This is a genomic window from Pectobacterium carotovorum (assembly GCF_900129615.1).
In the GTDB taxonomy this organism is placed as follows: domain Bacteria; phylum Pseudomonadota; class Gammaproteobacteria; order Enterobacterales; family Enterobacteriaceae; genus Pectobacterium; species Pectobacterium carotovorum.
This window is the reverse complement of record NZ_FQWI01000003.1, coordinates 1-115,343: the sequence shown is the minus strand read 5'-3', so window position 1 is coordinate 115,343 and position 115,343 is coordinate 1. Positions and strand designations below refer to the sequence as shown.

Genomic DNA, 115,343 nt, shown 5'->3' with positions numbered 1-115,343 from the left:
CTACCATCCGGCCAGAAGAAATAAGGGGTTAAAGCGGCATGATTTAAATACGCTATTATTTTAAAAATAGGATTTGTTATCTATGGCTTAAAATAACGATTACCGGAAAACGCGCCCACCAATATGGCGCGCGGCGTCGATATACGCCTCTGGCGTTTTCAGTTCCGGCATCAGCAGTATTTCAGACGTCAATACTGGCGCACCGCAGTAGTCAAAAATCCCGTGTGCGATCTGAGTATGAAAGGCGTCCGCATAGCCATGCTTTTCAAATGTTTTCTGGTTGACGGCTCCCAGCGCCACAAGATGTACCGGTAAATGTCCCAGTTTCTTTATCACATTTCCATCGGCGGTTTCTTCATAGGCCCAGCCATTTGAAAACACGCGGTCGATCCACCCTTTCAACAACCCCGGCATGGACCACCAGTAAATCGGAAACACCAGCACCAGCGCATCTGCGTTATCAATACGCGATTGCTCAGCAATGACGTCAGGCGGTGTTGCACCTGTACACTGGAAAGCCGCCATATCTGACACAGAAAACACCGGGTTAAAGCCTTCCTGTGTAAGATCTGCGATTTCAAACGTATTTTCTGGGTTTGCCCCAGCGATCCCTTCCGCAATCGCGGTAGCGACACTGTGCGTTAGTGAGGTATGAACAGGATGAGAAACGACAAGTAATGCATGCATTCCGGGTACTCCCTATTGCCATGAAACGAAGTCAGAGATAGTCTTACATACTAACAGCAACCTACCATTGGTAGGTTACTTTTGGTACATAAGAATGTCAACAGGATAATATTGCCAATGTCCAAACCACAGGCTCGACAGCGTCTATCAAGAGAAGAGCGCTATGTACAGCTGATAAAAGCCGCCTGGCAGATTATTCGGGAAGAAGGTACGGAAGCGCTGACGCTCGGGCATCTGGCGGAACAGGCCGGTGTAACAAAACCGGTGGTTTACGATCACTTTGCTAACCGTTCGGGGCTGTTAGCTGCACTTTATAAGGAATACGATGCTCGCCAGACGGCGATTATGGATGACATTATCCGTAACACTGAGCCCGTGCTCGATAAGCTGGCTGCGGTGATTGCCACCTCGTATATTGATTGCGTACTGCTTCAGGGCCGCGAAATGCCCAACGTCATGGCGGCGCTTACCGGAACCCCCGAGCTTGAACAAATCAGGCAGGAGTACGATGCCACATTCACGGAGAAATGCCGCGGGCTCTTTGCCCCATTCTGTACGGGTAAGCCACTTCATGACGCCGCGCTGCGGGCCATGCTCGGTTCCGCCGAAGGATTATCTTATGCCGCCGTTAAAGGGATTATTACGGAACAGCAGGCTAAAGATGAACTGTTCCACGTGATTATTTCTATGGTGCAACGGTGTAGCGCGGGACACTAAATTTACCAGCCCCATTAGAGATAGCCGTAAAGGGTCAGCATGCCATCCTGACCACTTTACCACCCCGTTCTCAGAATGATTCAGCAAAGCTTATTGAGCTGTGCCGATAAATCACACCATTCCCTCCGCTATTTCCCCTAGTCCCTTTTAATAATTTACAAACCAGAGTACCAGTTCTATGTTTTTTTAAGCGGGCCATTGTGATTTTCAATTTCTCAGCACGAATATGATTTTATACACCAACTATTATATACCTCAAGATATAAGGAATGTTCGTATGCCTAATGATGCACTAATAAATGCGATAGTTGCTAATACTAAGCTTATGGAAGTCGATCATTGTACCGGAGTTTCCACAACAATGAGTTGTGCTGTTTATGGCAAGACGCAGGATGACTCAGGCGGTGGCAATGTGATTGAAAATAACAAAGACATGCAGAAAAAAATTAATATTGCCCTAGACTTCCCCTGTACCGATTCAAAGACCTCAGTGTGGCATTTCCTTGTTGGGCCGACCGTGCACCACTTCGTCGTCATTCCCTGGTATCAAGACAGAATATCGCAAGAGCCCGTCTATACCGTCTTTATGGCGTATGAAAATGAATATTCCGTTGAAAAATATGTAAAATATACCGCACCAGCACCTTCGGGCGCTAAGGGTTACAAAAAAATATGGACAAAAAGCGATCTAAGCAAGATGTTTTCAGATCTATTGACGAGCGATACCGCATGGAAAGAATATTTTGGTCCAACTGGCAAGCCTAAAGCCCAAAAAATAACATACTGGAAATACAAGGTAATTCCCTTAGATACGGCAATCGCTAATGTAAATAATTATAGCTAGCAAAACACCAAAATAATTTAATAATAATAGCGATTATCGCCAGTATCGTACTGGCGATAATATTTTAATTAATATTCTCTACGTTTCCAGGAAGGTGTCGTCAGACCGGGTTACGAAAAAAACATCAAGAACGTTTATTATTTTTATAACAATAGCTATCCATTCATTCTCAAAAACGCCTACTCATCCCTGAGTCAGGCCACCTCAGGGCTGGCGCTTACGCTGTCCAATACCGTGCCAATATGTAGGCCAGTGATTTTCCTCGGCATAGTTATTGATCACGGCGGCGATCGCCACCAGCACAATGCTCCCCAATAAAACGGGTGTGACTAAGAACTCAAACCCCACGGCGCTTTTCCCTGCCAGAATGATGACTAGCGGGTTGGCACCTGCTGGTGGGTGAACCGCGCGAAAATATTGCATCAGCATGATCGCTACGCCAACAGACAGTGACAACACAACGAGAGTGTCGCCGAATCCATATAAGGCGATCAGACCTACGCCTGACGTAATGAAGTGCCCTCCAATGACGTTCCTTGGCTGTGCGAATGGCGACGCTGACGCAGCAAATAAAATGACGCACGTTGCCCCGAAGGGTGCCATTAACCAAGGTACGCCGCTGGACTGTCCCAAATAGCTTAGGATAAGAATCCCTATGCTCCCACCAACTAACCCTTTCATTAATTGGATAAATGTTGGCTTTGGAGGCAAAGCACCGCCCCCTCTGAGTCTCTTCATGACCATCCCCTGATAAAAAACATGCGTGTTATGAAATTGCTGTGCTACATTGAATGTACAGATCTGTACACTCAGATGAAGAGTACAGATCTGCACATGTAAAAACAACCCATCATTGATGAAGAAAAACGATGAAAGAGATCATGAGCAAGAGAGAGCACATTTTAGATATCGCCGAAGCGCTGTTTAATGAATTTGGCTATACCGCCGTTGGCGTTGATTTAATTAGAGATAAAGCCGGGGTCTCTAAAACCTCCATGTATCGCCATTTCGGCTCAAAAAATAAGTTGATTGAAGCCGTGCTGGCTCGCCGACATACGCGCTTTGAGGAAGGGTTAGCCAGCGTGATATCTGGCGCTAACGACGCGGAAAGTCGTCTGGATGCCGTGATGGACTGGCATTTTTCCTGGTTCCGAAGCGTGAACTTTAAGGGGTGCATGTTCATGCATGCGCTGGCTGAGTTTAAAGGGCAAGACGAAGCCATTACGGCTCTGGCTCTGCGCCATAAAACCTGGATCAAGTCATTCTTGCTATCGATATTCACCGCCGAAGAATCAGAAAAAGAAGACAAAATCGAAGCTATCATGACGTTTATTGAAGGGATGATCGTGAGAGCGGAATTTATTGGCCTAACCAGCGGCGAGGATGTTTATCGCCAGCACGCCAGACGGTTAGCTTTTCCCCCCCTTATCAGTAATAACCCGGTGCCTATCACACACCAGTAACGCAAACCGACGAACAAGCAGCCACCATTGACTTTATCTCTCATTGAGGAAGTAACCATGAACTCACCACTCACACAAGGCGTTCACCATATTGGTCTGACGGTATCAGCATTGGAAGAAAGCGCGCACTTTTTTACCACGCTTCTGGGCTGGAAAGAGGTAAAACGAAAAGAGGATTATCCCGCCATTTTTGTCAGCGATGGAACGATAATGCTCACACTTTGGCAGGCACAAACCAGCGAGCCGGTTCAGTTTGATCGAAAAAGTCATGTCGGCTTGCATCATCTTGCCATTAAGGTTGATAGCAAAGCGACGCTGTTTGAGATCGCTGAGAAATTATCAGCGCATAACATCAACATTGAATTCATGCCCGCTTTGGTTAGCGGTGGCCCGGCAATGCATATGATGTGCTATGAGCCAAGCGGGATCCGCATAGAGTTTTACTGGTCAGGTCAGTAAACGAGACTTAAGAACACCTGACTCATGAGCCATATCAATAATGGCGCTGATATCACCGCCATTTACTCTGATTTAAAATTGACCAAAATCAATAAAAAATCAGTAAATGCATTAATTTACCTTTCTATACTTCCCACCTTTTGACCTTCCCGTAGGGGGAAGGTGTAACGTCATAAGTTGTGATTCCAAGCTAATGACTCTATTGAGGGGAAATGATGATGAAGATAAAGATGATGGCGGCACTGCTCGCGCTGACGTTGAGTGGGCCAATTTTCGCCGCAGCGACTGACGCCAACGCGTTTCTGGCTAAACAAGGGCTGGCGGGGAAAAGCGTCGAGCAGATCGTCGATACGATCGATCAATCGCCGCAGGCAAGACCGTTGCCCTACAGCGCGTCGATTACCAGCAAAGAACTGAAATTATCCGATAGGCAGCAGCAGTATAGCTATCCGCTGGGAAATAAATTCTATCTTTCATTCGCCCCTTATATTCAGCAAACCCATCCCTGCTTTAACCACAGTTTATCTGGGTGTCAGGGCGAGCTCGCCAATACCGCGTTTGACGTAAAAATCACGGATAAAACCGGTAACGTTATCGTGCAAAAAACCCTAAACAGCCACCAGAACGGCTTTGTCGGCGTATGGTTACCGCGCAATATTGAAGGAACGATTAACGTCACCTATCAGGGTCGTGTGGCAAGCTCACCGTTTGCAACCTATGACGACAGTCAGACCTGCATGACGACATTGCCATTGAAAGAGGCGTAGAAGAAAGCCGTCGCGAACACGGATTCAGAAACCCAGCTATATCGCTGGGTTTCTATTCAACGGGGGAACTTCATCGCCCCGCGCTTCTCTTACACCACGCCCGTATCCACGCGCTTACCGATATCTTTTAGCTGCGAGTATTTTTCTAACAGGCCGGGCGCGTCGTCCAGACTCATGGCAAACATCCACATGTAGGTCATCACCGAATAGATATGCCCCGCATTGGTTCCGCCATTAAGCGTCATATACACAATCGTCAGTGAAAACAGGACGGCGGCGGCGGCACCAATAGCCAGATAGCCCAGCGCCTCACGATCCGACAGGCGAATGCGCAGCCCAGCCAGCACATGGTAATGCTTGGTCAATGAAGCCGCGGTCGCGCTGCTGACAAAGCCAACCTCTTTTTCCAGACGGTTATTTAATTTGCCAAACAAGGCTTCATTCTTTCGCGTGTAGCTTGGCAGGAACAACGCAAAAAACAGCAGAATGACGATGCAGGCCACGCCCGCCCAGGACTCAATCACCAGCAACATCACGGCCGCACCGATGATCGACGCCAGCGACGTGATCAGTACCGGAAGGTGGATTTCAAAAAAATCCACGAACTCGCGTGAGAGCGCCACGCGCGCCGCAATGGTTGAGTGGTTATGGTTTTCTTTTCTCTGCGCCAGAATCACCGGTACAGCCAGCGCAGCATAAATACGGGCGAACGTGCGGGTATCCACGCTGCGCCGCGCCGCGCCAATCGCCCACATAATAAACACCATCAGCGCATACAGCACCGCGTGCCAAGGTTGGCTATTCAGAATCGCGTTAATGGCGAAGCCCGCCATCAGGGGATAAAGCAGATAAGTCACATTCTCCGCCACCACCAGTAGCAGGGTGAGAATCAGTTTTTTGCCATGCAGCTTTCCGAGTTTTTTAAGGGTGACAGCGGCACTATGCGAAACCTTGACCGGTTCGCTGATATTATGGGTTTGCATGAGAATCGTATTTAACAGAGTTATACTTGAGCGGTTGCTCAAGAGTAAAAAATTGTATTTGAGCACTTGCTCAAAGTCAACGCGGGGACAGTAATGAAAGAGACAACGACAGCGCTAAAAGACAAAATCCTTGATGGCGCAATCGAGCTGTTTATTGAGAAAGGTATAGAGAAAGTCACAACGCGCGAACTGGCGGAACACGTTGGTATCTCGCGCAGCCATCTTTATCACTACTTCCCTGACTGGCAAACGCTATCGATTGAGGCGCTAACGGCATTCATGCAGGCAGATTTGGAAGACGTCGCGGCAGAAATCGCCACGTTGACGCCGAAAGAAAAACTGCATGCGCTGGTGAAGAATTACCTACCGGATACCACCGACGTCATCTGGAATCTTTATGGATCGCTATGGCAGTTGGCCGTTCACAATAGCGCCTACGCAGAACTCGCCCATGTGATGACAGAGAAATGGTTTGCCTTACTGGAAGAGATTATTGCATCGGGCATCGCGTCCGGTGCCTTCAAAAATACCGATACCCAGCGCGTTTCCCGCCAGCTAGGCGCGCTGTTAAACGGCTACTCTGACCATCTGATTATTAACCCTACGCCTGCTGAATTTCAGCAAGCAACTGAAGATATTGATGATTTCATACAACGCGTGTTGTGAAACGCATGAGCAGCACGCCCAGAATTGCGATTAATGTGTACACGCCGTTCCAACACGCATTAATCGCGGATATTACAGGCCATTTTTGATTGGACGGTACTAATCAGATAAGCATGCTTCGTCAACATTTCGAACTGGATGACATCATTTTCAGCCAGGATGGGGATCGCCTCATCGGGTGCGTTATCATTGATGTTCTTATTCATCACGATATTGTTCACCACCAGACGGTTCCCTTCCCACACTGAATCAAAGCTGAACGTGCGCCGAATCGTTAGGGGTACGCCGTCTTCACCGATGTAAAAACCGTTGACCAACACTAGCGCCCTGTTTTGTTTATTGAGATAAAAATAGACGTCATATTCCTTTCTGATTTGTTGATCTTCTACGTAGCGCTTTACCTCAGCCTGACAGACCAGCGGCTTGCTGTATAAATTGCTTTTTAAATAAAAAACGGTTCCCAGCGTAAATGAAATAAAAAGCACCAATATAGTGAAAAAAATTTTCTTCCTGACTTTAATTATTAACATAAGTTACACATCCCTTCCCATCCTTCTTGCAGGAAATAACGATTTCGCTTTTCTTATCCAGCATTCCAGATATAACAATTTTTTTCGACAGGAAGAACAATGTGTTATCTGAACACAGGCTTTCATAGTCGGTCGGGAGGGGATAGCCAACGCTATCATATAAATAGAAAAGATCGCATTTCCCGCTCATCTTAACGTCAACAAGGTGTCGATGCGGGAAACGATTTGAGCTCCCCAGCGCGAGCAGGAAAACCCCCACTACCGCAGCCCAGATGAGAAGGTACTTGATGTATTGCTGTTTTTTTACTGGCTCAGATATGGCGCGGTGTTTTATAGAAAACGGCTTTTTTTCTTCGTAAACCTCTTCTTCAACGTTCTTCTCGCCGCCCTGATTTAGCGCTTCTTTCTCTTCCTGTCCCCCATCCACTGTTGGATAGGAAACAATGCTTTCCGCGTTAAAAATAATACCTAGTTTGGGAATGGTCACTATCGAATCCGCAAGGTCGAATTCGCGTAATACCTTCCTTAGCAGAGATAAATAGTTGTTTAGATTATTAAGAGAAGGGCAAAGTGCGTGCTTTTCCAGAGCCTCTTTTAACAAAAACTCACGGCTTAGCGTTACCCCTGGATTCTCAATGAACAAACAGAGCAATCGAGAAATAGGAAGGCTCAAAGAGATGGCTTCGTTTTCACGTTCTATCCATGCAAGTGTTCCGTCTCCCTCATTAAAAATGATTAAATCATTAATCAAATAAACCATACGTACTTTCTCCATCAAGATTAAGAAGCGCTATTCATTTGTTATAATCAGCCTGATAGATACATCACTTATGATGATAAAATATATGGAATAGTCTTAAATTCACTATCCCATGACAAAAAATACGTTATCTATAAAAACAAAATAAATTATATATGCAATATCACAGGCTCTATCTCAGGCAAGGATAAAAACTTACCTATTTATTGTCAAAGATTATTTACCTTTTATTTAACCTCTATATAAATAAAAAGACATTTCATTATTTTTATAAAGCAGTGAATATTTACTCACATCTCACCCTAGACGATAGCAAATAACAAATAAGACATTGAATTAAAATAAATTATCTCGACAATTATATTTATAGCCCATTATGTCTCATTAGAACATCAAAACCCAAAAACAGAATAAAAACCTAAATAAATATAAATTTAAAAAATAAAAACTAAATAAATATATTTAAAGCAATATATTTGACCACAAAACCACTCACCATTACCATTCACCTCGTTCCAGAGTAATCGACTGAGCAAGCGGGTAAATATATTCACCACGTGAAAAACCGGCAAACTGCTAGTCAATCAACAGAGACATTACAAAAGAGAAGGCATTACTCATTATGCATGAATGCGCTGAGCAGTCATGAGAGTAGCGTTCACGTTTCAACATTCACTTTTAAACAAAGTAACCCACAGAGAGAGCACAATATGAAATTATCAAAAATCACCCTGGCATCCCTTATCTCCGTCATTTTTTCTGTCGGCGCACATGCCGCAGATTCACATAATGGCTCGGTGACATTTAAGGGAAAAATTATTGATACGCCTTGCTCAGTATCTCAGGACGATCTGCATCAAACGATCGAGTTTGGCGAAATCAGCAAAACCGTGCTGGAAAACGGTGGCACCTCAGAAATTAAGCCGTTTGATATCACATTAAAAGATTGCAGCCTGGATACGGCAACCAGCGCCAAAATTGTTTTCTCCGGCGGCGTAGCATCGGGTACCAATAATCAACTGCTGGCATTAAACGGCAGTGCAACCGGTGCAGGGATTGCCGTAGAGCGAGTCGGTGAAAAAATTAAATTCGACGGAATCACGCCAGCCGTTCCCGCTACACCGCTGGCAAATGGAGATAATATTTTCTCCTTCACATCTTATGTCGCAAAACTCCCAACGCCACAGGAAGGGGAATCGCCAGTAATCACGACAGGTTCCTTCGCCAGCACGGCTAATTTTGTTGTGTCCTATCAATAAAATTCCGTTGCGCTAACCATTCGTTGCGCTAACAACAGGGTATAGGCAATCAAATGGGGAGGCCTCCTCCCCTATACCTACATTATTCCCCATATCGATTGATATGCATGAATAACCACAATGCGGCATCTATTCAAGTATCTATTCCTATGGCAATGAAGAATATTACGTTCAAAGAAAAAATAAAACCTGCGTTATTTCGCGGCGGTATTTTTATTTTTTCTTTGAATACGACATCGCTCAGTGCAACGGAATTTAACGTTAACGTACTGGATGTCGACGATCGTAGTGACATTGATCTTAGCCATTTTTCCGATCCCGAATACGTCACACCCGGCGCTTATCTTTTATCCCTAAAGGTGAACTCGCGTGAAATACAGCAGTTGATCGTTAACTATCTGCCGGAAGGCAATAATCGCTCCCGCCCAACGGCCTGCCTTCCGCCTGAACTCGTCGATAAACTGGCGCTAAAAAAAGAAGCACGCGACAAAATCGAATTATGGAATAACGGCGCGTGCGTCGATCTGACCCCCATTGCTGGCGTTAAAATCTCTAACCAGATAGGCATGGGAGCGCTGAATATTACGATTCCTCAAGCATGGCTGATGTATAGCGATCGCAACTGGATTCCGCCCGAGCAATGGGATCATGGTATCGGCGGTGCGCTACTGGACTACAACCTCGTCGGGAACGTACGCCGTGATACCAACGGCAAAGGCACATCACACTATCTCAGCAGCTACGGCACGGCCGGATTCAATCAGGGTGCCTGGCGTTACCGTGCCGATTACCGCTATTTTCTGCAAAAATCGCGCAACTCGAATCGCGATCGTTTCTCGTGGGATCAGTTTTACGCCTATCGTCCGCTGCCAACGCTTTCAGCCGATCTCAAACTGGGGGAAATGTATTTCAGCAGCAACCTGTTTGATAGCTATCGCTTTACCGGCATCTCATTAGCCAATAACGAGAACATGCTTCCCCCTTCGCTGCGTGGCTACGCGCCCGAAATTCGCGGCGTCGCCAAATCAAACGCGACGGTGACCGTCACGCAAAATGGCAGGCTGATTTATGAAACCACCGTGCCTGCCGGCCCCTTTGCCATTCAGGATATGAAAAACGGCGTCAGCGGGACGCTGGATGTCCGCGTGACGGAAGAAGACGGTACGGTAACAACATTCCAGACCGAATCGGCCAACCTGCCTTACCTGACTCGACCGGGACACGTGCAGTACAAACTCGCCGCTGGTAAGCCCTCGAATACCAACCATCGTCTGCAAGGCCCGGCCTTTTCTGCCGCCGAAGCCTCATGGGGATTATCCAATGCGTGGTCGGTGTACGGCGGCACTATTTTATCCGATGGCTATCAGTCCTGGTCTGCGGGCATCGGGAAAAACCTCTACCTGCTGGGCGCGCTGTCCGCTGACGTCACGCAGTCACGCGCCACGCTACCAGCACCGTACTCGTCGCAAATGGGGCATGCTTTTTCGCTCAACTGGTCTAAATACTTCAACTCGATCGATAGCCAGATCAGTTTTGCGGGTTACCGCTTTTCAGAGAAGACCTACATGAGCATGGCGCAGTATCTCTATGCGCTGGACCTTGATAGCCGCTATCGCAATGAAAAAGAGCGCTACACCATTACGCTGTCAAAAAACTTCGCGACGCAGGAATCATCCTCCGTGCTGAGTGGGCTATCGACCTACGTCACGTATACGCGCCAAACCTACTGGAATGAAACGCAACAGGATCGCTACGGGATTTCACTCAACAAGTACCTTGATATCGGTGCATTTAAAGGTATTGCCGCGAATTTATCGGCCTACCGCACCGAATTCAACCGCCGTACCGATGACAGCCTGTACCTGAGCTTTTCTATTCCACTCGGAGAGAAGGATCGCCTGAGCTACAGCATGGGGCGCTACAACGACGGCAGCAATCAAGCGCTGACCTACTCCAATAACGCCGATCCGCGTCGGACCTGGAACCTGAGCACCCGGCACGACAGCAAAGAGAAGACTTACCTGAGCGGCAACTATACCCATCTGGCGCCCATGACAGATGCCACCGTAGGCGTCGCCTGGCAGCAGGATCGCTACACCTACCTGAACGGCTCACTGCGCGGCGGGATTACCGCAACCCGCCACGGCGTCGCAGCACACCCGAAAGGCAATCAGGGCGGCACCCGTATCATGGTCGACACGGAGCAAGCAGGCGTGCCGTTTTCTGGCAGCCAGGTCGAGACTAACCGCTATGGTCTTGCCGTGATTGCTGGCACCAGCAGCTACTACGATGTGTCGACCCGTATTGATGTACAGAAATTACCGTCAGACATTGAAGCAGTGACAACGGTCGTTCAGGGCACGCTGACAGAAGGCGCAATCGGCTACCGCAAATTCGACGTGGTAAGCGGGGCAAAAATCATGGCGAACGTTGCACTGGCTGATGGCAAAAATCCCCCGTTCGCCGCTCAGATCAAAAACAAGAAAGGTCGCGATATCGCCATGATCACCAACGGCGGGCAGGCCTACATCACCGGCGTATCGCCTGACGAAACGCTGTCCGTCATCTGGGAGGGGAGAACACAGTGTGTCATCACCCTGCCCCCGACCTTAAATCACCTTGATGCACTGCTGCTTCCCTGTAAATAAGCGGCGAAAAGCAATAGAAAAATCTGGAGAGTACGTTATGAAGCACACCGTTTATCAACGCGCAGCAGGGTTCCTCATCGGCTGCCTGTTTTTGATGCCCTCAGCCTATAGCGCCCTGAGCCTCGATCGCACCCGCGTTATTTTTAACGATGAGGAGCAATCCGCGACGGTCATGTTGATGAATCAAAACGCAGAGAATCCGTTTCTGGCGCAGTCCTGGCTGACGGACGACCAGCATAATAAAGTGACAACACCGCTGATGGTGCTGCCACCGTTACAGCGCATCGAAGCAAAAGGATATAGCCTGATCCGCTTGGTCAAGACCGAACAAATCAGCCAATTGCCAACCGACCGCGAATCGCTGTTTTACCTTAACGTCCGGGAAATTCCCCCCAAGACGGACAAACCTAACGTATTACAGATCGCCATTCAGTCTGAAATTAAGGTGTTCTTCCGCCCCCGTGGCGTAAAGCCAGCCAAAGACGAAATCTGGCAGGAAAAACTGATTGTCCGAAAAACGGGAAACACCTTTCAGGTCGAAAACCCCACGCCGTACTACATCACGGTCAGCGGCATCCTGAAACAGCCCAAAACGACACGCACCACCCCCACCAGCCTGCTGAAGGGCAAAGCCTTTATGGTCGCGCCACGCTCAACGCTGTCGGTTGAGGTGAATGACGGCGCGGTCGAACGCTTCTATCTGTATTACGTCAACGACTACGGCGGCCATCTGGAGTTGCCTTTTACCTGCGCACAAAACCAGTGCCAGCCCGTCATCCGTAAATAAGCTACAGGGAACCCGCCATGTCTTGGTTAGCTGCTCGTCAACATCGCACTGTCGCCCTCTGCGCATCGCTCTTGTTCAGCTTAACGGCGTTTAACGCCAGCGCGCTGGAATGCCGACTGGGCACAGTGACTGGCCCAGTAAACGACTATGAGGATATCGGTACGCTAAAGATCCCCGCGACCTTGCCTATCGGCAGCCGTCTGTGGACGTCAAAACCCTATACCCGCAATCTGGCCTGCTGGGCGTATAAATCCGTGCGCCCGCAGGGTGAGATGTCCTATTTCTATCCCAACCCCGAAGGCAGGGTCATCAGTCAGGGCGTTGGCATTGGCATCATCTATAACGGCCAGGACCTCGGTGTGATTACCAATGGCGGCACTACCGCATCCCGCGTATCTACGGGAAAATGGATCGCACCGGGCCCCAGAGGTTCAACGCCGCCCGCCAACCCGACCATGCTGAATGTCACGGTGCAGCTCTATCTCGAAAAAACGGGAAATATCACCGACGCCACGACAGGCGTGGATTCGTTACGCGTCTTCCAAATCGACGGAGAAGGGGGCATCAATAACAAACCTGACAGCAACTATGGTTTAACTCTGTCAGGGCTACACGGCATCGACATTATGCAGTGCGCCGCGAAGATCAACGTCTCGCCCGATAGCTATGTCGATTTTGGTACGGTCCGAGCGTGGTCGGGTACGGAGGCCAACGCACTGGCGCAAACGGAATTCCACATCAACGTATCGACTGACGGTGGAGAAGACTGCGGCAAGGGATTCGATCTGGACATCAACTTTGATGCCTCTTCACGGGGACATTCACTCGTCGGGGTAGACGGCATGAACATGGGAAATGGCGCGACGCTGAAGATCGAAGATACGCGCAGCGGCAATAACGTGCCGTTTAACCAGTTCATCGGTCTGGTTGACGGCCTGACGGCATCGAGCGGTCAGGTTGAACGGCGCTATACGGCTCGGCTCTACGCCTCCGGCCCCGCAGTGATAGGCGATACCGAGAAAAATATTATCCTACGGTTTAATTATCATTAATCCGTCTTCCTACGCGAGATCGCAACGATGATAAAACACAGCAATACGGTAGCGAAAATCAGGTCGCGCGGCCCCTTACTCGTCTTCACAGTTGGCCTCATCGCGCTGCATTCAGGTGCATCCTTCGCGCAGCAGATGACAACGCTGGACGATCGCGAAGTGACCTTCCGCGTTTTAGTCGTCAACGCCGCCTGTAATGTGAGTACGGAGAGCAAGGCGATTGTGGTGGACATGAGTGAAGTCTCTAACCGCTATTTAAAAGCCAATCGCTACGGTGACTGGCATGACTTCACGATTAACCTCACGGACTGCAATCTGGATACCTACCAAAACGTCACTATCCGTTTTTCAGGCAAAGAAGAACCGCTCTTGCCCAAGCGGCTGGCGCTGGATACGCCATCCGGTGCCAAAGGCATCGCGGTTGGCATTTATCATGCTAACAAACTGGTCGGCATCAACAGCAGCACGGACAGCATTGTGCTGCAAAGCGGAGACAACACCATTCCCTTTTCCGCCCGCATCGAAAAGATACGCGACGATCTGATTCAATCCGGCGATTTCATGGCAACGGCGAATTTTACGTTGAGCTATTTATAGCGATGTTAATCCCTAGTCTGCCATCAGCTCACGTAGCATGCGCTCAGGGTTATTCAGGAAAGCACGCGTGATCTGGTAATGTTCCGTGTCCTCATACGCGACCTGCTGTATTCCGTCTTCACCGAACTGAAAGATCGTGGCATCGGGATACGCCATCAGAATCGGAGAGTGGGTCGCGATAACAAACTGCGATCCTTCACGGATGAGGTCGTGCATGCGGGCGATCGCAGTTAATTGCCTGCTGGGTGACAGCGCGGCTTCCGGTTCGTCGAGCAGATAAATGCCCTCTTTACCAAACCGATTGAGCAACAGCGCCATGAAAGATTCACCGTGGGATTGTTCATGCAGCGAATGCCCGCCATAGGAGTTAATCACCGGCGGATCAAAACCCGGTTCGCTATCCAGACGCTCAATTTCCGTCGCAACATTGAAAAAGCTTTCAGCACGTAAGAAGAAACCGTTTTTAGGTTTCTTGATGCCTTTCGCCACCCGCAAGAAACCCGACAGTCTGGAATGCGACGTACGGGTGCCGAAATTGAAATTTCGGGTACCGCCTTCCGGGTTGAACCCCATCGAAACGGCAATGGCTTCTAACAGAGTGGATTTTCCCGCGCCATTTTCGCCGATAAAAAAAGTGACTTTCGGGTGCAGTTCCAGCTTATCCAGCGAGCGAATCGACGGAATAGAAAACGGATAGGCCTCGAATGAATCCACCTTTTCGTGAACCAGCGCGATTCGGCTGATGTATTGCGTTGAGATCATTCTCTGTCTTCCTGACGGGTAATGATGATGAGTGAGTGGCGTGTTTTTTCCATTACCTTAGCAAACGAATAAAAAGCGTCAATGCCTGATATTTATCCCCCGTCAGGCTGTGATCGCCGTCGCAGACGTGATATTTCCTCACTTTTTCCTAATTGCGCTGGCCGCCTTCATTTTCGCCGCCACTGTGGAGTAGCCCAACGCATGCTGGGCATCTGCACATGGTTATTCCTTTCACTCATTTTCTATAACACTTTCGTAACCTACCTACGCAAGGTGTAAAAATGACAACGACAACAACCGTATCATCTGCCCACACCAGAGAGGCGCATCTCGCCTCGGCCATTGCCAAATTCTTCAAGCGTATTATCCCGATGCTGGCCGTTATGTTGATTATTAATCAAATAGATAGATCAAACATCGGATTTATAAAAGCAGAACTCCAGACCGATGCCGGCATCAGCGCGGCGGCATTTGGTCTTGGCGCAGGGCTTTTCTTTATCGGCTATGCGCTGTTTGAAGTGCCCAGCAACCTGATGATGAAGAAATTCGGGGCACGAGTGTGGCTGACTCGCATCATGATTACCTGGGGAGCCGTCGTGGTCGCGACGGGCTTTGTCACCAGCCCGATCCAGTTTTATGTCTTGCGCTTTTTGCTCGGCGTAGCCGAAGCGGGTTTCTTCCCCGGAGTGCTCTATTACTTCCGGCTCTGGGTGCCTAACGCCTGGCGCGGCCGGGCAACGGCGCTGATCCTCAGTGCCAGCGCGGGGGCGTTTCTCTTCTCCGGCCCGATTACCGGAGCCATCCTGATGATGCATGATTTTCTCGGCATTGCAGGCTGGAAATGGGTGATGTTTTTAGAAGGCGCGGGGTCGATTCTGGTCGGGATTCTGGCGGCTTTCGTACTGGTCTCCAGCCCAGATAAAGCCCGCTGGCTCAGCGCAGAAGAAAAGCAGGCTTTGGAGCAACAGCTACAGCAGGAAGAAATAGAGCGCGATGCACAGCAGGAAAATACCGGAAAACTGCGCTTACTGACGGACCGCAGAACACTGTTCTACTGCGCCATCTTCTTTACCATGACCATGACGGGTTACACGCTGGTGTTCTGGCTCCCGCAGATTATCCAACGTATTCAGGGGTTCAGCAGTTTCGGTATCGGGCTGCTTACCGCCATCCCTTGGCTGTGCGCCATTATCGCCATCAACCTTGTCAGCAAATTCAGCGACAAACATCGCCAGCATTTACCTAAAGCGCTAGGCGTCGCCATGCTGATTGCCGCCTGCGGCACGTTTATGGCGACGATCGGATCGCCGTGGTTCGGCTTCCTCGCCATGATCGTCGCCTGCATTGGCTCAAAGGTCAGCGCCACTTTCTTCTGGCCCATGCCGCAGGGCAACCTTCCTGCATCCATCGTCGCACCGGGGATCGCCCTGATCAACTCCATCGGCAACCTCGGGGGCTTCGTCGCGCCTACCGTCTTTGGCTATCTGGAATTAAAAACCGGCAGCACAACGGGCGGGCTCTATTCGCTGACCGCAGTTTCCGTCGTCACCGGTCTGTTCTTATTGCTGCGTAGCACACACGCCACGCCGCCCAGTTCATTCAAACCTATGGAGCATCGAAATGTCTGACAGCCCTATCATTAAAAAAATGGAAGTCATTCCGGTCGCCGGATATGACAGCATGCTTTTGAATATTGGCGGTGCGCACAACTGCTACTTCACCCGAATTCTGGTGACGCTGACAGACAGCGCGGGCAATACCGGCGTAGGGGAATGTCCCTGCCATTCCAGCACGCTCGCGGTGCTCAACGATTTCATCCCGCAGGTGGAGGGAACAACGCTGCTCAAGTTGAACACCACGCTGAGCACGCTGTTTAAAAGCGATAAGCGCAATCTGAGTAGCGGACAGAGCGACAACACCGCGATTCACATTCCACAGATGAACCCAGAGAAATTTTATAATGCGGTAGCCGCGACGGAAGCCGCGCTGCTGGATCTGACCGGGCAGTTCTTAAACCTTCAGGTTGCAGAATTGCTGGCCAGCGGTAAGCAGCGCGAGTCGATTCCGATTCTGGGATACCTTTTTTACATTGCCGACCGCACAAAAACCGATATGAATTACCTGCCCGGCGAAACCGGAAAACACGACTGGTTTTATCTGCGCCATCAGGCAGCCATGGACGACGACGGCGTGATTCGTCTGGCGGAAGCCGCCAGCGATCTTTATGGTTTTAACGATTTCAAACTCAAGGGCGGCGTGCATCACGGCGAAAAAGAGGTTGAGACAGTAAAAGCGCTGTTGCGCCACTTCCCTGGCTCGCGGGTTACCGTGGATCCCAACGCCAGTTGGTCTCTGGATGAATCGATACGCATGGGGGGAGAGCTACAGGGGCAAATACCGTATCTGGAAGATCCGTGCGGCGCAGAGAACGGCTATTCCGGCCGGGAAACCCTAGCCGAATTCCGACGCGCCACCAACATTCCCGTAGCAACCAATATGATTGCTAACGACTGGCGCCAGCTTAATCACGCGATCCAGTTGAACGCCATCGATATTCCGCTGGCCGATCCGCACTTCTGGACCATGCGCCATGCCAATACCGTGGCGCAGCTGTGCCACGAATGGGGGTTAACCACGGGTTGCCATTCCAACAACCATTTCGATATCTCGCTCGCCATGGTGGCTCATCTGGGTGCCGCCGCACCGGGCGAACGCATCACGCCGTTTGATACCCACTGGATATGGCAGGATGGGCAGCAGCTCACCCATGAAGCCCCGCGAATTGAAAAAGGCCATTTACACTTGCCTGAAGGGCCGGGATTAGGGATTACGCTGAACAGGAAACGGGTGGAGGAGGCGCACCGGCTTTATCTCTCACTCCCGGATAAAAACCGTAACGACGCGCTCGGTATGCAGTTTTTAATTCCCAACTGGTCGTTTAACGCCAAACGGCCATCGCTGGTTCGTTGAGAAAATCCCCCGCCGATGCTGTCGGCGGGGGATGATGTTTTACTTAAGATTTAGACGACATTATCGATCGTCAGAAAGCGTTGCTCGTCAGAAAGCGCTGATCGTCAAAAAGCATAGTTGACGGTCATCGAGACGCTGCGCGGCGTGCCATACACGGCATAAGGCGCAAGGTAGTCGCTATACTCTTTATCAAACAGGTTGTTGATATTCGCCTGTACCGCCAGCTGTTTGGTCACCTGATAGCGGCCAAACAGGTTAACCAGCGCATAGCTGCCCTGCTCGGCACGCAGCGTGGTGTTTTGCGGGCCAGAACCTTCCTGCCAGATGCCATTTTGCCAGTTCACGCCGCCGCCAACGGTTAAATCCGGCACCATTGGCAACTGGTAGCGGGTAAACAGCTTGAACGACGTGCGCGGCTGTTCTGGGTTAACCGACTGACCGTCCTGATCGTCAACAACATAGCGCGAACCGCCAAACGTCATTTGCAGGTTGTCCGTCACCGCACCGTTCACTTCAAACTCAATACCCTTGCTGACGACACCATCAACTGAACGGTAGGCAAATTCGCCACCGCCGCCGGGAATTGCGATTCCCGTTGACTGTCCCACATTATCCTGTTCAATACGGAAAACGGATACCGACGCGGTCAGGCGGCTGTTATACCAGTCCCCTTTAACACCAGTTTCGTAGTTTTTGCCCGTAGTCGGAGACAAGTATTTTTTATTAATATCTTTTTGCGTTTGCGGCTGGAAGATATCGGTATAGCTGGCGTACGTCGACCAGGTATCGTTGATGTCATACACCAGACCCACATAAGGCGTGACGCGATTATTGCTGGTGTCACCCGTCGAACCAATGATGCTCCAGTCGGTATAACGCGCGCCTGCAATCAGATGCAGCGGATCGGCCAGAGAGAAACGCGCCGAGGTATAGAGTGATTTTTGACGCGTGGTTGAGTGTTCATAATCTGCCCAAGCACCCCAGGCTGGATCGGCAATATTGCCATTCCAGTTATAGTAATTACCCATGTCTGCCGAGCTGATCGTCGATTGCGAGTTATAGAACTGGCTGCGCTGTCGATTGTAGCTGCCGCCTATCACCAACTCATGCTGGCGTCCCAGTAGCTCGAACGGGCCGGAAGCATAGGTATCAATCGCATCAACCTTACGTGTTCCCTTATTCCATCCACCATAAGCACCGACATTACTGCCGAACGGATCAACCAGTATTCCGGTATCTTTATCTGGGAACCCATTGGCATACATCAGTTTGGAGTCAAAGTCGTTTTCTGCATGCGTACCATTCATGCGTACTTGCCAGCCGTTATCAAAACGCTGGGTTAGATCGGCAAACACTTTTCTCGATGTTTTATCGGAGTAGCTCCAGTTAGGTGCAGAGTTAAAACTACGTCCGAAATGCGTACGGCTGCCGTCAGTGAACCACGTCGGCAATCCGCCCCACGTTGGGCTATCGGTATTGGCTTCCTGATAATCATAACCGAGGGAGAGCGTCGTCGAATCGGTCACATCGGCATCGATCACGCCGTAGAGGAATTTTTTACGGTTGTGGTAACGGTCGAGCCAGGTGTCATTATCCTGATAGCCCGCAATGACGCGTCCACGCACATTACCGGATTCCGTCAGCGGCGCAGACAGATCGGTCACCATCCGCTGTTTATCCCACGAACCGTAACTGCCGGATACCGAGCCTTTGAACTCGCGGCTATCCGCATGCTTGCGCACCATGTTTACCGCGGCAGAAGGGTTGCCCGTTCCGGTCATTAACCCAGTCGCCCCACGCACCACCTCAATACGATCGTAAATCGCCGTGTCTGAGCCTGAATCACCAAAATCCCAAATTTCATTCACCACCGTTGGAATATCGTCGAACAGGTAGTTAGTGATGCGGAAGCCACGCGCGAAATACGTCACACGTTCGGAGTCAATAATTTTAGAAGACACACCCGTCGTGTTCGCCATCACCTCACCAATCGTCTGCAGGCCCTGATCTTCGATACGCTGCTGGCTGATGACGCTCACCGACTGTGGGATATCACGCGGCGTCAGCGTCATCTTCGTTCCGGCGTTAGTCACTTTCACGCTGTAATCCTGCGGATCGCTGGCTTCCGCGTTGGCGTTGGCATTGGCATTAGCGCTAACGACAAGCGTATCGCCTGAAGCGGGATTTTCTTCGGCAGTGGCCTGAGCAGGCAGGAAAGAGGCTGAGATCAACAGGGCAAGAAGAGAGACTCCGAATGGTTTTACTCCGGCCAGCGAAGAATCACAAACGCGCGTTTTTTCGGCGCGAGTAACTCTAAAAGACATGGTATATCCTCGGTTAACTGATGGTGATTTTGGCGAGATGCTGAGGCGTTTCTTGTCAACATTTGCACAGAAAAGTAAATGATAACTATACGCATTATTATTGTCATTTCAACGCAAGGATTAATTCATTTAAAATACAAATAGATAGAAAAGAACAAATCACCACATCGTTAGCAAGGCATTGTTACAAAAAGAACATTCGAGGAATTTATAACAGTCCGCTCAGCCCAAGGACGGCAATCGGCAGCGCAATGCCCGCCACCAGTGTCTGAACCGCAATGATGCCCGCCATCAATGGCGCATCCCCCCCCAGTTGACGAGCCATGATGTAAGACGACGATGCCGTCGGCAGCGCCTGAAACAGCAGTGCAGCAATCGCCGCTGGGCCAGACAGACCAAAGAGGTGGCAGGCGACGATCGTCACCAGCGGCATCGCAATAAATTTCGCGCATGATGCAATCACTACAGGACGCAGCCAGCTGCGCGCGGCAGAGAAATCCAGCGCCGCGCCCACGCACAGCAGCCCGAGCGGCAGCGACGCCTGTCCCAATGATTTCATTACCGGCTCAATCCCCGGCGGCAACCCTAACCCGGTAATCTGCAAAGTAATGCCGATGGCACAGGCCACCACCAGCGGGTTTAGCGCCAGCAGCCTCACGATATTCTTGAATGACGGCGTCCCGGCATTGCCGTAGCGGGCGAAAATCAAGACACAGAGAATATTGACCGTCGGCACAATCGCCGCGTTCGCAACGGCAGCAAGTGCCACACCGTGTGCACCAAATAGCCCGGCAGCGGCAGACACGCCAACGTAGTTATTAAAACGGACGCCGCCCTGAAATATCGAGGTAAACGCCGCATCATCAACGGGAAAGCAGCGACGTACTGCGACTAGTCCGACAGCGACAGCCAGCGTCGAGCACACCAGCGTCAGGATCATCGCTGCTACCGGCACGCCATCCAGACGCGCTGTCGCCAGCCCATGTAGAAATAGTGCGGGAAGCAGAAGGTAATAACCCAGCCTTTCAGCCTGTGGCCAAAATGCCGCCGTCAGAAAAGCACGCTGACGTAACCACGAGCCCAACACGATCAGTAGCGCGATAGGCAACAGCGCCAGCAGGAGCGAGACGATCATTCGCTTGCCTCCAGCACGGTAACAATCCGTCTGCACCCTTTGACTAAAACCGCCAAATCGGTAGCGAAAGACACACGCAGGTGACCCGGAACACCAAATGCGCTTCCCGGAACCGTCGCGACGCCCGCATCAAGCAGGCGCAATGCCAACGCATTATCGTCACGCACACCGAGAATTTTCGGCAACAGGTAAAACGCCCCATCGGGCGTCATCACGTCGATACGTGGGCTACGGCGTAACTCCGTCAACGCCGCGTCGCGCCGCTGCCGATAGATTACCGCTCGTTCTGCCAACCCATCCTGCGGCCCTTCCAACGCAGCGATAGCCGCCAATTGGCTGAGCGTGCTGGTCTGCGTACAGTTCTGCGATTGTATCGATGTGATCGCCCGAACCAGTTCCGCCGAACCGCAGCCCCACCCCACGCGCCAACCCGTCATGGCATACGCTTTGGAAACGCCATCAACCAAGAGCGTACGCTCTCTCATATCCTCTGCCACAGTCGCCAGCGTGGCATAAGGCTCCGAACCAAAGCGGATGTGCGCATAGATATCGTCCGAGAGCACACGCACCTGAGGATGCTGACGAAGAATTTCCGTAAAGGCCAGCAACGCCGCTGGCTCATAAGTGGCACCCGACGGATTTCCCGGCGCATTAAGTACCAGCCAGCGTGTACGGTCACTCAGCGCTGCCGCAAGGGATTTTAGTTCCAGCCGAAACCCGTTCCGCGTTTCCGTTGGCAGGATAATCGGCACGCCACCAAACATCCGCACCATGTCGGGGTAGCTTGCCCAATAGGGTGCAGGAATGATGACCTCATCCCCTGGCCGTAGCGTGGCGAGGAACGCATTGAAGATAATCTGCTTTGCACCACACCCAACGGCAATCTGATCATCGCCATACGTTAGCCAACGATCCTGCTGCAACCGCGCCCGAATCGCCTGACGTAAGCGCGGTAGACCATTCGCCGGTGAATAGGTCAACGGCTGTGCGAGTGCCTCGTGCGCCGCACTAATCACATGCTCAGGCGCGCTGAAATCAGGCTCACCTAATGTCAGATCGATAACATCATGCCCTTCGGCTCGTCGCGCTGCGGCTCGCCGAGCCATTTGCAAAATCGGTGATAGCGGAGGGGAAATGGACTGCGAAGTGGACACCATGAGTCAGTACCTGAAAGTGAAGAAACTGGCACTACCATAGCGGGACTTCTGATGAGAAAAAAACGAGATTAAATCGACGTTAACTCAATTATTTCTCATGAATGACATCGTCACCAGACTGTGTTCGAATCGCTTCCGCCAGCGCCGCAGCAAGTCGCGTTGCCGGGCGGTCTTCGCGCTCCAGCAGCACAACACGACGCTGCTGCTGAGGTTCGCCGAAGGGGATACAGACCAGATTATCCAAACGGTTCTTCTCCCGCTCGGACAGTGGAATCACCGCTACGCCAAGCCCACTGGCGACCATCTGAATAATCGCGTCCTGACTGTCCAGCTCCATATCGGTTTGTACCCGCAGACGCTGGCGGCGCAGCTCGCGATCGATAGTTCGCCCAGCCCAGGCACGACGATCGAAGCGAATGAAAGGACGATCTTGCAGGAGCTGTCTGGCATCCAGAGACGCCAGCGCCGGTGGGGCAACGATCCAGAATCCTTCCTGATACAGTGGCGTGCTCACCAGACCGGTTGGATAAGGTTTTACCGGCTCGGTGGTCACAGCGGCGTCCAGTTCGCCAGCATCAATGCGAATTGCCAGCTCCGCCGACATCCCCGAATTCACCAGAACACGCAGGCGTGGATGAGCGCGACGCAATGCGGCCAGCGCGGCGGGCAAAACGCCAGCCAGTGCGGTCTGGATCGCGCCAATTCTCAGGCGTCCGGCCAGTTCCCCACCCTCGCCTAACTCGGCGGCAATGCCGTCATACTGCGCAAGGATATCCCGCGCCTGCTCCACTGCGCGATGTCCGGCTTCGGTGAGTACTGGGATGCGACGTGAGCGATCGAAAAGCGACACCTTGAAGTCTTCTTCCAGGCTGCGGACATGCAGGCTGACGGCAGATTGCGTCAGGCATACGGCTTCAGCCGCACGGGCAAACGATCCATACTGAGCAATCGCGACCAATGTGCGTAAGGCTTTTAACGACATCAGAGCGGCTCTCCGACAGAGGCAAACAGGATAAAAAAAGCACCAAAAACTTCTGACATGATAGGGGTAAGTAAGAATACACAATAGCGCAAGCAGTCATCGCCTTTAGGATTCTAATCATGATGATAACCCAGCACAGAATTATAATGGGGATAATCGACACAATGCGGATCATCGGCAAACATCAAATTCTATATCGTATATAACCTTCAAATAATTAGATGAATTCTCTGAGAGGAAGAGCTGAATCTAAATAAAAATCTAGTTAACAACGTCAGTATCCAAGCCTGATAGCGGTTTCGATATTGAATCCCCCATAAAAAACGCCCAATATTTAGCCATCAAAAGGAATGGTTTACTGTCAAAGGAAAATGACGATGCCGGGTGCTGCCCGTCTTAACGATATCGGAAGTGGTCATGACTGCTTCCCCGAAACCCCGATAACCGAAGGCAGTCCTGACGTTATCATTAATGGTCAGCCCGCTGCTCGTAAAGGCGATACCGTTCTGCTGCACGGTTGCCCTTGTCCCAATGCACCCCATGGTGTTCATTCCCGAAAAATCGCCGAAGGTTCATCGACTGTTATCATTAATGGCAAGCCCGCTACGCGTATTGGCGATAGCATCAATTGCGGCGGGGTCATTATCTCCGGCAGTGGCAACGTCATCATTGGTGATACCCCACATCGTTCTCCTGTTCAGGAATGCGCGAAACAAGCTGCATTAACCCGTGCGCCATTGTTGGCATTAACACCAATGCTGACCGTTCCTCCTGTTTACGCCAAATATTGTTTACAGGATAAAGGTTGTATTCATGCAAGGACGGAAAAAGAGCCGGTCAAAAATTTCGGGGACATGGTGCTGTTTGCCCAGCCCGAACAAGACGATTGCTGTGGCTATGATTATCATTCTGCAAGTAATACGCATGAAGTTGTGCAACATGCACAGGCGACGAAGAAGAAAACAGCGGTATCAGAAACCGCAACACCTTCACCCAAGCCACCTCCTCCCAAACCTCTTCCACAAGAACCCTGGTATAAGACCCTGTTTGATTTGTTGGTCGCTGCTGATGACAAAACGCGTTCCTCAGTCCCCATTGCCAAACCGCTTATTGACTCGGTAGTCGCAGAAAAACAGAAAGAGCCTGTCGCCAGTGCAGATGTCGGCTTACTGGCCGCGACGGGAGTCATGACACAAGTCTGGGGAGAATGGTCTCTAGGTGGCGTGCTGAGTGCGGCAAGAAGTGTGCCATATATTGGCGCATTAGCCTCCGCGCTCTATATCCCGTCTGCGGGGGAAGGCAGTGATAAGGTGCCGGGGCGAGACGAACATTGGCTGGAAGATGAATTGCGACGTAAAGGCTGGGCTGGTGAAACAGCAACGACGCGTGTTCGTTTTTTCTGGCGTCCTGATATTCATGGAAAAATGCAGGTCTATGGTGTTCATACGGGGGAAGGAACGCCGTATGAAGGCGTTCGTGTTGCCAATATGGTGTGGGATGCAAAGATTCAGGGCTATACTTTCACACCCGCGCCCGGTCTGGATGGCCCGACCATCACATGGACACCAGAAAAGCCAGAGGGGTCAGAGCCTGTTGCGCATACAGGAAGTCCGGTCAACCCTATCGATCAACCTACCATCCTGATCTATCCTATCCCAGAAGATGAAACGGAAACTACAACGCCACCGTTTCCTGTGCCAGATGAGCATGATTTTAATGACTGGATCTTGGTGTTTCCTGATGGTTCAGAGATAAAGCCGATCTATGTTTATCTACAATCAGGGCGGGATAAGCCCGGAACCGTGACAGGAAAAGGTGAGGTATTGAGTAGTGAAGGTAAATGGCTGGAAGCTGCCAGCTCAGGATTAGGTGCGCCAGTGCCCACTCAGGTTGCGGATAAACTGAGAGGGCAGAAATTTGAACGTTTTGATGATTTCAGGGAGGCGTTTTGGTTAGCCGTGGCAGAGTGTCCTGAATTAATGGTGCAGTTTTCGCCTGCTAATAAAGCACTAATTAAAAAAGGTCGTTCGCCTTACGCTGTGCCGAAAGAACAGTCTGGGAGAAGGACTGTGTTTGAAATTCACCATAAAATACGAATAGTTGATGGTGGTGGAGTTTACGATATTGACAATATGTCGATTGCCACACCTAAAAGACATATCACGATCCATTCCAAGGAGAGTTCATGACAATAATAAAGTTCACGCTAAATGATTATACTGAAAAGGATTTCCTTCAATTTGTTAGAGATATTGTTGAAGTGAATTCTTCTTCCGAGGAAGAACATCATAAATGGGTTAGCCATTTTGAAAAACTAGTGGGGCATCCAGATGGTAATGGTGTTATTTATTATCCAGAGGATGACAATGATGGGACCCCTGAAGAGATTGTTAAATTTGTAAAACGTTGGCGGAAATCCCAAGGCCTTCCATTATTCAAAGACTCGAAGTGATTTATTTTTTGCGTCTGCAACCCGTGGGGGAAGAGATTGCAGGCTGATGATCTTAACGTCTTCCTACAATTTAGCTCGAAAATTGCTATTAGCGCACAAGGTACAGGCGCTCACAACAGCGGAAGTCATGGTAATCTTTAGGATTCTGGATAATCAGCGTGGGATAAACCCGTGACTGGAAAAGGGGTGATATTTGAGCAGTGAAGGTAAATGTCTGGAAGCCGCCAATTCAGGATTAGATCAGATTTATCACGCTCTCTCTCGTTTTAGTCGGCATCCAATTTCAAAAAAATTATAAAAAATTAACGCATTCATGAAAAACATATTTTTGATACAACATACATTTTTATTATAAATAATCTGGTATTTTCCCTGGTGAGGCAAATACGTGCTTACTTTCTGATTGTCATCAAAATACAATCAATGCCTATCAGATTATGCTGTTTATCATAGAGTAATATAGCCACCTAAGAACGAGTGAAATTCACTCTTGCCTAAATACATTTGATATGATAAAGAAGCATTCACATTGGAAGTATAATTTAGCGTGCTAATAATGAGGTTTTATTGTAATGAATCTACATATTACTAACACACCAGATTCGGATGAAGAAGAATTTGTAATAGCAAGCCTTTGGAAACACAATGAACAGTACGAAACTGTTGATATTTTCCCTCTCTTTTTAAATTTCAAAGACGATGAAAATAATATTATCGCAGGGTTAATCTCCAGAACCTGGTGGGGTGCATTAGAAGTTCAATATCTTTGGGTCAGCGAGAAATATCGTAAAAGTGGACTTGGCCGCCAACTCATGCAGGCTGCTGAAAAAGAAGCATTAAAGCGTGGTTGCCATCTGGCTTATGTGGATACATTCGGATTTCAGGCTAAAGGGTTTTACGAAAAGTTGGGCTACAAAGAATATGGGAACCTACCGGGATATGCGCACAAGCATACTCGACATTATTTAGCTAAATTGATCCGCTGAATTAATTCCGGCCTATTAAGGAGGGCAGGATGCCATCATCACAAGCAAACATGACTGATTATATTCGTAATTTGATTATTATGATGGAATGTTTAAATGAACCATGGGGTATTAAAGATTTATCATCACGCCATGTTTACATGAATAAAGCCGCTTACCTTTATACCAATACGCCAATGCGCTTTGATATTGAAGGACGACTAGATGATGAATTTCCTGCCAGTTGGGCGGAACTTTCTGACGATTTAAAAGAACACGATAGACTAACAGAAAATAGTGAACAGAGAGTCACGGTTATAGAAACACACTATTGGTATGGAAAGAAAACACTGACGCCCTTCGTCAGTGAAAAGATCCCAATTTTTGATGAAAATAAGCTTTGCATTGGTACGATGTGGAATGCCAGGCCTCTGGATACGCGGTCTCCGCTCATCTATATAGACCAAAAGAAGCCGACCACGTTACAAACCGAATTAACAACCAGTATTTTCACCCAATCAGAACTGGATATTATCTTCTTGATACTACAACGTTTACCAAATAAAGAAATAGCCAGAAAAATGAACATATCACCAAAAACAATCGAGAACAGAATATATAACATGTATCAAAAGGCAGAGGTACATTCGTTACCTCAATTTGAAGAATTTTGTCGCCATCTTGGAATCGATGGTTATATTCCTAACTCTCTCATCGAGAAAGGCATTCAATTTATATAAGAGAACCTATCTACATGGAAAAAATAGATGACTACCCAGTCAGCCGCGTTCCGCTGAGTGTCCGGCTGCCTTTTTTAAATGTGGCATTAGTGCACATCGGCATGTTAACCGCGCTAGACCAGTTTATGTTAGGTGCGGTGCTCGGCCATTCCATGACGCTGGGCCAGGCATTCCTCGCCATCTTTATTGGCAGCGCCATTTTTGGCGTGGTGACCGTGGGGCTGGGCTATGCGGGTATGAAAGAAGGCATGTCGGGCAGCCTGCTCGCACGCTGGTGCGGCTTTGGCCGTATTGGTTCCGTCCTGATTGGGCTGGTGATCGCCGTTAGCCTCATCGGCTGGTTCGGCGTCCAGAACGCCGTATTCGCCAAGGCGCTCAACTTTGCGATGGCGGATAAGCTCGGTTTTGGCTGGTCTGCTGCGCTGTCCGGTATTGCGCTAACGCTGCTGGTTGCCTTTGGTTTCAGGGCGTTACGCTTTACGGCCAAAATCGCCGTGCCGATGTTTGTCATCGTCGTCGGCTATATCTCGATCATGACGCTCTCCGGCCACAATATTGCTGAACTGATCGCCTCCGCACCTAACGGTGAAGCCATTTCCATTAGCGCTGGCGCGACGATGGTCGTAGGCGGCTGTATCGTCGCGAGTTTGATTACGCCCGATATGACGCGCTATTCCCAAAAAGGAAAACATGTTTTCTGGATGACGATGCTGTCGATTATCATCGGGGAATTTATGGTGAATGGCCTCGCCATCATTATTGCCCGTGCGCTCAATACCGCAGACGTTGTGACGATCATGTCTCAGGCGACGGGCGGCATCGGGCTGATTGCCGTGATATTTTCGACACTGAGGGTGAACGATATCAATCTTTATTCCTCCTCTTTAGGAATCGCCAATGCGATAGAAGGCGTCACGGGGAAGAAATTACGCTATGTCTCGATCACGCTGGTCATTGGCGTCATCGGCACACTGCTTTCGGTAGCGGGTATTCTGGACCGCTTTATTGATTTCCTGACGCTATTAGGCGTGCTGTTCCCACCGATTATCGGGGTGATGCTGGTTGATTATTATATTTTGCGCACCCACAAGACATTGCTCGAAACCAGCCGTGCCGAAGGCCAATTACCCGACAGCGCACAAACACCGCTGATTGGCTGGCCGGCTATTATCGCCAGCACTGTCGGTGCCATCGTCGGATTAGCCTTTGAGTGGGGCGTGCCGGCATTTAATTCGTTACTGGCCGCCAGCCTGCTTTATTTGATAATACAGCATTACATCAATAACCATGCTTATTTTAGGAAACTAGAACATAACCAAAAATTAAAATGAAATAGGTAACAAGATAAAATTAATCTATAATCCAATCGGCCTCTTCTTACAGAGGCCGGTATTTTTTACTTAAGCAAAATAGATCCTAAATAATTCGAGTTACATGCAGGCGGCGACGCAGTGAATCCTCGGGAACTTACATCAGTAAGTGACTGAGGTGAGCGAGTAAAGCCAACGTACAGGTAACTTGAAGTATGACGGATATAGGCCATGATGGCCTTGGGATGGGTCTTATCTATCTACGAGGATTCACCCTCGTGAAATAATAAGGCTGATTAGCAATATTCATGCTAGGAAAAGGATTTATGCCAACAATAAAAACACTTCTCACGCCACTAAACTGTCTACTCGTTTTAAGCGGCGCATTGATGGTCAATACGGCAAACGCCGCTGAGGCTTGTGTCGCGGGCAACTGGCAGGTGGATAATTCCATCACCGATATGCCTTCCGTGAAATACCAGACTGAGCACTTTGCCTTCCGCTGGAATAATAACGACGTTAACCGCAATGATGCGGTTGCCGCAGGGCAGAAACTGGAACAAATTTGGGATAAGTTTATTAAACAAATTCAGTTCCCCGAGCCTTATTGCAAACAGACCGTGAAATATAAAGCCAATATTCACATCGACCCGACCTTTGGGCTTAGCGGCGGGATTGCGGGTGGTGGCAGCATGGGAATGTGGATTGGCCCTGCGTCACTCAAAGATAACTGGGGGCTGGCGCACGAATTTACCCATGCGCTGCAAGGGCAAACTGGCGGCTTCCAGAGTTCGGGCGATAACTACGTTGGCTGGATTTGGGAATCCCACGCGAACTGGATGACGCACCAGATGGATGAATTCCGCGGTACGTCGGCACACTGTTCGGAAATGCAGGTCAACTACTCGCATATTTATCTGGGTTCAACACGTAACCGTTACTGCAACTGGCAGTTTATGGAATACCTGAAAAACCGCTTTGGCTATGGTGTCATCAACGATATGTGGGCAAAAGCGCCGAAATGGGGCGAAAGCGGCCAGTCTACCGCCGATCCGCTGTCTATTCTGCGCACCAACATGGGCTGGAGCCAGTCTGAATTCAACGATGTCTTCGGCGACTGGGCGATGCACAACGTCAACTGGGATTACATCGATCCAGACGGTTTCGACCGTGGCCGCTTTTACCGCTCAACCTACGGCAGCTATGGTGCAGTCCAACCCAACCAGAATAACGCTGACCGTTTGCTGAGAACCACTGCGCTTGAGCCGGTTGTCGGTGCCAGCGCCAGCCTTCGCCGCTTCTCCGTGCCGTTCGATCAGGCTCCGCAGCAGTTAGGCTACAACATCGTCAAACTTATCCCAGAAAGCGGTGCGACGAAAATCACCGTTAAATTCCGTGGCATGGTGCAGAGCAAATCGGCCATTACCCGCTTACCTGGGCTGAAAAACGATCCGGCAACCATGCCGCAGCCGAATTCTGACTGGCGCTGGGGTATTGTTGCTATCGGTTCGGACGGCGTTTCTCGCTACAGTGAATTGCAGCGCGGTGCATCCGCCACGGTGAAAAACTTCACTATTCGTCAGGACGATCGCGGCATTTACATGGTGGTCATGGGTACACCGTCGCAAATGCAGAAGATCAAGTGGGATCAGGCTTACTATTCCCTTTACCGCTATCCGTGGATGGCTGATTTCACCGGCGTCTGGCCGGAAGGCAGCCAGCCTGGTGCACCGAATCCAACCGCTAACGGTTCTCGTCACGCAAACGGCGGCGGCTGGGTATCTAACTCAGCTAATGTTGCCCCTACGGCGTACGTCGGGCCTTATGCTCGCGTCATCGGTGGGACGGTGAGAGATAACGCCAGAATTGAAGATCGTGCAACGATTCTGAGCGGAACGGTGGAAGGTCGCGCCGTTGTCAGCGGCCTGACGGTGCTACAGGGTAATACCGTGGTACGCGATAACGCGCGACTGCACACGGTCTTCATGGGGCCGGGTGCGTTTGAGCGCGGTATTGTGCTGTCAGGCAATGCGCAAATGCGTGGCGATGCGGAAATTCGTGGCGCTTCCGCGTCGCAGGGCGTGTTCTATGGCTTTATTGATGAGAATGAAGTCAGAAGCAGCGAAGCCGGTGCTTACCTGACCGATGCCGTGCCAGAAGTGACGGCCGTTCCGGTCTATAGCACGAAGTAATATCACGACAGAAAGGGGAACTGACTCAGAACCACGTTATGTTGATTCTCAAAATAAGTCGGCCCCACAAATAAACAGGCCGCCCTATTGGCGGCCTGTTTCATACGATGCATAGCACAGACTCTTAGAACAGTGCGCCGGGCGGCACGTCTTTATAGGTATTCAGGTAAGCCGCCAGCATTTTTTTAAAGAAGTTACGCACTTTTTTCACCTTGGTTTTACTTAACTTATTGTTTAACTAAGCGATGGAATGACTTTTTAGCGATGACTTGTCTTAATGGCGCAGTGCCCCGCTTTATGGGGATGAATTGTACACGCTTGTTGAGAAAAAGCACATTTTTTGTGACGTAAGTCACACAATGAAATTCACCGATACTTTCCCCAGTCCGCACTTACCCACGATTATTTTCTTTTGTTGCGAATCATTACCATCAGCGACCAATACGCCGCTGGCTATGCTATGCTCATGATGAAAGACGAAATTTTAGTCACTGTCCGTTATTAATTGAGCGCCATTCACTGTCGGTTAGCACACTTTTTCACGCGCAGTCACCACGGTTTCGCCATTGGTTATTCGCTGATGAAGGCCCATTCCTACCCCCATGGAAACCTGGAAACTTAACCTCTTCTCTGCCTGGCTGGGATGTTTTTTCACCGGGCTGGCCATGAGCCAGATATTACCTTTCTTGCCGCTGTACATTGAGCAGCTTGGCGTTCACTCGCACGAGTCGCTGAGTCTGTGGTCCGGTTTGATCTTCAGTTCGTCTTTTCTCATCTCAGCCGCCGTTGCGCCACTGTGGGGAAGCCTCGCCGATCGTAAAGGGCGAAAGCTCATGCTGCTGCGCGCAGCACTCGGCATGGCGATCGTGATGTCATTGCAGGGGCTGGCGACCAACGTATGGCAACTGTTCATCCTGCGGTCACTCATGGGGCTGACCTCCGGGTACATTCCCAACGCGATGGCGCTGATTGCCTCACAGGTTCCGCGTGAAAAAAGCGGCTGGGCACTAGGTATGCTATCGACCGGGCAGATTGCTGGCGTTATTCTCGGCCCCTTATTCGGCGGCTTTATGGCCGACTATATCGGGCTACGCATCGTCTTTTTCATCACCGGTGGCCTGTTGTTTATCAGCTTCCTGATCACGCTTTTCGCGATCAAAGAGAGCGTGGTTAAGGTCACCAAAGAGAACCGGCTCAGCGGAAAAGCCGTCTTCGCTTCGCTGCCGTATCCGGCGCTCATCATCTGCCTGTTCATTACGACGATGATGATCCAGATGGCGAACGGCTCCATCAGCCCGATCCTGACGCTGTTCATCCGCGATCTGGCTCCCGGCACGGACAACATTGCCTTTATCAGCGGCGTGATTGCGGCCATTCCCGGCGTGTCCGCCCTGTTATCCGCACCGCGACTTGGCCGTTTAGGTGACCGAATCGGCGCACATCGCATCCTGATCGCCGCACTGGCGATCAGCGTGCTGCTGTTCCTGGTCATGGCGATGGTACAAAGCCCTACACAGCTCGGCATACTGCGCTTTCTGCTGGGCTTTGCCGATGGCGCACTGATGCCAACCGTGCAGGCACTGTTGGTCAAATACAGCAGTCAGCAGGTGACGGGCCGTATCTTCGGCTATAACCAGTCATTCATGTATCTGGGCAATGTCCTCGGGCCGCTGGTGGGTTCCGGCGTCTCCGCCCTGATGGGCTTCCGCTGGGTATTCGTCATCACCGCCTGTCTGGTGCTGTGCAACACGATCCAACTCTTTTTCGCCTTCAGGAAACCGCGCGGAAAAGGATAACGCTCCAGCTAAAAGACAATTCTCCGGCCAGTGATTCAACTGGCCATTCATTTTTCTCAGTTAGCGCCCACCACATGTGCCCTCCCCTTTCTCAGGGTATTCCCCCCTTTGTTATAAATGATGTAAAAACATCAAAAAAACTTATTTTTTGACAAAAAATTACCACCAATACGTATCAACATGAAAAATTAATCACATAAATGTAAAAAAAATTAAACAAACCCTACCTATATTGGCTGCTTTGTTTCGGCGCCACGCGAATTGCCCTGTTCAGAAATGCAGACATTCGCGCCTGTAGGGAAGTGAGTAATGAGAAACTGGAACGAACCAAAGAAGCAAAAAGCCCACATCGATTTGGTTCCCATGATCGATGTGATGATGTTCCTACTGGTCTTCTTTGTGCTGATCAGCATGAACGTCATTCCCGCGCTAGGTCTGAAAACGCAGCTCCCCGCCGCAGGCAGCGCACAACAACTTAAGCCGCAGAAAAAAGCGATCATCACGCTTGGCGCACAGGATCATCTTGAGCTGGACGGACAGCCGATGGCACTGAGCGATCTCGTGACGACGCTGCAACAGCAGCAGCAAGACCAGCAAACCACCATCATTATCAACAGCGATAAAAGCGTCGAGGTTGAGCGTCTGGTAGCCGTCATGGATACCCTGCGTCAGGGTGGGTTCTCGTCCATTTCTATCGCTACCCGGAAATTGTGACATGTATCAGCTCTATCGCTCACGCCACGCCATCAGTTGGTTGCCGCTGCCGGTGTTTGCCACCTGCCTGTTCTTCGCCAGCCAACAGCCGCCGCTGAAAGTTCAGCAGCACTACGACGAAACGGTCATGGCGATCACGCTGGCTGAACCGGAGCCGATTCCCCAGCCCGAACCGCTCCCAGAGCCAGAACCGGAACCTGTGCCACAACCTGAACCGGAGCCGGAGCCGGAGCCGGAGCCGATTCCGGTTAATGAACCCGATCCGATTATAGAAGCACCGCCGGTTACTCCCCCTAAGCCGGAAGTGAAGCCGAAGCCTAAACCCGAGGTTAAGCCCAAGGCGGAAACCAAACCTAAACCGACGCCCACACCCGCCAAGCTGACTACGCCACGCCCGGAAGCCCCGGCCAAGCGCCCAACACCGGCAGCCCCTTCCGCACCGTCGGTGAATGTCGCCACGCTGGAAAACAGCTATGCGCAGGCGCTGCGCGCGCAGCTTGAACAAACCAAACGCTACCCGACCGGGCGACAGGCATCGCTTGAGCGTCCCGAAGGTCGCGTTGAAGTCTGGCTGGAAGTCGATCGCACAGGACGAGTTATCGATTCAGGCATCAGCAACAAAGCACGCAGCATGCTGCTTAACCGGGCGGCGCAAGCCAGCTTACAGAGCATCAAACAGGTTCGGGCCTTCCCCGCCGATGCCTTTGCAGGACAAAGCACAAAACGCTTTTTAGCCACGTTCGATTATCAGGCGCAGTAGCGTTTCGCACCTGAGCAAGAGAGTGAATCAGCAAAAATAACGTCAACAACATGTTGGTAAACAACTTACTGATAATACTAGGATTGTGAAATGAAACCGTTCAAACTTTCTGGGGTATGTTTGTCCGTCGTCGGCGCATTACTGGCAGGCTCCGCGCTGGCGGAGGAGGCGACAGATGTCGGCACGATCAACGTACAGGGACAACCGCTCGGCGCAGGATTAATGGTTCAGGAAGACAGCGCCAAATCGCGCTCGACCGTGACAAAAGACGCGCTGGATAAGATGCCCGCCGCAGGCAACGCCATTGATAAACTAAAATACACTGCGGGCCTGAACGTCAGCAGCAACGACGCCAGCGGCTTAAGCGGCGTCAGCTATACCATGCGCGGCATGAGTGCGGATCAGGTCGGCCTGTCATCAGACGGCATTCCCGTCAATGATTCCGGCGACTACGCCGTGTATCCGAACGGAATGGGCGACCCGGAAAACCTGGAGCAGATCTTCGTTACCCAAGGTTCATCAGAAATGGATGGCCCGCACATCGGTGCCAGCGGCGGCAACATCGGGCTGGTTTCCCACCGTCCGGCGAAAGAATTTGGCGGCTTCGTTAAGCAGACGTTCGGCAGCAACAACCTCAGCAAGACCTTTGCACGTCTGGAAACCGGCAAACACAACGGCTTCAGCAGTTGGCTTTCTTATTCGTATACCGATTCCGACAAATGGCGCGGTGCAGGCTATTCCCGCGCCGATAAAGTCGAGTGGAACGGCCTGTATGAACATGAAAATGGCCACAGCAGCAGCCTGATTGTGAAATACAATCAGCAAGATACCATCAACTATTCGACGCTGAGCAAACAACAGTTCGAGCAAAACGGGCGTAAGATGGATTACGCCACAACCCCGGTTTACAACAGCCGTGGACAGATTTCCCAATACTACAAACTCAACCGCAATAACTTTGAAACGCTGAATGTCACGTTCACCCAGAAGTTGCAGCTGCGCGATAATCTGGCGCTGACGTTACAGCCCTACTATTTCTCGACGAACGGCGGCAGTTTTGGCAGTGGAAGCGCCAGCGTGTTATCCGCGACGTCGGACCGCGCAGGTAACTACGATCTCAGCAACCTGACCTCCAACACTTATTATCGCCCGTCGTGGACGGAAACCTGGCGACCGGGTATCACCACCAAGCTGAAATGGGATATTAGCGACGAGCATAGTCTGGATATCGGCTACTGGTTCGAGCGTGCCCGCCAGCGTCAAACACAGCCGTTCATTCCGATTAAGAGCGACGGCACTCCAGTTAACATCTCCGGCAAACCCGGCGATGCGAACCAGGTCACCGATGCGAACGGGAATGTGGTTCAAGGCCGTAACCAGTTTACCGTCACGCCAGCACATAAAATCTGGATTCAGGACACCTGGTTCTTCTCCCCAGAATGGACGTTCACCGGTGGTCTGGCCTATCAGCACGTAGAGCGTGACGGGACTAATCTCGGCAGCTTGTATAACGTCGCAGAGAAAAAGAACAAGAAATACCACGAGTTCCTGCCTAGCTTTAACGCGGCTTACCGCATCAATACCGAAAATCAGGTGTTCTATAACATCACGCGCAACATGCGTACCCCGCCCAACTACGTCTTGTATAACGTTGGCGATTCCATCAATACCAAGCCTGAGCTGAGCTGGAATCAGGAACTCGGCTGGCGCTTCCAGGATGAGGACATGCTGCTGAGCGCCTCGCTGTTCTTTATCCGCTTTACCGATCGCCAGATCTCCAGCCGTAACGCCGCCGGCGATTACGAAATGATCAACGCTGGGAAAGTGGAAAACAAAGGGCTGGAACTGGAGTGGAGCGGCAAACTACCGCATAACTTCAACTACTTCGCGGCTTATACCTATACCGATACCACACAGAAAAACAATCTTGCCACCGGTGGCAGCCAGCTCCCCACCACGGGCAAGCAGGTCGCCAACGCGCCGAAAAATATGCTCAACCTCGGGCTGGGCTATGACGACGGCCTCTACTACGCCGGTGTGAATAGCCGCTACGTCGGATCGTTCTACGGTGACATGACCAATGACGAGAAGATCGGCGGACGTACCGTTTTCGATCTCAGCGCCGGTGTCTATCTGCCAGTGGATAAGAAGATCGTGAAAAGCGCCACCTTACGCTTTGGCGTCAACAACCTGTTCGACAAAGAGTATCTCGACTCCGCGCGCTCAGTGAGCTTCAACTCACGATCGTATAACGGCGTATCGGCTGGCACACCGTTTTACAACGTCGGGGAAGAGCGCACCTTCAACGCCTCACTGGAAGCCACGTTCTAATCCAATAACGTAATACGCCAGCGCGGTTTCCCGCGCTGGCGTTCATCACCAACAACGCCCAACAAGGCAACAAAAGGATCAGGCCATGAACGCTGATATGCTGCACGAGATTATCTTCTACGTCATGTACGCCTCACTGGTGATCGCCCTGATGATCATCATCGAACGCAGTCTCTATTTTTCCTATACGCATCGGCAGGCCAAACGTCTGGAACGCGCCCTGACGGCAGATATTCGCCATATTCACGATCTGCCGGACGCACTGACTCAGCGCCCCAGCCTGCCTATCGCCGTCGTCACGCCAGTTCTGGCACAGTCGCATCAGGCAGAAAACCGCGATGCGCTTAACGACCTGATCGACGCACAGTATCTGCAAAGTAAGCCGCAGCTGTCGCGCGGATTGTGGGTTCTGGAAACCGTCGTCACCGCAGCACCGTTACTGGGGCTGCTAGGCACCATCATGGGGATCATAGAAACCTTCAAAGCGCTGTCCGCTGCGGGAATCTCCGACCCAAGCCAGGTTTCCGCCGGCATGGGAACCGCGCTGTACGCGACAGGGCTGGGCATCGCCATCGCGCTGGTTTGCCTGCTGGGGAACAATTTCCTGCAAAGCCGAATGGAACACATCAGCGAAATGCTGAAAGTCCTGCTGATTCGCGCCGGAATGCCGCATACTCGCCAACAGAAAGCGGGCTCTGCTGTGACGCACAGTGCCGTTACGGACAATGCCATGACAGACAAAGCGATAGCGGAGAAGCGCTATGCTTAATCGTTGTGGTTTCACCCATCCGGGGCAGCGCTGGAAGCATTGCATCAACACACTACTGACAGGAGGCGTATTGTTTATTGTGAGTGCGTCAGCTCATGCCGACACTAGCGGCTATAGCATTCCCGGCTATGAATTAGTGTATGACGCCCCGGTGGAAACCACGCTGACCGCCCCCGATTTACGCCCCAGCGACGCGGTGTGGATATCGCTGTTTGATAACGCACAGCACACCATTGAACTGGGCCAATTCTATGTCGCTAATCAGGCAGGAACACGCTTCGATAACGTCTTACAGCATCTGCGTGCAGCCGGAGAACGCGGCGTGCGAATCCGCCTGCTGCTTGAAGAAAAAGGGCTAAAGATTTCCACGCAGGACACGCTGGAACAGCTCAAAACGATTCCGAATCTGGAGCTGCGCGTGATTCCCTTTGAACGCCTGAGCGGCGGTATTGTGCACGCTAAATATCTTCTGGTTGATGGTAAACAAGCCTACATGGGGAGTCAGAATCTTGACTGGCGGGCGCTGGAACATATTCACGAAACGGGATTATTGATCGACGATCCCCGTGTGGTGACTCAGATTAGCGCCATTTTTGAACAAGACTGGCAGGCACAGGCGCGACTGACACACGGCGAAACCGTTGCGCCGCTGCCCGCAGCAACGCAACCCGCTGACCGTTCGGGCAACTATCTGGTTGCCAGCCCCAAAGCATTCAATCCCGCTGGCGTGATTGATTCCGAAGAAGAACTCCCTCGTTTGCTGGCCGAAGCCCAACAGCAGGTTCGCATTCAGGTGATGGATTACGTCCCGCTCTCTTATGGCCCGGATAAAACACGCCCGTACTACGCGGTTATTGATAACGCGATTCGCACCGCCGCCGCACGCGGCGTCCAGATCGAGCTGATGGTGTCCGAATGGAGCACCAAAATGCCGAACATCGCCTACCTGAAAAGTCTGGCCGTGCTACCCAACATCCAGATAAAAACGGTCTCGATACCGCAAGCCAGCAGCGGCTTCATTCCTTTTGCCCGCGTGATCCACAGTAAGATCATGACCATCGACGGCAAAAAAGCCTGGATAGGCACCAGCAACTGGAGCGGCGGCTATCTGGATAATTCGCGCAATCTGGAGATGGTGATTCAGAACCCAGCGATGGCACAGCGAGTGGACATGCTCTATACACAACTGTGGAACAGCGAGTACGCGCAGCCTTTGCGCATTGATTATGATTATCCGCGGCCCAATCCGGGCGGCATGAAAGATAAAGAGAAAGCACAGGAAAACACCGCTTCATCCACGACAGACGACACGGTCACCGCACCGTAGCCACTACCCGAATGACATTTGATGGGGAATAGCATGAAACACACGTTGTTAGCACTGCTGGTTGCCGGATTTCTGCCGTTCAGCGCGCAGGCCGAAGGAGAAAAAGTGACGCGCTATGTCGTTACCTTCCCGGCCAGCGATCATGTTGCGTATCAGGGCAAATTCGCCAAGAACTTCCCCAACGGTTTGCCTGTCGGCATTGGCTCCGGCCTCTATTTTACTGGCAAACAGGGCGACGACCTGATGTTCACCACCGTCACCGATCGCGGCCCGAATGCCGATGCGCCGCTGGTCGGTGAGAAAGAAGCCAAGATCTTCGCCAGCCCTGACTATGCACCGCTGATGATGGACATTCGGGTCAGCGCGAAAACTGCCGAGGCGATCAACGCCCGCCCGCTGCACGATGCAGAGGGTAAAATTACCGGCCTGCCACTGCCAGCAGACTTTATTGGCACCACCAATGAAGTGGCGCTGAACGACGCTCTGCAACCGCTCAGTACCAGCCAGCGTGGGCTGGACACCGAAGGCGTTACGCCGGATGGCAAAGGCGGCTTCTGGCTATGTGACGAATACGGCCCGTTCCTGATTCACGTTGATGCGAGCGGGAAGATCCTGCAAAAATTCGGGCCGACGCCTGCGGGCAATGAGCACTCGGTTGCCAGTGGCTTACCGAATATCATCAAATGGCGTCAGCCGAATCGGGGTTTTGAAGGGCTGACCCGCCTGCCGGACGGCACGATTGTCATGGCCGTGCAAAGCACGCTGGATATCGACGGCAAAAGCAAAAACAAAGCGCAGTTTACGCGTCTGGTGATGTTTAACCCGGAAACCAAAACCAGCCGCATGGTGGGCTACCCCATCAACATCGACAGCTATAAGAAAGCGAAGGATGCCAAGATCGGCGATATCGTGGCGCTGGATAATCAGCGCATTCTGCTGGTCGAGCAAGGCGCGGACAAAGACAAGCAGATGCAGAACCGCATCTATCTGGTCGATCTCAGCAAAGCGAGCGATCTGACACCGTTCGATGCCGATGGCAAATCGCCGGAATTTGACGATCTCGCCCAGTTGGAAAAACGCGGCATTACGCTGGCGCACAAGCAGGAGCTGGTGGATCTGCGTAAGCTTGGCTGGCAGCAGGAGAAAGTGGAAGGTCTGGCGCTGGTCGATAAGCAAACGCTCGCCGTCATTAACGACAACGACTTTGGTCTGCAATCCGTGCTGCAATCCCCAGTGAAAGCAAAAGATAAAGCGGACGACTATCAGGTTACTGCCGATGGAAAACTGACGCGAGATGGCAAGGCGGTCGAGACGACGTTAGCCATCAAACCGTTGGAGAAGCCAGAAGCCGATAATGAACTGTGGGTGATTACCCTGCCACAGCCGCTGAAATAGTCTTCTGTGAAATGGCTTCCACCGGAGACGGGGAAGCCACTATTCAACGCACTCAGGTTAGCGCGCTCAGGCGTGCTCGAACCAGTCGCTATTCTGTTGCGCAATCGGCGTGATTGAATAGATCATTTCCTGCAAATGCTCACGAATCGCTTTTTCTGCGGCATCGGGATCGCGTGCTTTCAGGGCGCTAAAAATCAGGTAGTGTTGCTGGATCAGGCTGAGCGGCGGTGAAACCTGGCTCAGGCTGAGAAAACGCACGCGGTCCATCGTCGCTTTAATCGACTCGATGGTTTCCCACGCCAGCGGACAGTTGGCAATCTGCGTCAGAAGCTGATGGAAGCTGTCGTCAAGGCTGAGAAACTCACGCACTTGCTCATTCTGCGCGGCCAGTTCCTGACGGCGTAAGTTGTGCTCCAGCGTCAACAGCTGTTCTTCCGTCACCATTTCTGCCGCCCGGCGCACAATCGCGCACTCCAGCGCCTGACGGATAAAGCGGGCATCCGCCACACGCTGCTCGGAGATCTTCATCACAAACGTGCCGCGCTGTGGCATAATTTGCACCAGTCCGGCCTCTGCCAGCTTGATAAAAGCCTCTCTGACTGGCTGGCGGGACACATCAAAACGCACGGAAATTTCTTTTTCAGACAGCAGTTTACCCGGCGGAATATTGCATTCCACAATGTCTTTGCGCAGTACGCGATAAATTTGCTGGTTTACTGGTTCGTTGTTGTTGATCTGAAAAGAGGTGTCCATGCCGCTGTGCTTACCCGAGAAATTTACCGCTTATGATACACGCTTAGCGCAGCGAGTGTCAGTGTTACAACGCCTGTCGTGGGTGGTGAGATCGGGAGACACAGGATAAGGCATTGTCGGCACTCGCCTCATCCTGTGTTGTTTTATGATTCACAGCTATCTAATGCGGTCACGCGACGGCCGCCGCCGTCGCGCTTTCATCCTACCAGTCGGTATCCTGCAATGTTCCCTTCACGCCCTTCGCTAACAGCGACAGGTAGTGCTGCGTCACCACATCGACAAAGACAGAATTCTTCGGTAAGTCCTCACCAAAAATCGCCGTCAGCGTCAGCAATGCCGCGACTCGGCTTTCGCCTTCCGAGCTGCATTGCACCGTTTCCGCGATCAAATCTTTCAGCGGATCGCTAATTTCAATCGGTTTTCCTTGCTCATCCACACCGCCGACATAGCGCATCCATCCCGCTACGCCGAGCGCCAACGCATCAAAACGGCTGCCGCGAGCCAGATGCCAGCGGATCGAATCCAGCATCCGCTGTGGCAGTTTTTGCGAACCATCCATCGCAATCTGCCAGGTACGGTGTTTTAACGCACGGTTGCGATAGCGATCCAACAGCGCATCCGCATAGGCGGCGAGATCGACCCCCTGTGTACGCAGCGTTGGAGCCTGTTCACGCAGCATCAGATGATGCGCCGCCGCGACCAGTTCGCTGTCCTGCATGCACTCGCTGATATGCTGATAGCCAGCCAGGTAGCCCAGATACGCCAGAAACGAGTGGCTGCCGTTCAGCATACGCAGCTTCATTTCCTCAAACGGCAGGACATCCTGTACCAGCTCCGCGCCCGCTTTTTCCCACGCAGGACGACCGTTGACGAAGTTATCTTCAACCACCCATTGGAAGAACGGTTCACAGGCGATACCCGCGGGATCGACGACACCTAGCTGTCCCTGAATCGTCTCCAGTGTTTCTCCGGTGATAGCTGGAACAATCCTGTCCACCATCGTGGACGGAAAGGTGACGTGCTGTTCAATCCAGCGCGCCAGTTCGACATCCTGCAACTCGGCCAGTTGCACAATCACATTGCGCGTGACGTGCCCATTTTCCGGCATATTGTCGCAGGACATCACGCTGAATGCCGGTAGCTGACGCTCCCGTCTGCGTTTGATGGCAGCCAGAATCACACCGGGCAGGGAGCGTGGTTCTGCAGGTAACCCCAGATCGTGGCAAATCAGCGGATGTTCACTATTCAACTGCCCCGTCGCCGGATGGTGGCAATAGCCTTTCTCCGTGACGGTAATCGACACAATGGCGATATCCGGCGCGCTTAGCGCTTCCAGTACAGCCTCGATACCTTCGACTTCCGCATGCAGCGCACAGGTTGCTACGCCAATGACTCGGCTATTCCAGCCGCTGTCCGCCATTTCGGACACCGACCACAGCAAATCCTGCTGGCGAATGGCTTCAATCTGCTGCTCGCCGCCAATCAGGTTGATTTCGCAATAGCCCCAGTCGCTACCGTGCTCCGCCGCCAGTTTATCGGCACAGACCGCCTGATGCGCCCGGTGGAATGCGCCAAAGCCAATATGCGCAATACGTGTTTTTAGCAGGCGTCGGTCGTAACGCGGCACCACAACCTGCGGTTTAAGAGTAGAAAATTCACTGATACTCATCGTTATCCCTGATAGGTGATTCAAAAAATATGTCTGCGCCCTAAATGATTCGAGTTGCAGACAAGTCAACTCATCTGCAACTCGAACAATGACAATCTGAACGTTATACCGCGTCGTCTAATGCATCCAAGTCACGGTCTTTCACTTCCGGCATACAGATAGCCGCGAATAAACCAATCACCGAGTAAGCAATCATCATCACGACAATCGGCCACCAGGAACCGGTCATGTTGCAGAAAATACCCGCTAACACCGGACCAAAACCAACGGCAACCAGGCCGCCCGTTTCTTTGGCAATCGCCATTTGCGTAAAGCGGCTGCGCCCACCGAATATTTCCGCCATGGTGATGTTTTCCAGCGCAAATAACCCCAGCACCGCAAAGTTATGAATAATGATAATACTGACAACAATCACGTTAACGCTATTCTCTTTATCGACGATAAGAGAGAGCATTGGGTAGGCTAACAATATCGCCGAGATATTCAGAATAATATACGGTACGCGGCGACCAATTTTATCCGAGAGCCAGCCTAATAATGGAATCGTGATAAAACCAATAATGGAGCTGATCATCAATGCATCAGTAGGAATAGATTTATTGAACAAGAGCGTTTGGACTAAATATCCCGCGAGGAAGGTCTGAATTAACCCTGAATTTCCCGCCTGTCCGAAGCGTAATCCCGTTGCCAGCCAAAACGCCTTGCTTTTGAACATGGACAGTACTGATTTTTGCTCGCTTTGCTCAACCACCAGAGCCGGTGACGACTCTTCAGTACCAGAGACATCATTACTCACTTTTTCAAAGACCGGGCTTTCTTTCAGGTTCATACGCAGCCAGATCGCGAAGATCATCACGACGACGCTGGCCAGGAACGGTACACGCCAGCCCCACGCCAGTAGCTCTTCTCTCGAGAGGGCAAAAAACATAACGGCCCAGATAGCCGTAGCACTGAGCGTGCCACAGTTGGTACCCATTGCCACCAGAGAGGAAATAATCCCGCGTTTCCCTTTCGGCGCGTATTCAGCCAGCATGGTACCGGCACCGGAAATCTCGGCTCCCGCTCCTAATCCCTGCACGATACGCAAGGTCACCAGCAAGATGGGCGCGAAAATACCAATCTGTGCGTAGGTCGGTAACACGCCAATTAACGTGGTACAGATCCCCATCATGGTAATGGTGATAAAGAGCACGCGCTTTCTGCCGATGGAGTCCCCCATACGGCCGAAAATAAAGGCACCGACGATACGTGCGACATAGCCTGCGCCGTAGGTTCCCATTGCCAGAATCAGCGCCATTGCCGCCGATTGTTCAGGGAAGAATATTTCATGGAAAACCAATGCCGCACCGAGCGAATACAGTTGGAAATCCATGAATTCTAATGCGGTGCCCAGCCAGCCGGATACTGCCGCCTTGACTAAATCCTTGGTACTTCTTACAGGCTTATCTTGTCCAGATGCTATTTGCGTATTCATATATACTCTCGACGATTTGTAATTATGGTAGAGCACAGTAAGTAAAATTACCGTTCATCATGGTGTCGCAATCCACTCCAGTCCGTTATTGACGATCTGGAGTGATTAAGAGAGAAATAATTACTTCAAAGGAATCATTATATTATTCTGTAGTCGATATAGTTTTTCCTTTTATATATCCCCTGTTGTTAATAACGTGTCATGCATCATTAAATGTCAGCAGGACTTTACAGCAGCGTTTTTGATCTTTTTCAAAGACCTCAATCGCCTGTACCACCTGCTGATAATCAAACCGATGGGTAATCAGTTTTGCTGGGTCGATACGTTTCTCTTTCAGCCACTCAATCACGATGGGGAATTTATTGGCATTCAAGCGCGATGAGAAAATGGAGATCTCTTTGCTGGTTATTCCCTGTTGGCTGACCTGACAAGGCTCGCTGGAAAAGCCCATGATGGCGATACGTGCCGCAGGAGACGCAATCGTAATCGCTTCCTGCAAAATAGACGGATGGCAGGCAGCATCAACAATCAGCGTAGGCTTGATATTCAGCGCTTCCAGCTCGTCTTTTAATGACAGCGATGCGTTGTTGATAACCCTGTCCGCTCCGCTGCGTAATGCCATATCCAGACGTTCAGGAATGCGATCGACGACAATGACTTCCTTCACGTTGAACACGCCTTTCAGCACCTGAACCGAGGTCAATCCCATCGGTCCCGCGCCATAAATCAGGGCGATATCCTGCTCCGTCGGCTTCACCTGTGCGGTCACGTTGGCTGAAATCGTGAAGGGTTCCACCATTACCGCGAACTCATCAGGAATCTCGTCCGGGATGGTGTGCGCGTTCTTCGCCGGTACGGCAGCGTACTCGCTGAACCCACCGTCACGGTGCACACCCAGCACCACCAGCGAGGTACAGACGTTCGGCTTGCCGATGGAGCAAGGGTAGCAGTGGCCGCAGCTCACTACCGGGTCGACCGAGACGCGTTCGCCCAGACGTGATGCCTCCACGCCGTCACCGACCGCCTCAATCACGCCGAAAAATTCATGCCCGATCACGCGCGGGTATTTGGCAAAGGGGTTATGCCCGCGATAGATGTGGCTATCCGAACCGCAGATACCCGCCAGCTTTACCTTCACCCGAACTTCACCTGCCGCGGGCTGCGGAATAGGACGTTCTTCAATCACCAGCTCATTCGGCTGCTGTATCACAATGCTTTTCATGTTTTGGCCTCTGATTACCTATTCCACTCTTACCAATTCCACAACGTGCCGTCTTCCAGACGAGCAACCGGCAGATAAGCGGGGTCATAGGGGTATTTGGCCGCCAGCTTTTCATCGAACTCAATGCCTAACCCCGGTTTTTCGCCTGGGTGCATGTAGCCGTTATCGAATGTCCAGCTATGTGGGAACACTTCCAGCATTTGCTCCGAATAACCCATGTATTCCTGCACGCCGAAGTTTGGCACCCAGAGGTCAAAATGCAGCGCCGCCGCCATGCAGATAGGCGACAGGTCCGACGGCCCGTGCGAACCGGTACGCACCTGATAGAGCGAGGCAAAGTCGGCGATGCGACGCATGCCAGTAATCCCGCCCGCGTGGGTAATCGTGGTGCGAATGTAGTCGATGAGCTGTTCTTCGATCAGCTGTTTGCAATCCCAGATGCTGTTAAAGACTTCACCAACGGCAATCGGCGTAACCGTGTGCTGACGGATTAAACGGAAGCACTCCTGGTTTTCAGCAGGCGTCGGGTCTTCCATCCAGAATAGGCGATAATCCTCAATGCTTTTGCCAAAGCGCGCCGCTTCAATCGGCGTCAGGCGGTGGTGCATGTCGTGCAGCATGTGCTCGTTAAAGCCAAATTTGTCGCGCACCGCTTCGAACAGTTTCGGCGTGAAATCGAGGTATTTTTCCGTCGACCACAGTTGCTCTTCCGGCAAGTTGCCTTTCGTCGCTGGTTCATACGCCAGCCCTTTGCCTTTCGCCATGCCGTAGGTGGTTTTCATACCCGGCACACCGCACTGTACGCGAATCGCCTTGAAGCCCTCATCGCGATGCTTAGCGTAATCATCCAGCACTTCATCAATCGAGTGGCCCGTGGTGTGGCAATAGACCATGACGCCCGTGCGCGATGCCCCGCCCAACAGTTGGTAGAGCGGCATGTTGGCGGCTTTGGCCTTGATATCCCACAGCGCAGTGTCGACTGCCGAGATCGCGGACATCGTCACCGGACCACGACGCCAGTACGCGCCTTTGTAGAAATACTGCCAAATATCTTCGATCTGGTGCGCATCGCGGCCAATTAGCTGCGGACACACATGATCTTTGAGGTAAGAGGCGACCGGCAGCTCACGCCCGTTGAGCGTCGCATCGCCGAGGCCGGTTAATCCGCTATCTGTCGTAATTTTCAGGGTGACAAAGTTCCGTCCCGGACAGGTGACAAACACTTCAGCGCTGACAATCTTCACGTTACTTATCCTTCTGTGCATGTAGCCATTCGTTAATGCTGACTACCATACAAGTATATTAATCGAGATAATTTGAATCGCCTCACATTTATTCACATCTGCAACATTTATCTAAAATTCATGAAGAGCAGGAAGAAAAACCGGAGTGCGTCGGGGGAAGCTGAACGTGGGGAGATAAGAGGCGGCGGCGGCTTGTGCGGTCAATGCTCGGGCCACTATATGCAAGGCGGGTAGCGGTTCCGGTATTGAATCCCCCATAAAAAACGCCCAACATTCAGCCATCAAAAGGATTGTTTTACTGTCAAAGGAAAATGACGATGCCGGGTGCCGCCCGCCTTAACGATATCGGAAGTGGTCACGATTGCTTCCCTGAAACACCGATAACCGAAGGCAGTCCTGACGTGATCATTAATGGTCAGCCTGCTGCCCGTAAAGGCGATGCGGTTCTGCTTCATGATTGCCCCTGCTCCGATGCGCCACATGGTCCCCATTCCCGAAAAATAACCGAAGGCTCATCCACCGTCATTATTAACGGCAAGCCTGCTGCGCGTATTGGAGATAGCATCAATTGTGGTGGTGTGATTATTTCCGGCAGTGGCAACGTTATTATTGGTGATACACCTTATCAATCTCCGGTTCAGGACTGCGCTAAACAGGCAGTATTAAGCCATGCGCCGTTGCTGGCATTAACACCAATGCTGACCGTTCCTCCTGTTTACGCCAAATCTTGTTTACAAGATAAAGGCTGTATTCATGCAAGGACGGAAAAAGAGCCAGTCAAAAATTTCGGGGACATGGTGCTGTTTGCCCAGCCCGAACAAGACGATTGCTGTGGCTATGATTATCATTCTGCAAGTAATACGCATGAAGTTGTGCAACATGCACAGGCTACGAAGAAGAAAACAGCGGTATCAGAAACCGCAACACCTTCACCCAAGCCACCTCCTCCCAAACCTCTCCCACAAGAACCCTGGTATAAGACCCTGTTTAATTTGTTGGTCGCTGCTGATGACAAAACGCTTTCCCCAGTCCCCATTGCCAAACCGCTTATCGACTCGGTAGTCGCAGAGAAACAGAAAGAACCTGTCGCCAGTGCAGATGTCGGCTTACTGGCCGCGACGGGAGTCATGACACAAGTCTGGGGAGAATGGTCTCTAGGTGGCGTGCTGAGTGCGGCAAGAAGTGTGCCGTATATTGGCGCATTAGCCTCCGCGCTCTATATCCCGTCTGCGGGGAAAGGCAGTGATAAGGTTCCAGGACGAGATGAACACTGGCTGGAAGATGAGCTACGGCGTAAAGGCTGGGCGGGCGAAACGGCAACAACACGCGTCCGGTTTTTCTGGCGTCCTGATATTCATGGCAAGATGCAGGTCTATGGTGTTCATACGGGGGAAGGAACACGCTATGAAGGCGTTCGCGTTGCCAACATGGTGTGGGATGCGAAGATTCAGGGCTATACCTTCACACCAGCGCCCGGCTTAGATGGCCCGACCATCACATGGACACCAGAAAAGCCTGATGGATCAGAGTCTGTAACGGATACCGGAAGCCCGGTAAACCCCATCAGTCAACCAACCATCCTGATCTACCCTATCCCCGAGGATGAAATAGAAACGACCACGCTACCGTTTCCTGCAATAGATGAGCATGATTTTAATGACTGGATCTTAGTATTCCCTGATGGGTCAGAGATAAAACCAATCTATGTTTATCTGCAATCAGCGCGGGATAAACCCGGCACCGTAACAGGAAAAGGTGAGGTATTGAGTAGTGAAGGTAAATGGCTGGAATCCGCCAGTTCAGGATTAGGCGCGCCAGTGCCTGCTCAAGTTGCAGATAAACTGAGAGGGCAAAAATTTGAACGCTTTGATGATTTTAGGGAAGCATTTTGGTTAGCCGTGGCAGAGTGTCCTGAATTAATGGTGCAGTTTAATCGATCCAATCAGACCATCATTAGAGCAGGCACTTCCCCTTTTGCTATACCTGAAGAGCAGGTAGGGAAAAGAAAACGGTTTGAAATTCATCATGTTAAAAATATACAGCACAGAGGGGAAGTATATAATATTGATAATTTGAGAGTGAACACCCCCAAAAATCATATTGGCTTGCATTGAAAATAATGGTGAATATATGAATTTAAAAGAAAAACTTGAGGACTATACTGAGGCGGAGTTTATTTCTTACCTAAAGGAGTTTTTTGATAACCCTATGGGACTTAGAGGCAAAGAATTAGAAACACACTTAGATCGTTTGGTTGAGCATTTTGATAAAATTGTGTTTCACCCTGAAGGGAATGGTTTGATTTTTTATCCGCCTGATGAAAGAGATGACTCACCGGAAGGTGTTCTTAATGAAATAAAGCGTTGGAGAAAATCCCAAGGGCTTCCGCTATTTAAAGATTCAAAGTAGCGTAGCCTGGCACTACACATGGATTATGAATCCGACTGATTTGTATAGATAAAAAATACCACACCCCTCTAACTAAGTGATTAAAAAATGTTCAACTCAAGCCAGTCGAGGGGCCAACTATCTGGCGATCTGCACCTTCCAAACAAGGGAAGCGCGCTACCGAACGGACTTGCTGTTGTAATCTTGCAGGAAATCCAGAAACAGGCGCACCATGGGAATGTTCGTACTGCGCTTCAGATAGCTAATGGCAAATGTCCTTTTCAGTTGCTCTTCCAGCGGAATCACCGCGACGTCGTAAGCGGTCAGGCTTTTGGCGACAGACGAACAGAGGAAGACCACGCCGGACAGGTTGATCACCAGGTCCATAATGATGTCCATATTGCTGCATTCGCGAAAGTAGCTGGGGTTGATGCCCTGTCGGGTGAAGGATTCCGAAACGGCGGCATGTTCCCCCGTCCCTTTCTGCGGCACGATCAGCTTTTCTTTTACCAGCTGCGGCAAGCTGAGCATCTTACTGTCGGCAAGCGGGTGCGACCTTGCCATCACCGCAACAACGTCATCGATCTGACAAATGGTGTGATGAAACAACGGATCGTTCAAGTATTCATCAAAAGGCGTCGAGAAAGACAGGTGGATCTCGCCATTGCGCACCCTTTCCAGTAAATCGGTGCTTACGCCGTCAATGAAAGAGATATCGATATTGGGATAGGCCTTCTGAAACAGGTTAAACATATTGTAGTGAGCCAGACGGTTAAAAATCGGGATCACGCCAACCAGTAGCGCGCCATCCGTGCTTTCCTCATAGCTGCTGACGAACTGTTCCAGCTCATAATGCTCTTTAATCATCCCCTGAATTTTATCAGCAAAGATCTCCCCAAACGGCGTCAGAGAAAACTGCCGGGTGGTTCGGTTAATCAGTTTTCTTTCCGTTTCAAGTTCCAGCCGTGCGATCTCCTGCGACAAAAAAGCCTGAGAGATATTCAGCGCCTTCGCCGCTTTAGTGAAACTCCCGACACGGATGAGCTCCTGATAATAAATCACACGCTTTATGCTAAACATTGTTTTATATTACGCATCAACTGTCTCATTTATATACTCTAAATAATTCGAGTTTCAGGACAAAAACGGCAAGGCGTTTTTGAACAGCGCTTGCGCTGACCCCAAAGGGGTGAGGCCATAAGGCCGAATAACGCGGCAAGTGAAGGAATCCCGATGAGCTTACTCAAGTAAGTGATTCGGGTGACTAAGCGCAGCCAACACACATGCAACTTGAAGTATGACGAGTATAACCACCCATAATAACAATTATAGGGACCTGTAAATAATCAAATGTGATTAGATGCACATTTAATTAATGAGAAATAGCGTTAATGGTAGGTATAGTCAACTTATTATCAAGGAGGAAATAATTCATCACCTTAAGACAGCACACCTCATATTACTAAAGATTTTTTAATATTATTTTCACAACATGACATCGTTCTTCACAAACCTCACTAACTTACATACTTCTAACAAAGGATTGAAAGTATGCACTATCCGAAAACAGCAAAAATAGTATTAGCATCACTCACGATGATGAGCTCGACAGCAATCAATGCGGCACAGAACCAACATGAAATCACCGTAAAGCAGGAAACCACCTCGGTGAAGTTAATCTCTGACGTTGTTTATTCTCAGGTATCAATGCGTGGCTACCCTAACGTCGCATTAAAAATGGATATCCTTCAGCCTGAAGCGAAAAAAGCACTTCCCGTCGTATTATTCATTACCGGCGGTGGCTTCATTAACGCCAATAAAGATAATTATCTTCAGCAGCGCCTTAGCATTGCCGAAGCGGGTTATGTCGTTGCCAGTATGGAATACCGCGTCGCTCCTACCGTCCTTTTCCCCTCGCCGCTGGAAGATGTCAAATCCGCCATTCGCTATCTGCGCGCTAATGCGAAAAAGTTCGGCATTGACGGCCAACATGCCGCGGTTTTCGGTTCATCGGCGGGAGGGTATCTGGCGGCATTTTCCGGGGTGACCAATGGCTCACAAGCCTACGATAAAGGCGATAATCTCGACCAAAGCAGCGATGTCCAGGCTGTTATTGATTTCTATGGCTTATCCGATCTGACGCTCGTCGGTGAAGGATTCCCTGATGATGTCGTTCAGAAACACGCCTCGCCTTCCGCGACAGAAGCTATCTGGGTCAACGGCACCGCAGTATTTAATGAAGGCGGCGCGATTACCCGCTACCCCGAAAAAGCGGCTGCGGCCAACCCGATTAATTTTATCAGCGGCACCACGCCGCCGTTCCTGATTATGCACGGTACGAACGATACCTCAGTTTCTCCACGTCAGACTGAGAGACTGCATCAGGCTCTGACGGCGAAAAATATCGAATCCACCTACTACAGCGTTAAAGGCGCAGAACACGGTGGACCGCATTGGCTGCAACCGGACATCATGCAAATTACCGTGCGCTTTCTTGATAAGCACCTAAAACCCTGATGCTAGTTTAAAATCTATAGAATAGATTTCTTATTATTTATGTTGCATAAACGTTAGTGTGAAATAAGCACTAACGTTTTTATTTGTTGCGAGAAATCGTTCTAACCGTTTATACCCTTCCCTGCCGCCGCATAAAAAAACGTGCAATATGATGCACATCAATTATTCACGTTTATCACATAATGAAAAAATAACAACGCACACATCTATAGCGGAAACGCTATTTCTTAAACATACGAAAAAAATAAAGAATTGACATGGCATTTATAACAAATCGGTATTTGTTATATACGGATCTACAAAAAAATAAACGTGACCAAGCGCACACTTGGCTTTTTATTCTCATGCTCCAATAAAACCATAATAACAACGTGACTTATTTATTATTTCCATCGTAATGATGGACCGCTATTTTCTATTAGCGCCACACTGCGAAATATTAACACGATGACGACATTAATAATGTCTATGACATCTTATGGTATTCGCATGGCTATCACCTCAATGTGAAGATTTATGATATGGAAGAATTATCTCGCCGTCGTTTTATTGCCTATATGGGAAGTGCGATTGCCGTTAGTGGAAATATCGGTCTCGCACAAGCGCAAAATGAGCCAGAAAAAACGCCGGGTAAAGTAGCTATTAAATATGGCTTATTGCATAACGAAATGCGTTGTATTGGATGCAAAGCCTGTATCAAGGCCTGCAAAGAGACGAATAGCGTTCCTGATGGCGTAACCCGGCTGGATATACTGCAAACCGTCGATATTCCTGCCGTCGAGAAAACACGCGCCATCAAGCAATTTTTCCGTAAGTCCTGCCAGCACTGTGAGAATCCGCCCTGTGTTGCCGTCTGCCCAACCGGAGCCTCCTTCAAAGACGCACTCACCGGCATTGTTGATGTGAACGATAAACGCTGCGTGGGCTGCCGCTACTGTATTGCCGCCTGTCCTTACCATGTGCGTTTCATCAATCCCGTCACGAAAACGGCGGACAAATGCAATTTTTGCCGGGAAACCAATCTGGCCGCCGGGAAACAGCCTGCCTGCGTCGAAATCTGCCCCACCAAAGCGTTGGTATTTGGCGATCTCAACGACCCTGAAAGCAACATTGCCAAGATGATCGAGAGCAACGCGACCTACCGCTCCAAGGTTTATCTGGGCACCGAACCCCAACTCTATCGTATTCCTGGGAAACGAGGAGCTATCGACAATGCATAATGCCTTCACGTTCGACACGCTGGTATGGGATTGGCCCATCGCCGTTTATCTTCTTCTGGTTGGCATTTCGGCGGGAATGGTGTCGCTGTCTCTGCTCATCAGGCACTACGTTCCTACCGAATATCACGGCAGTAATCGCGTCATCAAAGCCACGGCTATCGTCGCACCGCTCGCCGTGATCCTCGGGCTGGGGATTCTGATTTTACACCTGACCAAACCCTTTACCTTTTGGTATTTGATGGTCTTTTACAATCCCACCTCCATCATGTCGCTCGGCGTGATGCTCTTTCAGGTGTATTTCGTCGTGATGCTGCTATGGCTCATCACGCTTTATCATGATGCATGGTTGACGCAGCTTGAAACCGTCTGGCACCGACCCGCATTGACTGCGCGAGCGCGTAAATTGACGGCGATGATCGTCAAAAAAGCGGCGGTAATTGAAAACCTGCTGCTGGTGCTGGCAGTCCTGCTCGGTTGCTATACCGGCTTTCTACTGTCCGCACTAAAATCGTTCCCGCTGTTGAATAACCCCGTTCTGCCCGTGCTGTTTCTGGTATCCGGCACCACCTCCGGCATTGCCGTCATGCTGCTGGCCAGCGCGTGGGGCCGTAATACATCGGAGAATTCACGCTCCCTGCATTTCATCCACCGCGTGGAAACGCCAGTGGTGTATGCCGAACTGTTCCTGTTGTTCGCATTCTTCATCGGGCTGCTGCTTGGCGGCGGTCAGAAAGTTGTCGCCGCACAAACCGCACTATCGGGTTTCTGGGGCGGTGTATTCTGGATTGGCATTATCGGCATCGGTATTGTGATCCCATTCATTGCCAATCAGGTGCGCAAGCCTTCCACTCATTCCGGCAAAGGCCAACTGATTACGTTAGCCGTCATGAGCCTGTTCGGCGTGTTCCTGCTACGACTGTTCGTGCTTTATGCCGGACAAATGACGGTGGCCTGAATGAATGCGTCATGGGTCTTATTCTGGATTGCCTCTGCCACCTTTTTCATGCAATCCCTGGATACCACCATGGTATATGTCTCCATTCCCGCCATCGCGCAGTCGCTGCACCAGCCAGTATTGCATATGGAAACGATCGTGATTTCCTACGTCGTCACGGTCGTTGCGTTTACGCCGGCCAATAGCTGGCTGGCAGAACGACTTGGGGAACGGAAAACCTACCAGATCGCGATCGCCATTTTCACGCTCGGCTCGCTGCTGTGCATGACGGCAACCACACTCGGTAGCTTAAGCGTTTTCCGCTTTATTCAAGGCATCGGCGGTGCGCTCATGCTGCCCATCATCAGAACCGTCATCTTGCGCACCACGCCGCAGAAGCTGAAATTACGCTTCCTGAATCGGGTGACCTTATTGGGATTACTCGGTACCCTAATCGGCCCCGTTTTCGGCAATATTCTGGTTAGTTTTCTCTCGTGGCAGGCTATTTTCCTCGTGAATATCCCGCTGGCTTTACTCTGCTTTTTTCTGGCAACTCGATATATTCCTGTTGCTGCCATAAAAGAGACAGCTCGAACGGGTGCCTATGAAGTCGCTTTTCCCATTTTGATGTTATTTCTCGTGGCCTTCATGTTAACCACCGCCACGAAAAATATCTTTCCAACGTTCGTCATGTTATTCCTGTCTTGCAGCACGCTGGGCTTGGTGTTTATTTACTACCGACAGCATCTCATTGCAGAAACCGCATTATTTCCTCGCGCTCTATTTGGCATCAGAACCTTTTCTGTCGGCGTTATTGGCGGCATCGCGACGCGAACGCTACTGGCGTCAACGCCCGTCGTACTTTCATTAATGTTGCAAACGACGCTGGCCTGTAAACCTGCGGAAACCAGCCTGATTCTGCTGCTTTTTTCCAGCGGTGCGCTGCTGTCAAAACTCCTGTTCGAGCCATTGGTCAAGCGTATTGGCTACCGTCGGTTATTGATGCTGACAACCAGCGTCACGTCGCTGTGTATCCTCGCCTTGAGTCTTGCCGTGCAAGAGAAATCGATGCTGCTCATCGGCATCATCGCCATGATGTTAGGCGTGCTGATTTCGACCTTATATTCAGCAGAAAGCACGCTGGCCTTTAGCAACCTGAATAACAGCACGTACCACAGCGGTAATAACCTTTTAACCATTAGCCAATTACTTTCCGTGATGCTCAGTATGACACTGACGTTTCCGATATTACGTTTTCTTTCTCAGTTTGAAATCCTCTTCAATCTTAACCCTTTCAGCCTGTTGTTTTTATTACTCGGCATTGGTTTACCCCTTTGCTGCCTGATATTCAGGCCCCTCAATAACGACGACGGTTATCACTTTATTCATGGGAGATAGCTTTATTTATGGGAAATAACGTGGCTATTCACCGTATTCATTCAAAAACTACTGGAACTATTGATATGAAAATCTGCTTAGGAATCCTTCCACTCTGCCTGCTATTCACAATGGGAACCGCGGTCGCACAAGAAGGGAGTTTTAAAGCTGGCACCTATTCTGCTGCCAGACAGGGTATCGGCGGCGATGTCACCGTCACGCTTGATATCGATGCGCAGGGGAAAGTCCTCAAATCGACGATTGATGCCCCGGAAGAGACACCAGAAGTCGGTGGGGAAGCGGCAATAGAACTCGCAAAAGCCATGACCGAAAAGCAGAGCATTCAGGTTGATGGCGTGTCCGGTGCCACGATGACCAGTGGCGCGGTGCAAGAAGCCGCGGAAGACGCGTACTCGCAGGCTAAGGCGAATTAATACCGTGTGGTAAGAATACTAATAACATTAAGGAAAACATCATGAAACGCTTCAGAAAAAGTGTACTCGCGACGCTCTGCCTCTCGATGATGAGCTGGTCTACCGCACAGGCGGCGGACGCGGCAAAACCGGAAATCCCGAAAAGCGCGGATATCGTTATTATCGGCGCGGGTGCGGCAGGCACGTCGGCAACGATGGCCGCCGCAGAGAAAGGGGCGAAAATCGTCTTACTGGAAAAACAACCGATAGTTGGCGGCACGGGTAACTTTGCCGAAGGCATCTTCGCCGCCAACAGCAGCATGCAGAAACGTCAGGGGATTGTGGTGACGCCTGATATGGCCTTTAAGACCATCATGGAGTACAGCCACTGGATGGCCAATCCCTTCGTGGTGCGTGCCTTCGTCAACCGCTCGGCGGACACGATTGAATGGGTGAAATCGAAAGGCATCAAGTTTGAATACATCGGCCCCGGCGGCCCTGGCGGCATGCTGACCTGGCATGTGATCGACGGCCCTGGCCACGGACGCCACCTGATCAAGACATTCCACGAGCAGTTTAAAACGATGGATGTCACCACGCTGGTGAAGACGGCGGGTAAAGATCTGGTCGTGAAAGACGGCAAAGTCACAGGCGTCATCGCACAAGATAGCGAAGGCAACACCGTCCAGATAGATGCTAAAGCCGTCATCATCGCGACTGGCGGCTATGCCAACAACAAAGAGATGCTGCAAAAATACGCCGCCTTCCCCGATACCATTATGGTGGGTAACGTCGGTAAAGACGGCGACGGTATCAATATGGCCTGGAAAGCCGGCGCCAAACCGGACGGCTTGGGTCTCCTGCAAGCCTATCGCCCCGGCCTGCCAGACTACGCGCCCAACTCTCACCTGCTGGCCGCCGCGCGTCAGCCTTATCTGTGGGTTGACCAACACGGCCGTCGCTTTACCGACGAATCCAACGTCATCATCTGGCCACATTCCGGCAATGCGCTGTCCAAAGCGGGCGGCATCATGTATTCCATTTTTGACGAAACATCCCGTAAGCATTACGTCGAAGACGGCATTGATGTGCCGATTGGCGAATGGGTGATCGCCAATACCAAGCTGACTAAATTTGATAGCGAATTTACCAAGGAAAGTCAGAAAAATCGCGGCTTCGTCTTCAAATCCGCCACCATTGACGGGCTGGCGAAAGAGATGGGTATTGATGTCAGCGTGCTGAAGAATACGCTGGAAGAAAATAACAAATTTGCGACGCAAAAGCGGGATGAGGTGTTCAACAAAAACATGGATTACCTGCGTCCGGTAAAAACCGGCCCGTTCTATGCGGTGAGAATGCAGCCCGCCGCGCTGGGTACACTCGGCGGCGTGAAGATTGACGAGAAAATGCAGGCGATAGATAAATCCGGCGAGGTCATTCCGGGTCTGTACGTCACGGGTAATGATGCTGCTGGCATGTATGGCGACACCTATGACCTGCTGTTAGGCGGCGGCACGTTTGGCTTTGCGCTAAACTCCGGTCGTATCGCGGCAGAAAGTGCGCTTGATTATATGAAGTTCAGCAAGAAATAAGCGTCCAACCCAAAACCAGCCTGTATTGCTCAATGCAGGCTGGTCATTCCTCTTATCCCGCTTTACGAAATGTCAGATTAAAACGGCATTCGTCGGACATCCCTTCCGGCACGCTGCCGCTTTTCAACGGCAGAATGCCGTGGAAATAGAGCCGCGATTCACCGCCCCAAACCACCACATCGCCATGCGTCAGCGGAACACGCTGCGCTTTATCGCTACGCGCCATGCCGCCAAACAGGAACGTCGCGCTAAGCCCCAGCGAGACAGACACGATAGGCTGACAGAAATCCCGCTCGTTTTTATCCTGATGCAGAGACATGCGCGTGCCGACATCATAGCGGTTGATCAGGCAGGCATCCGGTTCAAAGTCAGCAAAACCGGCTTCGCTCGCCGCCAGCTTCGCCAGTCGGGAAAAAGCCTCTGGCATGGCAGGCCACGGCTCTCCGCTTAATGGATCCTGTGCGGTGTAACGATAGCCGCGTTCATCTGTTACCCAGCCAAGCGGCCCGCAGTTGCTCATCGCCACCGACATCACAAAGCCGCCCGGTGTGACCATATTCCGCAACGGCGCACGCGCAGTGACGGCGTTCAGTGCCGCAAGCAACGCCGGGGCATCGTCATAGGCGCGACCGCGCAGGATAACTGCGCCCAGAGCCAGCGTTTCCGTCCAGCGACGCGGCGCTTCATCGGCAAATAAATCAAAATTCACGATAACGACTCCCCTTACGGATGCGTGGCCTGCTCTTTATCCACCAGCTCTTTCTCCAACAGGGCGCGTTTACGCACGACGCCCCAGCGATAGCCTGACAGCGCACCATCATGCCGGACCACGCGATGACAGGGAATCGCGACTGCCAACCGGTTCGCGGCACAGGCTCCCGCGACAGCGCGCACGGCGGCGGGTGACCCGATTCGCTCAGCGACCTCACGATAGCTCAGCGTTTCCCCTGCCGGGATCGCCCGCAGCGCCTGCCAGACTCGCTGCTGGAATGCGGTACCGCGAATATCAAGCGGCAGTGTCAGCCCGATGGCTGGATCGTCGACAAATCCGACGACCTGCGCCATCCGTTGCTCAAACCCCGTATCGCCGCCGACCAGATGCGCGTTAGCAAACATCTCCTGAAGCGAGTTGAGCAGAGATTCAGGATCGTCACCCAGCAGGATCGCGCAGATCCCTTTCTCGCTTTCCGCCACCAGCACCTCGCCGAGTGAGCAGCGGCCAACGGCAAAGCGGATCGTCATCCCTTTTCCCCGGTTCTGAAACGCCGTCGGCGTCATCCCTAAATGCGCGCCCGCGTCGGCATAAAAGCGTCCGCTGGCATCATAGCCCGCCGCCGCAATCGCGGCGGTCACCGTGCCGCTATCTGCCAACTGTTCACGTAGCTGCCGATGGCGATGGGCGCTGGCATACTGCTTTGGCGTCAGACCGGTTATGGTTTTGAACACGCGATGGAAATGGAATGCGCTTATCCCCACGGCCTGAGCCAACACCGCCAGCGTCGGCTGATGTTCCGACTGCTCAATCATCCGACAGGCACGGGCAATCTGCTGCGTCTGCTGTTCCTGCCGCGAAAGCGTTCCTTGACGGCAGCGTTTACAGGGACGGAAACCCGCCGCCTGCGCCTCGTCGGCCGTCGTAAAGAACACTACATTTTCGCGCCGAGGCTGGCGTGATGCGCAGGAGGGCGCACAGTAAATCCCCGTCGTCTTTACCGCATAGATAAAGCAGCCGTCTGCCGCTTTATTGCGCGTCACCACCGCCTGCCAGCGCGAGTCAACATCCTGAAACGGCGTATCGTTAAGCATCGTATGCACCTCAACCTCATTCCAATCTCAGTATGACTGCCAGTCTTACTATTACTACCCGTCTTACTATTACTGCCAGTCTTGATACTACTAAAAGCCAAGCCATGCGCTAACGCTAAACCAGCGCCACCTTACGCACACGTTCAACTCTTGCTTTTTCATTCGGATCGCCCCGATGTTGATATTTCCGCCGACATTAATGGTTACTTTTTGAACAAATCTGTGATGCGAATAAATGGTACACGGTGGGACTCTGTTTTTTCTCTGCAATCAGGAGGCAACATGAGCAAAAGTAAAGTTCACTGGAATGGCGGTTTGCATGATGATGCGGTGCAGATTATGTCACGCGGCGGGGGAATCATCGTTTCTCCAACCAAAGTGGGTTATATCATCATGGCTTCAGATAAAGCAGGGCTGGAGCGCAAATTTGACGCCAAACAGCGCAACCGAAACAAGCCGGGTGTGGTGCTGTGTGGCTCTCTTGCCCAGTTGAAAGTGCTGGCACAGTTAAATCCAGAAATCGAACAGTTATATCAACGCCATTGGGACACCGATGTCCTGTTGGGCAGCATCCTTCCCTGGCACGACAGCGCATTAGCGCGTATCCCCAAAGACGGCTCGAAAGCGCTGATGATGGACGATCGCAAAACCAGCTGTTTCGTGATTAAATTCGGTAAACCGAGCGAAATCCTCACGCAGGAGCTGTGGGAAAGGTACGGAAAATTAACCTTTGCCAGTTCAGCCAACCCGTCAGGTAAAGGCAACCGAGGCGAGGTGGAGGGGATCGGTGAACGTATTAGCGCCTTTGCCGATCTGATTATCGAAGCCGACGATTATGTAAAATCTATCCAGCCGAATAAATCCCATGACACACGCTACGAGCAAGGCGTGATGGTGTCGATGGTGGATACAGAAGGTCAGTTGGTACCGGAACAGAAAGGGAGACGGAGCGTGTATCCGTGCCCGACGCTGATACGCAAGGGGCTGGATGTGGACAAGGTGATGTCGCTACTGTCTGACACCTTCACCACCTGGGACTATCGGCACGGCGAGTATTATTAACGTGTAACAGCGGCATAGCCTGCCGCTGAAATATCCTTTCCTTAAGCCACGCTCCACTACACATCACCCTCGGCACTTCTTGCTTTTTCATTCGGATTTTCTGTTTCATACGAATAGCCCTTCCCACATGGCGCGCCATGCGGCAATCTCCTATGCTCGTTTTCTGTCCTTTTCGTTCTCATTACGGAAGCCGTTTATGCCATCCCATCCGCCAGTAGATTTCACGCAGCGCGCCAAAAACCACCTCAGCGCCATCAATACGCGCTGGGCCAGCCTGATCGAACAGATTGGTGATTGTCGCCATCAAACGGCACCACACCGGGAACCCTATGAGGCGCTGATGCGTGCCGTTGCCTATCAGCAGCTAACAACGCGTGCTGGGGATGCCATGGTTGCGAAGCTCCTGCGGGTACATGGCGACGTCTTTCCCACCCCGGAACAGATTCTGGCCTGCTCCACCGACACGCTGCGGCAGTGCGGTTTTTCCGCCCGTAAAGCGGACACGCTGCATGGCATTGCACAGGGGGCGCTGAGCGGCCTGGTACCGAGCCTCGAACAGGCCGCAGAGCGGGATGACGACACGCTCATTCAGCAACTGACGTCGCTCAAGGGGATCGGACGCTGGACGGTCGAAATGTTTTTGATTTATTCGCTGGAACGCACCGACATCATGCCGCTCGACGATCTCGGTATTCGTCAGGGGTTACGCTATGTTTACGATTTGCAGGACATGCCAAAGCCGCGCGATTTGCAGGCACTGAGCCTGCAATGTCAGCCTTATCGCACGGTGGCATCCTGGTATTTATGGCGAGCGCTTGAGCTACCGGCGTATCAGAGCTTTAAGCTGACACACCGGTAACGCGCAGAGTTAACACAGGCAGGTTAACGTAGACGAATTAACGTAGACGAGAACTGGCCGACACCTGCTGCACATGGCGGCGGCGGTTCACAATGCGTTCCCGCAGCGTATCGTAGGCCCAGTTATACACCACGGTGTACGGCAGGAAGAACAGGAAGAAGCCGATCTCCACCATCAGCGCCTGCCACAGCGTGACGTTCAGCATCCACGCCGCCAGCGGCAGACCAATCAGGATAAAGCCGCCTTCAAACCCCAGCGCGTGAGCAATACGAACCGGCAGCCGGCGCTTAACGCGATCTACCGGCCATAGGCGATCAAATATCGAGTTGTAGATCATATTCCAGATCATCGCGACGCTGGAGAGCATAATTGCCAGTGCGCCCATGTCGAAGAGCGGCTTATTCAGCAGCCAGGCACCCGCTGGCGCACAGATCGTCAACGCGATGAGCTCAAATCCCACCGCATGGTACACACGCTCACGTAAGGTTTTACTGGTTTTGTTCTGCATAGCACATTCACTTTATTTATTGCGAGTTACGGGTCAATTTTCGCCATGACCATGGATGGCATCGTATTACGGCCTTATTTTCATCGCATAAGATGGTAGAGTACAGTTAGATTCCATCGATAAAATCGATAGAGGTGCGATGCGATATTCACCAGAATCCCTGCTGGCTTTTGTTACCACCGTTGATGCGGGCTCGTTTTCCGCCGCCGCACGGCGCTTGCATAAAAGCCAGTCCACCATCAGCGCGGCCATCGCTAATCTGGAAGCCGATCTGGGGCTGACGCTGTTTGATCGATCCGGTCACCAGCCGGTGCTCACGCTGGCGGGCAGAAAAGTGCTTTCCCATGTACAGGCGATCTTATCCGCCAGCGAAGAACTGGATGGGCTGGCGATCCGTCTGGCCGACCATATCGAACCCCGTCTGACGTTTGTGCTGTCAGATATCTGGCAAGCCCCCCACTACGAACCCGTGCTTCAACGTTTCGCTCAGCATTTTCCCGATATTGAGTTTGAATGCCTGATTGCGGAAGGTGATGACGTGATCGATCTGCTGCAAATGAACCGTGCGCATGTCGGGCTACTGCGCGCCCAGACGGATTACCCACCCGATATTGCCGCCGCGCGTTTGCAGATTAAGACCGACATGGCCATCTTCGTGTCAGTTGCACACCCGCTGACAACGGAAAAAACCGTGACGCGCAGCCAGTTGGCGACAGTCCGCCAGCTCTATCTCAATACCTATAAACGCAGCGACCGGCTGCAACCGGAAGGGATCGTCTGGTCTGCGCCGTCTTATCTTATGCTGTTGGAAATGGCACAGCAGGGGCATGGCTGGAGTATTCTGCCACGCTGGCTGGTGGCGCAATATGACCAGCGGAAACTGGTGGAGCTGCCTGTCGCGGGCTGGCCGCAATGGATTGACGTGGACGTTGTTTGGTCCAAACCCCATCCACCCGGCCCAGCAGGGCTGTGGATGATAGACAATCTCCTTGCCCAACAAGAAAGTACGCCACCATAACTCCGTCACTGCATTGGAAAAACCACATCCGTCATCACATCGGCCACCGCTCCGTGGCTTTTGTGATCGGCCTGTTTTTTCATGAAGCGATAAAAAACCAATAACGGTTTCTTTATATCGCCAATGAATAACATTAAAGATGAAATGGTTATTGTTTTTAATTTCACCATTTACTTTACTTAATTAAGCCAATTAAAAGAGAAATATTTTCACGCTAAACCATGAGCATTTTCCTGTGTTGTCTGCACACGGAAACCCGAGCCCCGCGGCAGTTTCGCACGTCTGTCACAGAAAAAATAATGCACGACATCATTATTATTGTGATGTACCAAAGTAGTACTTCCCGACAAAAAACCATACTATTATGGTGATTACTACTTTTGTATTCGAGACATCCCTGTAGTGCTGCGGTAATACGCCTTAATAATAAGATGCTGAATCCTATAAGGTGAAAATTTACTAATTGATGCAATTGCAAGTGAGAAAAAAATGTCGAATAAACCCTTCTATTACCAAGATCCTTTTCCACTCAGTAAAGATGATACCGAATATCGCCTGTTGAGCAGCGACTTTGTCTCTGTCGCACAGTTTGAAGGTCAGGACATCCTGAAGATCGATCCAGCCGCGTTGACCCTTCTGGCCCAGCAAGCCTTCCACGATGCCTCTTTCATGCTCCGCCCCGCTCACCAGCAGCAAGTTGCCGATATTCTTCACGACCCGGAAGCCAGCGAAAACGATAAATACGTTGCCCTGCAATTCCTGCGCAACTCAGAGATTTCCGCCAAGGGCATCCTGCCGACCTGTCAGGATACCGGTACAGCGATCATCGTCGGTAAAAAAGGCCAGAACGTCTGGACTGGCGGTAACGATGCCGAAGCGCTGTCCAAAGGCGTGTACAACACGTTCATTGAAGACAACCTGCGCTACTCACAGAACGCCGCGCTGGATATGTACAAAGAGGTCAACACTGGCACTAACCTGCCCGCTCAGATTGACCTCTACAGTACTGAGGGCGAAGACTATAAATTCCTGTTCGTCACCAAAGGCGGCGGTTCAGCCAACAAAACCTACCTGTATCAGGAAACCAAAGCGCTGCTGACGCCGGGTAAACTGAAGAGCTTCCTGATCGAGAAAATGCGCTCGCTGGGTACCGCGGCATGTCCGCCGTACCATATCGCGTTTGTCATTGGCGGCACCTCGGCAGAAACCACGCTGAAAACCGTTAAGCTGGCGTCGACCAAGTACTACGACGAACTGCCGACCGAGGGCAACGAGCACGGTCAGGCGTTCCGCGATGTCGCGCTGGAGCAGGAGATTCTGGAAGCCGCGCGCGATCTGGGTCTGGGCGCACAGTTTGGCGGGAAATACTTTGCACACGACGTGCGGATTATCCGCCTGCCGCGCCACGGTGCCTCTTGCCCCGTCGGTATGGGCGTATCCTGCTCCGCTGACCGTAACATCAAAGGCAAGATCAACCGCAAGGGCGTCTGGCTGGAGCAGTTAGAGCAGAATCCGGGCAAATATATCCCTGAGCACCTGCGTGAAACGGGCGAAGGCGATGCAGTTAAAATCGACCTGAACCGTCCGATGGCCGAGATTCTGAAAACGCTGTCGCAGTATCCGGTATCCACCCGTCTTTCCCTGACCGGCACCATCATCGTGGGCCGTGACATTGCTCACGCCAAGTTGAAGGAACGTCTGGATAACGGCGAAGGCCTGCCGCAGTACATCAAAGATCACCCGATTTACTACGCGGGTCCGGCGAAAACACCAGAAGGCTACCCGTCCGGCTCGTTAGGCCCGACCACCGCTGGCCGCATGGATTCCTACGTCGATTTACTGCAAGCCAACGGCGGCAGCATGATCATGCTGGCGAAAGGCAACCGCAGCCAGCAGGTGACCGACGCGTGCCATAAACACGGTGGCTTCTACCTCGGCAGCATCGGCGGCCCGGCAGCGATTCTAGCGCAGAACAGCATCAAGAGCCTGACCTGCGTCGAGTACCCTGAACTGGGTATGGAAGCTATCTGGAAAATCGAAGTCGAAGATTTCCCCGCCTTTATTCTGGTCGATGATAAAGGCAACGATTTCTTCCAGGTGATTCAGAGCGCCAAGTGCGTGAAATGCGGTTAACTAAGTCCTGTAGTAATTAGAGGTTAGTAGCTAACGCCAGTTGAGCGGGAGTAACGGATAGATCGTAAAGTCGCTGTAAACACGTCCATGTGCGCTCGGCTTGCGCCATCCATGGCGCAAACGCTTTACTCTTCTATTCCGTTACTCCCGTTTTCGTTCGGTAAATAGGTTTGTCTACGGTCTAAAGCGCCCCGATTTTCGGGGCGTTTTTTATTTGATGCCTAACCGCTTCGCCAGACGGTGCAGGTTGCCGCTGTCCATTTCCAGTTCTCTGGCGCAGGATGACCAGTTACCCTCATGGCGCGTCAGCGTTTGTTGGATGACCCGACGCTGATAGTCGTCCGTTGCTTCTCGCAGGCCGCCGCTGATGAAATACGCTGGCTCTATCTCGATAGCATTCGACGATCCCGTGGCGGAATGAGCAGGTTGAGCGGGAAGTTCAAGATTGAAATGCTCACGCCCCAACAGCACCTCGCCCGATTCCTGCCCTGCTCTCGCCAGCACGGTAGCGCGGTAAATGGCGTGTTCCAGCTCGCGCACATTCCCCGGCCAGTCGTATTGTTCCAGTAGCGCCCCCGCGTCGGCCGTCAACGCCAGACGCGCCAGCCCCAGCTGCACGCGACTGCGTTCACAGAAGAATCCTGCCAACAACGCCACATCCTGACTGCGCTCGCGCAGCGGCGGTACGGAAAGCGGGAACACGCTCAGACGGTGGAACAAATCGGCACGGAAAGCGCCATCCAGCACCGCCTGCCGCAGATCGCGGTTGGTCGCCGCCAGCACGCGCACATTCACTTTCAGGCTACTGTCATCGCCCACGCGCTGGAGATCGCCATACTGCAATACGCGCAGCAGCTTCGCCTGTAGCGTCAGAGACAGTTCGCCAATCTCATCCAGAAACAGCGTGCCGTTATCCGCCATTTCAAACTTGCCGGTTCGATGATGGATCGCTCCGGTAAACGCGCCCTTAACATGACCAAACAGCTCACTCTCCGCTACCGACTCAGGCAGCGCGGCGCAGTTCAGGTACACCAGAGGATGACTTGCCCGGCTGGAACCGCGATGAATCGCCCGCGCCACCAGCTCTTTACCGACGCCGGTTTCCCCCATGATCAGCACGTTCAGGTCGGAACCCGCGACGATATCGACCTCTTTCTTCAGCCGCTGCATCGGTTCCGACAGTCCAACCATTTCATCCACGCTTTCCGCCGCCGGACTTTCAGCACGCACCGGCGCGGGCAACTGCCGCTCAAGACGTTCCATCAGCAACGCGTTACTCAGCGCTGCCGCCGCCATTGCCCCCACCAGCCGCAGTTCTTCATCGCTAAAATGGTCGAACTGACACGGATCCATGCCGTCCACGGTCAGCGCGCCGATCAGGTTCTGATTGGCAAACAGCGGCAGGCCAACGCAGGCATGCACCTTAAGATCTTCCTGACTGGGGATCAGACCGTCATACGGATCGGGAAGCTGGCTGTCCGCCGGAAAGCGCACCACGTCGCCCGCGCGGGCAATCGCCTCCAAACGGGGATGATCGGACAGACGAAAGCGTCGCCCCAGCACGTCCGGCGCCAGACCGTCGATCGCCAGCGGACGGAACAGCTGATTCTCGTAACGCAGCAGCGCCGAGGCATCGCAGCGCAGCAGCTGGCGCAGGCTGTTGATTAAGCGCTGGAAACGATCCTGATTTGATAGCCCCATTTGCAGTTCGATAGCAATACGAGCAAGGGCGTTAATAGAGAGCGTCATGGTGTGTCCTAATGACAGAGACTGTGTCATTACGACAATAGAACAGCAATGTCATTTTGACAATGACGTTTTATTAAAACTATATAAATCAATATATTAAAAACTGGCACACTTCCTGCAATCTCTACAGCATATCCCCGACTATGACTACTGAGGTTTCAGAACATGACAATTCACGTTAAGAACAATATCCACTGGGTTGGACAACGCGACTGGGAAGTCCGTGATTTTCACGGCACCGAATACAAAACGCTGCAAGGCAGTAGCTACAACAGCTACCTGATCCGCGAAGAGAAAACCGTGCTGATCGATACCGTCGATCACAAATTCAGTCGTGAGTTTGTGCAGAATCTGATGGCGGAAGTGGATCTGAACACGATTGACTACATCGTGATCAACCACGCCGAAGAGGATCACGCCGGGGCGCTGACAGAGCTGATGGCGCGTATTCCCAACACGCCGATTTACTGTACCCACAATGCGATCGATTCCATTACCGGTCACCATCACCACCCTGAGTGGAATTTCCACACGGTCAAAACCGGCGACACGCTGGATATCGGCAACGGCAAACAGCTGATCTTTATCGAAACGCCAATGCTGCACTGGCCGGACAGTATGATGACCTACATGACCGAGGACGCCGTGCTGTTTAGTAACGATGCGTTCGGTCAGCACTATTGCGATGAACACCTGTTCAATGATGAAGTCGATCAAACAGAACTGTTCGAACAGTGCCAACGCTATTTCGCCAATATTCTGACGCCGTTCAGCCGCTTGGTGACCGCAAAGATCCACGAAGTGCTGGGCTTCAACCTGCCGCTGTCGATGGTGGCGACCTCACACGGCGTGGTATGGCGTGACGATCCAACCCAGATCATCCACCTGTATCTGAAGTGGGCGGACAGTTATCAGGAAGATCGCATCACGCTGTTTTACGACACCATGTCCAATAACACCCGCATGATGGCCGACGCCATTGCGCAAGGCATCAACGATGTCGATCCCGGCGTAGCGGTAAAAATTTATAACGTCGCTCGTCACGATAAAAACGAAATCCTGACGCAGGTCTTCCGCTCGAAAGGTGTGTTAGTCGGTTCATCCACCATGAATAACGTGATGATGCCGAAGGTCGCCGCCATGCTGGAAGAGATCACCGGCCTGCGTTTCCAAAACAAGAAAGCCTCGGCGTTCGGCAGCTACGGCTGGAACGGCGGTGCAGTGGACCGCGTTCAAACTCGTCTGATGGATGCTGGTTTTGAAACGACGCTGGCGCTGAAAACCAAATGGCGTCCTGATGGTTCAGCGCTGGAAATTTGCCGCAACCACGGCCGCGAAATCGCCCGTCAGTGGGCATTGCATCCGCTGGATGACACGCCTGCCCGACGCGTCATCTCGCCCGTAAAACAGACCGCTGCGGCACCGCAAACCACCACCGCCCCGCAGAATGTGAGCGCCCCAGCCGAGAGCGCCTGCGGATGCAATGAAGTCGCTGCGCCACAGTCAACCGCACAGCCAGCGGTACAGTCAGAAAACGGTTGTATGGTGTGCAGCGTCTGCCAGTGGATCTACGATCCGGCGCTCGGCGAACCGATGCAGGATGTCACCCCTGGCACCATGTGGTCGGACGTACCAGACAGCTTCCTCTGCCCAGAATGTGGGCTGGGTAAAGACGTTTTCAATCCGATTCGCTAGGGAGAGGATGATGAAAGATATCGTGATTATTGGCGCGGGCTTTGCCGCCCGCCAGCTCATCCGACAACTGCGCAAGCAGGATGCTCACTGCGCTATCCGCCTGATTACCGCCGACAGCGGCGATGAGTACAACAAGCCGGATTTAAGCCATGTGATGAGCCTGCAACAGCACGCCGACGATCTGACCAAACTGTCGGCAGCCGCGTTTGCCGAAGAAAACCGTATCACGCTGCTGGCCAATACGCGCGTCACCGTCATCGACCGCAATACACAACAGGTCATCTGCGGCACGGATCGTTACGATTACCACAAACTGGTGTTCGCAACCGGAGCCAGCGCGATGGTGCCGCCGATTCCGGGACGCGAACATATGCTGACGCTCAATAGTCAGCAGGAATACCGCGCCCACGAAGGCCGACTCTGGCAAGCCGAACGTGTGCTGGTGCTCGGTGCCGGACTCATCGGAACCGAGCTGGCAATGGATTTGGGACGCGCTGGAAAACGGGTCACGCTGGTAGACTGCGCCAACAGCATTCTGCCCGCGTTGATGCCGCCCGAAGTCAGCGCGCGCCTGCAATTCACGCTAACGCAGCAGGGCGTTTCGCTGCTGCTGAACACGACCCTGCAACAGTTGGAGAAAACCGAAACTGGCGTACAGGCTACATTTATCGATGGCCGTGCTGTCGAAGTGGACGAAATCCTCTCTGCTATCGGTTTGCAGGCCAACACACAGTTGGCAAAAGCGGCAGGTTTGGCTGTGCAGAAAGGCATTCAGACCAATGCGCAGTTACAGACCACCGATCCACAGATTTATGCGCTGGGCGACTGCGCGGAGATTGGCGGCAAGCTCCTGCCCTTCCTGCAACCGATTCAACTCAGCGCGATTACGCTGGCGAAAAACCTGCTGGGTGCCAGCGAGACGCTAACGCTGCCGCCGATGCTGGTTAAAATCAAGACGCCGCTGTTTCCCTTACAGATGGCAGGCGATGCCACTGGCGGTGATTTGCACTGGCAGCAGGAATGGAATGAACAGGGGATGGTGGCTAAAGCGCTGGATGGTCAGCAAATGCTGCGCGCCTTTGTGGTCGGCGGTGAGCGGATGAAAGAGGCATTTCCGCTGCTGCGGCAGCTTTCCACCGTGAGTTCAACCACGGCCTGACACAGCAAAATAAATAATGCATTTAAAATACATATTTTCTGGTCAGCCTGCGTGCGGATTAATAGAATACGGCTATTGCTTTTAGAATTTACAGACCGAGGTAACGATGCAAGATCTCATTTGTTATAAGAAGATGCCGCAGTGGAACAGCCAGACGCTGCCTGCCGCGTTTCAGGAAAAGCACAACACGCAGGAAGGCACCTGGGCGAAACTGACCGTGTTGAAAGGGGAAATGACCTTCTCCATGCTGACCGAAGACGGCGATACGCTGGAGACATTCCAGTTCTCCGAGCAAAACCAGCCGCCGTTTGTTGAACCGCAGGCGTGGCACCGCATCGTCTCGTTCTCTGACGATCTGGAATGTCAGCTCAGCTTTTTCTGTTCGGCGGAAGATTTCTATCATAAAAAATACGGTCTGACGCGCACCCATTCCGAAGTGATCAACGCAGTGCAGCACATCAAACCGGGCAAAACGCTGGATTTAGGCTGCGGCGGCGGGCGCAACGCGCTGTATCTGAATCTGCGTGGTTTTGACGTCACGGCCTGTGACAAGCATGAGCAAAGCATTGATTCGCTGAATAACATCATCAAGAGCGAAGCGCTGGAAAACATCCGGGCTGGCGTTTACAACATCAATCTGGCGGAAATCAAAGAACAGTACGACTTTATCCTGTCGACCGTCGTGCTGATGTTCCTGGAACGCGATCGTATTCCGCACATCATCAGCAATATGCAGGACAGCACCGTTAACGGCGGCTATAACCTGATTATCGCTGCGATGTCGACGGAAGATTGCCCGTGCCAAATGCCCTTCTCGTTTACCTTTAAAGAAGGCGAACTAAAGAACTATTACGCCGATTGGGAGATCCTCAAATATAACGAGGATATGGGCGAACTACACAAGACCGACGCGCAGGGTAACCGCATCAAACTGCGCTTCGCCACGCTGCTGGCAAGAAAGCCGTAAGCACAGGTTAGCCGTCAGAAAACCTAATCAATTAAAAAATAAGACATAAAATACAAAAGGGCCGATTACTCGGCCCTTTTTATTTCTCTATACGCTGCATGCATCAGCTGGCTTTGCGCTCTGTCGCGATGCGGTAAGCGACCAGATCTTCAATCGTCAGCACTGGCATGTCGTGCTGTTTGGCAAACTCGATCACTTCCGGCGCATGCGCCATTGAACCGTCATCGTTCGTCAGTTCACACAGAACACCAGACGGCTTCAGGCCCGCCAGCGTCATCAGGTCAACCGTCGCTTCAGTGTGACCACCGCGCGTTAACACGCCACCCGGTTGGGCGCGCAGCGGGAATACGTGACCAGGGCGATTCAGATCGCTTGGCTTAGCGTTATCCGCAATCGCGGCACGAATGGTAGTCAAGCGGTCGGCAGCGGAAACGCCCGTTGTCACGCCTTCGGCGGCTTCGATCGTCACGGTGAACGCCGTTTGGTAATGGCTGGAGTTCTTCTCCACCATCATCGGCAATTCCAACTGCTGGCGACGCTCTTCCGTCAGGCACAGGCACACGATGCCACTACCGTGACGAATCGTCAGCGCCATTTGTTCAACGGTCATATTTTCAGCAGAAAAGATCATGTCACCTTCGTTTTCACGATCTTCATCATCCAACACCAGCACGCCGCGGCCATGACGCAATGCATCAAGTGCGCGTTCTACGCGTTCAGTAGGATTGCCAAATTCAGAAAGTAATGTCTGATTCATGGTAAAAAACCTCAATGTTATTATGGATTACCAGAATCAGGGCGAGCTTGAGGAGTAACCATTACTACTGGTTGCATAGTAATAGCTAACAAAAATAACGCGAGCGAGCATATAGCTCGACAGATACCGTTACTCTCTCCCATCCGGACTTTAACCGTCGGCCCCGGAATTACACCGGATCTGCTGACCCCACGCTGCGAACTCGATAATTACTATCGGAGAAAACAGCGAGAGCGCTCGCGGGCTTCCAGTATGTGTACTGGTTTACCGCCGGTGGGGAATTACACCCCGCCCTGAGAATAAGTGGGTTTACTATAACGCTAATACCTCGATAGGGCAATTGATCCGCCACAGGAAATAGGGCAAAACGTCTGCTGTATTACAGTAAAATTATGCTGAATATGTGCAAAGCCGATGTCAGATTTTATTTATACCCATTACACTTGCTATAGTAATAACTTACATAACCTAATCAGGAAAGCGACATGATTGACCCAAAGAAGATTGAGCAAATCGCCCGTCAAGTGCATGAATCTATGCCAAAAGGTATCCGGGAATTGGGTGATGATGTGGAGAAAAAGATTCGTCAGGTCTTGCAGGCACAGCTGACCCGGTTGGATTTGGTGAACCGTGAAGAGTTCGATATTCAGACGCAGGTTCTGCTCCGCACGCGCGAGAAGATTGCTCGCCTGGAACAGCGTATGACCGAGCTGGAAGCGAAACTGTCTACGGAAGAAAAGCCCGCCGCAGCGCCGGAAAACGACCAATCGTCATAACACTCGTCTCATCACAACAGCTCGTCATCATCGCGATACAACGCCCTAATCAGGGCGTTGCTCGATTCCCTACTCTGCACCAGCGACAACCCTCAGAAACACAGATTTCACGTCGCGGCATTCAGAATAAACGGCTCAGTGGGAAACCAGTTCGACCTGCTTACGTGGCAGGAACAGCCACAGCACGGCCAGCATGATTAACGCATACAGCGATTTCCAGCCGATCATCAGCAACAGCGCACAGCAGAGCAGGCCGCCGATTGCCGCCATCACTTTGGCGCGCCCTTTCAGCAAACGCCACCCCGCCAGCATACACAGCAGATAAATCAGAACGAAGATGCCGTTCGCGTACACAATCAGCATATCCAGCGGCAACCTAAGCCAATAAATTAACAGGCAGCACACCAGACAGCAGGCCACCACAACCGACAGCGCATTCACCGGCGCTTGCCCTGCGGACAGCTTCGCCAGCGCACTCCCTTTCGGTGCCTGCGACCAGACTAAACGGGCAAAGCCCTGCGTGTAGATATTCACGCTGGCAAAGCAGGCCAGATATCCGACAAAGCAGGCAATCCACAGCGCATGCTGACCAAACAATTGCACAACGATGCCCGGCAGTGAGGCCGTTGCAGCAATGCCTTCTCCGTAAGCTTTAAAATGCAGCACTGCCACCGTACATCCCCAATACACCGCACCCGCGACCAACATGCCGATGAGTAAAGCCCGTGGGAAATCCCGCTCCGGCGCCCGAAACTCCGTCGCCATATGGGCAAAGGCTTCAAGACCAACGAAGCACCAGAACATCACAGCCAGCGCGCCGAAGGTGTTAGACCATGACAGCTCACTCACCGACGGCCAGGGAATGTGTGCGGGCGTGATATCGCCCTGCCACCAGATCGCGGCAACCAGCCCCACCACCAGCATCGCGATAACGATCTGAATATTGGCGCTGGATCCCGCACTGCGCAGACCAAGCAGCCAGATACCGCCCAGCGTCAGCAGTTGTACGCAGAGTAGCCCCAGATCGCTCCAGCCAAATGCCGCCTGCCAGAACCCTGCGGCAATCTGCAAGGCGGCAGGTAGCCCCAGCGGAATAACGGACAGGAATAGCCAACCAGTAACCCGCGCCATGCGCGGCCCAAAAGCGAGGTTAACAAAGTGCGCGGCCCCGCCCGCATTAGGAAAATGTTGCCCCAGCGCGGCAAAGCCGATTGCGATAGGAAAAACAAGCAGGATCAAGATCGGCCACGCCCATAGGCTGTCTTGCTGTGCCAGTTGTGCGACCAGCGCAGGAACCGCAAATACGCCAGTTCCCAGCAGCGAAGTAGACAGCAACCCCACGCCCTGAATCAGGCCAAGCTCTTGTTTTAATCCTTTTACTTCACTCACTACGTTTCACCTTTTCTTGCTTTTTACACCACAGCACGGCCAGATCGAAGAATAAAAAAAGCCTCCACTAACGGAGGCTTCTCTCACCCACTGCATTCGCAAACTTATGCTTTCACATAGATAGTGCTATCAGGCGTTGGCTTTCAGCACATCGCGAATGCGGGCTTTGTAGGATTCAACCTTTTGCGGCGTCATCATACGACGTTCGTCATCCTGCACCACACCGCCAACATCGTCAGCAATACGCTGTGCAGACTGTAACATCAGTTTAAAGTTTTGGCTGGCATCGCCATAAGATGGCACCATCATGAAAATGGACACGCCGGGCGTCGAGAATTCGGACATCGCATCGACATTAAACGATCCGGGTTTAACCATATTCGCCAGACTGAACAACACCGGGCCTGCGCCAGCGGGGTTCACATGGCGATGGAAAATGTTCATTTCACCAAACTGGAAACCGGCCTGAAGCAGACTTTGCAACAGCAGTTCACCGCCAATGACACCGCCCTGATGCGCCACAACGTGCAGCACTAATACCGCTTCTTTTGCCGCGGCGGGTTCAACGGGCTCAGCAGGTTGCTGAGGCTGTGCAGGCGCGGGCTGAACTTTCTCATGCAGCGAATGTGCGACAGGCTGCTGTGGAGCAGATGCTGGCGCATCATACGCAAACGGCTCACGCGGAGTGCTAGGTTCAGAAATCGGGGTTTCTCTAGGGACGACAACCTGCGGGTTAGTATCGCCACGTACTTGCGCACGCGGAGAATCCACTGGCGTCGCTTCATCCAGTAACGGATCGTAAGAAGACACGGGAGACAGGTGCTCGAACGGCGATTTCGCCTCTGAACGAGCGTCTTCACGTGCACTGTGGTTATTGAATGAGGAGTTATCAAATGACGCGTTATCAAATGATGAGTTATCAAGTGAAGCGCTGCCAAATGAAGGCTCACTCTGCTGCGGGCGGGCGCCCTTCACGCGAACTTCGCCAACGCCTTCATCCAGATCGTCAAGCGGCGTTTCATCACGCGCTTTTTTTGCACGTTTAACCGGGCGGTCACGAAAAAGGGACGAGCGCTCTTTACGGCTAGTCCACAAGCCGTGCAGTAACAGCGCTATTATAGCGATCGCGCCAACAACGATTAATATCAGACGCAAGTCCTGCATCATTGCTATCCCAATTGTTCTAACAAAACATTGCCACCACGGCAAATACCTATACTACTAACTCTATTTGCCTGAGTACACAAGTGCAAGCCTGCACGGTACTTTATGACAATAAAGATAGATACAACGCACTTTTTTGCTGTTTTTTCATCCAAATACGGGCTAGTCAGCATAAGATCATCCCGATATGATGCCTCAACAAACAAATGACTGAGTCTATCGGCACTATGTCTTCAGAAAAACCATCGTCTTCAGAAAAACCATCATCTTCCGGAAAATTGTCTTACGGCAATACCGCAGGCCAGGTTCGCAGCGGCATACACTATTTTCTTGCCGGATGGCGCCTGATCTCACTGCCGGGCATCCGACGTTTCGTTATTCTGCCCTTATTGATGAACATCGTCCTGATGGGCGGGGCTTTCTGGTGGCTTTTCACCCAGTTGAATGACTGGATTCCGCAGATCATGAGCCACATTCCGAGCTGGCTGCAATGGCTCAGCTACCTCATTTGGCCACTGGCCGTCCTCTCCATTTTGCTGGTATTCAGCTACCTATTCAGTACGATCGCCAATTTTATTGCCGCACCGTTTAACGGTTTGTTGGCGGAACAATTGGAAGCAAAACTCACCGGCCAAACGTTGCCGGACAGCGGCATACTCGGCATCGCCAAAGACGTCCCACGCATCATGAAGCGTGAAGTCCAAAAGCTGGCGTATTACCTGCCACGCGCGATTGTGCTACTACTTCTCTATTTCATTCCCGGCATTGGACAAACTGTCGCTCCGGTGCTGTGGTTCCTGTTCAGCGCGTGGATGCTGGCGATTCAGTACTGCGATTATCCTTTTGATAACCACAAAGTGGGCTTTGCCACGATGCGTCAGGCATTACGTCGCCATAAAGTCGCCAATATGCAGTTTGGCGCCTTGGTCAGTCTATTTACGCTGGTGCCTTTTTTGAATCTGGTCATCATGCCCGTCGCGGTATGTGGTGCAACGCAGCTGTGGGTGGATCGTTATCGCGATCTGTCAGCAACCCTGCCGAAAAAAGCGCCATAAAAAGACCGTAAACACTGGCTGATAACGGCCAGTGTTTTCTATTGTAATGAAAAGATATTTCTTAAGAACATAACGATATAGCAATTCTTTACTTCACTGAAAAGTGTGAACGGGTATTCTCTCTACGTTCGCAAAAATTTCATACAGTTATAAGGACAGGCTATGAGCAAGATCTACGAAGACAATTCTTTCACAATCGGCCATACGCCGCTGGTTCGCCTGAACCGTATCGGCAACGGACGCATTCTCGCTAAAGTGGAATCCCGCAACCCCAGCTTCAGCGTAAAATGCCGTATCGGCTCCAACCTGATTTGGGATGCAGAAAAGCGTGGCGTTCTCAAACCCGGCATCGAACTGGTTGAACCTACCAGCGGAAACACAGGGATTGCGCTGGCCTACGTAGCGGCGGCTCGCGGTTACAAACTTACGCTCACCATGCCAGAAACCATGAGCATCGAGCGTCGTAAGCTGCTGAAAGCGCTGGGTGCGAACCTGGTGCTGACCGAAGGCGCAAAAGGCATGAAAGGTGCCATCGCCAAAGCAGAAGAGATTGTCGCTAGCGATCCAAGCCGTTATCTGCTGTTGCAGCAGTTCAGCAACCCAGCGAACCCAGAAATTCACGAAAAGACCACCGGCCCTGAAATCTGGGAAGATACTGACGGTCAGGTTGATGTCTTTATCTCTGGCGTCGGTACAGGCGGTACGCTGACAGGCGTGAGCCGTTACATCAAGAACACCAAAGGCAAGGCCATCATCAGCGTGGCAGTTGAACCTACCGATTCACCGGTGATCACTCAGGCGCTGGCAGGCCAAGAGCTGAAACCAGGCCCGCACAAGATTCAGGGCATCGGCGCGGGTTTCATTCCAGGTAATCTGGATCTGAAACTAATCGACCGTGTAGAGAAAGTGACGAACGAAGAAGCGATCGGCACCGCGCGCCGTTTGATGGAAGAAGAAGGCATTCTGGCCGGTATTTCTTCCGGTGCAGCCGTTGCGGCAGCGCTGAACTTGCTCAAAGAAAAAGAATTTGAAGATAAAACTATCGTCGTTATTCTGCCTTCTTCCGGCGAACGCTACCTCAGCACAGCACTCTTTGCCGACCTGTTCACCGAGCAGGAACTGCAACAATAACCCCCGGTCACACTCGAACAACAAGTGACCAATGTGTTAAAAAAGCACCTATTTAGGTGCTTTTTTGTGGCACAGTTCAAACTTTCCACCACATGTGGATTGCTTTTCTACATCAGGTTTAGTATTTAACCGAACAATTATTTTGATGCGTGAAATTAATATCCGACAAATACCACGCCCCGTCACATGCTTTTCCCCTGCGCACGATAGCCCACATCGCCGTTTTGCGACCGAGGTTAAGATAATGGGTAGCGGAAGCTGCGGTGTTTGATGGTATTTTATTCAGGAAATACGTTTGACGGTTTTCTTGTCGCATCGTGGCCCGCCCCTGTAACATAAATCAGGAGCTAACCAAACAGGCTAAAGTTCAGTGAATCGACTAAACTTTAGTTCCACAACATTAATCTAATCCATAAGTTGGGGAAAAAAGCATGTTCCAGCAAGAAGTGACTATCACCGCACCAAATGGCCTGCACACTCGTCCTGCTGCTCAGTTCGTCAAAGAAGCCAAAGGCTTCACCTCTGAAATCACCGTGACGTCCAACGGCAAGAGCGCTAGCGCCAAGAGCCTGTTCAAATTACAAACACTCGGCTTAACACAAGGAACTGTGGTTACTATCGCTGCGGAAGGCGAAGACGAACAAAAAGCGGTTGAACACCTGGTCAAGCTGATGGCTGAGCTCGAGTAACCGACGAGTTTTTTAGTGAACACCAGAATCGAGTAAGGTAGGGTTATGATTTCAGGCATATTAGTATCACCGGGTATTGCTTTTGGTAAGGCACTGTTACTGAAAGAAGATGAAATTCTCATCAACCGGAAAAAAATCTCTGCGGATCAGGTGGAGCAGGAAATTGAACGTTTTCTGACTGGCCGTTCCAAAGCATCCGCACAGTTGGAAGCTATCAAGAAGAAAGCGGGCGAGACGCTGGGTGCAGAGAAAGAAGCCATCTTCGAAGGCCACATCATGTTGCTGGAAGATGAAGAGTTCGAGCAGGAAATCATAGCCCTGATTAAAGATGAACATGCTTCCGCCGACGCCGCTGCGTTTTCCGTCATCGAAAACCAGGCTAAAGCACTGGAAGAGCTTGATGATGAATATCTGAAAGAACGCGCCGCGGACATGCGTGATATCGGGAAGCGTTTGCTCAGAAACATTCTCAATATGCCTATCGTCGATCTGGGCGATATTCAGGATGAAGTCATCTTGGTTGCCACGGATCTGACGCCGTCAGAAACCGCGCAGCTGAATCTGGACAAAGTGCTGGGCTTCATCACCGACCTCGGTGGCCGCACGTCTCACACGTCCATTATGGCCCGTTCGCTGGAACTGCCTGCGATCGTCGGCACGACCAATGTGACCCAGCAGGTTAAAAACGGCGACTATCTGATTCTGGATGCCGTAAACAACCAGATTTATCAGAATCCGACCGCGGATAAAATTGAAGAATTAAAAGCTATTCAGCAGCAATACCACGCTGAAAAGTATGAGCTGGCCAAGCTGAAAGATCTGCCAGCCATCACGCTGGACGGTCATCAGGTTGAAGTCTGTGCCAACATCGGTACCGTGCGCGATGTCGCGGGCGCTGAGCGTAACGGCGCAGAAGGTGTCGGCCTGTATCGTACCGAATTCCTGTTCATGGATCGTGACTCGCTGCCTACCGAAGAAGAGCAGTTCCAGGCGTATAAGGCGGTTGCCGAAGCCGTTGGCGCTCAGGCCGTTATCGTCCGTACCATGGATATCGGCGGCGACAAAGATCTGCCATACATGAATCTGCCGAAGGAAGAGAACCCGTTCCTTGGCTGGCGTGCTATCCGTATCTGTCTGGATCGTAAAGAAATCCTGCATGCTCAGCTGCGTGCCATTCTGCGCGCATCAAAATTTGGCAAGCTGCGTATCATGTTCCCGATGATTATTTCCGTGGAAGAAGTGCGTGAGCTGAAAGCCGAACTGGAAATGCTGAAAGCACAGCTGAGAGAAGAAGGTAAAGCCTTCGACGAAAGCATTGAAGTCGGCGTGATGGTTGAAACACCTGCCGCCGCCGCTATCGCGCCACATTTAGCCAAAGAAGTCGACTTCTTTAGTATTGGGACAAATGACTTAACCCAGTATACTCTGGCAGTTGATCGCGGTAATGAGCTGATTTCTCATCTCTATAACCCGATGTCCCCAGCTGTCCTTACCCTGATCAAACAGGTTATCGACGCGTCTCATGCCGAAGGCAAGTGGACAGGGATGTGTGGTGAGCTCGCCGGTGACGAACGTGCTACACTACTGTTATTGGGAATGGGTCTGGACGAATTCAGCATGAGTGCAATCTCTATCCCGAGCATCAAGAAAATCATCCGTAATGCGAATTACGAAGATGCGAAGGCGCTGGCGGAGCAAGCACTCGCTCAACCGACAGCACAAGAGTTAAGCAATCTGGTGAGCCGCTTTATTAAAGAAAAAACGCTCTGCTGATTCTGCTTTACCTAATAGGTTTCAAGGTGGCAATCAGCACCCCGACAGGCGATAGATTCGCAGTCGGGGTAGCGAAGAAAACCAATGCCACACCAACTTGAAAGATTAGGGTATACGCTGGCCCAATATTAATGCTTAGGAGAGAATCATGGGTTTGTTCGATAAATTGAAGTCTCTGGTTTCTGACGACAAAAAAGACACTGGCAGCATCGAAATCATTGCCCCGCTGTCCGGTGAAATCGTCAATATTGAAGACGTTCCTGATGTCGTATTCGCAGAGAAAATCGTCGGTGACGGTATTGCCATCAAGCCAACTGGCAACAAGATTGTCGCACCGGTAGACGGCACCATCGGTAAGATTTTTGAAACCAACCATGCGTTTTCCATCGAGTCTGACAGCGGCATTGAGCTGTTTGTGCACTTTGGTATTGATACCGTTGAATTGAAAGGCGAAGGCTTCAAGCGCATCGCCGAAGAAGGCCAGCGTGTGAAGAAAGGCGATCTCGTTATCGAGTTTGACCTGGCTCTGCTGGAAGAAAAAGCGAAGTCTACTCTGACACCAGTGGTTATTTCCAACATGGATGAAATCAAGGAATTGACCAAACTGAGTGGTACGGTTGTTGTCGGTGAAACGCCGGTTATCCGTATCAAAAAGTAAGCCGCCTTCTACGGATGGTTTACTACGTTTGCACGAAACGGCACCCGGATGGTGCCGTTTTCGTTTCAGGCTTTCCAGCGCGGTACGCACAGGCGAATCACTAACCCGCACTGCTCACCATTATCCGCCTCAATATGCCCGCCGTGCGCCAACACGACTTTACGGGTAATCGCCAGCCCCAGCCCATAACCTTTGCCAGACAGCGGCGAATCAACACGAATGAAAGGATCGAAGATACTGGAGAGCTTACTTTTCTCCACGCCAGGCCCCTGATCGGCAACCTGAATCATCCACTCATGTTCATTGCCAATGAGTGACACGGAAACCTGCTGCGTGGGGGCGGAAAAACGTAGCGCGTTGCGCATCACATTATCGACTGCCCTGCGCATCAGCTCCGCGTTGCCTTTAATCGTGTAGTCTTCGTCCTCATCCGCCGCCAGCAGGATTTCAACGCCGGTGACCTGCGCTTCATAGCGAGTATCGTTGACCACGGCCGTCACCAGCCCCAGTAAATCGAAATAGGCTTCCTCAATACCGGAATGCTCCGTGCGCGATAGCGTCAGCAGTTCGCCAATCATCTTATCCATCAACAAGGCTTCACGCTCAATTCGCTGCAAGGAACTCTCTATATTGTCCGGGTTCTGCCTTATCAACCCGATAGCAAGCTGCAAACGCGCCAGCGGGGAGCGCAGCTCGTGCGAGACATCATGGAGCAGTTGTTCACGCGCGCTGGCCAGACTGTCCAGTCGTTCAACCATCGAATCGAAATCACGCGCGACATCGCTGATTTCATCATGACGTTTATGCATCACCGGCAGCAGGCGCACGTTCAGATCGCCCTGCGCAACCTGATCAAACCCCGCACGAATCTGACTTAGCGGACGTGCCAGACTCCATGCCAATACCGAGCTGAACAACAGGCCACCAAACCCCGCAATGATCACAAACGGTACAGGCACGTTGAGAAATTCGACTGGACGAGGGGGACGAAATTCGCTGCGCAGCAGCTCGGCGTCATAACGAATCTGATACCACTTTCCGGCAGGGCCGCTGACCTGCTTGATAATATGCGTGGCACGCGGCGCGCCACGTTTATCCGGCGCAAAAGCCTCATCGAGCAACGCGTTCTGCGGGGCGGAAACCAACTCCTGATCGGACAGCGGCAACGGTGATTCCGTGACGGAAATGTATTGCTGCTCTTGCTGCGGCAGCAGCGACATCACATCGTTCAGTTCACCCAAGCCGCCATGTTGCAGCGCCGCAGCCACCATCTCCGTTTGCATCGTCGCAATGCGCGACACCACGATTTCTTCCAGCGGCTTATGGCGCTCGCCGTAAAAAGAAAAAGCCAGCCACAGCAGTTGAGACATGACGAGAAACGTCAGCCAAAACCCGAGCAAGATCTTCCAGAAAAGTCGTCCACGAATCATCATCAGCGAATCCGGTATCCCACGCTGCGCACGGTTTCAATCGTCATGGTGTTGCCCGGCAAGACGCCGAGCTTCTGACGAATATTACTGATGTGCACGTCCACGCTGCGGTCATAAGCCTCACGGCGACGCCCCAGGCATTTTTCGGACAGTTCATCCTTTGACACCACCCGTTCAGGGGAGCGCAGCAGCAGCTCCAGCAAATTAAACTCAGACGCCGTCAGATCAAACGGCTTCCCACGCCATTCACTGATGCGCGTGGCAGGGTTCAACACCAGATCGCCACTGGCGGCCAGACTCTCATCCCGTTTTGTACTCGGCTGATCGTCATAGCGGCGTAGCACCGCTCGCAGTCTCGCCACCAGCTCACGCGGGTAACAAGGTTTAGGCATATAGTCATCCGCGCCCATTTCCAGACCGATAACTCTGTCAATGTTGTCGCCTCTCGCTGTCAGCATAATGACGGGCAACTGCTGGGTTTTTCTAATCTGGCGCAGCACGTCAATCCCGCTCATATCGGGCAGCATGACATCCAAAATCATCGCGGTGTAATCCCCCGACGTCGCGCCATCGACGCCTTCTTTGCCCGTTAGCACCCGCGAGGTCGAAAACCCTTCCGCATTCAGATACTCACAGAGCATATCGCCCAGCTCTACGTCGTCATCGACCAGTAAAATATTCATATCCTGTCCTCATTAATCGGGTATACCCTACGTATTCGAGTTGCGGGAAGGAAACACACATGCAGCTTGAAGTATGATAGGTATAGATGATGTATTCTCAGGCCTCGCGTGAATATTCGCAGCCAGATTTACTTAATCCTTACCATTTCTTTCAGCAAAGATTACCGCTACCTTTACGGACTCGGGGTAAATTACTCACCTGCGTTATTTATTCCCGTTCAGATGCATTCATTAAGGACGACTCCCCCTGATGCAATCACGATTTTTTACACGACGCCGTACGACGATCGCGCTTGGTCTTATCGCCGCTGCCGTGCTTCTTCATCTGTTTTTCAACAAGCCATCGCCTACGCCCAATACGCTTACCACCGCCGCCGAGATTGCGGATCTCGAACAAACGGTGCTTGCTGACGGAAAAATTGAGGCACAGAAGCTGGTCAGCGTCGGTGCTCAGGCCTCAGGGCAAATCAAAGCGCTGCACGTCGAACTCGGCGATAAGGTGAAAAAAGGGCAATTGATCGCCGAGATTGATGACCTCACTCAGCAGGACACGCTAAAAAACGGTGAAGCGGCGTTAAAAAATATTCAGGCGCAGCGAGCAGCCAAACTGGCGGAATTGCGTAATAACGAATTAAGCTGGCAGCGTCAGCAAATGTTGATGAAACGTGGCGTTGGCGCACAGGCCGACTACGATAGCGCGAAAGCGACGCTGGATGCCACCCGAGCCAACATCGACGCGCTGGACGCCCAAATCATTCAGGCACAGATTACCGTCAACACCGCCAAGGTTAATCTGGGATACACCCAAATTCGTTCACCGATGGATGGCACCGTGGTGGCCATTCCTGTTGAAGCTGGGCAAACGGTCAACGCGATTCAGACGACGCCGACCATCGCCAAAGTCGCTAATCTGGACACCATGACCATCAAGGTGAAAATCTCAGAGGCCGACGTCGTCAAGGTAAAAACCGGCATGCCTGTGTGGTTCAGTATTCTGGGCGAACCGAATAACCGTTATGAAGCCACGCTGAGTTCGATTGAACCCGCGCCAGACTCCATCAACACGGACTCGACCACAACGTCATCCAGTTCGAGCAGCAGCACCAGCTCATCGTCCAGCACCGCGATCTATTACAACGGCCTGTTCGATGTGAAGAACCCTGATGGCGTATTGCGCATTTCCATGACGGCACAGGTGTATATTCTGCTGTCTTCGGTGAAAAATGCCATTGTCGTTCCAGCGACGGCGTTAACCTCGCGCGATGGCATGTGGTACGTGCAGGTCGTGAATGCGAACAAGAAGGTCGAATCGCGTCTAGTCACGCTCGGCCTCAATGATAACGTGCGCACCCAGATCCGTTCGGGGCTCAGCGTGGGGGAACAGGTGGTTGTCAGCCCATCGTCCGGTGATGCCGCGTCTACGCATCCCGGCCCGCCGATGGGGATGTAACGCATGTCCACATCCTTACTTAAGCTAACCGGCATTACCCGCCGCTTTTCCAACGGCGAACAGGACGTCACCGTCCTCAAGGACATCAACCTGACCATCAATCAGGGAGAGATGGTGGCGATTGTCGGTGCGTCCGGGTCGGGAAAATCCACGCTGATGAATATTCTCGGCTGTCTGGATAAACCGTCCTCCGGTGATTATCAGGTGGCAGGACGCGCCGTTGGCAAACTGGACAACGACCAGCTCGCGGAACTGCGCCGCGAGCATTTCGGCTTTATTTTCCAGCGCTATCACCTGCTCGGCGACCTCAGCGCACTGGGAAATGTTGAAGTTCCGGCCATTTATGCAGGAAAGAGCCGGCTGGCACGCCGTCAACGGGCGGCAGAGCTGCTAACCCGGCTAGGGCTGGAAAATCGTCTCCACTATCGACCTAGCCAGCTTTCCGGCGGCCAGCAGCAGCGCGTGAGTATCGCACGGGCGCTGATGAACGGTGGCGGCATCATTCTGGCGGATGAACCCACCGGTGCGCTGGACACCCACAGCGGCAACGAGGTTCTGAGCATACTTCGCGATCTGCACAGACAAGGCAATACCGTCGTGATCGTGACCCACGATATGACGATTGCCGAACACGCTCAGCGCATCATCGAACTGCGCGATGGCGAAGTGATTGCCGACCGACAAACGCGCCCCGAAGAGGCCACAGAGCCGCCACCGAAAGCCGCCAGCTCTCCAGCGACGTCCGCCTTGAATCAGTTCAAAGATCGCTTTATCGACGCGTTTAAAATGGCGCTGCTGGCGATGAACGCCCAGCGGATGCGCACCTTTCTGACCATGCTCGGCATCATCATCGGCATTGCGTCTGTCGTCTCGGTCGTCGCGCTGGGAAAAGGCTCACAGGAGCAAGTACTAGCCGACATCAACTCGATGGGCACCAGCACGCTAGAAATTTTCCCCGGCAAAGACTTCGGCGACATGGATGCCAGCGCCATCCAAACGCTGCGAGCCAGCGATATTCAGCCGCTAACGCAGCAGCCCTACGTGCATAGCGTTACGCCGTCGATCTCAACCAGCGTAACGATGCGCTACGGCAACATTGCCGTTTCCGCCAGCATTTCCGGGGTTGGTGAGCAGTTCTTCACCGTTCGTGGCTACACTCTGCAACGCGGCGTGCTTTTCCCTCGCAGCAGCGTCGATGAACTGAAGCAGGACGCCGTGATTGACAAAAACACGCGCGATAAGCTCTTTCCCCACGGCGAAGATCCCATTGGGCAAGTGATTCTGCTGGGCTCGCTGCCCGTACGGATTATCGGCGTCGTCAGCAAGAATCAGGGTGGCTTCGGCAGCGATGAAAACCTGAACGTATGGGTGCCGTACACGACGGTGATGAAGCGCATGGTCGGGCAGTCCTACCTGAAAAGCATCACGGTGCGGGTGAAAGACAATATTGATATGAACGTCGCCGAGAAAAGTATCACTGCACTGCTGACGCAGCGGCACGGGACGAAAGATTTCTTTATCATGAACACGGATAGCATTCGTCAGATGATCGAGAAAACCACCACCACGCTCACGCTGCTGGTGTCGATGATCGCGCTGATTTCGCTGCTGGTCGGCGGTATCGGTGTAATGAACATCATGCTGGTATCCGTCACCGAGCGAACCCGAGAGATCGGCGTTCGTATGGCGGTTGGCGCACGTACCAGCGATATCATGCAGCAGTTTCTTATCGAAGCGGTGCTGGTTTGCCTGTTCGGCGGCATCATCGGCGTGGCGCTATCGCTGGCTATCGGCGTGCTGTTCGCACAGTTCAGCAGCAATTTCGCGATGATCTATTCCAGTTCCTCGATTATTGCCGCGTTCCTATGCTCCAGCCTGATCGGTATTATCTTCGGCTTCTTCCCCGCCCGCCGCGCGGCACGGATGGAACCGATTCACGCACTGGAGCGGGAATAGCTGTCAGTCAAATACCCCGGTGGACAGATACCGATCGCCGCGATCGCAGGCGATTGCCACAATCACGCTGCCGGGATTTTCTGCCGCAATCCGCAACGCACCGGCCACTGCACCGCCGGAGCTGACACCACAGAAGATGCCTTCCTGACGCGCCAGCTGTCGCAGCGTATTCTCGGCGTCCACCTGCGTCATATCCAGAATGCGATCGACCAGATCGGCACGGAAAATCCCTGGCATATAGTCTGGTGTCCAGCGGCGAATACCGGGAATGTGACTCCCTTCCGCAGGCTGTAATCCCACCGTACAAATTGCCGGATTCTGCTGTTTCAGATAACGGCTGACGCCGGAAATGGTGCCGGTCGTTCCCATACTGGAAATAAAATGGGTCAGCTTACCCGCCGTCTGCTGCCAGATTTCCGGGCCAGTAGTCAGAAAGTGCGCCAGCGAATTGTCTGGGTTATTGAACTGATCGAGTGTTTTCCCTTCTCCCGCCAGCACCATCTGTTTCGCCCGATCCCGCGCCCCTTCCATCCCCAGCTTGCGATTCACCAACACCAGCTCCGCGCCATACGCGCGCATCGCGGTCTGGCGTTCATAGCTCATGTTGTCCGGCATCAGCAGGCGCAGCCGGTAACCTTTTACCGCCGCAATCATCGCCAACGCAATGCCGGTGTTCCCGCTGGTCGCCTCAATGAGCCGGTCACCGGGGGCGATATCACCGCGATTCTCCGCCTGCTGGATCATGGAGAGCGCGGCCCGATCTTTTACCGAACCGGCGGGGTTATTCCCTTCCAGCTTCAGCCAGATTTCACTGTTCAACCCCTGTGTTATGCGCTGCAATTTCACCAGCGGGGTATTACCAATACAATGCTCAAGCGTTGTCACAAGTTGAGTCCTAAAAAGTCTCACCCACTTACGGAGTGAACGATAAAATTAACGTTGCTGACAAACCCATGATGGTTAATTCGAGATACACGGGCGACCACAGAGCGAGGTATCCCTACGGGAACCTCATCCCTGTGCTTCCCCTAAAATCTGATTTTGTCAGCAATCTCAATTTACTGCTTTTCAGGCGGATTCTGTTCCCGCCCTTGCGCCATTTGCCGCTTCACACGCCACTGCAAAGCGCTTTTGATGAACAGCGTCAATATCGCCATCACGGTTAACAACGCCGCAGCGGTAAACGCCCCCACGCTGTTATAATCCTGATGCAACAATTCGACCTGTAGCGGCAGCGTGTAGGTTTCACCGCGAATCGCACCTGACACCACAGACACGGCGCCAAACTCACCTATCGCTCTGGCATTGGTCAGCACCACGCCATACAGCAGCGCCCAGCGAATATTCGGTAGCGTTACCCGATAGAACACCTGCCAGCCTGACGCACCGAGCAGCACTGCTGCTTCTTCTTCCTGACTGCCCTGACTCATCATCACCGGAACCAGCTCCCTGACCATAAACGGACAGGTCACGAATATCGTCACCAGCGCAATGCCCGGCCAGGCAAACATCAGCTGTATCCCCTGCTCATCCAGCCAGCCGCCAACCGGGCCGTTAGTGCTGTAAAAGAGCAGATACAGCAAACCCGCCACCACAGGAGAAACAGCAAAAGGAATGTCGATCAGCGTGAGCAGCAGTTGCCGCCCCGGAAACTGAAAGCGCGTGACCAGCCACGCCAGCAGCGTGCCAAACACTAGATTCACCGGTACAACAATCGCGACCACCAGCAGCGTGAGGCCAATGGCATGCAGCATGTCAGGATCGCTCAGGTTACGCCAGACGCCCCCCAGCCCATGCGACAGCGCAGCGGCAAAAATTGACACTAAGGGGATGACCAGCATGATGAGCGATAATATCACGCCCAGCGCAATCAACGCCGCTCTCGCCCAGTTACGTTCCTGCCGCCCCGGATGGGATTGACGCTGCGGCGTCACAGTCGGTATCTCTGCCATTACACGCTCCGGGTCCGTTGACCAAAACGGCTTTGCAGCACGTTGACGGCAAACAGTATCAATAAAGACGCAGCTAACACGACGGAGGCAATCGCGCTGGCAGCAGGGAAATCAAACTCCTGCAAGCGGATAAAAATCATCAGCGAAACGACTTCCGTTTGCCAGGCAATGTTCCCCGCAATAAAGATAACCGCACCAAATTCGCCCAGACTGCGGGCAAACGACAGCGCGGTGCCCGTTAGTAGCGCCGGCGTTAATTCCGGTAAGATGACATAGCGAAAACACTGCCAGCGATTCGCGCCCAGCGTTTGCGCCGCCTCTTCGTATTCCGATCCCAGATCTTCCAACACCGGTTGGACGGTACGCACCACAAAAGGAATGCTGGTGAACGCCATCGCGACCGTAATCCCCAGCCAGGTATACGACACCTTAATGCCGTACTCTGCCAGCCATGCGCCGTACCAGCCAGTCGTTGAAAACAGCGCAGCCAGCGTCAGCCCCGCCACGGCGGTAGGGAGCGCAAAGGGTAAATCCATCAATCCATCCAGCAGGGCTCGGCCGGGAAAGCGATAGCGCGTCAGAATCCACGCCATTAACAGACCGAATCCGGCATTAAATACCGTCGCCAGCCCTGCCGCCAAGAGCGTGACTTTGTAGGCCGCCACCACCTGCGGATTGGAGATTACCGTCCAGTACTGCGCCAGACTCATTTCTGAGAGTTGCATGACCAACGCACTTAAGGGCAGCAGCAGAATCAGACAGACGAACAGCAGGCTGCTACCCAGACTCAGCGCGAATCCCGGCAGCACCCGTTTACCTGAACCAGAAAAGAAGTGACCCGACCCCAAAGACATTACTGACGACCAGCCGCCAGCAATTTATCCAGTTCACCACCGGTGTCGAAGTGGGTTTTCATCACCTGTGGCCACGCCCCAAACTGATCTTCCACTCGGAATAAAGTGGTCTCCGGGAAGCGGGATTTCAGCGTTTGCGTCAATTCAGGGTTATTCACACGGTAGTAAAAGTCGGTGATCACCTTCTGCGCCTCTGGGCTATACAGATAATTCAGATAGGCTTTTGCCGCCTGCTCCGTGCCGTTCTTCTCGACATTCTTATCGATCCACGCCACCGGGAATTCAGCCAGCACGTTGACCTTCGGGACGATCACCTCGTAGTTCTCAGCGCCGTACTGGTTGCGAATATTATTCACCTCGGATTCAAAGCTAATCAGCACATCGCCCAACTGGCGTTCCACAAACGTGGTGGTTGCGCCACGGCCGCCGGTATCAAATACCTCGACGTTCGCCAGAAAACGCTTTACCCACTCGCGCGTTTTGGCCTCATCGCCACCGTTGGCTTTGCTGGTCGCGCCCCATGCGGCAAGGTAGGTATAGCGGGCATTGCCGGAGGTTTTCGGATTCGGGAAAATCAGCTTAACGTCATCACGCACCAGGTCGTTCCAGTCGTGAATCCCTTTAGGATTGCCCTTGCGAACCAGGAAGGCCATGGTGGAGTAAAATGGAGAGCTGTTATTCGGTAAACGCGTCTGCCAATCAGCCGGAATCAGTTGCCCGCGGTCGTGAAGGATCTGGACGTCCGTCACCTGATTATAGGTCACGACATCGGCCTTCAAGCCTTGCAGAATAGCCAGCGCCTGCTTAGATGAACCGGCATGCGACTGTTTGATCGTCAGCGGATCGTTAGGATGTTGCGACAGCCACTGTTTTTCAAAGCCGGGATTGAGCGCAACAAAGAGCTCACGCGATACATCATAAGAGCTGTTCAGCAACTCGGTAGCAGAGACAGCGCTCTGCCCGCCCAGCAGCAATGACAGCGCCAGAGAACCTTTCACCAGCCAGCCTTTCACCTGTACTTGATTCATCTTATGTCCTGTCAGAGTTAGAGCCTATTCGGTAGGCCTTGTTGTCGGAGCCGTTACATAGCCGTTTTTTGAATCGAATGCGCTTGTCAGCGTCAATCAGTGTAGGGGGAAGTGACGGTTAACATATAACCTTTATATATATCATTTCGGGATTTTTAAGCGCTAAAGGACATAACCCCGAAACGAGCGAGACGAGAAGAAAAAGTAGGGTGAAAAAGGAAAGGCGCGGTCAGATAGCCAATGCAGGGAGCGGAAAATTGAAAGCGGAGAGAATTGATGCCTGCACAGGTGCAGGCATCAGGAAAACGAGTCAGCTCTTACAGCGACAAAAGTTGATCGAGAGAAGGCGCGAAGAAGTAGCTGCCGCTGACGGCACGTGTAAAGCGCAGCATGTCATCGCGTTTGCCGTCACGATCGCCGAACATGCTCAGCAACTGCTGCTCAATGTTATGCAGACGCGCGCAGTAGGCAACAAAGTAAAGCCCGTTCTTCCCGCTCGCGGTGCCGTAAGGCAGGCTCTGACGCAGGATTTTCAGCCCTTTGCCGTCTTCCTTTAAATCCACGCGGCTAAGATGCGACGTCACAGGGCGCTCATCGGAAGACAGTTCTTCATTGTCCTGCTTGGTGCGGCCAATCATTTGCTCTTGCTGCTCCACGCTAAAACGCTGCAACTGCTTCAGATTATGTTCCCAACGTTGAGTAAACACGTAGCTGCCGCCCGCATCCGGCTGACCTTCTGGGATAATCGCCACAGCGTGACGCGCATCGCCCTGCGGATTTTCCGTGCCGTCGACAAAGCCGCTTAAATCGCGATCTTCCACCCAACGGAAACCGTGCGTCTCTTCTTCGATACGAATCGCGCTACCAAACGCCGCCAGCGCCGCCTGTGCAAGCGTGAAATTAACATCATGGCGCAGCGATTGGATATGGATCAACAGGTCGCGCTGCGTGGCAGGAGCAAGCCCGTTGCCCAGCGGCGTGAACGGCTTCAGCTCCGCTGCACCGTGGTTGCAGTCCAGATCCCGCCAGACATCGCTGCCAAACGCCAGCACGGCGCCTAATCCCGCATCGGGATACTGCTGCTGTAACTCTTGTAACATCTGACAGAATTTTTTGCATCCCTGCCGGATAGCATCAAACTCTCCCTGAATCATCGCTTCCATAAAAATGGCAAAACGGCGGTGTTCCAATAAAATACCGCTCTGAATTGGTGTCATTTCTGCTTCCTCAAGCGTCAGTTTTTTCTTTGTTGTTATGGTTTACTACGATAGTTATGGCGCATACGACCGCCGAAAAAATATCAGGCGGCGCCGCTATCATACCGGAAGCCGCCTGACTTTTACCTTGCGTAAACGCAAGTTAGTTTCGCGCCTGCGCGTGCCACACGATTTTGCTCACTTTCCAGGTTTTCAGGATATCATCGGGCGGCATCAAGCCTTCCGGGCCGCTCCACTCGCCGGAATAGACGTAGCTGATATGCGTACTCTGCGGCGCGGCACATTCCACGCTCTGCGCATCATCACCTTGCCCTAACTGGCAGGATTCAAACGCTTTACTGTAGGTATTGCTAAAAGCATCCCCTATTTTCACGCCACCTGCGCTGCCAATTGCCGGATCCATGACCTCAACTTTGCGCACGCTGCCCTTCGGCTGCCCACTGATGACCATCTTCACGTCTTTGCCATCCAGCGCCTGATAAAACGCAACCAGTTGACCGTTGGACGTGCCCATTCCGCTACGCAGTTGATAACTGCCATCCAGTGCGCTCTGTAACGCCCCTTCGGACAGCGGCGTACCGGCATTGATGCCGCCGACACCTGCATCGGTCACCTCCAGCGAGCTGCCGAACCAGTTAAACGGCGACAGGCTGGACCAGGAGAAATTGGAAAGTGTGCTGCATCCAGTCAGCAACAGCGGTAAACCCAGCACCAGCGATAAACCCAGCGGGCGAAAATTCATGGCATGTACTCCTCAAGATTGAACGGCTTTCGTCATCAGCCACCCTAGTAAGATGGGGATTGGAGTCTGCGAGCGACGAAAAGTGCCGTAAAGACGGGATAATCCTGCGGAAGATTATAGGGGGCATGGGACGAGAAACCTACCAGAACCGCAGGCCTCCCGAGAGCCGGAAGACCTGCGAGCAACATCAACTACGCTGTGAGGCAAAATCTGTTAAGTCATAACGGTGCGTGAACAGATCGTCCAGCTCCGTCTGGTGCGTAATCGCCACCACGGTACACGCCGGCAATGCTAGCTTGACCAGAGCCAGAAGCTGTCTGGCGGCGTCATGATCCAGATTGCTGGTCGCTTCATCCAGATAAAGCGTATCGGGTTTAGCAATCAGCGCGCGGGCAAAGGCAACACGCTGCCGTTCTCCGCCGGAGAACACCCGATCCCAGTTCAATTGCTCATCCAGACGATCGCGCCACGCGCCCAGCCCGACGCTATCGAGCGTCTGACGCAGCATATCGCTGTCGGCCAGCGGCGGATGCGGATAGCAGAGGATCTCTGCCAGCGTACCCTGCCCCAAATAGCTTTGCTGCGGTAATAGCAAGCTGTGGCCTTCAAGCGACTGCCAGCGGCCATCGTAATACGGCCACAGGCCGCTTAACGTACGCAGCAGAGTGGATTTCCCCAGCCCGCTGCGGCCAGAAAACTTACTCCAGCTACCCGCTTCACAGCTCAGATCCACCTTTTGCAACAGCGGAGCGCCCTGCGGCGTGGTGAAAGAGAGTTGCTCGATACGTAAATCCTGACCTACTGGTGCATCGGCCTGTTCAGACTGATGACGTTTGATTTCTTCTTTGAACTGACTAAGACGCGCCATACTGGCGGAAAGAATCATCAGTTCCTTATACATCCGAATAAACCAACTCAACGCAATATGTATCTGACCAAACGCCCCGCGAATCTGCATCAGCCCCCCCAGCGTCACCGTTTTACTGAGGAAAGCGGGAAGTGCAGCAAAAATAGGGACAATCTGGCTGACGCGCATATAACCAGAAGTGAAAAAAACCAGATTACGTTCGGCGTTCATCAACCGCCAATAATGGGTGACGATGGACGTAAAATTACGCTTGAGGTGGTTTTTTTCCTGCTGTTCACCACCGTACAACGCAATTTGCTCCGCGTTATCGTGCTTACGTAACAAAGACGCACGGAAATCCGCTTCCGCACGCTGTTTATCATAATTGATACCATGCAGACGCTTACCGACCACATGCGTAATCAGGCTGCCCAAGAGCGTATAGAGAATGGCAACCCAGACCAAATAACCTTTAATTACCCACTCTTCGCCAAACAGGGTAAATCGCTGAACCCCCGACAGCTCCCACAAAATAACAGTGAAAGAAAAGAGCTGTACCGTCACAACTAAAAATGACACCGTCAGGCTGACCGTTTTATCAACAAACAAGCTGATATCCTCGGCGATACGCTGATCGGGGTTATCGATCTTGCCAGCAACCGACATGCGGTAAAATGCCCGCTTCGCCATCCAGCTATCAACCAGCTGTTCCGTTAACGCGGTACGCCAGCGAAGAACCAGCCAACTGGTAAACCAGTCCTGATGCGCGAATACCCCGATATAGATCAGGATATAAAGCGCATAGGTCTTCATCAGTGAAAATAGCAGGCCACTGTCGAATGCCCCTAACGCGTCATAAAACGTTTTACTCCATTCGTTTAACAACACGTTGAGATAGACAATCATCCATCCCATCGACACCGCAGCCAGCAGAAGCCCCCATGCCTGCCAGCTTCGCTTACCGCCCCAAAAGGGGCGGCAGAGATCGGCAAACTGTGCCGCCATCTTTTTCACTCTTTCACCTCTTGCGGCAAGGTGATGTAAAGCACGCGGTTATCCGGGTTATACAGCTTCGCCGACATCGCCCGTACGTCTTCCAGCGTGATGCTGTCGGACAGTTTGGCTACGCTAGTCAGATAACGCGGATCGTCATAATGGCGGTAACTCAGGAGCAGACGGCGCTGTATCGTCATGAGATCGCCCTGACGCCCTTTTTCCGCACGAATGAACTGTGCTTTCTGATCTTCTACATCCTGCTGAGTGATCTTCGTCGGCAGTTCAGCAAAGACGTTCTCAGCCAGTTTCCACAGTTCCTGCGCACGGTCAGGCGCGCTGGTGAAGCTCACTTCTGTCTCAATACGCTGTCTTTTATCTTCCAGTTCGCTATCGACACGCATGCGATAAATGCCTAACGCATCATCACGCAGGCTGGTTTTGAGATATTTATTCGCCAGATTACGGGCAACGCTCACCTGCACCGCGGCCTGTGGTGTCCACGCATGCGGTGTGAAGCTCCAGGCGCGGATATCGGCACGCGGTTCAATACTGATAGCCGATGTCGCTTCACGTTTACCCGGCAGAGCCAGATGTGATTTCACCTCGCTAGCAGGCTGACGCGGGATCGTCGCTAAATAGCGTTCAACCTGCGGCAAAATCTGTGCAGCAGGCATATCTGCCACCAGATAGTAGGTTACCGGGGCAAATACCGCCTTATGCCACTGTGAAAGCAGCGCCGGCGCTGAAATTTGCTTCAGTTCCGCAATTTCAGGTTGCTGCCAGGCTGGCTCACCAAAACGCAGTTTGGCAATGTCACTGGCCCGTTCTCCTGAAACAGATTGATCGTCATTGGCTTTTTGACGCGCCAGACCCATCATGCTTTCTTTCATCACTTCAGGGTCGATACCCGGAGCCACATTCAGCTCACGGTATAGCCCCAGCAGGCTTGCCAACTGCTCTGTTGGCGCACTTCCGTTCACGGTGAGTTGATCGGCTTCCTGAGCAATACCCAGCGACAGCGTCTTTTCCTTTTTCCAGTTACTAAGCGCTTCACCGCTCCATGTTGCCGGTCCGCTTTGGTTTACCAGTTGGCTTGCCAGCTGTACCTGCCACGGATTGGTCGAGGTTGACAAATATCCTGCGTCGCTCACTGCCGTCAGGTAGACTTTTTTACCCGCTTCTGGCGCACGCAGCCATACCACGCGGTCACCATTGCTCAACTGCCACTGCTCTACCTTCTGCGCGGCAAAGGTCTTCACCGCCGTACGTTTCCCACTTTGCGTTACGGCAGGCAATTCAGGGATGACTTTCTCTTTTTCTACTTGCAGCGGTGCCAGCGTCGCGGCTGCCCACTGTGCCTGCAACTTACGAATCGCATCCGGTTTAGGCAAGGTGAAAGGCGTCGCGCCCGGCACGCTAAACTGAACCAACGTATCAGGTGACGCTAACCAACGTTGCCAATGGCGGTTCACATCTTCCGCCGTGATGGTATCCAGCGCTTCCAGTGCATCTTTACCGCGCTGCTGGCTGCCGACATAAGGGCGATCCTGCTGCCAGACGATGGTCAATTGTTGAACCCAGTCTGAAAACTCACGTTTTTCAGGTGTATCGCTCATACGCTGTGCGACTTCACGAATGTCGGATTTGATCTCCGTGATGTCCTGTTCGTTTAACGGATAGCGTTTGAAGCGTTCAATTTCTTTCAGTACGGCGGAAATAGCAGCGTCATGACCACCCGGCATCACATTGGCGAAAAAGCCTAGTGCAGCCGTCGTTTTACCGATATCCGATTTACGCACCACCAGACTACTGGCGTCTTGTGGCAGTTCCGCTTGTTGTCGACGAACCTGACGTGTTACCGCAGACAGTGTGATTTGCGTCAGCAAACGATGACGGTAATCGGATTGGCCGAATGTGTCTTTGTCATTGAAACGGTAGACAAATGACACCTGGCTGCTGCCACTCTGGCTATCCTGCAAACGCGCAACGTTGAGTCTCGGTTTCAGTAACGGCTCGTAGTAATCACGGGCTGGCACAGCGACATTGGGCAACGGTGCAAAATAGCGTTGAATTTCGCGTTCTGCATCCGCAGGCGTGATATCACCAATGATCATCAAACGCATATTCGACGGGTGATACCAGCGTTGATAGAAATCCTGTAGTACGCTGGCTGGCGTGTCGTTAATCGACGCTTCCGTGCCAATCGTTGGGCGGGAAGGATAACGAGAGTCATGGCGAATCGCCTGTACGCGCTGCTGGTTCATGCGTTCCGCTACGCCCAGCTTGCCACGCCACTCTTCCAGAATAATTTTGCGCTCATCATCAAGATCGCTTTGCAGCAATTTGGCATGGCCTGTCATCTGGCTCAGCGCCTGCAAGGTCGTCCCCAGATCGCGGTTACCTTTCGGCGGGCTCATCATGTACATGGTGCGCTCGTAATTGGTCACGGCGTTATAGCTCTGCCCGCGTACCCATCCCTGCTTGTGCAGTTCCGTACTCACACCTTGAGGAAACGCGTCACTAGCGCGGAACACCATGTGTTCCACGATATGCGCCACGCCGGATTCATTGTCCTTCTCATCAATCGAGCCGACATCAACAATCAGGCGAATATCGACCCGCGACTTTTGCCCTTCCAGCGGCACAAGGGTGTAACGCAGTCCATTTGCCAACGTCCCTTCTTTAAAAACCGGCAACGGGCTTTTAACTTCTTCGGCCTGGCTCACAACACTTCCAGCTAACAGGAAAATAACGCCCGCTAGCCAGTACATGATTTTATTTTTCATCACTGACCTTTATTATTTTTATCGCTTACCATGAATACGTCACATCAAGCCAAAACTGACGACCCAATCCATAATTAGATTCGTTCTTATTGGCTTTATTCAGGACATTAAGTACATCTACACCCACTTTTAGATTCTGCTTACCTAATGGCTGGGTATAAGTCACACGCCAATCCAACAGCATATTGTTGCCATACTGCTCTTCTTCATAAACATCGGTAGCACCAACATATCCGGAACAACGGTCATCATCTGGACAGTTAATAGTTTCAGTTCGCGTCATCGCCTTATAGCCCCCCACATAGCTCAAGCGTTGCGTCCAATCCAAACGCCAGTTGGGTATTTCTGTATTCAGTTCAAGAAATGCCGTCCAAGGGCGATTGAAATTATCTGCAGGTTTATCAATAGCGCGGATCATTTTTCCGTTGTAGAGAATATAGCCATCGATATCCGACTCAGTGTCATAGTCTTTATTTGAAGAAGTACTTTTCTGAATATTCCCCCCCGCAGTCCAGCTGAATACCGCGGAGTTCCATTCAATTGGAGAAACGGGTTTTACCACAAGGCTAAACGTGTCTGATTCGGATTTACCGTTATTAGTGAGTTCATAAATTTTTGTAGTTTTATTTCTCTCAGCAGAAAACTGATCTTTTGCTTCACGATGAACCCACTTCAGCGCCCAAACGGTGTCATAAATACGCTGCTGCACACCGAGGTTTAATTCATCACTGTAAGGCGTGTTTAATGAAGTGTATCGGTAATCAGTACCAGAAAGATTACGAAAATAAACCCAATCACCCGGTATATTGCTGGAACTCGTTGATGCAGCACTACATGACCCAGATGAATTCAAATGCTCAACACGGCATTCGGTATAGCCCTGTTTACGCGCTTCTCTTAACTTATAGGCCAACACATTTCCTGCATAATAACGATTTATTCCACCGAAAAACTCAGTAGAACGATCCCCCCAAACATCATAGCTAGAGCTTAAGCGCGGGGAGATGTTCATATTTTTCATGTAATCATCATAGTCAACGCGAATACCTGGGACCACAGTTAAACGGGAATAGGTTAACGTATCCTGTAGATAAGCAGCATAAGTGCTTGCCGCTACTTTTACATCCGAAGCTTCATACACTGACCGTTGGCGAAAATATTGTTCACCGTCAATACATGCCGAATCACCATTACATATCACAGTATTTTTTCTATTCGCAGTAGCGTACGTGTAGGTATTTTCTTTACGCTGATAGCGAGCTTCGGAAAAATCAGTGTCAAAGCCAAAATCAAACTGATGTTGTATACCCCATACAGAAACAGGATTTAGCTGCCAATCCTGTTTAAAATTAATACCCGATTGCTCGGTTCTTACCGTGCCATATCCCCCCTGCTGGGCTGCAGTTCCAGAAAAGCTCGATACCCAGTCAATACTGTCTGTTTTAAGCCAATTATAAAAATTATTTCCTTTATTCCTGATGGTATTTTCGTTCTGCTTCCATATTACCTGTGTGGCAACTTTCCCCCATTTATTCTGATTATCCCACTTCAGATTAGCGTTATATCCACCACCTTCAGCAGTAAAATCCCCATCCTTTATATTGGAACGCACATAGCTTGCACTATGAGGTGAATGCATGAGTGATAAGCTAAATTGATTTCGTTCATTAGCATCCCACGCACCACGTAACATATACGTTTCGGATTCGCGCGACTGATCTTCCCATTTTTGCAAAATCGTATGCCAGAACGGAATGTCAGATTCCTTACGGCTATATACAAACATCAGCGCCGCATTATCATTAAGGGGCTGGCTCACATTCAGATTATAAAAATTTTTGGTAAATTTAGGCTGCCTTTTAAGCGTGGTGGCGGCACTGAACGAGGCTTCATCTTTTTTCTCCAGATGATATTTCGTCCATGACGACCGCGTTGTGCGGTAAGAGATAGAACCAGACGGTTCAGTAAACGAGGGCTTTTTAAGTTTTGCATCAATTACCCCACCGGTAAATTGGCCGTACTTAGCCGACACGTTACTGTCATAAACCGACAAGCTTTCAATCAGGCTACTGTCTATCCAGAAAGATTCAGGGTGACCAGATGGGAAATCATTAGCCGCATTCCCATTGGCTGTAGACCCCACCTCACCGACATTCACACCGGGGTTCAGGCGATCATTGTTCGACATCCCGTCGATCATGAAGTTGTTGTTATAGAACTTCTCACCGTGAAACGAGACAACATCCGGGGCCAGTTCTCCGGGGGTCTCACTATTGCGTGAGGTTTCAGAGAATTGCACGTTTGGATTGGTGCGCAGCAATTCAGTAATATTTCCATTAGCTGTCGGCTTTTTTGCGATTTCCTCAGCTACCAATTGCTGGCTACCGATCTCCATCGGCCCAGGCGTAATCTGTGCTTTTACCATGATCACATCGCCGCGCCCTTCATTTCCTACACGGCTATTCTCTGGACTCGTAGTTATGTTCTGCACATCATCCGCCGCAGGCACGCTAGCCATTGGGCGAATGATAAAAGCTTTACCGGTTTCTGTCGGCTCTGCATAAAGGTTATTGCTATTCAATAACCTTCCCAAAGCCTGTTCCACCGTGTAGTTTCCTTCCAGAGCAGGAGCTTGCTTCCCTGCAACCAGTTGGCTATCAACACCAAAATTGACACCCGTCTGCCGTGCCAACTGTGTTAATGATTTTTCCAATGACTGTGCAGGAAGGTGTATTGATTGTGCTGGTGCCGTTGCGCCGAACACCGAACTGCCTCCGCTTAACGCCAGCGTTAGCATCGCAGTCGGCCAAATTGTGTTACGCATCCCCAAAAAATTACGCATGAATTTATCCTGAATTATTTTATGTTTTCAGGAGAGAAGACGTTGTTCAGCAAAAATCGGGCAGAAGAAAATAAAAATAATTATCATTTATATTTAAATTAATATCTTACCATTGATTATTAACGATTTTTATTTTCACTAATCCAGACAATGTAACCGAAAGACTGCCGGACGGAGATAGGAAGGGAATGTTTCAGTAACTCTAGCGCCTGCTGACTGTCATTCAATGGCAGAACACCAGTAAAGTGCAGGCTGTCGAGTTCCTGACGTTGACGCGGATCCAGATAAATCAGCCCAGAGTAATGACGGGAAAGTTCATCAACAACCTGAATGAACGGGGCATTTTCAAAAATCAATTGGTTGTGAATCCAACTGGCTTCAGTAGACGCACTCACAGGTCGAGTAATATGAAGCTGATCGAGTCTAACCTGTTGACCAGCATCAAGGTCGAGACGGATATCCGGGTTCTCATTTGCAGTAACACGTACACGCGATTCGTCAACACTCACCAGCGTATCTTTCCCTGTATCGCGTACGCTATATCGGGTACCCAATGCTTGGGCTGTTGCCTGTGCACTGTCAATCACAAACGGTCTGCTACGCGGATCTTTGGCAACATGAGCGTAAACTTCACCACGTAGCAGCGTGATCGTTCGTTTTTGTGATGTAAAGGAAATATTCACAGCCGAATTGCTGTTAATCATCAATTCACTGCCGTCATCTAGCACAATGCGCCGAATTTCACCCGCAACAGTACGCTGATCGGCCAACCAATAAGCATAAGGCAGTTGGCTGAGTAACCAGCCACCCGCGATGAAAATCGCAAGGGCAACATAACTTGATGAACGTGACTTTCGGGATGTCGTAGCTGGTGTGATTGCCGCACTTGCCCATAATTGCTGCATCTGATGATAAACCACAGAATGGCGAGCATCGCTCAGGCACCACTGCTGCCACTCTTTCTGCAGTAATCTCGCGTCGTCGCTATCCTGCTCGACCTCTGAGAAGCGTAGTATCCATTCAGCGGCTTGCTGCTGAATCTGCTCAAAGTCAGCGTTATGCTTCATCATGTTCCTGGAAAAAGATCCGACTATGGAAATGCACCATCGCTTTCGCCAGATATTGCTTTACGCTACTCTCGCTCACGTGCAGCGCCTCAGCAATCGTCCGATAATCGTGCCCTTCCACACGCGCCATAATAAACGCACGCTGTACCTTTTCATCTAACTCATGGGTCAGAATGTGCAGCGCCGTCGCCACAAGCTGACTTATCGCAACACGATATTCCGCAGAATGCTCTTCTTCCCCATCAACCAGTACTGCTAATGCAGATAACGCATCTTGTTCCAGCTTACGCTTACGGAACTGATCGATCATGACGTGATTCGCCGTCACCATCAGATACGCCTTAGGCTGTCGGATAACGGTAGGATCGGCAAGTGTCAGGAGTTTTAGGAAGGTGTCATGGGTAAGATCATCTGCCTGATGAATGCAGCCCATTTTTTTACATAGCCATCCCCGCAGCCATCCTTGGTGGGTCTGGTAAAAATCACTCCAGAAAGAAGTTAGCTGCGTCATAGTGGTTTCAACAGGCAAAAAGCAGATGATATTAGTTTAATTGATACTCATTATCATCTAAGCCAGTGGCACGATGCAACACTTTTTAGACAACGCCATTCAGCCCACCATGGAATAATGCATGTAAAAATCAATATTCCCGATCTTCAATCAGGCGTTTTCCCAGCGTGATGCAGTCAACGATCTCATAGTCGAGTTTTTCATACATGCCGATCACGGCATCGTTGTCTTCGCGCACCATCAGGTGAATTTTCGGACAGCCGCGGGCAATGAGTTTTTTCTCCAGCCGACTAATCAACGCATTCGCAATACCGCGCCCGCGAAAATCCGGGTGCACGCCAAGGTAGTATGCCGATCCGCGGTGGCCGTCGTAACCGCCCATCACCGACCCTACGATTTCGCCGTTCACCTCTGCGACCAAAAACAGATCGGGATCGTGATTGAGCTTACGTTCGATGTCCATTTCAGGATCGTTCCACGGGCGCAGCAAATCGCAGCGCTCCCAGAGGGTGATCACGGCTTCAAAGTCATCCTGCCTGAATATGCGGATTTCCATCACAGTCGCCATTTTGCAATAAGGTAAATCGTGATTATCGCGTGATTTTTATCAGACGCAATCTCAAATTGCGCGCCGCTATCAGGAATCACACAACAGGTGACCGGGGATCGATTTTATTGATGGTATACTGCCGCCTTTATTATTGTGCCCTCATCGCCAGAGAAACGAGATGCCCACTATGTCTGACGTCAATGCGGTAAAACATTTTTTGCTTAGCTTACAGGAAGATATCTGCCAGCAGCTTGCAGCACTCGATGGCGGAGCCGATTTCGCCAAAGATGAATGGCTGCGTGCCGAAGGCGGCGGCGGGTGCAGTCGCGTGCTGTCCGGCGGACGCATCTTTGAACGCGCGGGCGTAAACTTTTCTCATATCATCGGTAAATCGTTGCCGCCTTCAGCCAGCACCCACCGCCCCGATCTGGCAGGCCGCAGCTTTCAGGCGATGGGCGTTTCGCTGGTAATTCATCCACTGAGCCCTTACATTCCCACCAGCCATGCCAACGTGCGCCTGTTCGTCGCCGAGAAACCGGGAGAAGAGCCGGTTTGGTGGTTTGGCGGCGGGTTCGATCTCACGCCCTATTATGGTTTCAAAGAGGACGCGGTGCACTGGCATCAGACCGCTCACGACCTGTGCCAGCCGTTCGGTGACGATATATACCCGCGCTATAAAAAGTGGTGCGACGATTACTTCTTCCTCAAACACCGTAACGAAGCCCGCGGTATCGGCGGACTCTTTTTCGACGATCTCAACGAGCCAGATTTTGCTACCAGCTTTGCCTTCATCCGTGCCGTCGGTAACGGCTTCCTCGATGGCTATCTGCCCATCGTCGAACGGCGTAAAGATCTGCCGTGGGGAGAACGCGAGCGCGAATTCCAGCTCTATCGTCGTGGGCGCTATGTGGAATTCAACCTGATTTGGGATCGCGGGACGCTGTTTGGCCTGCAAAGCGGCGGACGCACCGAGTCAATTTTGATGTCCATGCCACCGCTGGCACGCTGGGAATACCAGCATCAGACTGAACCGGGTAGCCCGGAAGCCCTGCTGTATCAAGATTTTTTACCAGCTAAAGACTGGCTGGCAGAAAGTCACACGCACAACAAGGAAGCATAAGTCATGCAGATTTGGGTCGATGCCGACGCCTGTCCTAACGTCATCAAAGAAGTGCTATTTCGCGCGGCGGATCGCACACAAACACAGGTCACACTGGTTGCCAACCAGACCATAAAAGTACCGCCGTCGCGCTTTATTCGCACGCTGCGCGTCTCAGCGGGATTTGACGTCGCCGACAATGAGATTGTGCAACGCGTTGAAGCAGGAGATTTGGTGATTACTGCGGATATTCCGCTGGCATCGGAAGTGATAGAAAAAGGCGGCATCGCGTTGAATCCGCGTGGAGAGCGCTATACGCCGGATACCATTCGGGAACGGCTGAACATGCGGGATTTTATGGATACCATGCGCGCCAGCGGGATACAAACCGGTGGCCCAAGCGCATTAAACCAGCGGGATCGTCAGCAGTTCGCTAATGAACTGGACAAGTGGTTGCAGCAGTCGAAAAAGCCGTAACGCTCTGCCTGATTCCCCTTCCGTAGACTACCGATCGTTAAAAGATCGAGATACACGGAGCGATCGCGGGGCGAGGTATCCCTACGGGAACCTCATCCCCGCGTTTCTCCTAAAAACAGGCTCAAGCAACCAACATTAACTATCTCGTCCCTTCTGTTTTAGCAAAGCAGGATGGCGATATTACTTAGCGATAAACTGGCAGCAGATCGAGACTCGAAAGCACATGTATCAGCGCGGTGCCAATGCCAAATAGCAGCACCAGCGCAACCATCGCATTGCCGCCCCGGACGCGGAACAGCGGGCTACCGAAGCGGCGACGCGATGCAAGGGCCAGCAACGCAGGCGTAATCACCGCCCATACGGTGGCTGCCAATCCGGCAAACCCAATCGCATAAATAAAGCCGTTCGGATACAGCAGACCGCCGATGATTGGCGGCAGAAAGGTCACCAGCGCCGTCTTGGCTCTTCCCAGTCGACTATCGTCAAACTTCAATAAATCCGCCAGATAATCAAACAGCCCCAGCGTTACCCCAAGAAATGAACAGGCGACCGCGAAGTTGGAAAAAACGGTGAGCAACACGTCCAGATAGGGGCTGTTCAACACGCTACCCAGCGTCTGCACCAGCACGTCAATATTACCGCCCCGCTCCGCAATCCCGATAAAATCAGGGCGGGCAATGTTTCCCATCGTACCAATCAACCAGATGGCATACATCACCAGCGCAAGAGCGCTGCCAATAAACAGACAACGTTTGATGGCCTGTGGCTTATGGCCGTAATGCTTCACCAGACTGGGAACGTTGCCATGAAAGCCAAAAGAGGCCAGGCAGAATGGCAGCGTCATCAACACATACGGAAGATAGCTGGGCGCTTCTTCCGCAACATTGAGTAAAACAACCGGCTTAACGTTCCACAGCAGACTGCCGAACGTCATGAAAAAAGTCAGTACTTTTGCCGCCAGAAAAAAGGCGGTCATGCGACTCACCGCCGCGGTACTCCACCAAACGGTCAACGCGACAAACATCGCAAACAGAAAACCGCCGATTCGCGCGGAGAAATCGATCGACATCTCAGCAAGCGTGTGATGGATGATTGAGCCACTCGCCGAGATATAGGCGTAGGTCAGAATATAGAGGACAAAGGCAATCGATATGCCGTTAATCACATTCCAGGTCTTACCCAACAGATCTTTGGTCAGCGTATCGAAGCTGGCACCCGTCGGATAATTCAGGTTCGCCTCCAGTATCATCAACCCCGAGTGATACATGCAAAACCAGGTAAACACCAACACGGCAAATGACCAGAAAAACCAGGCCCCCGACATCACCACCGGCAGGGAAAACATCCCAGCGCCAATAATCGTTCCTGCAATAATCATCGACCCGCCAAACAGCGAAGGAAGACGCTTTTCTGTACCGCTTTTTGCTACTGTATTTTCGTTCACTGCGCGTGTTGCCATAGCCGATATTCGCTCGTTGGTTTTTTTTATCGAGTCTGGGGAATCTCCCCCTAAAGACGAGGCGGGATCATGGCATAAAACAAAAATTATTCCATTGATTCATATCGGCCAGGCGATCTATTTGGTCGATAAATTGAGATAAGTAAAAAACCCAGCCAACTTCTGGCTGGGTTTGTCTGGATGACTGGAAATAACTTACAGCGGCTGAGTTTGTGCTTCTACCACCGCCAGTGCGACCATGTTCACGATCCGGCGCACGGAGGCAATCGGCGTCAGGATGTGTACCGGTTTTGAAATACCCATCAGTACCGGCCCTACCGTCACACCTTCTGAAGAGGAAACGCGCAGCAGGTTATAGCTGATACGCGCAGATTCCATGTTCGGCATGATCAGGATGTTAGCCGAGCCTTTCAGCGGGCTGTCCGGCATTTGCTCGCGGCGAATCGCTTCCACCAGCGCGGCATCACCGTGCATTTCACCGTCGATCTCCAGTTCCGGTGCCAGCTTGTTGACCAGCGCCAGCGTGGCACGCATCTTCTGTGCCGTTGGGGAATCCGAGGTGCCAAAGCTGGAGTGCGACAGCAGCGCGACTTTCGGCTCAATACCGAAACGACGTACGCTTTCTGCCGCCATCAGGGTGATTTCCGCCAGCTGTTCCGGCGTTGGATCCGCGTTGACATAGGTGTCAGCAATAAAGGTGTTGCCGCTCGGCAGCATCAGCGCGTTCATCGCGCCCGCAGCCTGCACGCCTTCGCGGTAGCCGAACACTTTCTCAACCACATCGAAATGCTCTTCATACGTGCCAATCGTGCCGCAAATCAGCGCATCCGCTTCGCCACGGTGAACCATGATGGCCCCGATCAGCGTTGGGTTGCCGATCACCGCACGCTGCGCTTTCTCCTGCGACACACCGCGACGTTTCATCAGTTCGAAATACTCACTCCAGTATTCTTTGAAGCGCGGATCGGATTCGTTGTTAACCACTTCGAAATCTTTACCGATGGTCAGTTGCAGCCCCAGCTTTTGCAGACGCATTTCGATGACGCTCGGACGACCAATCAGAATCGGGAACGCCAGACCCAGCGTCACCAGTTCTTGCGTGGCGTGCAGCACGCGCGCATCTTCACCTTCCGCGAAGACGACACGTTTAGGCTGCTGACGCGCCTGTGCGAAGATCGGCTTCATGAACAGGTTGGTTTTGTAGACAAACTGGGTCAGTTTTTCGATGTAGGCATCGAAATCCTCGATCGGACGCGTTGCCACGCCGGAATCCATCGCCGCCTTCGCCACCGCCGGTGCGATCTTGATGATCAGACGCGGATCGAACGGTTTCGGGATCAGGTAGTCTGGGCCGAATGACAGCTCTTGGTCGCCGTAGGCCGATGCCACCACTTCACTCTGCTCTGCCAGCGCCAGATCGGCAATCGCATGCACGCAGGCCAGCTTCATCTCTTCGTTAATCGTAGTTGCGCCGACATCCAACGCGCCACGGAAGATGAACGGGAAGCACAGCACGTTGTTCACCTGATTCGGGTAATCCGAACGGCCGGTACAGATAATGGCATCCGGGCGCACTTCTTTCGCCAGCGGCGGCAGAATTTCTGGTTCCGGGTTAGCCAACGCCATGATCAGCGGACGCGGTGCCATGGTTTTCACCATCTCTGGCGTCAGTACACCGGGGCCAGAGCAGCCGAGGAAGATGTCCGCATCAGGGATCACGTCAGCCAGCTTGCGAGCACCGTTATCCTCAATCGCGTAAGCGGCCTTGGTTTCTTCCATATTTTCGTCACGGCCGTGGAAAATCACGCCGCGTGAATCGCACACCACAATGTTGTGCTTCTGAAGACCCAGCGCCACCAGCAGGTTCAGACAGGCGATAGACGCCGCACCCGCACCGGACACGACCAGACGCACATCGGAGATATTTTTTTCTACTACACGCAGGCCGTTCAAAACGGCGGCGGTACAGATGATTGCGGTGCCATGCTGATCGTCGTGGAAGACCGGAATCTTCATGCGCTCACGCAGTTTCTTCTCGATGTAGAAGCACTCAGGCGCCTTGATGTCTTCCAGATTGATACCGCCAAACGTCGGCTCCAGCGCGGCAATCACGTCGATCAGTTTGTCTGGGTCCAGCTCGTCGACTTCGATATCGAAAACATCAATGCCGGAGAATTTTTTAAACAGGACGCCTTTGCCTTCCATCACCGGTTTACCGGCCAATGCACCGATATTGCCGAGACCCAGAACGGCTGTCCCGTTAGAGATAACGGCAACCAGATTGCCGCGCGCGGTGTATTTGTAGGCGGCCAGTGGATCTGCCGCAATTTCCAGACAGGGAGCCGCGACACCAGGGGAATAGGCCAGCGCCAGATCGCGCTGTGTCGCCAGTGGTTTCGTCGGGGAAACCTGAATTTTTCCGGGAATCGGATACTGGTGGAAATCAAGGGCGCTTTGCTTTAGCTGTTCATCCATTTTATGTACCTTTTCGGTTTTGTTGTGTTGTGTCTGTAGGGTCAAGAGTACCCAGTATAGTGTTTGCGAATGACGAAACTACCGAGGATGGCAAAAACTGCGGGGGAATGCTGGTTAATATAGTTATTTTATTTGACGGTTTTTTGTTCAGCTTGCCGTCGATGTCAGGGACACCGAACAGGCCGTTCAGACGCGATTCAGGGGAAATGGGGGACGAATGGGCAATAAGCGTCACGTGATGTAAAAACACCACGTAACGGAGAAAAGTGAGTTACTGCGTCATATTCAGAATAGTACGAATATTGCCTGCACTGGTGGCGATAATATCGATGGCTCCCGTGCGCAGTGCACCGAGAATGGCTAACGCTTTGGTGTTTTCAGAAGCAATGGCAATCACACAGGGGATTTTATGTAACTCCTCAATACTCACGCCGATAACCCGTTCGTTCATCACCGTATCAACATGCAGGCCCTGAGCGTTAAAGAAGTCATACCCGGCGATATCGCCAATCACGCCCTGATTCAGGCTGGCATCAATAATTTCATGCGGGGTGAACCAGCCGAGTTTAACCATGTAGCTGTTCTCATTCATATCCCCGATGCCCACCAGCGCGATATCGGCCTTGCGCGCCCGATCCAGCGTTTCCTTAATGGTACCGTTTTGCATGAATGCTTCTTTCAGCGCCCGGTTTTCGACATAAGCGGGTGAGTACAGCGTTTCACTACTGCCGCCGAATTTCTTTGCCAGACGGCGGCTGATATGGTCGGCGTTAATCGCATCGCCGGGACGGTGCGTTCCGCCAATACCGCAGATAAAGCGGCAATTGCGTTCCGTCACATTGCTCACATGATCTGCGACCGCCGCCACATTACGCCCTTGGCCCACCGCCACCACCGTATCGTCCTTCAACGACAGTGCCAGATAGTTAGAAACCAGCGCTGCAACCTGCCGCCGCTGTTCCTCTTCATCTTGATGATCTAACGCAATCAGAGCGCGCTTAATCGAAAAGCGCTCCAGCATCTGCTGTTCGAGACGCGTGCTGAATACCGGGTGATAGCGCACGGTAATTTCAACAATGCCCTCTTCCTTCGCCCGCTTCAGTAAACGTCCGACCTTGATGCGCGAAATACCAAATTTCTTGGCGATCTCTTCCTGAGTAATTTCGTCCTGATAATAAGCGACGGCGATTTCAGTGAGAAGTTCGCTTTCCTGAGATCCTGATTGTTTTTCCATCTGGTCACATTTTCCTTACGCAAGGGGATCGGTTTATACAGACGCTGTGTCTACAGATGAAAACAGTCGCGATGAATAATTGTTGCATGCCGGGAAGAGCGGCTCAAGCCCGGCGCGATGATCCCTGACGGTGACGCAAACGAACAAAGGCAGCCGTGCTGTAAGCCAGCCCAAAAGGCTGGCTCCGACAGCGGCAGGATATTACCGTTGAATCGCATCAATCTTCAGCATTTTGGCAATCACCAGATCAAGCTCTTTTTCGTCGAAAATCTTCTTCCAATCTGGTTTGATGATGTTCTCTTTACCGTATTCAATGGCGATCATGCACGCATCTGAGAACGGGTTGGTGCTGCGAAAAGCCACCGCCAACGCAATCTGAATATGACCATACAGCATGGCTTTCGCCGCGGCTTCCGGCACGCCAATCGTATTGATGGTTTCATCCAGCGCTTCTTTCATCAAGGTGCCAACCATACAGGCGACGGTTTCAACCAGCGTTGGTTCCAGATAGGCCAGCTGTTTTACCGTCACCCAGTGCACGTCAAGCACTGGGCCATACATCACTTTCACCACGCGAGCCAGTTCCGCTTTCTGCTCGTCGCTGCCCGTTTCATAAGATGCCGCAACGTGCTGTGGCGCAGCTACGCCACCAAATGCATCGGCATGTTCTTCCGGCGTGAAGCGATCCAGAAATACGGAAGGATGGCACGGGTGTGCGACGGCATAATCGATATCATCACGTTTGGCGATAAGATTGGCATAGGCCGCAGCCGGGTCCAGCGTCAGCAGCACGGCGTTACTTTTCATCTGCGGAACAACCAGCCCGGAGACCACCTTCAGCGCAATATCTGGCACAGCCAAAATCACGACATCGCTTTCAGGAATAACCTGCTCGGCAACGGAGAGCTCCCTGCCTGCGGCCACGACTTGTTCCTGCGCGCGCGGCGAGTTCTCGCAGTAAAACACCTGATAGTCACTTTTCTGGAAATTGGCAGAGATGCGCATGCCCATTTTGCCGCCAGCGCCCAGTACGGTAATGGTTTTCAATTCAGCAGCCATGATTGTTACTCCTCAGATTTGCAATAGTAAAAAGCGATTAAATAGAATGCGTTGTCGGTGATGAACGGCCTGCGTACGGGTTTCGGGTATACAGGTAGCTCAGGCTATGGCGCGTCCAGGCGTCCTCCAGACGGCAGGTTTCTTCCGCGTTGGCCTGCCACGGCAGCCAATGCTCGACGATCTGGTTAATGTTTCGTTCGTTCGGACGGACTTTCTGGTGAAGCACGTCGTAATCCAGCAGGCCGGTGCCCAGCAGACAGCCGGAATAGGTAAAGCCCACCCACCCTTCCTGACGGGCAAAGGCAAAATCTTTGATATGCAGGTTAACCACGCGTGGAGCCGTCAGCTCAATCACCTCGCGCGGATACTCCAGCGCAGCAACACAGTTGCCGGGATCGAGACAAATCCCTAGTGCCGGGCTGTCGATGGCGTCAACCACGGCTAGGACGTCGCGCGTTTTTACCTGTTCGTAGGTTTCCAGCCCCAGTTGGATGTCATGCCGCTCAAACTCAGGCAGCACCTGGCGCAGTAACGTAAGCGCCTCGTCTTGCGTTGGCTTATGTGTTGCCGTGTTGAACATCGTGCGGATAAAACGGACATCCAGCGCACGCGCCATGGTGAGATAGCGCGTCAGGTGCGCCGTGTCTAATCCCCGCGTCCCCAACTCCAGTTGGATGCCTAAATCGGCGGCGTGCTGTCGCAGTTTTTCCAATTCGGCAGGTGAGAGTGTTTCGACCGCGGCGTAATCACAAATTTGGAAAACGCCCGCACCAGACTCCGCCGTTTGCTCCAGCATGGCTTGCAATCCCAGCGGCTTTGGCACGCGAGAAGAGGCTCGCCAGAAGAACGCATAAGTACTTAATCCGATTGCCATGTTTATTTCCTCTCTCTTACGCCTGCGAGCCGAGCGCGAAGGCTTCATCCATAATGGCGTTAAACGCCGCCGGATCGTGGGCAAAACGCCCCAGAAACAGACCATCAGCCGAATCGCCAAGCTGACTAAGCAATCCCGGCCCCGCGCTACCGCCATAAATGACACGCCCTTCACGCACGCCTGCCTGTGTTGGAACGTGCTGTTTTAATGCCTGACAAACTTCACGGATGTAGGCCGTCGGGGCAGGTTCCGTGCTGCCAATCGCCCACTGTGGTTCGTAGGCCAGTATCAACTCACCCGTCAGTTGTTGCTTCTGGGCCAGATCCAGCGCCGCCGCCAGTTGAGCCTGACAGGTGTCGATTGCCTGCTGCGTCGAACCGCGTTTCTCTTCGCCAACGCACAGCACCGGAGTTAAACCATTACGCCAGGCCGCCGCTGTTTTCAGCGCGAAATGCTCATCCGTTTCACCAAAATAGCGGCGGCGCTCGGCGTGTCCGATTTCGACATAGCGACACCCCATTTCGTGCAGCATGGTGCCGCTCACTTCCCCGGTGAAAGCACCGTTATCCGCCCAGTGCAGATCTTGTGCACCGACATGAACGGGTGACTCGGCAAACCGTTGCACAACGGGTGCTAACGTCGGAAAAGCGGGCAGAACAAATAGCCTGACCGAAGGCAGTGACGCCAACGGATGCTGTGCCACCATCGCCTGAATGTGCTGGCACCAGTCAAGCGTCTGCTGGTAGCCGAAATACATTTTCAGGCTGACGCCTAGCGTTAATTTGTGAGAACTCATCGCTCACTCTCCGCTTGCGCCGCCGTCTGACGTGAAGGGCTCGACGTCGTCTCGCTGTTCAATACCGCCGAGACAGCATCAAGAATCATGGCTAGCGATATCGCCCCCGCATCGGGTGTTCCCAGGCTTTTTTCTGCCAGCGGGCGAGCGCGACCAATTTTGGGTAACAGTTGTGCCGTGTCGTCAGCAGCCTGCTGCGCACACTGCGCGGCCTGCTGCCAGGCTTCTGGCAAGCTCATTCCAGCGTCCACCCGCTGTGTGAGTGCGAGACTAAAGGGGATCAGGGCATCCACCAGCGTTTTATCCCCCGGTTTCGCTTTGCCAAAATGCATCACGCTTTCTTTGGCCTGACGCACGCCATCAGCCACACGGCGACCGTCAGGGCGTTGTTCATCACCCAATACGGTTCCCAGCGCATTCAATGCGACGCCCCAAATTGCACCAGAGGTTCCCCCAGCCCGATCGGCCCAGGCATCTGCCGCACGTTGCAATAACGTACCGGCCCCCGCCTGCTGTTCCAGCATTTCAGCCGCTTTTTCCGCGGCGGCAATCACCCCGCGCTCCATGCCAATACCGTGATCGCCATCTCCGGCAATCGCATCGATACGCCCCAACTCTGTGACGTTAGTTAGCACAACATCACGCGCTGCATTCAGCGCCGCCGCAACACAGTGTGCCGCCGCTTTCGATGCCGCCGTCGCGGTTGGGATCACATCCAGTTCTGTGGTGAATGTCCGCTCAGCCAGCGGTTCAGCGGGAGACATGCTGCCTTTACGAAATGCCGGTGCATCCGCAGGCGCTCGCCAAAAACGCTCCAGTTCCTCATCCAGCCAGAACAGCGTGAGCGACAGACCAGCCATATCGAAGCTGGTCACAAGTTCCCCCACTTCCGGCTCGACCACCGTCAGCCCCTGCTCGACCAGCAGTTGTGAAACCCGGCGATAAACCACAAACAGCTCTTCGTATTTCACGCCGCCGAGGCCGTTGAGCACCACGCTGATCCGCTGCCCGGAGAGCGTCGCAATACCTTGCGGCACCTCTTCCAGCAGTGAACTGACCAAAAGCTCAGCCAGCTCATCGGCGGTTGAAATAGGCACATCGCGGATGCCCGGTTCACCGTGAATCCCCATGCCCACCGCCATCATTCCTTCGGGGACGGTGAACAGCGGGTGTTCCGCGCCCGGCAACGTACAGCCAAAGAAGGCTACGCCGAGTGAACGGGTGCGCTGGTTAGCACGCTCGGCAATCTCAAGCACGGCGGCCAAATCGTAGCCCGCTTCCGCTGCCGCAGAGGCTGCTTTGAAGACCATCAGATCGCCCGCTACCCCACGACGTTTTTGCGATTCGTTCAGTGGCGCACTGGAAATGTCATCGGTAACTGCCAGCAGTTCACATGGAATGCCCTCCGCATTCAGACGCGCCTTGGCTTGTCCGAAATGAAGCACATCGCCTGCATAGTTACCAAACGTCAGCAGTACACCACCGCCATTGTGTGCCGCTCGAGCGACGGAGCAGATCTGCTGGGCAGATGGCGAAGCAAACAGGTTGCCCATCGCCGCGCCGTGCGCCAGCCCCTGCCCGACCAGGCCAGCAAACGCCGGGTAGTGGCCGGAGCCCCCCCCGACCACAATGGCGACCCCACCTTCACGACTGCGAGTGCTTCTGACCACGCCGCCAGGCACCTGACGCACTTTGTCAGCATGCGCCGCCACAAAGCCTTCGGTCAGTTCCCGAGCGAAAGCAGAAGGTTGGTTGAACAAATACGTCATATTAATGCTCCTGTGTTGCTGATGCGGATTTCGATAACCGGTCCGAACGGCTGAGCAGGACAATCAACACGGCGGAAAGCAGCATTAGCCCGCCGACAATCATCATGGGCAGCACGTAGGTTCCCGTCACACCCCGCACCGCACCGGTGATGTATCCCGCTGAAAATCCGGCAACATTGCCAATGGTATTGATGAGTGCGATGGCGGCAGCCGCTGATGCCCCCGTCAGGAACTGGGTCGGTAATGTCCAGAAGTTAGGTAGCGCGGCGAAGATGGAGCAGGCCGTTACGGTGATCACCGCAATGGTCGCCGTAGGCGATTCCATGAACAGCGCCAGCGGAATGCTGATCGCACCCGTCAGCGCAGGGATGGCAATGTGCCATGAACGACAGCCGCGGCGCGTCGCATCACGTGACCAGAAATACATCACGATGGCCGCAGGCAAGTAAGGGATGGCGGTAATCAGCCCTTTATCCATGACATTGAAGGTCGTGCCGAACTGCTGTTGGAAACCCGCGATAATCGTGGGCAGGAAGAACGCCAGTGCATAGAGGCCGTAAATAAAACCGAAGTAAATCAGGCACAGTACCCAGACGCGTTTGTTGAACATCACGGTCATCACGCTAGGGTGTTTGCTGTGATTTTTGGTGGCATGCTCGCTTTCCAGTTCACTGACCAGCCAGCGTTTCTCATCAGCATTCAGCCATTTGGCATCGGCCGGGCGATCCACCAGATAGAACCAGGTAATGATACCAACGATGATGGCGGGAACGGATACGCCGAGGAACATCACCCGCCAACCAGACAATCCGAACAGGCCATGCTGCTCAATCAGCCAGGCGGCCAGCGGCGCGCCTAACACCACGGTCAGCGGCTGTGCCAGATAGAACAGTGACAGGATTCTGCTGCGGTAGCGGGCAGGCACCCACATGCTGAGGAACAAGATCGCGCCGGGGAAGAACCCCGCCTCTGCTATCCCCAACAGGAAACGTAGGATATACAGCCCTTCAAGACTGCTTACCCAGGTAAACAGCAATGACACGATGCCCCACGACACCATAATGCGTGACAGCCATTTGCGCGCGCCGAAGCGGTGCAATGCCAGATTGCTCGGCACTTCCAGCAGAATATAGCCAATAAAGAAAATCCCGGAGGCGAGCCCGAACTGCGCGACGGTTAGCGCAAGATCGGTATTCATACCATTCGGTCCCGCGAACGAAATGGCCGTACGATCGAGGAAGTTAATAAAGAACATCAGGCCGACGAAAGGCACGAGACGCCAGGAGATCTTGCGAATGGCCGATTGTTCTACAGCAGATGGTGTGGTGGTGGACGGTTTTGAGGCAGATTGCCCCGCCGTTGCCGCAGCCGATACTTTACTCATACAGCCCCCTTACTACCGATAGTCAATCCCTTCCATGACATCGCCTCTACGCCAGGCTGTTCCTGCATTTCATCCTCTTTCGTCATTCGATACCCGGTGTGACCTTTGTTGTTTGTTGTCTTTTTTATCGTTTGCATACAGGTCTGACACATTGTTATGCCCTCTAAAGATTTAGATCATTAACACACACCATGAACATATGAACGATATATTTGCCCCAATCTTTTGCCTATCTCTCTGTTTGAAAATTGTGAGCATGATCTAAATATGTATCAAAAAGGTAAAATACCGCCTTAAAAGGCGTAAAAGTGACCAAGATCACTCTTTTAATCGCCTTTTCCTCTCTGACAAAACAAAAAACAAATAATCACACATTGAACATTTGAAAAAAGCGGTATATGTTTAGCCATGAAAAGGCCGGAAATGTACGGAATCATGCAGAGAGATTCTCGTTAGTGTCTGTTTATTCATGTTTTTATAAACAATCTAACGAAAGCGACATATCAGGCTCACTTTGACCCTCAGCCAGGCAGGAGATAGATATGCTCTCGATTGCAATTGGTGCAGACAGCGCCGCGATTGATCTGAAAAACACGATTACTGATTATTTACAGCAGAAGGGGCTGACGGTGACCGACTACAGCTACGATCCCTCCGGGGAAAATCCGATCTACCCCGATGTTGCCTACACGCTGGCGCACGCGATTAAAGACGGTAAGCACCAGCGTGGGATCCTGCTGTGCGGCACCGGGATCGGCATGAGTATCGTGGCTAACAAGGTCAATGGCATTCGTGCCGCTCAGTGCCATGACACCTATTCCGCTCAGCGGGCCAGAAAAAGCAACGATGCGCAGGTGATCGCACTAGGCGCTCGGGTTATCGGCCCTGAACTGGCAAAAGAGATTGTCGGCGCCTGGCTGGATGCCGAGTTTGAAGGTGGCGGATCGGCACCGAAAGTCGAGAAAATCAGCTACTACGAACATCAAGAAAATCATCGGTAATCCTGTCTGACGGCCCGCAGTTATCCCCAGACTGGCTGGCCGTCAGTCTTACTGTTCGTTCAGCCGACTTTCCGTGCAGCAAAATAGTGTTCCGTCGAGAGAGCCCAACCGCAGCAATCGGAAAAAGCGCATGTTATTCCACGCCCTCATGGTGCAGTGTGTTGGCTCTGTTTTGCGCAGGCCATTTCTCTTTTACATCAAGGAGCTCAATCATGAATCAATTAGAAGCCCTTAAGCAGTTTACCGTGGTGGTCGCCGATAGCGGCGATATCGACTCTATTCGTCAATTTTCGCCACAAGATGCCACCACAAATCCGTCCCTGATTCTGAAAGCCGCCACCCTGCCCCAGTATCAACCACTGTTTGATGACGCGATCGCCTATGCAAACCAGCAAGGCGGTAGCCCGGAAACGCGGCTCATCAACGCCAGCGACCGACTGGCCGTGAATATCGGTGCAGAAGTGCTGAAAAGCATTCCGGGTCGCATCTCCACCGAAGTGGATGCCCGCCTCTCGTTCGATCGCGGTATGTGCGTAGCGAAAGCGCGCAAGCTCATTGGGATGTATCAGGAAAAAGACATTCCACGCTCGCGCATTCTGATCAAGCTTGCCGCCACCTGGGAAGGGATTCGCGCGGCTGAAGAGCTGGAAAAAGAAGGGATCAACTGCAACCTGACGCTGCTGTTCTCGTTTGCTCAGGCGCGCGCCTGCGCCGAAGCGGGTGTCTTTCTGATCTCGCCGTTTGTTGGGCGGATTTATGACTGGTATCAGGAAAAGCAGCCCACCCGCGACTATCAGGCTGAAAGCGATCCTGGCGTGATCTCCGTGCGTCATATTTATGACTATTACAAACGCCACCGCTACCAAACCGTGATCATGGGGGCCAGCTTCCGCAAAGTGGAACAGATTCTGGCACTGGCGGGATGCGATCGCCTGACGATTTCCCCCGCGCTGCTGGAGCAATTGAAAAACAGCAATGCCCCGGTCGAACGCCAGCTGACGCCGTCGACCGAAGCGTTCAATCCACCTTCGCCGCTGTCTGAAGCCGAGTTCCGCTGGGAACACTATCAGGATGCGATGGCCGTCGATAAACTGGCGGAAGGCATTCGCCTGTTCGCTGCCGATCAACAAAAGCTGGAAGCGCTGTTGGCGGCCAAGCTGTAATGTCTGGAGTCAAGCATGTCCTCTCGTAAAGAACTTGCCAATGCTATCCGCGCGCTGAGCATGGATGGGGTGCAGAAAGCCAAATCCGGTCACCCAGGCGCACCGATGGGCATGGCCGATATCGCCGAAGTGCTGTGGCGCGATTATCTTAACCATAATCCGGCCAACCCTAACTGGGCCAACCGTGACCA

The 115,343-nt window shown here is 52.1% G+C and carries 101 protein-coding genes and 1 riboswitch; of the genes, 54 read left to right on the top strand and 47 right to left on the bottom strand.

Going from position 1 to position 115,343, the window contains the following annotated elements; translation table 11 throughout:
• Positions 1–99: 99 nt before the first annotated feature.
• Entirely contained in the window at positions 100–687 is a 588-nt protein-coding gene (locus tag BUB06_RS07585; RefSeq protein WP_039472137.1) for an NAD(P)H-dependent oxidoreductase, read from the bottom strand.
• A 117-nt stretch (positions 688–804) separates the two neighbouring features.
• On the opposite strand from BUB06_RS07585, the gene BUB06_RS07580 reads away from it, so the two are divergent.
• The gene (locus BUB06_RS07580; protein WP_039472135.1) at positions 805–1,404 is read left to right on the top strand and encodes a TetR/AcrR family transcriptional regulator; all 600 of its coding nucleotides are present in this window, start codon (positions 805–807) and stop codon (positions 1,402–1,404) included.
• Between the two features lie 277 nt (positions 1,405–1,681).
• Positions 1,682–2,248, top strand: a complete 567-nt coding sequence (locus BUB06_RS07575; protein ID WP_039472134.1) for a hypothetical protein — start codon at positions 1,682–1,684, stop codon at positions 2,246–2,248.
• A gap of 204 nt (positions 2,249–2,452) precedes the next feature.
• On the opposite strand, the gene BUB06_RS07570 is transcribed toward BUB06_RS07575, so the two are convergent.
• Positions 2,453–2,986, bottom strand: coding sequence for an HPP family protein (locus BUB06_RS07570; protein WP_080726777.1), 534 nt, complete (start codon positions 2,984–2,986; stop codon positions 2,453–2,455).
• A 143-nt stretch (positions 2,987–3,129) separates the two neighbouring features.
• On the opposite strand from BUB06_RS07570, the gene BUB06_RS07565 reads away from it, so the two are divergent.
• The 3 genes from BUB06_RS07565 to cueP all read left to right on the top strand — a co-directional run bounded on the left by BUB06_RS07565 (position 3,130) and on the right by cueP (position 4,937).
• The gene (locus tag BUB06_RS07565; RefSeq protein WP_048329165.1) at positions 3,130–3,711 is read left to right on the top strand and encodes a TetR/AcrR family transcriptional regulator; all 582 of its coding nucleotides are present in this window, start codon (positions 3,130–3,132) and stop codon (positions 3,709–3,711) included.
• Positions 3,712–3,738: 27 nt separating this feature from the next.
• Positions 3,739–4,170, top strand: a complete 432-nt coding sequence (locus tag BUB06_RS07560) for a VOC family protein (RefSeq protein ID WP_236689855.1) — start codon at positions 3,739–3,741, stop codon at positions 4,168–4,170.
• 215 nt (positions 4,171–4,385) lie between these two features.
• Positions 4,386–4,937, top strand: a complete 552-nt coding sequence (cueP, locus tag BUB06_RS07555) for a copper-binding periplasmic metallochaperone CueP (protein WP_175552157.1) — start codon at positions 4,386–4,388, stop codon at positions 4,935–4,937.
• 89 nt (positions 4,938–5,026) lie between these two features.
• Here cueP and BUB06_RS07550 read toward each other — a convergent pair whose 3' ends face one another.
• Positions 5,027–5,920, bottom strand: coding sequence for an ABC transporter six-transmembrane domain-containing protein (locus BUB06_RS07550; RefSeq protein WP_039472128.1), 894 nt, complete (start codon positions 5,918–5,920; stop codon positions 5,027–5,029).
• Positions 5,921–6,013: 93 nt separating this feature from the next.
• On the opposite strand from BUB06_RS07550, the gene BUB06_RS07545 reads away from it, so the two are divergent.
• A complete protein-coding gene (locus tag BUB06_RS07545; RefSeq protein WP_039472126.1) occupies positions 6,014–6,586 on the top strand; it encodes a TetR/AcrR family transcriptional regulator in 573 nt (190 codons plus the stop codon).
• A 59-nt stretch (positions 6,587–6,645) separates the two neighbouring features.
• Here the strand turns inward: BUB06_RS07545 and BUB06_RS22250 are convergent, their stop codons facing one another.
• A complete protein-coding gene (locus BUB06_RS22250; protein WP_236689854.1) occupies positions 6,646–6,903 on the bottom strand; it encodes a FidL in 258 nt (85 codons plus the stop codon).
• A 199-nt stretch (positions 6,904–7,102) separates the two neighbouring features.
• Positions 7,103–7,876, bottom strand: coding sequence for a winged helix-turn-helix domain-containing protein (locus BUB06_RS07535; RefSeq protein WP_039472122.1), 774 nt, complete (start codon positions 7,874–7,876; stop codon positions 7,103–7,105).
• 710 nt (positions 7,877–8,586) lie between these two features.
• On the opposite strand from BUB06_RS07535, the gene BUB06_RS07530 reads away from it, so the two are divergent.
• From BUB06_RS07530 to BUB06_RS07510, 5 genes are all read left to right on the top strand, one after another.
• Positions 8,587–9,135, top strand: a complete 549-nt coding sequence (locus tag BUB06_RS07530; RefSeq protein ID WP_039472120.1) for a fimbrial protein — start codon at positions 8,587–8,589, stop codon at positions 9,133–9,135.
• 149 nt (positions 9,136–9,284) lie between these two features.
• Complete coding sequence (locus tag BUB06_RS07525) at positions 9,285–11,783, top strand: fimbria/pilus outer membrane usher protein (RefSeq protein WP_010301944.1); 2,499 nt, start codon at positions 9,285–9,287, stop codon at positions 11,781–11,783.
• Between the two features lie 37 nt (positions 11,784–11,820).
• A complete protein-coding gene (locus BUB06_RS07520) occupies positions 11,821–12,570 on the top strand; it encodes a fimbrial biogenesis chaperone (RefSeq protein WP_039472118.1) in 750 nt (249 codons plus the stop codon).
• A 17-nt stretch (positions 12,571–12,587) separates the two neighbouring features.
• Positions 12,588–13,622 (top strand): hypothetical protein, encoded by a 1,035-nt coding sequence (locus BUB06_RS07515; RefSeq protein ID WP_010301938.1) that lies wholly within the window; start codon positions 12,588–12,590, stop codon positions 13,620–13,622.
• A gap of 27 nt (positions 13,623–13,649) precedes the next feature.
• A complete protein-coding gene (locus BUB06_RS07510) occupies positions 13,650–14,219 on the top strand; it encodes a fimbrial protein (RefSeq protein ID WP_010301933.1) in 570 nt (189 codons plus the stop codon).
• Positions 14,220–14,231: 12 nt separating this feature from the next.
• On the opposite strand, the gene BUB06_RS07505 is transcribed toward BUB06_RS07510, so the two are convergent.
• Complete coding sequence (locus BUB06_RS07505) at positions 14,232–14,981, bottom strand: AAA family ATPase (RefSeq protein ID WP_039472115.1); 750 nt, start codon at positions 14,979–14,981, stop codon at positions 14,232–14,234.
• A gap of 281 nt (positions 14,982–15,262) precedes the next feature.
• On the opposite strand from BUB06_RS07505, the gene BUB06_RS07500 reads away from it, so the two are divergent.
• Positions 15,263–16,609, top strand: a complete 1,347-nt coding sequence (locus tag BUB06_RS07500; protein ID WP_010301931.1) for an MFS transporter — start codon at positions 15,263–15,265, stop codon at positions 16,607–16,609.
• Entirely contained in the window at positions 16,602–17,951 is a 1,350-nt protein-coding gene (locus tag BUB06_RS07495; protein ID WP_039472113.1) for an enolase C-terminal domain-like protein, read from the top strand. Before BUB06_RS07500 ends, BUB06_RS07495 begins: the two co-directional genes overlap by 8 nt.
• Before the next feature lie 104 nt (positions 17,952–18,055).
• Here BUB06_RS07495 and fhuE read toward each other — a convergent pair whose 3' ends face one another.
• The 4 genes from fhuE to BUB06_RS07475 all read right to left on the bottom strand — a co-directional run bounded on the left by fhuE (position 18,056) and on the right by BUB06_RS07475 (position 23,549).
• Positions 18,056–20,275 (bottom strand): ferric-rhodotorulic acid/ferric-coprogen receptor FhuE, encoded by a 2,220-nt coding sequence (gene fhuE / locus BUB06_RS07490; RefSeq protein ID WP_039472112.1) that lies wholly within the window; start codon positions 20,273–20,275, stop codon positions 18,056–18,058.
• A gap of 208 nt (positions 20,276–20,483) precedes the next feature.
• Positions 20,484–21,410, bottom strand: coding sequence for an AEC family transporter (locus tag BUB06_RS07485; protein WP_039472110.1), 927 nt, complete (start codon positions 21,408–21,410; stop codon positions 20,484–20,486).
• Complete coding sequence (locus tag BUB06_RS07480; protein ID WP_039472108.1) at positions 21,407–22,567, bottom strand: pyridoxal phosphate-dependent aminotransferase; 1,161 nt, start codon at positions 22,565–22,567, stop codon at positions 21,407–21,409. The genes BUB06_RS07485 and BUB06_RS07480 overlap by 4 nt, the downstream gene beginning before the upstream one ends.
• Before the next feature lie 88 nt (positions 22,568–22,655).
• Complete coding sequence (locus BUB06_RS07475; protein ID WP_039472107.1) at positions 22,656–23,549, bottom strand: LysR family transcriptional regulator; 894 nt, start codon at positions 23,547–23,549, stop codon at positions 22,656–22,658.
• Between the two features lie 377 nt (positions 23,550–23,926).
• On the opposite strand from BUB06_RS07475, the gene BUB06_RS07470 reads away from it, so the two are divergent.
• The 6 genes from BUB06_RS07470 (at position 23,927) to BUB06_RS07445 (ending at position 31,208) form a co-directional block, all read left to right on the top strand.
• Entirely contained in the window at positions 23,927–25,738 is a 1,812-nt protein-coding gene (locus BUB06_RS07470; RefSeq protein ID WP_039472105.1) for an S-type pyocin domain-containing protein, read from the top strand.
• Positions 25,735–26,001 carry a bacteriocin immunity protein gene (locus BUB06_RS07465; protein ID WP_039472102.1) on the top strand — a complete coding sequence of 89 codons (267 nt, stop codon included), beginning with the start codon at positions 25,735–25,737 and terminating at the stop codon, positions 25,999–26,001. The genes BUB06_RS07470 and BUB06_RS07465 overlap by 4 nt, the downstream gene beginning before the upstream one ends.
• Before the next feature lie 572 nt (positions 26,002–26,573).
• On the top strand, positions 26,574–26,987 hold the full coding sequence (locus tag BUB06_RS07460) for a GNAT family N-acetyltransferase (protein ID WP_039472100.1): 414 nt from the start codon (positions 26,574–26,576) through the stop codon (positions 26,985–26,987).
• 29 nt (positions 26,988–27,016) lie between these two features.
• Positions 27,017–27,706: a helix-turn-helix transcriptional regulator gene (locus tag BUB06_RS07455; protein ID WP_039472098.1), complete on the top strand. Its 690-nt coding sequence runs from the start codon at positions 27,017–27,019 to the stop codon at positions 27,704–27,706.
• 14 nt (positions 27,707–27,720) lie between these two features.
• Entirely contained in the window at positions 27,721–29,037 is a 1,317-nt protein-coding gene (locus tag BUB06_RS07450) for a purine-cytosine permease family protein (RefSeq protein ID WP_039472096.1), read from the top strand.
• 305 nt (positions 29,038–29,342) lie between these two features.
• The gene (locus BUB06_RS07445; protein WP_039472094.1) at positions 29,343–31,208 is read left to right on the top strand and encodes an Svx/AvrXca family virulence/avirulence protein; all 1,866 of its coding nucleotides are present in this window, start codon (positions 29,343–29,345) and stop codon (positions 31,206–31,208) included.
• 124 nt (positions 31,209–31,332) lie between these two features.
• Here BUB06_RS07445 and azuC read toward each other — a convergent pair whose 3' ends face one another.
• On the bottom strand, positions 31,333–31,410 hold the full coding sequence (azuC, locus tag BUB06_RS22455) for a stress response protein AzuC (protein ID WP_014914323.1): 78 nt from the start codon (positions 31,408–31,410) through the stop codon (positions 31,333–31,335).
• Positions 31,411–31,810: 400 nt separating this feature from the next.
• Here azuC and BUB06_RS07440 point away from each other — a divergent pair, with 400 nt between their 5' ends.
• The 7 genes from BUB06_RS07440 to BUB06_RS07410 all read left to right on the top strand — a co-directional run bounded on the left by BUB06_RS07440 (position 31,811) and on the right by BUB06_RS07410 (position 40,300).
• Entirely contained in the window at positions 31,811–33,004 is a 1,194-nt protein-coding gene (locus BUB06_RS07440) for a multidrug efflux MFS transporter (RefSeq protein ID WP_039472092.1), read from the top strand.
• A gap of 309 nt (positions 33,005–33,313) precedes the next feature.
• Positions 33,314–33,718, top strand: coding sequence for an ExbD/TolR family protein (locus BUB06_RS07435; protein ID WP_010301909.1), 405 nt, complete (start codon positions 33,314–33,316; stop codon positions 33,716–33,718).
• A gap of 1 nt (position 33,719) precedes the next feature.
• Entirely contained in the window at positions 33,720–34,478 is a 759-nt protein-coding gene (locus BUB06_RS07430; RefSeq protein WP_039472090.1) for an energy transducer TonB, read from the top strand.
• Between the two features lie 90 nt (positions 34,479–34,568).
• Entirely contained in the window at positions 34,569–36,809 is a 2,241-nt protein-coding gene (locus tag BUB06_RS07425) for a TonB-dependent receptor family protein (protein WP_039472088.1), read from the top strand.
• 85 nt (positions 36,810–36,894) lie between these two features.
• Positions 36,895–37,578 (top strand): MotA/TolQ/ExbB proton channel family protein, encoded by a 684-nt coding sequence (locus BUB06_RS07420; RefSeq protein WP_039472087.1) that lies wholly within the window; start codon positions 36,895–36,897, stop codon positions 37,576–37,578.
• Positions 37,571–38,905, top strand: a complete 1,335-nt coding sequence (locus BUB06_RS07415) for a phospholipase D-like domain-containing protein (protein WP_048329155.1) — start codon at positions 37,571–37,573, stop codon at positions 38,903–38,905. The genes BUB06_RS07420 and BUB06_RS07415 overlap by 8 nt, the downstream gene beginning before the upstream one ends.
• A 33-nt stretch (positions 38,906–38,938) precedes the next feature.
• Complete coding sequence (locus BUB06_RS07410) at positions 38,939–40,300, top strand: esterase-like activity of phytase family protein (protein ID WP_039472086.1); 1,362 nt, start codon at positions 38,939–38,941, stop codon at positions 40,298–40,300.
• A gap of 66 nt (positions 40,301–40,366) precedes the next feature.
• Here BUB06_RS07410 and BUB06_RS07405 read toward each other — a convergent pair whose 3' ends face one another.
• The 5 genes from BUB06_RS07405 to manD all read right to left on the bottom strand — a co-directional run bounded on the left by BUB06_RS07405 (position 40,367) and on the right by manD (position 46,662).
• Entirely contained in the window at positions 40,367–41,053 is a 687-nt protein-coding gene (locus BUB06_RS07405; protein WP_039472085.1) for a GntR family transcriptional regulator, read from the bottom strand.
• A gap of 202 nt (positions 41,054–41,255) precedes the next feature.
• A complete protein-coding gene (locus tag BUB06_RS07400; RefSeq protein ID WP_039472084.1) occupies positions 41,256–42,722 on the bottom strand; it encodes a mannitol dehydrogenase family protein in 1,467 nt (488 codons plus the stop codon).
• A gap of 103 nt (positions 42,723–42,825) precedes the next feature.
• On the bottom strand, positions 42,826–44,196 hold the full coding sequence (locus BUB06_RS07395) for an MFS transporter (RefSeq protein WP_010309555.1): 1,371 nt from the start codon (positions 44,194–44,196) through the stop codon (positions 42,826–42,828).
• Between the two features lie 199 nt (positions 44,197–44,395).
• Positions 44,396–45,418 carry a Zn-dependent oxidoreductase gene (locus BUB06_RS07390; protein WP_039472083.1) on the bottom strand — a complete coding sequence of 341 codons (1,023 nt, stop codon included), beginning with the start codon at positions 45,416–45,418 and terminating at the stop codon, positions 44,396–44,398.
• A 29-nt stretch (positions 45,419–45,447) separates the two neighbouring features.
• Positions 45,448–46,662, bottom strand: a complete 1,215-nt coding sequence (gene manD / locus BUB06_RS07385) for a D-mannonate dehydratase ManD (RefSeq protein WP_010285939.1) — start codon at positions 46,660–46,662, stop codon at positions 45,448–45,450.
• A gap of 317 nt (positions 46,663–46,979) precedes the next feature.
• On the opposite strand from manD, the gene BUB06_RS07380 reads away from it, so the two are divergent.
• Together BUB06_RS07380 and BUB06_RS07375 are read left to right on the top strand one after the other, a co-directional pair.
• Complete coding sequence (locus BUB06_RS07380; protein ID WP_039472082.1) at positions 46,980–48,776, top strand: type VI secretion system PAAR protein; 1,797 nt, start codon at positions 46,980–46,982, stop codon at positions 48,774–48,776.
• Positions 48,777–48,792: 16 nt separating this feature from the next.
• A complete protein-coding gene (locus BUB06_RS07375) occupies positions 48,793–49,071 on the top strand; it encodes a bacteriocin immunity protein (RefSeq protein ID WP_039472081.1) in 279 nt (92 codons plus the stop codon).
• A gap of 156 nt (positions 49,072–49,227) precedes the next feature.
• Here BUB06_RS07375 and BUB06_RS07370 read toward each other — a convergent pair whose 3' ends face one another.
• A complete protein-coding gene (locus BUB06_RS07370; protein WP_039472080.1) occupies positions 49,228–50,130 on the bottom strand; it encodes a LysR family transcriptional regulator in 903 nt (300 codons plus the stop codon).
• 471 nt (positions 50,131–50,601) lie between these two features.
• Here BUB06_RS07370 and BUB06_RS07365 point away from each other — a divergent pair, with 471 nt between their 5' ends.
• The 6 genes from BUB06_RS07365 (at position 50,602) to BUB06_RS07340 (ending at position 57,103) form a co-directional block, all read left to right on the top strand.
• The gene (locus BUB06_RS07365) at positions 50,602–51,567 is read left to right on the top strand and encodes an alpha/beta hydrolase (RefSeq protein ID WP_039472079.1); all 966 of its coding nucleotides are present in this window, start codon (positions 50,602–50,604) and stop codon (positions 51,565–51,567) included.
• Between the two features lie 521 nt (positions 51,568–52,088).
• Entirely contained in the window at positions 52,089–52,787 is a 699-nt protein-coding gene (locus BUB06_RS07360) for a 4Fe-4S dicluster domain-containing protein (protein WP_010305906.1), read from the top strand.
• On the top strand, positions 52,780–53,742 hold the full coding sequence (gene nrfD / locus BUB06_RS07355) for a cytochrome c nitrite reductase subunit NrfD (protein ID WP_039472078.1): 963 nt from the start codon (positions 52,780–52,782) through the stop codon (positions 53,740–53,742). Before BUB06_RS07360 ends, nrfD begins: the two co-directional genes overlap by 8 nt.
• Entirely contained in the window at positions 53,743–55,119 is a 1,377-nt protein-coding gene (locus tag BUB06_RS07350; RefSeq protein ID WP_039472077.1) for an MFS transporter, read from the top strand. It begins immediately after the preceding gene.
• A gap of 65 nt (positions 55,120–55,184) precedes the next feature.
• Entirely contained in the window at positions 55,185–55,532 is a 348-nt protein-coding gene (locus BUB06_RS07345) for an FMN-binding protein (protein WP_039472076.1), read from the top strand.
• 41 nt (positions 55,533–55,573) lie between these two features.
• A complete protein-coding gene (locus BUB06_RS07340; RefSeq protein WP_039472075.1) occupies positions 55,574–57,103 on the top strand; it encodes an FAD-dependent oxidoreductase in 1,530 nt (509 codons plus the stop codon).
• A 52-nt stretch (positions 57,104–57,155) separates the two neighbouring features.
• Here the strand turns inward: BUB06_RS07340 and alkB are convergent, their stop codons facing one another.
• Both alkB and ada read right to left on the bottom strand, forming a co-directional pair.
• Entirely contained in the window at positions 57,156–57,812 is a 657-nt protein-coding gene (gene alkB / locus BUB06_RS07335) for a DNA oxidative demethylase AlkB (protein ID WP_039472074.1), read from the bottom strand.
• Between the two features lie 14 nt (positions 57,813–57,826).
• Positions 57,827–58,909: a bifunctional DNA-binding transcriptional regulator/O6-methylguanine-DNA methyltransferase Ada gene (ada, locus tag BUB06_RS07330; protein ID WP_039472072.1), complete on the bottom strand. Its 1,083-nt coding sequence runs from the start codon at positions 58,907–58,909 to the stop codon at positions 57,827–57,829.
• Positions 58,910–59,191: 282 nt separating this feature from the next.
• Here ada and BUB06_RS07325 point away from each other — a divergent pair, with 282 nt between their 5' ends.
• Positions 59,192–59,971: an L-threonylcarbamoyladenylate synthase gene (locus BUB06_RS07325; protein WP_039472070.1), complete on the top strand. Its 780-nt coding sequence runs from the start codon at positions 59,192–59,194 to the stop codon at positions 59,969–59,971.
• A gap of 196 nt (positions 59,972–60,167) precedes the next feature.
• Positions 60,168–60,830: a DNA-3-methyladenine glycosylase family protein gene (locus BUB06_RS07320; protein ID WP_039472068.1), complete on the top strand. Its 663-nt coding sequence runs from the start codon at positions 60,168–60,170 to the stop codon at positions 60,828–60,830.
• 37 nt (positions 60,831–60,867) lie between these two features.
• On the opposite strand, the gene BUB06_RS07315 is transcribed toward BUB06_RS07320, so the two are convergent.
• Positions 60,868–61,338 (bottom strand): multidrug/biocide efflux PACE transporter, encoded by a 471-nt coding sequence (locus BUB06_RS07315; protein ID WP_039472066.1) that lies wholly within the window; start codon positions 61,336–61,338, stop codon positions 60,868–60,870.
• Positions 61,339–61,477: 139 nt separating this feature from the next.
• Between BUB06_RS07315 and BUB06_RS07310 the strand changes: the two genes are divergently transcribed.
• Positions 61,478–62,356 (top strand): LysR family transcriptional regulator, encoded by an 879-nt coding sequence (locus BUB06_RS07310; RefSeq protein ID WP_039472064.1) that lies wholly within the window; start codon positions 61,478–61,480, stop codon positions 62,354–62,356.
• A gap of 5 nt (positions 62,357–62,361) precedes the next feature.
• Here BUB06_RS07310 and BUB06_RS22115 read toward each other — a convergent pair whose 3' ends face one another.
• Positions 62,362–62,526, bottom strand: a complete 165-nt coding sequence (locus tag BUB06_RS22115; protein WP_153266390.1) for a hypothetical protein — start codon at positions 62,524–62,526, stop codon at positions 62,362–62,364.
• Positions 62,527–62,845: 319 nt separating this feature from the next.
• Here BUB06_RS22115 and fumA point away from each other — a divergent pair, with 319 nt between their 5' ends.
• The gene (gene fumA / locus BUB06_RS07305; protein ID WP_039472062.1) at positions 62,846–64,489 is read left to right on the top strand and encodes a class I fumarate hydratase FumA; all 1,644 of its coding nucleotides are present in this window, start codon (positions 62,846–62,848) and stop codon (positions 64,487–64,489) included.
• Between the two features lie 210 nt (positions 64,490–64,699).
• Here fumA and norR read toward each other — a convergent pair whose 3' ends face one another.
• Entirely contained in the window at positions 64,700–66,238 is a 1,539-nt protein-coding gene (norR, locus tag BUB06_RS07300) for a nitric oxide reductase transcriptional regulator NorR (RefSeq protein ID WP_039472060.1), read from the bottom strand.
• Positions 66,239–66,403: 165 nt separating this feature from the next.
• On the opposite strand from norR, the gene norV reads away from it, so the two are divergent.
• The 3 genes from norV (at position 66,404) to tehB (ending at position 70,059) form a co-directional block, all read left to right on the top strand.
• Positions 66,404–67,933 carry an anaerobic nitric oxide reductase flavorubredoxin gene (norV, locus tag BUB06_RS07295; RefSeq protein ID WP_039472058.1) on the top strand — a complete coding sequence of 510 codons (1,530 nt, stop codon included), beginning with the start codon at positions 66,404–66,406 and terminating at the stop codon, positions 67,931–67,933.
• Between the two features lie 7 nt (positions 67,934–67,940).
• A complete protein-coding gene (norW, locus tag BUB06_RS07290; protein ID WP_039472056.1) occupies positions 67,941–69,092 on the top strand; it encodes an NADH:flavorubredoxin reductase NorW in 1,152 nt (383 codons plus the stop codon).
• Positions 69,093–69,198: 106 nt separating this feature from the next.
• A complete protein-coding gene (tehB, locus tag BUB06_RS07285; RefSeq protein WP_039472054.1) occupies positions 69,199–70,059 on the top strand; it encodes an SAM-dependent methyltransferase TehB in 861 nt (286 codons plus the stop codon).
• 103 nt (positions 70,060–70,162) lie between these two features.
• On the opposite strand, the gene ribB is transcribed toward tehB, so the two are convergent.
• Positions 70,163–70,816 (bottom strand): 3,4-dihydroxy-2-butanone-4-phosphate synthase, encoded by a 654-nt coding sequence (gene ribB, locus BUB06_RS07280; protein ID WP_010301415.1) that lies wholly within the window; start codon positions 70,814–70,816, stop codon positions 70,163–70,165.
• A gap of 127 nt (positions 70,817–70,943) precedes the next feature.
• A riboswitch (FMN riboswitch) is annotated at positions 70,944–71,121 on the bottom strand.
• A gap of 180 nt (positions 71,122–71,301) precedes the next feature.
• Between ribB and ubiK the strand changes: the two genes are divergently transcribed.
• A complete protein-coding gene (gene ubiK, locus BUB06_RS07275; protein ID WP_039472052.1) occupies positions 71,302–71,592 on the top strand; it encodes a ubiquinone biosynthesis accessory factor UbiK in 291 nt (96 codons plus the stop codon).
• Positions 71,593–71,727: 135 nt separating this feature from the next.
• Here ubiK and yjeH read toward each other — a convergent pair whose 3' ends face one another.
• Together yjeH and zipA are read right to left on the bottom strand one after the other, a co-directional pair.
• Complete coding sequence (gene yjeH / locus BUB06_RS07270; RefSeq protein ID WP_039472050.1) at positions 71,728–72,981, bottom strand: L-methionine/branched-chain amino acid transporter; 1,254 nt, start codon at positions 72,979–72,981, stop codon at positions 71,728–71,730.
• A gap of 129 nt (positions 72,982–73,110) precedes the next feature.
• Complete coding sequence (gene zipA / locus BUB06_RS07265; RefSeq protein WP_175552156.1) at positions 73,111–74,148, bottom strand: cell division protein ZipA; 1,038 nt, start codon at positions 74,146–74,148, stop codon at positions 73,111–73,113.
• A gap of 224 nt (positions 74,149–74,372) precedes the next feature.
• Between zipA and cysZ the strand changes: the two genes are divergently transcribed.
• From cysZ to crr, 5 genes are all read left to right on the top strand, one after another.
• Positions 74,373–75,200 carry a sulfate transporter CysZ gene (gene cysZ / locus BUB06_RS07260; protein WP_010301403.1) on the top strand — a complete coding sequence of 276 codons (828 nt, stop codon included), beginning with the start codon at positions 74,373–74,375 and terminating at the stop codon, positions 75,198–75,200.
• A gap of 162 nt (positions 75,201–75,362) precedes the next feature.
• Positions 75,363–76,331 (top strand): cysteine synthase A, encoded by a 969-nt coding sequence (gene cysK, locus BUB06_RS07255; RefSeq protein WP_010301400.1) that lies wholly within the window; start codon positions 75,363–75,365, stop codon positions 76,329–76,331.
• Positions 76,332–76,762: 431 nt separating this feature from the next.
• Positions 76,763–77,020, top strand: a complete 258-nt coding sequence (gene ptsH / locus BUB06_RS07250; RefSeq protein WP_005971891.1) for a phosphocarrier protein Hpr — start codon at positions 76,763–76,765, stop codon at positions 77,018–77,020.
• A gap of 45 nt (positions 77,021–77,065) precedes the next feature.
• Entirely contained in the window at positions 77,066–78,793 is a 1,728-nt protein-coding gene (ptsI, locus tag BUB06_RS07245) for a phosphoenolpyruvate-protein phosphotransferase PtsI (protein WP_010301394.1), read from the top strand.
• A gap of 148 nt (positions 78,794–78,941) precedes the next feature.
• The gene (crr, locus tag BUB06_RS07240; RefSeq protein WP_010284368.1) at positions 78,942–79,451 is read left to right on the top strand and encodes a PTS glucose transporter subunit IIA; all 510 of its coding nucleotides are present in this window, start codon (positions 78,942–78,944) and stop codon (positions 79,449–79,451) included.
• 65 nt (positions 79,452–79,516) lie between these two features.
• Here the strand turns inward: crr and BUB06_RS07235 are convergent, their stop codons facing one another.
• Positions 79,517–80,884 carry an ATP-binding protein gene (locus BUB06_RS07235; protein ID WP_039472046.1) on the bottom strand — a complete coding sequence of 456 codons (1,368 nt, stop codon included), beginning with the start codon at positions 80,882–80,884 and terminating at the stop codon, positions 79,517–79,519.
• Positions 80,884–81,564 (bottom strand): response regulator transcription factor, encoded by a 681-nt coding sequence (locus BUB06_RS07230; protein ID WP_010301386.1) that lies wholly within the window; start codon positions 81,562–81,564, stop codon positions 80,884–80,886. Before BUB06_RS07230 ends, BUB06_RS07235 begins: the two co-directional genes overlap by 1 nt.
• 250 nt (positions 81,565–81,814) lie before the next feature.
• Here BUB06_RS07230 and BUB06_RS07225 point away from each other — a divergent pair, with 250 nt between their 5' ends.
• On the top strand, positions 81,815–83,014 hold the full coding sequence (locus BUB06_RS07225) for an efflux RND transporter periplasmic adaptor subunit (protein WP_039472044.1): 1,200 nt from the start codon (positions 81,815–81,817) through the stop codon (positions 83,012–83,014).
• Positions 83,015–83,017: 3 nt separating this feature from the next.
• The gene (locus tag BUB06_RS07220) at positions 83,018–84,970 is read left to right on the top strand and encodes a MacB family efflux pump subunit (RefSeq protein ID WP_039472043.1); all 1,953 of its coding nucleotides are present in this window, start codon (positions 83,018–83,020) and stop codon (positions 84,968–84,970) included.
• Positions 84,971–84,973: 3 nt separating this feature from the next.
• Here the strand turns inward: BUB06_RS07220 and cysM are convergent, their stop codons facing one another.
• From cysM to BUB06_RS07160, 12 genes are all read right to left on the bottom strand, one after another.
• Positions 84,974–85,855 carry a cysteine synthase CysM gene (cysM, locus tag BUB06_RS07215; protein ID WP_010301380.1) on the bottom strand — a complete coding sequence of 294 codons (882 nt, stop codon included), beginning with the start codon at positions 85,853–85,855 and terminating at the stop codon, positions 84,974–84,976.
• A gap of 173 nt (positions 85,856–86,028) precedes the next feature.
• A complete protein-coding gene (gene cysW / locus BUB06_RS07210) occupies positions 86,029–86,922 on the bottom strand; it encodes a sulfate/thiosulfate ABC transporter permease CysW (RefSeq protein WP_039472041.1) in 894 nt (297 codons plus the stop codon).
• Positions 86,922–87,776, bottom strand: coding sequence for a sulfate/thiosulfate ABC transporter permease CysT (gene cysT, locus BUB06_RS07205; protein ID WP_039472039.1), 855 nt, complete (start codon positions 87,774–87,776; stop codon positions 86,922–86,924). Before cysT ends, cysW begins: the two co-directional genes overlap by 1 nt.
• Positions 87,776–88,804 carry a sulfate ABC transporter substrate-binding protein gene (locus tag BUB06_RS07200; protein WP_010301371.1) on the bottom strand — a complete coding sequence of 343 codons (1,029 nt, stop codon included), beginning with the start codon at positions 88,802–88,804 and terminating at the stop codon, positions 87,776–87,778. The genes cysT and BUB06_RS07200 overlap by 1 nt, the downstream gene beginning before the upstream one ends.
• A 317-nt stretch (positions 88,805–89,121) precedes the next feature.
• The gene (locus BUB06_RS07195; protein WP_039472036.1) at positions 89,122–90,021 is read right to left on the bottom strand and encodes a Dyp-type peroxidase; all 900 of its coding nucleotides are present in this window, start codon (positions 90,019–90,021) and stop codon (positions 89,122–89,124) included.
• A gap of 142 nt (positions 90,022–90,163) precedes the next feature.
• The gene (locus BUB06_RS07190; protein ID WP_039472034.1) at positions 90,164–90,763 is read right to left on the bottom strand and encodes an RpoE-regulated lipoprotein; all 600 of its coding nucleotides are present in this window, start codon (positions 90,761–90,763) and stop codon (positions 90,164–90,166) included.
• Positions 90,764–90,950: 187 nt separating this feature from the next.
• The gene (locus BUB06_RS07185) at positions 90,951–92,624 is read right to left on the bottom strand and encodes an ABC transporter ATP-binding protein/permease (protein WP_039472032.1); all 1,674 of its coding nucleotides are present in this window, start codon (positions 92,622–92,624) and stop codon (positions 90,951–90,953) included.
• Positions 92,621–95,392 carry a M16 family metallopeptidase gene (locus BUB06_RS07180; RefSeq protein WP_039472030.1) on the bottom strand — a complete coding sequence of 924 codons (2,772 nt, stop codon included), beginning with the start codon at positions 95,390–95,392 and terminating at the stop codon, positions 92,621–92,623. Before BUB06_RS07180 ends, BUB06_RS07185 begins: the two co-directional genes overlap by 4 nt.
• 25 nt (positions 95,393–95,417) lie before the next feature.
• On the bottom strand, positions 95,418–98,234 hold the full coding sequence (locus BUB06_RS07175) for a secretin and TonB N-terminal domain-containing protein (protein WP_080726774.1): 2,817 nt from the start codon (positions 98,232–98,234) through the stop codon (positions 95,418–95,420).
• Positions 98,235–98,353: 119 nt separating this feature from the next.
• Positions 98,354–99,304, bottom strand: a complete 951-nt coding sequence (locus BUB06_RS07170; protein ID WP_236689852.1) for a FecR family protein — start codon at positions 99,302–99,304, stop codon at positions 98,354–98,356.
• Positions 99,291–99,812, bottom strand: coding sequence for a sigma-70 family RNA polymerase sigma factor (locus BUB06_RS07165; protein ID WP_039472026.1), 522 nt, complete (start codon positions 99,810–99,812; stop codon positions 99,291–99,293). The genes BUB06_RS07170 and BUB06_RS07165 overlap by 14 nt, the downstream gene beginning before the upstream one ends.
• Before the next feature lie 130 nt (positions 99,813–99,942).
• On the bottom strand, positions 99,943–100,368 hold the full coding sequence (locus tag BUB06_RS07160; RefSeq protein ID WP_010284320.1) for a GNAT family acetyltransferase: 426 nt from the start codon (positions 100,366–100,368) through the stop codon (positions 99,943–99,945).
• Positions 100,369–100,549: 181 nt separating this feature from the next.
• Between BUB06_RS07160 and hemF the strand changes: the two genes are divergently transcribed.
• Together hemF and BUB06_RS07150 are read left to right on the top strand one after the other, a co-directional pair.
• On the top strand, positions 100,550–101,482 hold the full coding sequence (hemF, locus tag BUB06_RS07155) for an oxygen-dependent coproporphyrinogen oxidase (protein ID WP_039472025.1): 933 nt from the start codon (positions 100,550–100,552) through the stop codon (positions 101,480–101,482).
• A gap of 3 nt (positions 101,483–101,485) precedes the next feature.
• Complete coding sequence (locus tag BUB06_RS07150) at positions 101,486–101,938, top strand: YaiI/YqxD family protein (RefSeq protein WP_010307164.1); 453 nt, start codon at positions 101,486–101,488, stop codon at positions 101,936–101,938.
• Positions 101,939–102,122: 184 nt separating this feature from the next.
• On the opposite strand, the gene mtr is transcribed toward BUB06_RS07150, so the two are convergent.
• From mtr to BUB06_RS07110, 8 genes are all read right to left on the bottom strand, one after another.
• Positions 102,123–103,397 carry a tryptophan permease gene (gene mtr, locus BUB06_RS07145; RefSeq protein WP_039472022.1) on the bottom strand — a complete coding sequence of 425 codons (1,275 nt, stop codon included), beginning with the start codon at positions 103,395–103,397 and terminating at the stop codon, positions 102,123–102,125.
• A 195-nt stretch (positions 103,398–103,592) separates the two neighbouring features.
• Positions 103,593–105,872, bottom strand: a complete 2,280-nt coding sequence (maeB, locus tag BUB06_RS07140; protein WP_010307161.1) for an NADP-dependent oxaloacetate-decarboxylating malate dehydrogenase — start codon at positions 105,870–105,872, stop codon at positions 103,593–103,595.
• Positions 105,873–106,143: 271 nt separating this feature from the next.
• Positions 106,144–107,106 (bottom strand): sugar-binding transcriptional regulator, encoded by a 963-nt coding sequence (locus BUB06_RS07135; RefSeq protein ID WP_039472020.1) that lies wholly within the window; start codon positions 107,104–107,106, stop codon positions 106,144–106,146.
• A gap of 201 nt (positions 107,107–107,307) precedes the next feature.
• Entirely contained in the window at positions 107,308–108,165 is an 858-nt protein-coding gene (locus BUB06_RS07130; protein WP_039472019.1) for a phosphogluconate dehydrogenase C-terminal domain-containing protein, read from the bottom strand.
• Positions 108,166–108,202: 37 nt separating this feature from the next.
• Positions 108,203–109,039: a sugar phosphate isomerase/epimerase family protein gene (locus BUB06_RS07125; protein ID WP_039472017.1), complete on the bottom strand. Its 837-nt coding sequence runs from the start codon at positions 109,037–109,039 to the stop codon at positions 108,203–108,205.
• Between the two features lie 16 nt (positions 109,040–109,055).
• Positions 109,056–109,835 carry an L-erythrulose-1-phosphate isomerase gene (gene lerI / locus BUB06_RS07120; RefSeq protein ID WP_039472015.1) on the bottom strand — a complete coding sequence of 260 codons (780 nt, stop codon included), beginning with the start codon at positions 109,833–109,835 and terminating at the stop codon, positions 109,056–109,058.
• Positions 109,832–111,604 carry an L-erythrulose kinase gene (gene lerK, locus BUB06_RS07115; protein ID WP_039472013.1) on the bottom strand — a complete coding sequence of 591 codons (1,773 nt, stop codon included), beginning with the start codon at positions 111,602–111,604 and terminating at the stop codon, positions 109,832–109,834. Before lerK ends, lerI begins: the two co-directional genes overlap by 4 nt.
• Before the next feature lies 1 nt (position 111,605).
• Entirely contained in the window at positions 111,606–112,988 is a 1,383-nt protein-coding gene (locus BUB06_RS07110; protein ID WP_039472012.1) for an MFS transporter, read from the bottom strand.
• Positions 112,989–113,530: 542 nt separating this feature from the next.
• Here BUB06_RS07110 and rpiB point away from each other — a divergent pair.
• The 3 genes from rpiB to BUB06_RS07095 form a co-directional block, all read left to right on the top strand.
• Positions 113,531–113,989 (top strand): ribose 5-phosphate isomerase B, encoded by a 459-nt coding sequence (gene rpiB, locus BUB06_RS07105; RefSeq protein ID WP_039472009.1) that lies wholly within the window; start codon positions 113,531–113,533, stop codon positions 113,987–113,989.
• Between the two features lie 212 nt (positions 113,990–114,201).
• Positions 114,202–115,152: a transaldolase gene (gene tal / locus BUB06_RS07100; protein ID WP_039472007.1), complete on the top strand. Its 951-nt coding sequence runs from the start codon at positions 114,202–114,204 to the stop codon at positions 115,150–115,152.
• Between the two features lie 15 nt (positions 115,153–115,167).
• A partial coding sequence (locus BUB06_RS07095; protein WP_175552155.1) for a hypothetical protein occupies positions 115,168–115,343 on the top strand: 176 nt, incomplete at its 3' end.

Coding starts and splice junctions, on each gene's coding strand:
- BUB06_RS07345 (WP_039472076.1), top strand. CDS start 55,185: ATGAAAATCTGCTTAGGAATCCTTCCACTCTGCCTGCTATTCACAATG.
- ribB (WP_010301415.1), bottom strand. CDS start 70,816: ATGAATCAGACATTACTTTCTGAATTTGGCAATCCTACTGAACGCGTA.
- BUB06_RS07470 (WP_039472105.1), top strand. CDS start 23,927: ATGCCGGGTGCTGCCCGTCTTAACGATATCGGAAGTGGTCATGACTGC.
- BUB06_RS07425 (WP_039472088.1), top strand. CDS start 34,569: ATGAAACCGTTCAAACTTTCTGGGGTATGTTTGTCCGTCGTCGGCGCA.
- rpiB (WP_039472009.1), top strand. CDS start 113,531: ATGCTCTCGATTGCAATTGGTGCAGACAGCGCCGCGATTGATCTGAAA.
- BUB06_RS07445 (WP_039472094.1), top strand. CDS start 29,343: ATGCCAACAATAAAAACACTTCTCACGCCACTAAACTGTCTACTCGTT.
- BUB06_RS07520 (WP_039472118.1), top strand. CDS start 11,821: ATGAAGCACACCGTTTATCAACGCGCAGCAGGGTTCCTCATCGGCTGC.
- BUB06_RS07175 (WP_080726774.1), bottom strand. CDS start 98,234: ATGCGTAATTTTTTGGGGATGCGTAACACAATTTGGCCGACTGCGATG.
- ubiK (WP_039472052.1), top strand. CDS start 71,302: ATGATTGACCCAAAGAAGATTGAGCAAATCGCCCGTCAAGTGCATGAA.
- BUB06_RS07235 (WP_039472046.1), bottom strand. CDS start 80,884: ATGATGATTCGTGGACGACTTTTCTGGAAGATCTTGCTCGGGTTTTGG.
- maeB (WP_010307161.1), bottom strand. CDS start 105,872: ATGGATGAACAGCTAAAGCAAAGCGCCCTTGATTTCCACCAGTATCCG.
- BUB06_RS07315 (WP_039472066.1), bottom strand. CDS start 61,338: ATGCAGAACAAAACCAGTAAAACCTTACGTGAGCGTGTGTACCATGCG.
- fhuE (WP_039472112.1), bottom strand. CDS start 20,275: ATGTCTTTTAGAGTTACTCGCGCCGAAAAAACGCGCGTTTGTGATTCT.
- BUB06_RS07365 (WP_039472079.1), top strand. CDS start 50,602: ATGCACTATCCGAAAACAGCAAAAATAGTATTAGCATCACTCACGATG.
- BUB06_RS07200 (WP_010301371.1), bottom strand. CDS start 88,804: ATGAATCAAGTACAGGTGAAAGGCTGGCTGGTGAAAGGTTCTCTGGCG.
- ada (WP_039472072.1), bottom strand. CDS start 58,909: ATGCTTAACGATACGCCGTTTCAGGATGTTGACTCGCGCTGGCAGGCG.
- mtr (WP_039472022.1), bottom strand. CDS start 103,397: ATGGCAACACGCGCAGTGAACGAAAATACAGTAGCAAAAAGCGGTACA.
- zipA (WP_175552156.1), bottom strand. CDS start 74,148: ATGATGCAGGACTTGCGTCTGATATTAATCGTTGTTGGCGCGATCGCT.
- cysK (WP_010301400.1), top strand. CDS start 75,363: ATGAGCAAGATCTACGAAGACAATTCTTTCACAATCGGCCATACGCCG.
- BUB06_RS07405 (WP_039472085.1), bottom strand. CDS start 41,053: ATGGACACCTCTTTTCAGATCAACAACAACGAACCAGTAAACCAGCAA.
- BUB06_RS07535 (WP_039472122.1), bottom strand. CDS start 7,876: ATGGTTTATTTGATTAATGATTTAATCATTTTTAATGAGGGAGACGGA.
- BUB06_RS07495 (WP_039472113.1), top strand. CDS start 16,602: ATGTCTGACAGCCCTATCATTAAAAAAATGGAAGTCATTCCGGTCGCC.
- BUB06_RS07570 (WP_080726777.1), bottom strand. CDS start 2,986: ATGAAGAGACTCAGAGGGGGCGGTGCTTTGCCTCCAAAGCCAACATTT.
- BUB06_RS07150 (WP_010307164.1), top strand. CDS start 101,486: ATGCAGATTTGGGTCGATGCCGACGCCTGTCCTAACGTCATCAAAGAA.
- nrfD (WP_039472078.1), top strand. CDS start 52,780: ATGCATAATGCCTTCACGTTCGACACGCTGGTATGGGATTGGCCCATC.
- BUB06_RS07410 (WP_039472086.1), top strand. CDS start 38,939: ATGAAACACACGTTGTTAGCACTGCTGGTTGCCGGATTTCTGCCGTTC.
- BUB06_RS07310 (WP_039472064.1), top strand. CDS start 61,478: ATGCGATATTCACCAGAATCCCTGCTGGCTTTTGTTACCACCGTTGAT.
- BUB06_RS07440 (WP_039472092.1), top strand. CDS start 31,811: ATGGAAACCTGGAAACTTAACCTCTTCTCTGCCTGGCTGGGATGTTTT.
- BUB06_RS07515 (WP_010301938.1), top strand. CDS start 12,588: ATGTCTTGGTTAGCTGCTCGTCAACATCGCACTGTCGCCCTCTGCGCA.
- cysT (WP_039472039.1), bottom strand. CDS start 87,776: ATGTCTTTGGGGTCGGGTCACTTCTTTTCTGGTTCAGGTAAACGGGTG.
- BUB06_RS07525 (WP_010301944.1), top strand. CDS start 9,285: ATGGCAATGAAGAATATTACGTTCAAAGAAAAAATAAAACCTGCGTTA.
- norW (WP_039472056.1), top strand. CDS start 67,941: ATGATGAAAGATATCGTGATTATTGGCGCGGGCTTTGCCGCCCGCCAG.
- norR (WP_039472060.1), bottom strand. CDS start 66,238: ATGACGCTCTCTATTAACGCCCTTGCTCGTATTGCTATCGAACTGCAA.
- BUB06_RS07395 (WP_010309555.1), bottom strand. CDS start 44,196: ATGAATACGCAAATAGCATCTGGACAAGATAAGCCTGTAAGAAGTACC.
- norV (WP_039472058.1), top strand. CDS start 66,404: ATGACAATTCACGTTAAGAACAATATCCACTGGGTTGGACAACGCGAC.
- BUB06_RS07475 (WP_039472107.1), bottom strand. CDS start 23,549: ATGTCGTTAAAAGCCTTACGCACATTGGTCGCGATTGCTCAGTATGGA.
- BUB06_RS07505 (WP_039472115.1), bottom strand. CDS start 14,981: ATGATCTCAACGCAATACATCAGCCGAATCGCGCTGGTTCACGAAAAG.
- BUB06_RS07450 (WP_039472096.1), top strand. CDS start 27,721: ATGGAAAAAATAGATGACTACCCAGTCAGCCGCGTTCCGCTGAGTGTC.
- ptsH (WP_005971891.1), top strand. CDS start 76,763: ATGTTCCAGCAAGAAGTGACTATCACCGCACCAAATGGCCTGCACACT.
- BUB06_RS07190 (WP_039472034.1), bottom strand. CDS start 90,763: ATGAATTTTCGCCCGCTGGGTTTATCGCTGGTGCTGGGTTTACCGCTG.
- BUB06_RS07165 (WP_039472026.1), bottom strand. CDS start 99,812: ATGACGCAGCTAACTTCTTTCTGGAGTGATTTTTACCAGACCCACCAA.
- BUB06_RS07225 (WP_039472044.1), top strand. CDS start 81,815: ATGCAATCACGATTTTTTACACGACGCCGTACGACGATCGCGCTTGGT.
- BUB06_RS07340 (WP_039472075.1), top strand. CDS start 55,574: ATGAAACGCTTCAGAAAAAGTGTACTCGCGACGCTCTGCCTCTCGATG.
- BUB06_RS07195 (WP_039472036.1), bottom strand. CDS start 90,021: ATGACACCAATTCAGAGCGGTATTTTATTGGAACACCGCCGTTTTGCC.
- BUB06_RS07415 (WP_048329155.1), top strand. CDS start 37,571: ATGCTTAATCGTTGTGGTTTCACCCATCCGGGGCAGCGCTGGAAGCAT.
- BUB06_RS07370 (WP_039472080.1), bottom strand. CDS start 50,130: ATGTTTAGCATAAAGCGTGTGATTTATTATCAGGAGCTCATCCGTGTC.
- BUB06_RS07375 (WP_039472081.1), top strand. CDS start 48,793: ATGAATTTAAAAGAAAAACTTGAGGACTATACTGAGGCGGAGTTTATT.
- BUB06_RS07580 (WP_039472135.1), top strand. CDS start 805: ATGTCCAAACCACAGGCTCGACAGCGTCTATCAAGAGAAGAGCGCTAT.
- lerK (WP_039472013.1), bottom strand. CDS start 111,604: ATGACGTATTTGTTCAACCAACCTTCTGCTTTCGCTCGGGAACTGACC.
- cysW (WP_039472041.1), bottom strand. CDS start 86,922: ATGGCAGAGATACCGACTGTGACGCCGCAGCGTCAATCCCATCCGGGG.
- BUB06_RS07125 (WP_039472017.1), bottom strand. CDS start 109,039: ATGGCAATCGGATTAAGTACTTATGCGTTCTTCTGGCGAGCCTCTTCT.
- BUB06_RS22115 (WP_153266390.1), bottom strand. CDS start 62,526: ATGGTGAAATTAAAAACAATAACCATTTCATCTTTAATGTTATTCATT.
- BUB06_RS07320 (WP_039472068.1), top strand. CDS start 60,168: ATGCCATCCCATCCGCCAGTAGATTTCACGCAGCGCGCCAAAAACCAC.
- BUB06_RS07575 (WP_039472134.1), top strand. CDS start 1,682: ATGCCTAATGATGCACTAATAAATGCGATAGTTGCTAATACTAAGCTT.
- BUB06_RS07110 (WP_039472012.1), bottom strand. CDS start 112,988: ATGAGTAAAGTATCGGCTGCGGCAACGGCGGGGCAATCTGCCTCAAAA.
- BUB06_RS07135 (WP_039472020.1), bottom strand. CDS start 107,106: ATGGAAAAACAATCAGGATCTCAGGAAAGCGAACTTCTCACTGAAATC.
- BUB06_RS07510 (WP_010301933.1), top strand. CDS start 13,650: ATGATAAAACACAGCAATACGGTAGCGAAAATCAGGTCGCGCGGCCCC.
- BUB06_RS07130 (WP_039472019.1), bottom strand. CDS start 108,165: ATGGCTGCTGAATTGAAAACCATTACCGTACTGGGCGCTGGCGGCAAA.
- BUB06_RS07545 (WP_039472126.1), top strand. CDS start 6,014: ATGAAAGAGACAACGACAGCGCTAAAAGACAAAATCCTTGATGGCGCA.
- BUB06_RS07500 (WP_010301931.1), top strand. CDS start 15,263: ATGACAACGACAACAACCGTATCATCTGCCCACACCAGAGAGGCGCAT.
- tehB (WP_039472054.1), top strand. CDS start 69,199: ATGCAAGATCTCATTTGTTATAAGAAGATGCCGCAGTGGAACAGCCAG.
- hemF (WP_039472025.1), top strand. CDS start 100,550: ATGTCTGACGTCAATGCGGTAAAACATTTTTTGCTTAGCTTACAGGAA.
- BUB06_RS07550 (WP_039472128.1), bottom strand. CDS start 5,920: ATGCAAACCCATAATATCAGCGAACCGGTCAAGGTTTCGCATAGTGCC.
- BUB06_RS07380 (WP_039472082.1), top strand. CDS start 46,980: ATGCCGGGTGCCGCCCGCCTTAACGATATCGGAAGTGGTCACGATTGC.
- BUB06_RS07585 (WP_039472137.1), bottom strand. CDS start 687: ATGCATGCATTACTTGTCGTTTCTCATCCTGTTCATACCTCACTAACG.
- cueP (WP_175552157.1), top strand. CDS start 4,386: ATGATGAAGATAAAGATGATGGCGGCACTGCTCGCGCTGACGTTGAGT.
- BUB06_RS07530 (WP_039472120.1), top strand. CDS start 8,587: ATGAAATTATCAAAAATCACCCTGGCATCCCTTATCTCCGTCATTTTT.
- BUB06_RS07230 (WP_010301386.1), bottom strand. CDS start 81,564: ATGAATATTTTACTGGTCGATGACGACGTAGAGCTGGGCGATATGCTC.
- BUB06_RS07170 (WP_236689852.1), bottom strand. CDS start 99,304: ATGATGAAGCATAACGCTGACTTTGAGCAGATTCAGCAGCAAGCCGCT.
- BUB06_RS07480 (WP_039472108.1), bottom strand. CDS start 22,567: ATGGTGTCCACTTCGCAGTCCATTTCCCCTCCGCTATCACCGATTTTG.
- fumA (WP_039472062.1), top strand. CDS start 62,846: ATGTCGAATAAACCCTTCTATTACCAAGATCCTTTTCCACTCAGTAAA.
- crr (WP_010284368.1), top strand. CDS start 78,942: ATGGGTTTGTTCGATAAATTGAAGTCTCTGGTTTCTGACGACAAAAAA.
- BUB06_RS07180 (WP_039472030.1), bottom strand. CDS start 95,392: ATGAAAAATAAAATCATGTACTGGCTAGCGGGCGTTATTTTCCTGTTA.
- BUB06_RS07430 (WP_039472090.1), top strand. CDS start 33,720: ATGTATCAGCTCTATCGCTCACGCCACGCCATCAGTTGGTTGCCGCTG.
- BUB06_RS07565 (WP_048329165.1), top strand. CDS start 3,130: ATGAGCAAGAGAGAGCACATTTTAGATATCGCCGAAGCGCTGTTTAAT.
- cysZ (WP_010301403.1), top strand. CDS start 74,373: ATGTCTTCAGAAAAACCATCGTCTTCAGAAAAACCATCATCTTCCGGA.
- BUB06_RS07325 (WP_039472070.1), top strand. CDS start 59,192: ATGAGCAAAAGTAAAGTTCACTGGAATGGCGGTTTGCATGATGATGCG.
- lerI (WP_039472015.1), bottom strand. CDS start 109,835: ATGAGTTCTCACAAATTAACGCTAGGCGTCAGCCTGAAAATGTATTTC.
- BUB06_RS07360 (WP_010305906.1), top strand. CDS start 52,089: ATGGAAGAATTATCTCGCCGTCGTTTTATTGCCTATATGGGAAGTGCG.
- BUB06_RS07455 (WP_039472098.1), top strand. CDS start 27,017: ATGCCATCATCACAAGCAAACATGACTGATTATATTCGTAATTTGATT.
- BUB06_RS07350 (WP_039472077.1), top strand. CDS start 53,743: ATGAATGCGTCATGGGTCTTATTCTGGATTGCCTCTGCCACCTTTTTC.
- BUB06_RS07485 (WP_039472110.1), bottom strand. CDS start 21,410: ATGATCGTCTCGCTCCTGCTGGCGCTGTTGCCTATCGCGCTACTGATC.
- BUB06_RS07400 (WP_039472084.1), bottom strand. CDS start 42,722: ATGAGTATCAGTGAATTTTCTACTCTTAAACCGCAGGTTGTGGTGCCG.
- BUB06_RS07435 (WP_010301909.1), top strand. CDS start 33,314: ATGAGAAACTGGAACGAACCAAAGAAGCAAAAAGCCCACATCGATTTG.
- BUB06_RS07420 (WP_039472087.1), top strand. CDS start 36,895: ATGAACGCTGATATGCTGCACGAGATTATCTTCTACGTCATGTACGCC.
- BUB06_RS07220 (WP_039472043.1), top strand. CDS start 83,018: ATGTCCACATCCTTACTTAAGCTAACCGGCATTACCCGCCGCTTTTCC.
- BUB06_RS07390 (WP_039472083.1), bottom strand. CDS start 45,418: ATGAAAAGCATTGTGATACAGCAGCCGAATGAGCTGGTGATTGAAGAA.
- tal (WP_039472007.1), top strand. CDS start 114,202: ATGAATCAATTAGAAGCCCTTAAGCAGTTTACCGTGGTGGTCGCCGAT.
- BUB06_RS07160 (WP_010284320.1), bottom strand. CDS start 100,368: ATGGAAATCCGCATATTCAGGCAGGATGACTTTGAAGCCGTGATCACC.
- BUB06_RS07460 (WP_039472100.1), top strand. CDS start 26,574: ATGAATCTACATATTACTAACACACCAGATTCGGATGAAGAAGAATTT.
- ptsI (WP_010301394.1), top strand. CDS start 77,066: ATGATTTCAGGCATATTAGTATCACCGGGTATTGCTTTTGGTAAGGCA.
- BUB06_RS07465 (WP_039472102.1), top strand. CDS start 25,735: ATGACAATAATAAAGTTCACGCTAAATGATTATACTGAAAAGGATTTC.